Raw genomic sequence first — 115,343 nt, 5'->3', positions numbered from 1 at the left:
TATCTGGTCAAGCCATTTGATCTGGACGAACTCTCTGCGCGGGTCTCCGCGGTGGCACGTCGATATCATGGAAACCCCAATCCGCTTCTGGAGCTGGGGCCTCTCCAGGTCGATCTTTCGGCTCACAGTCTTTTTCGCGAGGGAAAAAGCGTCGAACTGACGGCACGTGAATGGGCTCTGTTCGAGGGGCTTATTCAGCGGCCGGGGCACCTGCTGACGAAGAGCCAGCTTGAGGACCGCCTGTATGCGTACGGGACGGAAATCGAAAGCAACACCATCGAGGTGTACATCAGCCGGATCCGGAAGAAACTCGGACGCGACGCGATCGAAACCGTTCGGGGCATGGGCTACCGTCTGGGTTATTCATGATGCCGGAATCCACTCAACGACCGGTCAGCCTTCAGCGACGGCTGGGCGTTGGCCTCACCATCCTGCTTGCCAGTCTGTGGCTTGCCGCTACCGGCATTGCCGGCTTTGTCGTTCGCTCGGAAATGTATGAGGTCTTCGACAGCGCCCTGCAGGAAACCGCCGAGCGCCTGATGCCTCTGGCCGTGATGGAAATCCTCAACCAGGACACCTCAAACGGTTCGATTAATCCCCAGAACATTGCACCACTGGAGGAGGCGAAGGAATACCTGACCTACACGGTTCGCGACGCCAGTGGTCACGTTCTTCTGCAGTCCCACGAAGCGAAAGGCGATATCTTTCCGGCCAACCCGGTCACCGGATTCCACAACGCCGGGCAATATCGTTTCTACGGCACGTCTGCGATCAGCAATACGCTTTTTATCGAAGTGGCCGAGCCACTTGAGCACCGTCGAAAGGCGCTCCTTGAAACGGTGTTGGCTCTGCTGGTCCCCCTGGCACTGGCCGTTCCCCTGAGTTTCCTTGGTGTCTGGTATTACGTACGGCGAAGCCTCAGACCCATGGTTGCCTACCGCGATGCGATCGAAGCCAGGGGTGAGGGCGATCTGACTCCGGTCGATAGCCAGGGGCAGTTGCCCGCAGAAATGGAGCCGGTTTCCCGGGCGGTCAACAGTCTGATGGAAAGGTTGGAGCGCGCCCTGGAGGCCGAACGCAGCTTTACGTCCAACAGTGCCCATGAGCTGCGCACACCGATCGCAGAAGCACTGGCCCAGACCCAGCGGCTGAAGCGGGAGATTGCTGATGGTCTACCATCCGATGAACGGATAAAGCGAATTGAATCATCGCTCCGAAAGCTCTCCCGGCTCTCTGAAAAGCTTATGCAGCTGGCCAGGGCCGAGGGAGCCGGACTGCTATTGCCGGAGCCGGCTGACCTGACACCCGTCCTGCATTACGTGCTTCAGGATTTTCGAGGGGCCTCCGATCGGCTCGTTGTCGACGTGCCCGAAGACGGTCCTCTGTTTTCCAGACTGGATCCCGATGTCTTTGCCATCCTGGCGCGCAACCTCATTGAAAATGCGCTGAAATACGGCAGTGAGAACGAATCGATCGTGGTTCAGCTAGGTCCGGGTGTGTTCCGGGTCATCAATGGTGGGCCTCTGTTGGAAGAACAAACGCTTCGTGGGTTGAGCGACCGGTTCGTGCGGGGCACGGCGAAGGCCAACGGGTCCGGACTTGGACTGGCGATTGTCAGGGCGATCGCACAGGGTGTGCACACGAGCCTGGACATCCGGTCTCCCGCAACGGGGCGGTCCGATGGGTTCGAAGTGTCATTTTCACTGCCCGGCGTTTGAACGCTTGTATCGCAGCCAATCTCGAGCCGAAATGATCACAGCTTGTTTTCCCCTATACGGAAAAACTGCTTTCGCTGACTCTAATAGGCTCGTTTCTGGCCGTCGAACGTATACTACAAGATAGTCACCGGAATTTTTTGCTGCCCAATCCGTGAGCTCATTTGCACTCAGGACTTTCAGTGGCTGTTTCAGTCTGCCTACGAACTGATACTGACCGTGATATTTGCTAACGTTAGCTACAGTTTTTCCCTGATCTTGAAGCTCCTGAATTTCTCCTGCAATTGGTCCTACATCCTGCCGTTGGGCAAGTCCGATAAAATTACCGAGGACACCCATAAAGATAGCCATGGGGAATAATGCGATCAACCGCAAGCGGAATACGTCGCTCGAATCGGAACGCAACAGACATACCATCCCCAGTGCCAAGGGCAACAGGCCACCGACGCGAGGTGTGTCTTCACAGGCCGGATAGGATCCACTCAACTCACACCACTCCGGTGCCAGCAACAGTCCGATCCCGATCAACAAAGACAGACTCCCCAACACAATGAGACTGACGCGCCGTATCGGGCGTTCCTGAATCCGCCTGGCCAGCCAGAGCGCAACAGCTGGCATGACTGGAATGAGGTAATGAATCTGCTTGCCGCTGATCAGCGAAAAGGCCAGCAAGGTAACGCCGAACCACACCACGCAGAACCGCTCTCCAGCGTCTCGCCAGAGCCGACCCCGCCACGCCTTTTCCCAGAACAGAATGCCCCAGGGTAGCAACAGGACAGGGAGCAGCATCAGGTACCAATACCACGGACGGGCGTGGGCGAATGACTCCACCATCCGGCCGGTGGTCTGCTTCCAGATCAATGCGTTTTCGAAATCGGGGCCGCCCCTTTGAACGGCGGGATATACCCACGCCAGCATGATCAGCGCACTGATAATGACTGCGAGCAGAATTCCGGCATACCAGCGGCCAGGTCCGGGACCTTCGACATCCGGCCGCCACCATGGCATCAGAACAAGTACCGGCAGTACATCGAGGAGAATCACCGGCCCTTTGGTCAACATACCACCACCGAGCATCACACCACACAGAACGAACCAAAGGAGCGAGGCATGCGAATAGGCCTTCAGGGCAGATACAATCGCTGCCAGTGCAAAGAAACCCAGCACGATGTCGAACATAATGGTGGTGGAATACAGCAACCAGGAGAGGAAGCTAACAAGTATCAACGGGGCGACTGAGCGGACCCTGGGGCGATCCGGCCAGAAAAAGCCCGCGATGAAGGACACGAGCGGGATGGAGGCCAACCCTGCCGCCAGTGAAATCAGCCTTGGGGTATAGTCATTCACGCCGAAAACCACCCAACCGGCGTGCATTAGCCAGAACAGAAGTGGGGGTTTATGGGAGTATGGCTCTCCATTGAGTATTGGCAATATTAAGTCACCTTTGAGCCACATTTCCCAAGCTACGGAAAGGTAACGGGTTTCATCAACAGGAAAAGGCGAACGCAAAGCAAGACTGGCCAGACCCGTAATTAATAAGATTGCGATTGTATAAAGTGGCATTCGCTTGCTCGACACCGAATACTCCTCAACTAATGGGTTCCTTTACTAGCACTATTCCAACATATTTTTTTTGTGTTTAAGGAAGGTTGCCGAACGTTACCTTTTTGCAAACACAAAAAATATGAATGCCGGCCGAGCGAATTGCTTTAATAAGTTTGTCTCCGGTTTCCTCTTCAACCACAAACATGATTTCCATTGGCTGGTCAGCCAGTTCAAAGAAATGGGCGGAGTGCAGATGACCGGACAGGCCCTGGCCCTCGCTGTCTATCCGCGTGGTCACACGCTGGACGCCGTGGTCCTTTGCCATATCGATGATCAGTTTGCTGACCAGTTTGCCCTCGTGTCGACGATTCTGGGGTGTGATGAAGAGAATCTCATAGCCTTTTTCCATGGTCATTTACCCCGCCTGTAGCCAACGAACAAAAACGAACGTACCCATCCCCGCCAGTGTCATGACCAGCGAGCCACCGACATGAACCGCGATGCCACCAAGCGCCCACCAGAAGCGTCCGGATTGCAGCAGACTGACGATTTCCGCCGAGAATGTGGAGAAAGTCGTCAACGCGCCCATGAATCCGGTGATCACGAACAGGCGCCATTCCGGTGCCAGGTTGGTGAAATGGGAAAAGATCATGATCGACAGCCCGATCAGGTAGCCACCAACCAGATTGGCAACCAGGGTGCCCGGTGGAATATTCGGGAACAACGCGTTCAGCTGGATCCCGAGAAACCACCTGAGCAATGCGCCAAAGGCAGCACCACCCGAAACGGCCAGAATGGATAAAAGCATGCGTATCTCACAGGGGCAGGTTTGGAACCAAAATTAGTAAAAGATCAATGACTTTGCAACGAATAAGGTTGGTCTTCGTCAAGGAGACCGAAGATGAGGAGCAAGAAAAAGCCGGGCGTTGCCCGGCTTCATTCAGATAATGGTCGCTGCTTTGATACCCCAGTATTCCGGCGTAACACGTGGATCGAGCATCATCGAATCTTTCTCGCCTTTGGCCGGTATCTCTTTGACCGGTTGAGGCTTTTTAGCCTTTTCCTCTTGCTGCCGCTTCAAACTCTCTTCCAGGATCTGTTCGGCGATATATTGCTGGGCGCAAACGCCACTCCCATACCCCAACAGCACCAGAAAAGCGGTTAACGATCCCAGGCTGACTGTTTTTCGGTTCATGGTGGGTCCCCCTTTCGGTTCCTTCCAGCCGTTAGACACACCAAAGGGGGAATTGGTTACATCGACCGATAGATCATTTTGCGATCTGAAAGCTCGCATACCAATGCATTTCGCACCTAACGCGAGCGGCTCTCCCATTGAGAGACAGCCGGATGACACCGATCTGCCAAATAGGCTAGGATTCTGTCGGAAATAGCTGGGAGCAGGACGCTCCCGGAGAAGGATTTCAGAGTTTTCGACACAAGGAGTATCCAGGGATGGAGCCTTCCAACCGCCCGGCCTGCATGTGGCACGATCTGATAGTTGAAGTCCATGGTGAGGATCATGGCTCGCAACAGAAGCTCGTTGTCTATGAAAACACCGACCCAGAGGTCGCCGCGAACGAGAATCCCCGCTATCCCGATGACGAGCGCAGACAGGCAGGTCTGAATGGTCGCGCTTCAATTCTCCATACCTGGGCCTGGAAGGATCAACCCGATAGCCGTCTGGTGCTGGAAATAGAGGCCCAGGGCGGTCCGCCTATTCGCTTACCGATTCTGGAGACCGCGGGAGAAACTCCATGGCAAGGCCGCGAGGGTGGTCAGCAGCACATTCTCCTGCCAGTGGTGCCTTTCGACTGGATCCGCGGACGCGATATCGGTGGCCAGGAACCAACCTGGCCGGCGCTGGCCCGATCCGGCTACCTTTACGTATTTCGGGATGCCCGGCTCTGGCGCGAGCTGTGCATCACCTGGAAAGAAGGCGAGCTTCGCTTCCAGGATGTCCGTTTGGACGATTACCGGGATAGAAATGGCCATGTAACCGCAAACCGACGGATAGCAACTGGCGTCGCCTTGTCAGACATCTGGGTACCGGCACGTCTCGACAACAAGGATCTTGCCCTTGAAGTCGCCTTCTCGGAATCGGCCCTCCCAGCGGCCCGCATCAATCGCCTACAAACCGATTTCAGTCTTCGCTATCACCGATGCCAGCAAATCGGCCGAATAATGCCTCACAGTTCGCCGGCCGATGGCGCCAGCTTCGACGTAGGTCCGAGTAATCGCCCCGTATTCTATCTCGATACGGTGGCGCCTCAACGCCCGCGCCAACCGGCCGTGGAGTGGCAGTTCGAGCGCCCCTGGTTATTCCTGGAAAACGTCGACGGTACCTATCCCGTCAAAGCCTATGAGATGGCGAAAGACCTTTTTCGGCAATACAGCGCGGGTGAGCGTTCCGGGCCGCTGGCGAACTACGAAAAGCCGGAACCCGGGGCACTAGCCCTCAGTATCCAGGAGGCTGTCGACGAGGCCAGCAAATCGCAGAAGCCCCGCCTATTCTCAACGGATGACTGGAGGGCCGGGTTGCCGACCACCGATGCTGTCGAGACATTACGAAGGCGCGGTGTCTGCGGCCTGAAGATAGACGATCGTCTCTACGAAATCCGACATCAGGCGCATCGCATTGAAACCGCTCGTGAATTGCTGTCTCTGTGCTGTGAAAGGGCCCGACAGAACCCGCAACTGGATAGTGCTCAGTTGGTAAATCAACTGATTCTGCCGCCACGGTTGCAGGGCGAGCGCAATCCCCTCCATCAATATATCTCGGCCTTGCCCGAGGCCGGCCGCGAACGCATCGATCAGATCCTGATGAACGAGGAGCGGGGGTTAGGGCGGGAGTACCTCGACAGGGCCCAGGATGAATTGCTGCTTTGCTTGCGTCGGCAGCCCTACCAGCAGGTATTGGGCGATCTGTTCTGTGGTGATGACTTTGACTATGCTGCAGCCTTTCGCTTTACCGGCCGGTTGGTCAGCCTGGTCATGGAAACACCGGTCAAACAGGATCCACTGCACCCACGGCAAGGCCTGCCCGGTAGCGATTCGAAAGGCAAACAATGGCTACGGCGTCTGTGTACTGAACAAGAAGCCATTAGCAAGAGTCAGGGTGTGGTCTCCCTTGCCCGGATGCTCTGGCCTCAGGTGGACCCGGCGGATCAGCACACACCCTATAAACCGCCGCAATCACCGCCGGCCAATCCCGGCGATGGTGTTTTCCGTGGACATGAATTGGCCCGGTTGGAAACCCTGAACTTGCCGGCGGACCTGACCGATATCCAGACCCTTGAAGGATTGCAACTGGCGTCAGAGATTAAAGCCGGTGGCCTGACCAATCTTCTCTTCGCGGGTATGGCCGAAGGCACCAAAGCACTCAACGCCGCCCATAACGAATTACACAGCGCCATCCGCAGCGCCCTGACGGCTCTTGAAAACGAAGACAGTGAACTCAAGCAGCTACGGGCCGATTACCGCCGGTTGAACCGGCAACAGGCCGAGCTTACCCGTCACTACGAGCAGCGTGCCCAGGCCGCCCTGAAAACCAGCAAGGAAGGGTACCTGGCGGTGCTGAAAGAATCCCGGAACGCCCACCGACAACTGGAGCGAACGCGAGAACAGGCGGAAACCCGCCTCGGGCAGGCACAGCAGGCCCTTAATCAGCGCTTCCTGACCCGACGCCTTGCCATGCTGAGCCACCCTCTGGAGGCCATCCGGCAGTCTATGCCGAACCTTTTGCCCGGACTGCGCCTCATGCCTCTGAGTGATGCCATCAAACAGGGCAAATACGTACTGGGGCTCGAAGATCTGTCCGGGGAGGGTGAACGGGTGACACCTCCGACAGCATATGCACAGAAAATGCTGGCCTGGATTCTGGAACGGGACCGTCCGGCCACCCAGGCACTCAGCCGTCTCAGCCAGGCCCAGAATGAACTGATACTGGCCCGTAAGGCGGCCGAGCAGGGCGCAGCCAATATCGCCAGTGCCCAGGAGCGGCTGCAAGCCGCCGAGCGTCGATTCAGCGGAATCACCGCGGAACTGGATAGCCTCGGCGGTCGCGTCACATCCGTTGCTGCGGCCATCAAGACGACGGAACAGGCCATCGAAGAGAACCGCTCCCAGCTGGACCAGGCCGAGCACAGTCGGCTTTACCGGGCGTTGAATACACCGGTTCTGCCAATGGTGGTGCTGGGGATTGAGTTGGTGAATATTTCTAATGCCATAGGCTCATATTCCGAAATAGAACGTCAACAAGGCTTTGATAGAGCCTTGCTGGGAACGGTAGCCGGGCTATTTAACTCCTCAATAGCGGCGGTGTTATTGGCAGAGCGCTTCGCCAACACTTTAGTGAAGGAGAAATTGGTGGCGTTTCTGGGTTATGAATTCGAGGGCGAAATTGCTCAAACCCTTTCCAAAATTCTGGGTGTCGAATCAATTACCAGTCGCATGTTTCTCGGCGCTACTGGCGCGATTGCGGTGACTGGTATCAGCCTATCGGACACCCTTTACGCCCTCGATACGGGGGATCCCGCCGCTTGGGGGTATGGTGTCACAACGGTCAGCGGCGTGGTTATGACTATGGCTTCAATGATTCCTGTTCAGGCCACTCTCTTGGGGATGGGACCTTTGGGCTGGGTCGGTCTTGGCTTGATGCTTTTTGGCACTGCCTTAATCTGGGTTCTTCAAGATGAACCTATCGAAAACTGGCTTCGGAACGGTCCGTTTGGTGACCATGATGGGTTACCGCATTTGCAAGGAACCGACAACGCCGCTGAAGCTTACTTTCGCTTACTAGGACAGTTGATGAACTTACGTTTGACTCGTCAACCCATGCCGACCACAGACCAGGCTCAAAAAGCTGTTTTAAAATCGCTTAACTCGCCGGACCCGAGAGCGCTCCAGAAGGCTACCCATATAATCCGCGTTGACAGTAATCTGCCGGGACTGCTGGGGGCACCGGAAGGAGTTCAGGCGATCTGCAAGACCCGGTTATTGTGTAAGGCCTTCAATCTTGGACGGGGCTACGGGCTCGCGTCCTCGGACGCAGTATCTGAAGGGGAATCGCAGGACCATATCCTCCATCAGCAAGCCACCGCCACCGGCTATGTGCTGTTGGTACGGAAACCGGATTCCCAACGCAAGCCCCGGACTTTCCTGGGTATGCCCACGGGCCAACAAGAGCTGCGTTATGAGTTGCAAGCCAAGGCGCAATACCAGGTCATGCTCAAAGGACAATCATTTGCCTTCCCGGCACCTCCGCCCAAGGATACTACCCGGTATGACTCGAAAAATGACGATTTCACAAAACCGGATTTTACCGATCATGATCAACTGTTCTGGGTTAACGGTTTCACAAAGTCCGGCCCAGCCTGATGTTGGAAACAGAAGCAATGAATGAAAACTACTATGGCCCCCAGGCCTACCACCCGGACCGGATACCGCAACAGCAGCGACAAGCGTTCGGCTCGGGGCGGTCCTGGCTTAATCGAAAGTTTGATATGCGCATGCCGTGGGGGGGGACCGACGAGGTAGCGCCTCTGTCATTCCGGAAACGCTTCCGCCCGGAAGTCTTGAGAAAAATTGAGTCACAACCAAATGGCTTTGAAAATATCGAGTTCCATCAACGTATCGACCATGAAAGGTACCGTCATGCAACGCCCGCTTTTAGGGTTAGCCTATTAAATATTGTCGGAACCTTTGGAAAATTGATTTTTGTGCTGATGTTTCCGGTCTTTTTCTTGGCGTCTCTAGTGGCCTGTTATCACACGCCTTCGGGGATGACTTTCGCAGATCGCAACCTTCAATTACTCGATGCTGTTCCGTATTTTTTCGGTATACCACTGACGGTTTGGTGGGCTGGGCGTGGGCCACTTATTTTGTTTCCACGTTGGGCGATTAAGCCTTCTCAAGGCCCCAAATGGGAGGTCAACCGCCGTACCGGGCTGGTCACGGTGTACCACCACAAAAGAAAAGGCCCAACGGTCGAAGAACAGGCACCTTTCTACGAATTCGACGCCTATCTCACCAACGAAATGATACCGCCCGGCCAAGTAGTTCATACCCTTTACCTGGTCCATCGCTACAGCCAGATGATGATCCCCATAGGCAATCTGATAGGTAAGACCACGGGAAAGGAATGCTTTGCTTTGTGGGATATGTTTCAGAATTTCATGGATACCAGCCGTCCGTTGCCGGATATCCCACTATGGGAGGAGTTCCGGCCCAAGGACCCGGTGACCGCCGAACACGACCGCCTGAAAGGACGCCCGCCACGATACTGGCGGGATATGGACGATGACACCTGGAAACAGAAGGAGAGCGAGATGATGGCCAAGGTATTGAGCCTGGCCACGCCCTATAGGGCAAACCTGATGCGCCGGCATGTGCGGTATGCGAGTTAGCGTTAAAGGCTGGGCTTAGTCTGATTAATCGGAGTTGCTTACATAGGCTTTGTTATTCCGGAACTCAGCCACCGTTATCGTGGATCCGGGCTTCCTCTTCTCTTCTGGAATATCTTCAGGATTGCCGATTTGCCAGAAGGTCCCGTTTGCAAATACGGTCATAGCCCCAGTTTCCGCTTTGTGAATTTCTCCGGTAGTTCGCGAAAAGGTGTGCAGCGACTCCTGCGATGCATTTTCGCCGGCAATGCATCGGTCCCTGAAAAAGTAGAGCAATACCGCACCAAGCAGGGCTGTCAGCAAAAGCTGGATGCCGGCATTCAGCCCCGGAACAAAAAACGTGAGCAAACCGGCGACGACAGCTCCGAGCCCGAACCACATCACGATGAATGCGCCGATAAACACTTCTGCTATTACCAGCGCAATACCTGCGGTGACCAGAAGCCACCAAACGATTGATACATCCATTATTCGTCATTGGCCCCGCTTTCACGGGGCCGCTCCGTGTTTCAGCGTTGTGCCTGTTCAGTTGATTTCCCCAGAAACTCCCGGGCCATTGCCAGGGAACCGAGCAGGTCGCTGGCTTCGTAGGGCACAACGATCTTGTTCTGGCTATCACTGGCAGCAATGCCCGTCCAGGCTGCAATCCGGTCCTGGGCCAGGAGATACTCGCCGGCGTCCGGATTATCCCGAAGACCGGCGGCAACCAGTTCAATAGCCTGCTTTTGCCCCTCGGCTTTCAGCACTTCCTCGGCCTTTGCCGCCTCGGCCAATAGCACCTGTTCTTTCTTCCGGGCCTCTGCGGTCCGCTCCAGCGCTTCCGCTTCCCGATAGGCCCGTTCCTTGTCGCCTTCCGCTTTGGCGATGGTGGCGTTCTTGTCGGCTTCCGCCTTCTGTTCGATGGCGCGGCGCTCGCGGGTTGCCTGAAGCTGGAGCTCCATGGCCCGCTGCACGTTCTCGGGTACCGAGATGTCACTGATCTCAACCCTGGTCACTTTGGCACCCCAGCCCCCGGAGGCGTTATCCAGGGCCAGGAGCAGGGCGGCGTTCATTTCCTCACGACTGGACAGTGTGTTGTCCAGCTCCATCTTGCCAATTTCGGAGCGCAGCGTTGTCTGGGCCAGCTGGGCGACGGCGTATTTGAGATCATTGATTTCATAAGTAGCCAGCTTGGCATCATTGATTCGCAGGAACACAACACCGTCGATCGTAATCTGAACGTTGTCCGAGGTGATCACTTGCTGGGAAGGAATGTCGATAACCTGTTCCTGCGTGCTGAACGTCTGGCGAACCTGATCCACGAAGGGAACAATGACATTCAGTCCACCATTGAGGACGCGGTGGAAACGCCCAAGTCTTTCAATGACCTGTACTTCTGCCTGGGGCACAATCCGAACCGCCTTGGCGAGTGTGACAACAACGAGAAGGGCAATTACGCCCGAGACAATCAGAACAATGTCCATAAAATACAGCTTTCCCTGATTTAGGTTTTGGTAGGGGGATTATCTACACATACTGCCCACTGAGCAATTTCAGTCAGGATTGCACAAGATCTGTGGGGCATAGTGGCTGCCGTTGAGGAGGTGTACCAGTGAATGACACAAAGGCAGCGGCGTATGCCCGGCGATTCGAGCGGGTTTTCGCCTACATCGACAAGCATCTGTCCGGGGACCTGTCCCTGGATCGACTGAGCGAAGTGGCGAATTTCTCGAAGTTCCACTTTCACAGGCAGTTCTCGCAATACGCGGGTATCAGCGTGACACGTTATATCCAGCTAATGCGACTGCGCCGGGCGTCATACCGCCTGGCGTTTGAGGATGCGACCCCGATCATCGATATCGCCCTCGAAGCGGGCTTCGGGAACCCGGAGTCATTTTCCCGGGCGTTCAAGAGCACCTTTGGCAACACACCCTCTCAATTTCGAAAAGCTCCGGCGTGGCAGCCGTGGCATGAACGTTATCAACTACCTCCAAGAGAGCGGAAACAGCCAATGAATGTAGAGATTATTGATTTCCCGGAAACAACCGTTGCGGTACTTGAGCATCGGGGATCGCCCGCACTGGTCAATGAATCAGCCAAGCGGTTCATCGACTGGCGTAAACGTACCGGTCTGTCACCGGTCAAGACCAGCGAGACCTTTGGTCTGGCCTACGACGACCCGGCAACCACGTCACCAGAAGAGTTCCGTTTCGATATTTGCGGGTCCGTAAAACAGCCGGTTCCAGAAAACGATCTGGGCATCGTCAACAAGGTGATTCCAGCCGGACGCTGCGCGGTGATTCGCCATCTCGGATCTCACGAAAGCATCGGAGAGCCGGCCTATTACCTTTACCGGCAATGGTTACCGGAAAGCGGGGAGGAACTGCGGGATTTTCCATTGTTCTTCCATTACCACAACCTGATTCCGGACACGCCAGAGCATGAACTGGTGACGGACGTGTGTTTGCCGCTGATTTGATCCGGCAAAGACGACACAGGTGGGCTCAGCAGAGCAGGGCGAAGTCCCGTTTTGCTGGGCGTGTCTTTAATCCATCACTCCGGCATCGGAATAAACTCATCACTATCACCCGGAACCAGAGGAAACGACCGATTCTTCCAGTCGGTTTTCGCCTGGTCGATCCGGTCTTTTCTACTTGAGACGAAATTCCACTCAATAAACCGTTTGCCAAGTGGTTCTCCGCCGATAACGGCAATCAGAGAGTCCTCGTGCGCTTCAATAGTCACACCTTCCTCACGGTTGAGTACCGCCATTGAATGCGCCGGAAGAGGTGTTCCTCGCGCTTGAATGCGTCCCTCCACGACATATACAGCGCGTTCTTCGCCGTGAGGTATCGCCAGGGTTTGTCCGGCCTTGAGACGCGCTTCCACATAAAGTGTTTTTGCAAAAGTCCGGACCGGGGATTGCACACCATAAGCCTGTCCCATGATTACCCGGACTGGCACGCCGTTAACGTCAACCTGAGGTATATCATCAGCGCGATAATGATAAAACGCGGGCTCCATTTCTTCGTCTTCCTCCGGTAGTGCAAGCCAGAGCTGGAGCCCATGAAGCCTATGACGCTCGGCTGTGATTTCCGGTCGTTCCCGTTCGGAATGAACGATACCCTTACCAGCTACCATGAGATTCACATCCCCGGGACGAATGGGCTGTACACTTCCGAGCGAGTCCCGATGCAGGATTTCGCCTTCAAACAGATAGGTCACTGTGGCCAGGTTGATGTGCGGGTGAGGGCGAACATTGATGCCGTCCCCGGGCTCGAACTCTGCAGGCCCCATGTGGTCGAAAAATATCCAGGGACCCACCATTTTCAGGCGCGCGGTTGGAAGCGTTCGGCGCACGGAAAATCCTCCGAGGTCCTTGTCCCGCGGTGTAATGATCAGTTTGATTGCATCGCAACCGGTGGAAATGTCGCACGGCAGTTCTGGTTTGCGCTCAAGTGTGCTCATGGAGGGCATCCTTAATCACGTCCCTGTGAGTATAGTGTGTCAGTCGTAGCTCTTACGCCTTTTGTGCGGAAAAGCTCTGCATAAGGTTGGCGTATTGGGGAAGGTGTTTGGCCAGAATACCACCGAAGCCTTCTATGTCATTTCGCCAGTCCCGATGCAGTTCACAGCCCACGCTGAACCAATTCATCAGCTGAGCTCCGGCCTGCTCCATACGGCTCCATGCGGCGTCACGGGTAGTCTGATTGAATGTGCCGGATGCATCCGTCACTACAAACACCTCGTAGCCTTCTTCGAGAGCAGAAAGAGTTGGGAACGCGACGCAGACATCAGTCACGACACCTGCAATCAGGAGCTGCTTTTTACCGGTCGCTTTTACTGCATTAACGAAATCCTCGTTATCCCAGCAATTGATCTGTCCTGGCCGGGCAAAGTATGGCGCATCTGGGAAGCATTCCTTCACCTCCAAAACTATGGGCCCGTTGGGGCCATCCTCGAAGCTGGTGGTGAGAATAGTGGGGATATTAAAAAACCTGGCAATGTCGGCGAGCGCCAGTACATTGTTCTTGAAGTCGTCCGGGCTGAAATCCCGCACTAACGACAGCAGCCCCGCCTGGTGGTCAACCATCAGCAGTGCGACGTCGTCCTTGTTAAGTCGATTATAGGTATATCCCATTTCCCGTTCTCCTTGCTATTGACGTGATCAGTTCTGGCCAACTGCATTGTTTAGTAGGTTGCATTGGCGCCAAAGAGGCCTTTTTCTATATGATTCAGGCCGTTTAAATTCCCTCAATTGAGGAACAGGGATTAGACTAAAGCCGCTTGATTTTGCTGGGTAGACAGCGAAATTCGTACTGACTGTTCCATGAATAGGACGAATTCATATGCAGGACCTGAACGATCTTTACTACTTCGTCCAGGTGGTGGACTACGGTGGTTTCGCACCAGCGGGAAGGGCGCTTGGCATTCCCAAATCCAAACTAAGCCGGCGAGTCGCCTTGCTTGAGGATCGGCTGGACACAAGGTTGATCAACCGCTCAACAAGACGCTTCTCCGTTACCGAACTGGGAAAAGAGTATTATCGGCATTGCCTCGCGATGCTGGTGGAAGCCGATGCGGCACAGGAGCTCATTGATCGATCACGATCGGAGCCCCGGGGAACTGTCAGGCTGAGTTGCCCGCCGGGCCTGATTTATTTTCTTATCTCGCCGCTTCTGGTTCGCTTCATGGAAAAGTTTCCAAAGGTGAAAGTGGAGATGGAAGCGACCAGCCGTCGCGTTGATGTCTTGAAAGAGGGGTTCGACATCGCCCTCAGGGTCCGTTTTCCACCTTTGGAGGATAGCGACCTGACAATGAAAGTTCTTTCCCGAAGCCCACAATGTCTGATGGCGTCGCCCGAACTTCTCGCCAGTCATAGAAGTGTTGAAGCACCGGAGGATTTGAGCGCATTTCCAAGCCTCGATTTTGAACAGCCGGGTGGCAAACATGTGTGGTGCCTTGACGGCCCAGACGGTATCTCGGTCCAGATTGCCCATGACCCACGTCTGGTCACCGATGACGTATTTACATTGCGTCAGGCAGCGTTATCAGGGCTGGGTGTTGTCCGAATGCCGCTTATTGTTGCTGGTCGGGATTTAATCGAGGGGCGACTCATAAATGTGATTCCCGGATGGCATCCGCGTGGTGGAATTTTCCATGCGGTTTTTCCCTCACGAAGAGGTTTGTTGCCAGCTGTCAGGGCACTTCTCGATTTCCTGAGTGAGTCATTGGACGAAGTGGACTTCACGTTATCCGAATAAGGAGGGGGTCACGACTGCCATGGAGATAGGGATCTGGTGTTCAGATCCAGATCGTATTTAACATAATATACATTATGCGCAGTACAGTATGGTTGCTCGCAATCAAGACGAGCAACTCAGGTGGGACGCTCCCCCAACGCCAAACAGCTCCAGCGGCTTCAGCCTGTAGTATTTCTTCTCGACGCGTTCCGATTGCTCGGCGTATGGCTGAGTCATAACTTGCTGCAGCTCCCGGAGCATGGCGTAGTTTCCTGAAGCGGCTTGTTGGTAGGCAGGCACAAGGAACCATTCCTTCAAACTGTACTTCGGATTGGCATGCTTCATCTGGCTGGATAGCTCCTCACGAGAGCGATGTTCAGTGAGTGATTGCCATTTAGTGAGCCACGCTGTCCAGCGCTGGTCCAGTCCTTCCGGATCTGCCACATAGGTCCGCCCGCCGTAGAAGCTTTTCCTGAGCGGCTCAATGTCGTCGGGCAACGATGAGAGTTCCCGGAAGAAGATGGTGTAATCAACGGGCGTTTGCATCATCAGCGTTGCGAGTTCGCTGAACAAATCTGGATGAAAAGCGTCGAGTCCGAGTTTGGCCGCCCACATCGCCTCCATCTGCTCCTGCATCACTCTGGGAAAATCACGTTGAATTTCGTCGAGCTGGCGCAGGCAGTCCGTGTGCTTGGCCAACAGTGGTTTCAACGCTGAACAGAACGAGTAGAAGTTGCGCTCCGCCGCCATGGGCTGGTTCAAAAATGAAAAGTGCTGGCCGCCACCCGTCCAGGGCTGGTAATGCGGATCAAACGCGTCGCAGAATCCAAAGGGCCCATAGTCCAGCGTGAAGCCGCCGGCGGCACAGTTGTCGCTGTTGAAATTACCCTGGCAGTAGCCAACGCGGATCCAGTTCGCCACAAGGGAGGTCAGTCGGCTGCGGAACTCTTTTGCCAGCAAAACGGCTTTTTCAGCAGTGGGCAATGTCTGGTCGATAACGCCGTTATACTCCCGATCGATCAGGTGCAGGACGATCTTCTCGAGCTCCTCCATTGCCCCTGGGTGTTCGTTCCTGCGGGCACGACGACTGAAAAGCTCAATCTGCCCTACCCGAATGAACGACGACGCAACCCGCGTGGAGATGGCAACGGGCTCGGAAATCAGCACATCCGGATCCATTGAGCGTGAGCCCTCCGCGTACCAGGGACGCCTGACGGTCTCGGTTTTGGACACGTTCAGGCTCAGCGACCGTGACGTTGGCACACCAAGCGCATTCATGTGCTCCTGTGCCAGGAACTCCCGAACACTGGAGCGCAAAACAGCCCGACCATCCGCACCGCGGCAGTATGGTGTGCGCCCTGCCCCTTTCAGCTGCATTTCCCAGCGCTGACCGTTGATGACGGCCTCAAGCACGGAAATAGCCCGACCATCGCCGTATCCATTCCCGGTCTGAAACGGGCACTGCTGAGTGAATTCGTTGCCATAAATAGACAGTGCGTAGCCGCACGCCCAACCCACTTTGCGCATCGGCTCCGGAACATGCGACAGGTCGCCGGAAAACATACGGACGAAATCGTCTGACTGCGCCAGGCTGTCGGCGAAGCCCAGTTCGCGAAACAGACTTTGGCTGTGCGCGACGTATTCCGGATTTTCCATGGGTGTGGGTTTGACCGGAACATAGTGCCCCGAGAAAACCTGCCTGGGCGAGTGTTCGGATCCGGTTGCATTCGCCTCAGGGTCGCAATTAAGGGTATCCATGAATGAGTAGTCTGCGAGACTCACAAGATCCTCGAGGGCGGCGACATTGGAATGCGTTTCCTGCGGCGATCGCTTTAGCATAGGGACTCCTCCGCGCGTACTCCCATAAAATTCGCGTAAGCACTTTTCTTGATTTTCCAGGGAGAGTAAGGACATTTCCATATGCCCGATATTGGTTTCTGCCTACACCCTCGTGGCCATTCCCCTCGTACACTAATACTTAGCTTCCACATAACCGGTTATTGAACCGAAGCGCACTCCAACCCTAGCAACATTTGAGGTCTTATAGCCATGAACGTTCTCCCTGTGATTACTCTTTTTGGCGGCCTGGCTGCCTTCGTCACATTGGCCGTTGCGCTCAGCGTCGCCGTTGGCAAAACGCAGTTGATTGAGAAACAGAACGACGAACAGCTTACCGGCTGATTCGTTCGCCATGGATCGGCTTAACATCCGTGGAATATAGTATTTCCCCGAAGGCTCCGGACAACTAGGGTTTAAGTCAGGTCTACATTTTGTAGCAACTGGCTATTCAGGCAGCGAGGTTTCTATCATGTCCTCGACCGAGCAACACCCCGTTCACTTCGCCCGGCGTGTGGAGGATCTGTCGGAGTCGTCCATCTTTCGCATTGGCAGACGCGCCAAGGCGCTTTCTGATCAGGGACACGACATCGTCCGGATGGATGCCGGTGAGCCGGATTTCGACACGCCCCGGTGGATCATTGACGCGGCCAAGCAGGCGCTCGACGATGGCTATACGCGGTATACCCCCATCGCCGGTCTCTCGATACTGAAGGATGCCATCCGTAAAAAGTTTGAACGGGAGAATGACCTTCACTTCCGCGCCAGCGAGGTGATGCATAGCTGTGGTGCCAAACAGGCACTCTTCAACGCCTGCCTGTCACTGCTGGGCCCTGCCGACGAGGTCGTGATTCCCTCGCCTCACTGGGGAAGTTATCCGGCCATTGCAAAAATCGCCGGCGCCCGCATTGTCGAGGCGCCAACCCGGCTTGAGGATGGCTTTGTCCTGACGCCTGAAACGCTTGAGCAGTGCATGAGCGAGCGCACCCGGGTGGTGCTTCTGAACACACCGAACAATCCCACCGGCCAGATCTACAGCCGGGAAGCGCTGGCAGCTCTGGGCGAGGTGTTAATGAACTATCCGAACGCGTTTGTGATTACGGATGACATCTACGAACACCTGCGTTTCGATTCCCAGCCGTTCACCAATATCCTGAATGCCTGTCCGTCCCTGAAAGATCGGACGGTGGTGATCAACGGTGTGTCGAAAGCCTATGCGATGACGGGCTGGCGCGTGGGCATCGTGGCCGGCCCGGAGCTGCTGATTGCGGAAATGCTGAAGTTACAGGGCCAGACAAACTCGCACACGGCCGCGGTTTCTCAGGTTGCAGCGGCGGCAGCCCTCAATGGCGGGCTGGATGATGTTCACAGGATGACGAACCGGTTTGCGCAGCGCGCACGTCTCATTCAGGAAGGTCTTGATCGTATTGGCAAAATCGATTGCCAGCCAGCCCAGGGCAGCTTCTACTGTTTACCGGACTTCTCACGGGTGATTGAGAGTCTGGATGAGGTCGAAGACGATCAGGAGCTCGGCGAATGGCTCCTCGACGAACTGGGAATCGCTATGGTCCCGGGATCGGCTTTCAATGCACCGGGACATATGCGACTGTCTTTTGCGGCTAACGAGGAATCGCTCCAGAAAGGTATGGAGCGCCTCCAGAAGGCATTTGCGTAATCAATGCCTCAGGGTGTCGCCGCTGACGGGTGTATTCCCAGCTGATCGTTGACCGCATCCCGAATCTCCCGGTATCGGTCCGGATTGTGGATCAGCGTTTCCAGATCATCCTCCGGGAAAATTTCCTTCCTCTTCTTCCCGGCCTCCTCTTTGGAGAAGATTGCCGGGAGCATCTGCTCCAGGCAGCGTAACATCACTTCCGGCGATACGGACGCGCCCGGTGAGGCGCCGAGCAAGGTGCCGTAGGTTTTATCAGTCGAGACGACGATTTCCGTACCCATCTGCAGATCTCCATCCTTGATGATCTGAACCCGTTGGCCCGCGTCCACAGGCTTCCAGTCAAATTTGCTGCTCAGGCCCGGCGCAAACGCCTCAAGCTCCTCGAGCATGCTTTTCTTGCCTTTGAAGGTTTCGGAAATCAGGTAGCTCACCAGCGGAAAATGTTCCCGGGCAACGTTCAACAGGCCAGGGATATCATGAAGCCGCATGGAGCGGAGGTAATCGAAAAAGCCGCGGCCCTTCTCCAGCACCGGTTTGAAAGACGCGAACGGACCGAACAACAAATAATGCTGGCCATCTGCTACCCGCAGGTCCAGGTGCGGCACGGACATGGGCGGTGCGCCCACTTTTGCCTTGCCATAAGTTTTGGCGCGGTATTGATTGGCCTGTTCTTCGCTGATCGGTGCCTGAAGGAAGCGCCCGCCCACAGGAAAGCCGGTATAGCGCCGGCGGAACGGTTGGTGACTTCTTTTCAGTAGCGGGAAGGCACCGCCACCAGCACCCACAAACAGAACGTCTGCCTTGTGTTGAACCCTGGCGCCCCTCTGTTCGGTCTCGATAAGCCAGGTGCCGGACGGGCTCCGGTGCACCCGTTTCACATGAGTGCCGTACTCGATTTTGACACCCAGGGTCTGCACCGCATACTCCGCCATCTTTTCCGTCAAGGCGCCGAAGTTTACGTCGGTACCGGTTTCGATCACCGTTGCAGCCATTTTTTCATGGCGAGGCCGGCCTTCCATTGTGTACGGAATCCAGCTTTTTATCTCATCGAAGTCGTCCGAATAACGCATGTTTTCGAAGAAGTGATGCGCGGACATTTCCTTGAATCGAAGTTTGAGTTCGTTGATCGAGGGTTCCGATACGATGGTGCAGTGCTTCGTCTGATTGATAAAGGATGTCGGATCCTTGATGGCGCCCTTCCCGACCAGGTAGGCCCAGAACTGCTTGGCAACATTGAACTGGGCGTGGATCTTCAGCGCCTTCTCGACGGAAATGACCTCTTCATCCACCGGGGTGTAATTCAGTTCGCAGTTCGCTTCATGACCGGTGCCGGCGTTATTGAATACCCACGAGTTGCCCTCTCCCGGACCGTCAAGTCTTTCCAGGATCGTGACATCCAGGTCGGGCGCAAATTCCTTTGCCAGGGTCGCAAAGGTGGTGCCCATAATTCCTGCGCCAATGATGTATACGTTCATTTGGTCTCCTCGCCAGCTTCCGTGTCGCTGTTATCAATTAACCGGTGATGGATCGAAGGTACCATGACCGGGCCGGACACCGGAAAATAAACCGATACGTCCGGCTTCAGGGTGCCGCCCCACGGGCAATATCCTCTGCTGCCAGGCGTTCACGTAACCGCTCTACCCTGGCCCGGTTTACCCCGAGATCGTAGAAGCCAAGCATCGACTGGGAGCGCACATTCAGATGCTGGCCATCGTCAGCCACCAGGATTTCCAGGAAGTCCGGAAAGCCGAAGAAATCACTGTAGTAAGTGATATTGGCGTAGCCATACCGCGCTTCTTCCAGGGAGGCACCCGGAAGTTCAAGTGCCGTGGACTTGATGCGGTCCCAGGATGATGGATCCAGCGGCTGAGTCAGCGCGATCGGCTGAACTTTATAGAGGCCGACACTGGATTCACTGGAAACACAATTGAGAAAAGGGCTGCAGCCATCGAGTTTGAAAGCGGTGCCTGAAGCCGGCACGTTGCCAGTGGAAGCGCAGCCAGTCAGCACCAGGAGACTGGCGAACGCGAAATAGCGTGTCATCTTTGTCGTTTCCCTGTGTCCGGAAATTCACGAGCTTCAACGTCTTGTACGAAAAGGGCCAGAAATGGTTTCAGCGCCCGGCACTTTTTGCCCATGCCACCTCAAGGAACCTGAATCCAAGGATCGGCAGGCACACCAGTGCGCCACTTCCCGCCGCAACCAGCCAGTCATCGTAATGAAGGGGCTTTAAATTCAATAAACTGGAAAGCCCGGGAATCTGAATCAGGACGGCGGCAGATATCAAACTGAAGACCGTCACCGATATCGCGGCCTTTCCCCGCAAACGGCTCAGTAACGAGGTTACGACGCCGCTGGCTACGATGAGAACCACCATAGCCATGGCCCTTGCATGATCAACATCACGCCCGATACCAAGGCTGCGCACATAACTCCAGTAAATCAGACTGGTCACAAGAAGCCCGGTGAATGCGATGCCCAGCGTTTGAATCGGGGTGAAGAAGCTCAGCTTTTCCTGACGCGGACGATATCGAAGCTCGTCCGTGCCAGGATGATACTGAAAAACAAGCAACGCAGTTGGATGGATGATGAGCTCCAGCCATACGACGTGAATCGGCAGATACAGAATCGGATAGCCCATCAACGGTATCAGCGCAGCGGTCAGAACCAGAGGAATGTGAACCATCAGCAGGTATTGAAAGCTCATCTGAAGATTCGCAAACAGCTGGCGCCCTTCGGCAATTGCACCGACAATGGTCCGGAAATTGTCATCCATCAGAATGATCGATGCGACCTCCCGCGCGCTTCGGGTTCCCCGTTCGCCCATAGCGATTCCAACGTCCGCCACCTTGAGCGCGGGGACATCATTGACCCCATCACCGGTTACGGCAACGATCTCACCACGGGACTGAAGACACCGTACCAGCGTGTGCTTATGAACCGGGACAGCACGGGCAACGACATCCACCTGATCCAGATACTTGCTGCCCTCCTCTGAGAGACGCGCTTCCATTTCCTCGCCGGTAACCACTCGTGGTGGTGTCTCTCCAAGGCCAACCTCCGCAGCGAGCGCTCCTGCCGTGGCCGGATGGTCCCCGGTCACCATGATCACTTTGATGCGAGCCTGCCGACACTGTTGCAATGCATGTCGGACACCCTCTCTGGCCGGATCCTCGAACGCCAGTAAACCGGCAAACTCGAAATCCCGGTCGGGTTCGTTGGCTGAGTCTTCAACCAACGTCCATGGTTTGTAGGCGCAGGCGATAACCTTGTGACCATTTTCGGCCAGGTCCTGCACCTGTCTGAGCCAGGCCTTTTTCTGTGTCCCATCGAGGAAACACATAGACAGGACGGTCTCCGGTGCGCCTTTCATGGCGACGTGAGCAATGCGACCGTCACGGACGATAGTGACTTCCCGCTTTCTGTCTTCGGTAAAGGGAAAACGAGCGATGACGTCCGGGGTCCGATTTGTTGGTGCAGCCTCCAGTATCGCGCGATCAAGCGGATCGCCTTCCTCGCTGAGCGAGGCGTCCGCGGCGATCGTCAGTAACTGATCGATTGAGAGATCTTCTGAGGGGTACTGATGCGCAAGACAGAGCCTGCCCTCTGTGAGGGTTCCGGTTTTGTCGGAGCAGATGGTTGTAATCCTGCCGATATTTTCGACAACGACGCCTCGACGCACCAGGGCGCGCCGCTTCGCAAGTCGATAGACGCCAACGCCCAGGAAAAAGGTCAATACCACCGGGAACTCTTCCGGCAACGCCGCCACGGCCAGAGTAACCGCGCTTATAAGCGCATCCAGCAGTCCATGCCCCTGGTACCAGCGAACCGTAGCGAGAATCCCGCAAAACGCAATGGCAACAACCAATAACCAGGTGACTAGCCGGCCGACTGCTCTCTGCAAGGGGGGGCGTTCCTGTTTGCCTCCCAGAGCCGTGCGGACAATTTCGCCATAAAGCGTTTCGCGACCCGTGAATACGACCCTCAGCACCGCTTTGCCAGAGAGTATTCTGGTTCCCGCGTATCCCCAGAAACACGTATCAATCGCCTGCTCGGCAACGCCCGCCGGCTCATCCGCGAATATCGATTTGCGTACCGGATAGGCTTCGCCGGTCAGCGCTGATTCGTCGACCTGTATCGAGTCCTCCACAAGCAGGAGTCCGTCCGCCGGAAAGGACTCCCCGGCGTTTACTTCAACCAGATCGCCGGGAACGAGATCGGTGGCATCAACACTGGTTGTGCCATCCTCCCGGATCACTCGGGCCCGGGCAGACAGCTGACCGCTCAAGCCCTCGATTGACGCCTGGGTCCTCCGGTGGAGGTAGCTGTCCATGCCAAAAAACGGTATCAGCGACACCAACAACACCAGGGCTTCCGTGCTTTCTCCGACCAGCCAGAAGATCCCACTGGTCCCGAGCAAGAACCACAGCATCGGGTCCTTCACGGTGTTCCTGATTAAAGGCCATAAGCCGGAGGGCGGCGTTTCAATGATTTGATTGGTGCCAAAGCGCTGGCGTGTCGCGTTGACTTCAGCCTGGGACAGGCCACGAGTGCCACGCGGTAACGCCCGAGCAACCTCAGGAGGAATAATCCGTTTCATTGCTGTCTCTGGAGGCCGGGTCCGTGTCGATACCTACATAATAGAACGCCTTCTGCAGCCTGCCGCGGCATTTTTGTGGCGGTCTGAATGAATCCGGAACGATGAAAATCCAAAATGGGGGTCTACCCCATCGCAGCAGTTTACGTTAAGGTAAAGCCTTCTGATGGTTATCACACCAGATACCATCAGTTTGTCTACAATGACATTAACGACATGCCCAAAAGGCGTGTTTTGTTCCTCAGGCCATTACCCCAGGAAGAGGATTATGACAACAACAAAGTCCAAAGTTGTACATGCCCCAAAGTTTACCGATGGTGCGGAGTTCCGTATTCCCACCTTCAAGCTTCTGAAAGAAGACGGCTCTCTCTACAAGAGTGCCAAGGCGCCTGACCTCGACAAGGAAAAGGCCCTTCGTATCTATCGGACCATGGTCACGACGCGCATTCTGGATGAGCGCATGCTCGCCGCCCAGCGCCAGGGACGTCTGAGCTTTTACATGCAGTGTACCGGCGAAGAAGCCGCCGTGATCGGCAGCGCCGCCGCACTGGATGACAACGACATGATCATGGCCCAGTACCGCGAACAAGGCGCCCTCGCCTACCGTGGTTTTACCATCGACGAATTCATGAACCAGCTGTTCGGAAACGAACTGGACTACGGCAAGGGGCGCCAGATGCCCGTCCATTACGGGTCCAGCAAGCTGAACTACATGACCATTTCGTCGCCGTTGGCTACCCAGATTCCCCAGGCCACCGGTTATGCCTATGGCCAGAAACTGGCAGGCGACGGCCACTGCACCATTACCTATTTCGGCGAAGGTGCCGCCTCTGAAGGCGATTTCCACGCCGCTCTGAATATGGCTGCCGTGCAGCGGGTGCCGGTCATCTTCTTGTGCCGCAACAACGGCTATGCCATTTCCACCCCGGCGACTGAACAGTTTGCCGCCGACGGCGTGGCACCGCGTGCTTACGGCTACAAGATGGATGTTATCCGCGTGGATGGCAACGACATCCTGGCCGTTCATGAAGCGACCAGGGCCGCGCGACAACTTGCCGTGGAGCACAACCGGCCCGTCCTGATCGAAGCCATGACCTATCGCCTTGCCGCACATTCTTCTTCGGACGATCCCTCTGGCTACCGGAGCAAGGATGAGGAAGCGGCCTGGCGCCAGAAAGATCCGATCCTCAGGATGCGCCTGTGGCTCGAAAGCAAGAAGTGGTGGAGCGAGGACGACGAGAAAAAGCTTCAGGAATCCATGCGGCGCGAAGTGCTCGAGACCATGAAGCGGGCGCAGAAGCGGCCACCACCCCCCTTGGAGACCCTGGTGACCGACGTCTACGACGAGGTACCGCCTGCCCTTGCAGAGCAGTTCCAGAAACTGAAGGCGCATATCCGGAAGTATCCGGAGGCCTATCCGAAGAGTGCCGAACACGCCAAGGGAGGGGCCTGAGATGACGCAAATGAACATGCTTCAAGCGATTAACAGCGCCCTGGATACCGCCATGGCAGCAGATGATCGGGTACTTTGTTTCGGTGAGGACGTTGGCGTTTTCGGTGGGGTTTTCCGTGCCACCAGCAATCTGCAGCAGAAGTACGGCAAGGCGCGCTGCTTCAACACGCCCCTTGTGGAACAGGGCATCATCGGCTTTGCCAACGGTCTTGCCGCGCAGGGCTCGGTTCCGGTCGCCGAAATTCAGTTTGCCGACTACATTTTCCCGGCCTTCGACCAGATCGTTAACGAATCCGCTAAATTCCGCTACCGATCCGGCAACCTGTTCAACGTGGGCGGCCTGACCATTCGGGCGCCGTATGGCGGCGGCATTGCCGGTGGCCTTTACCATTCCCAGTCGCCGGAAGCCTACTTCGCCCATACACCCGGGCTGAAGATTGTGGTGCCACGCAATCCCCATCAGGCAAAAGGTCTGTTGTTGGGTGCCATCGATGATCCCAACCCGACCCTGTTCTTCGAACCCAAGCGGCTCTACCGTGCCTCCGTCGGTGAAGTGCCGGATGAAGATTACCGCTTGCCCCTGGGGGAAGCGGAGATCACCAAGGAAGGCACGGACATTACTGTTCTGGGCTGGGGCGCACAGATGGAAGTCATCGACCAGGCCGTCGAGATGGCCGAAAAGGACGGCATTTCCTGCGAGGTGATTGATCTGAGAACGATCCTGCCCTGGGACTTTGAAACCGTCGCCAATTCGGTCTTCAAGACAGGGCGTCTGGTCATCACCCACGAAGCGCCACTGACTGGCGGTTTTGCGGGCGAGATCGCCGCGACCATACAGGAGCGGTGTTTCCTGTATCTGGAGTCTCCGATTGCTCGTGTTACCGGGATGGACACGCCCTTCCCGCTGGTGCTCGAAAAAGAGCACCTGCCCAATCACCTGAAGGTCTACGAGGCCATCAGGTCGAGCGTCGAATTCTAGACTGGTATCAGGACAGGAGAGCAATCGTGAGTAATTTTATTCTGCCCGATATCGGCGAAGGTATCGTGGAATGTGAACTGGTCAAATGGCTGGTCAGTGAAGGCGATGTGATTGAAGAGGATCAGCCGGTGGCCGAGGTCATGACCGACAAGGCGCTGGTTGAGATTCCAGCACCCTATAAAGGCCGGGTGACGCGTCTTTTCTACAAGGAAGGCGATATCGCGAAAGTTCATTCCCCCTTGTTCGAGCTCATCGAGGAAGGTCAGGACGACAGTGCGGCCCCGGCGCAGCAGGAGAAGGAAACGCCTGCGCCCGCGGAATCTTCTTCCGAGCAGGCGCCGGCAAATGACACGCCGCCCACCACAACTCCGGCAACCGACGGACAGTCCACCGAAGACTTCATCCTTCCGGACATCGGAGAAGGGATCGTCGAGTGTGAGGTTGTGGAATGGCGCGTCGCCGAAGGCGACGAGATTGAGGAGGACCAGCCGGTCGTCGACGTCATGACCGACAAGGCGATGGTCGAAATCACCGCGCCCAAAGCGGGCCGCGTCACCAAGCTTTATCATCAGCAACAGGCCATGGCCCGGGTGCATGAACCCCTGTTTGCGTTCATTCCGAGAGACCGGGAGGAGCACGCGGACGCGAAGGCCGAAGCTGATCAGACTCCAGCACGAGAGACCGCGCCGGCAGCTGCCCAGACGGTTGCACCGCAGCGTGGTCAACGGGTGCCTGCCAGTCCGGCGGTCCGCCGGCTGGTTCGGGAGCATGACCTCAATCTCGGTGATATCGCTGGCTCCGGCAAAGACGGTCGAGTGCTGAAAGCCGACGTGCTCGCTCACCTGGAACAGCCGTCGGCAGCCTCGCGAGGACCCGAATCGACGGAGGCTCCCGCATCCAGTGTTCAAGCTCAGTCGCCGGCAGAGCCGGAGGTCCGTGTAGAGCCGATCCGCGGCATGAAAGCAGCGATGGCACGCCGGATGGTCACATCGGCCACCACGATTCCTCACTTCATCTACAGCGAGGATATCGACGTCACCGAGCTGCTGGCTCTGCGTGAGCAACTCAAGAAAGACGCGGAGGCCAGTGGTTCGCGGCTCACCCTTATGCCCTTTTTCATGAAGGCGATGGCCCTGGCCATTCAGGAGTATCCCGTCCTGAACAGCCGTCTGAACGACGACGTTACCGAGATTCACTACCTGCCTCAGTGCAACATCGGGATGGCCGTCGACGGCGAAGCCGGACTTATGGTTCCTAACGTCAAAGGCGTTGAGAAACTGACCCTGCTCGGCATTGCCAACGAAGTCTCCCGCCTGACCGAAGCGGCCCGATCCGGCCGCGTCAGCCAGGAAGACCTCAAGGGCGGCACCATTACCATCTCCAATATCGGCGCTCTGGGCGGGACTTATGCCTCGCCTATCATTAACGCCCCTGAGGTGGCCATCGTGGCGCTGGGACGAACCCAGAAACTGCCGCGGTTCGATGCCAATGGCCAGGTGGTTGAACGGGCGATCCTCCCGGTCAGCTGGGCGGGCGATCATCGGATCATCGATGGCGGAACCATCGCGCGCTTCTGCAATCGCTGGAAGGCCTACCTTGAATCGCCGCAGTCAATGCTGCTGCAGATGGGTTAATGGCGGTTATGGCGCAGGAAAATCATCTTCAGCAGTTTTACATACCTGAAGAGCAGTCGATTTACCTGCTCAGCCACGACGATGCCAAAAAACTCAAGGACTGGGTGGCCCTCTGCGCCACCCAGCTCCGGCAGCTTGGCTACCAGGACATCGAGTTGATTGGTAAAGGGGCCTACGGCTTTGTGTTCGCTGGCCGCCTGCCCGGCCATCGCGACCATGGACCGGAACATGTTTTCAAATTTACCCGCATCAACCTGCCCCAGCATCTTCAGGATCGTCTTGAAGATGAGGCATTTATTCTCGAGCGTGTGCGGCACCCCCGGGTTCCCAGGCTGATCTCCTACCAGCGGGTACACAATCAGCCCATTCTGGTGATGGAGCGCGCAGCCGGCCTGAATCTGGAAGAAGTGTCCCTGCAGGAAGGTCGATTGAAACCCCGCCTCATCATCCGGATTGCCGACCAGTTGGCGGATATTTTACGCAACCTCCGGGACGAAAACGGTCCGGTTGGCCGCCCCATCGTGCATGGCGACATCAAGCCTTCCAACCTGGTGTTTGATGCCCGCACCGAAAACATTGCGCTGATCGACTGGGGATCGTCGGTGTTTGCCCAGCTGGACGCCAACCAGCAGTTCATCACGGCGAACGTGATGGAACTGATGTCGGACAACCTCCAGCAGACCAATGCCAGGCTCGGTGATGTCTATTTTATCGGCGACGAACAGCTCAATGGTGGTCTGTCATCACCCCGCTTCGACGAACAGGGCGCTGCCGGGACACTGTACGCCCTCGCCTCGGCCCAATCATGCCGCTTCGGGCACCAGGCCATTCCGGCTACCTCGCTTGGCCTGCCGATGGAGTTCGCGCGGATGCTCGATGGCATGCTGTCACCGGATCCGGAAACCCGTCTCAGAGCCGGTGACTATTACCTGCGTGAAATGCCCAGGATGGCACGCACCGTCATGATTGATTTACCGGAAAAGCCGACCACACCCATGGTGCCGGTGTGGGTGCGGGACACCGACCAGGAAATCGATACGGTGGTCTACAGTTCCCGCAAATCGTTTCTGCGCGAGGAAGGCGCCCCGGAAACCCTCAATGACGTCAATGACGTGCAGCTGGATCGCTACTACAAGAACTTCATGCAGGGCATGGGGGAAACCGAAAAGGCATTCCTGGCAGCGGTCAGCCGGCTGGGGCGATACCCGGTTGAGGGTGGTCTTGCGGTCCGCTGGGAGACCGACGGTATCTACATCGATACCTCCCTGAACCTGCACGATCCGGCCCTGAAGCCGGCGTTCGTCCAAGCGGTCAACAACATGGTGTTTTTGGCCCAGGCGATCTACCGTAAAGGGATCTTCAAGAGTTGTCTGTTCAACGCACGGAATACCCTGCACATCGAGCGTGACGAACCCGACCAGCCGTTTCGGGTCACCCCCGACATGAGGCTGCATTACGAAGTCAGTGCGGTCCCGGAAGTGGAAGACGAAACGCGTGTGCATTCCTATTTTGAGGATGGGCCGGACCCCGAAGAGTTTCTGGTATTGCCCCAGTCCATCATCAACTCGCTTGAAGCACTGAACACCATTCATCACACCGGCATGATCATCTTCGAGGCCCTGCCCCGGCACCTCAAAATCCACAGCCATTACCGGCTGCTGGATCCGGACAAGGAAGACGAATTCCACCGCCTGCTCAACGAGATTCTCGCGTCGGTGGAACAGATCAGCGGGCTCGGCGTGTCCGGTTACATGAAGATGCCTTACAAAGACACCCGGTTTTTTCCACACATCGAGCGTTTGCCGGAGCGGTACTACCCAAAGAACCCGAGAGCGGGAAGCCTTGCTTTCTGAGCAGGCACTCAGAAGCCTTCAGACTTGAAGTACACGATCTGATGGGTACTTGCCAGGAGTTCCCCATCGTCACCCCAGAGCTCGCCAACCTGGTCAAAATACCCTTTGAAGTAACGCTGTGCCCGGGCCACACCCAACAGTGATCGACTGCCCTGCCGTCGGAGAGATTCTGCGTCACCATGGAAGTAGGTGGTCATGGAAACCGTGCCGACCAGGGCCCGCTGTTGTTGCCGTATGAATATGCGCGGGAAAAAACAGTCGCTCAGGGCCATCAGCGAGAGATAGTCGAGCGGCCGGGGAGGTTCGTCCCGCATCCAGAGAGTGGAATGGGAATCTCGCTGAGGCGGTGCGGACCCATCGGGATGGAAGTGTCCGTCAACCACCCGGAATTCGTAATTGTTCATCCAGGGCCGGTAACCGGTGGTATCCAGCACATCCACCTTTGCAGCTTCCGGCACCTCAGGCATCCGGATATCCGCGCCCTCCCAGGAGTCCCGGCGGATGGCGAGAAACACCGTGCCGGTTATAGCGGGCTGGCCATGCTGGATCAGTTCAACCGTCCAGTGTTGGGTGGATCGATTGGTGCGGGCGGGCCGGGCGAGGATCTCGTAGTCGGTGTCATCAACCGGTCCGGCAAAGTTGATGGTCATACTGACCGGATCACCATGGCGTTTCGGATGGGACAGCACAGCATTCAGCAGGGTTGAGGCGATAACACCGCCGAAGGGACCGACCATATTGAAGTAGGACGGCGGGAACCGGCCCCGATATCGATCAGCGTCAAGAGACTCAAGGGTCGTCGCCTGATCCAGGGGATGGAGTGCACAATACTGCGTCATTTGAGGCTCCTGAGGGGGTTGATTCAGTCCGGATCGAGAATATCCAAAAGCCACTCCGGAGGCGAATCGATAAGGAACGTTGTTTCGCCTTCTACCAGCGTAGCGAGGGGCATAAAGGGGGCTTGTGCACTGGAATTGTCGAGGAAGCGAACCTGATCACACAGCGGCAACGCTTTTCGGACATTATCCAGGGTTCGGGGAATCCGGGTTGCCACCTTGTCGTCCGGTACCGAATGGCCGCCCTCTTCAACCCTCTGGCCTATACGAGCCCGGTTGAGCGAGACGGACGATACGTGCACCACCACCAGAATGATCTGATAGCCAAGGGCCCTGGCCTTTGCCAGGAAGTCCACTTTGGACACGTGGGAAAAAACCGTCTCGAAACAGAAGCTACCGCCCTGGGCAATAATATCTTCGCGGATCGCATCGGCGTGCCTGGCGGCCTCATAACTGTGGGCCTCCGGATCGTCGGGAAACATCTCCCGAGCGATCACATCGGCGTTGACGAACGGCATGCCCAAAGGCTCAAGGAAAAGGCGGTAAAACGTGCTCTTGCCGGCACCATTACCGCCGACGACAACCCATAACTGCTTTTTGGTCAAAGAGTTGCCTCGGTTTCTTCAGGCACAAACCGACCATCCAGGAATTGTCCGATGCGAACGTTGCCCAGCCCGTCGATTTCCTCAAGCAAACCTGGAGACGAGGCAGACGCCTGGTAACGTACCCGGGAACCGGTTACCTGGCGCGCAAGCTCCCCGCTCTGCCGACGTTGCTCCAGTGCCGCAAATACCGCGTCCGGATTAACCGGCTCCCCTTTGATGGCTTCAATCTGAATCCTGGCCAGCCCGGAACAGATACGGGTAAGCATCTCGGGGCTGAGAACGCGCGACACACGCTGCCCGATCTCGGCCCAGTACTCGATCTGTTCGGCGGTTGACCGATGCATCTGTCGGCCAGTCAGGGTGGCCTTTTCAACCAGGCCGGCTTCCAGGCGAAGCGGAGATTGTGCTTTGGCCATGGTCAGCGTACCTCTCTTATCCAATACACAATACGATTGTAGCAGATCGCTACGCCGCTTTCATGTCAATCGACCGTGCAGGAAACAGCAACGCTATCGCTCTTTCGATTGGCGCGCCTCCACTTCCTTACGGGCCTCTTCCAGGAAGGATTCAACCGTCTCACCCGGGAGCAAAAGCTGCTTTTCGATCATACGATCCCGCCAGGCGGAATCCTCGAAAATGCATCGGTAATGATTGGGGAATTCTACGTAAAGGCGTTTGAAATATTCCCGCGCAATCACCCGGTCTGCCCCCTCATCCCGCCGTGAATGCAGGATAGCCATGTTATACAGCGCTGCGGCCCTGACGGCATCGGGTTGGCTCTGATCCTTATAGATGGTTTCGAGCCGGCCAAGGACCTCATCAAAGCCGGTGAGTCGGTATTTCTTGATGATTTCGACCGCTGAATCGATGACCCGGTCTTCCCCATTCTCACAGGGCGAATCCGCGTGATCCTTGATATACGCGTCTACCGCCTTTTCAACGTCGTGCTGATGGGCGTAATTCTGCTTCTGCTCGTAAACAAACCCGGTCCCGACAGCGGTTTCAATGGTTCCAGGCATGCAGCCCGAGATAAAAGCTGATAATACAGATACTAACAGTGAAAACCTTATAAAAAAAGTTAGGTTCTTTAAGCCCTTCATGGCCGATCTCCCTGAGTCATTCGCGTCATATACGTATTATTTTTGCGCGCCATTAGATCACGAATGGCAACCACGGAACGTGAGCCCTGTAGGAAAATCGATGCGCGGATGCGCCAAGGGGAAATGAGATTGCGGAGAAACCACTTCAAGGTGACGCCCGCGGTGGTACGGGCGCCACAACCGGAATGCCCTACTGACCGTTCGCCAGCCTGGCGTAGAGTTCGTCCTTCAACTGAGCTCTCCATTGCTTCAGTCGATGCATCTTGTCATCGCCAATGGGTCCTTCCCTCTTTTCCAGCCCTTCTATTTCCTGGTCCAACTCGGTATAGCGAGTCAGCTTTTCGCTGAACCCGGTGTCGCTGGCCTTCAGTTCTTCAATCCTGTCCCTGAACTGCGGAAATTCCTTGTGGAGTTCATGGCTGGTAATACCCATCGTTATTAGCCTCCGTATCTTGGTCATTAAGGAGCGTTCTGCTCCACCTTCATCATAGTAGAGATGGTCAAGTTCAGGGCGGTCTTTGACAAATCGCTAATGCCCCCATCGGGCCAAAGCTTATAGGATGTTGGTATTGGCTCGCTGTAGCCCGACAGAAATACCGTTCATCTGAGGAATCCAACGCATGACCTACGCCCGTATCATCGGCACTGGCTCCTATCTTCCGGAAAAAGTCCTGACCAATAAGGACATGGAGTCGATGGTCGATACCACGGATGAATGGATTCAGGAACGCACCGGTATCGAGCAGAGACACATTGCAGCGGATGGCGAAACCACCGTGGATCTCGCCGAGCAGGCGTCGCGGCGAGCAATAGAAGCGGCAGGACTCAAGCCCGACGATATCGACCTGATCGTGTTTGCAACCTCCACCCCTGACAAGATCTTCCCGAGTTCCGCCTGCATCCTGCAGGCCCGCCTGGACATTCATGGCTGTCCGGCCTTCGACATCCAGGCCGTGTGTAGCGGTTTCGTCTATGCCCTCTCCGTCGCCGACAAGTTCATCAAGACCGGCAGCAGCAAGCGGGCTCTGGTGATTGGCGCGGAAGTGTTTTCCCGGATCGTCAACTGGGAAGACCGGGGGACCTGCGTCCTGTTCGGCGATGGCGCAGGCGCTGTCGTGCTCGAGGCCAACGAAGAGACCGGCATTCTGTCCACACACATTCATGCAGACGGCCAGTACGAAGACCTCTTGCACGTTCCCTGCGGCATCGCGGACGGTTTCGATAGGGTCAAGGCCGGTCAGGCCTTTGTTGAGATGAAGGGTAACGAGGTGTTCAAGGTAGCCGTGAACACCCTCGGTAAAATTGTCGACGAGACCCTCGCCGCCAACAATCTTAAAAAGTCCGACGTTGACTGGCTGGTGCCGCATCAGGCCAACCTGCGCATCATTTCTGCCACCGCCAAAAAATTGAAGCTCGGCATGGACCGGGTGGTGGTTACCGTGAACAAGCACGGTAACACCTCGGCCGCCTCCATCCCCCTCGCACTGGATGCCGCCGTCAGGGACGGCAGAATCCAGCGAGGAGAGACCGTGCTTCTCGAGGCCTTCGGCGGCGGTTTCACATGGGGCTCTGCCCTGCTTCGGTATTGATCCCCGGCTCCTCGACGGCCACCAGTTCGCCATCGGCACCGAGGCGGTACAGCCAGAGCCACTGATTCCGGACAAGAGCTGCGACGTCGTCGTGATCATTCAGTATCTGGCGAATTCGCGTCTCCGGCGCATCGATCACTACCGTCAGGCGCATCGGTTCGTGACGCCAATGGCGTCCGTCATGCACCGACTGGATCGGCAAACCGATTCGCAAATCGGCGCCATTGCCCTCAATGACACCGATATTCCCGCCAACCACAGAATGCAGAAGCTTGTTGCCGGCACCGTACACCTCCGGTGACACGACGGACGCGTAGTACTGCAGATTGATCCAGTTGGCGACAACCATGGGTGCGGTCATCAACCCCGCCAGGATCTTGCCTTCCGGATCCCTGTCCGGATCGTAATCGTGCAGGAAGCAGCGTCCGCCAAGGTCCGTGCCCCGACTGCGGGAACGTTTTGCAAAGATGATCGCCGCATTGTTCGCCAATCCCCATTCGGGACGGACCTCGGCCCAGTTCACCGTACGCTTCTCCACCGCCTTCAAAAGGCCATCGTCCGAGAGCCCATTCAGGCCAAGAGCACAAGCCCGCTCCCTCCGGGCGGCCTGGCCGGCATCCGCGAGGGCTTCCTCCAGCTCCTGCAACCGGATGAGATGCGAATCCGGCACCGTGTGCCTGTCGAGTATCCGGACCCGGTCTGTGACCGTACAGTGCTCCGCGGCCACCGCGTGGCAGAAATCCGGAATCTGTATCCCCCGGGCGACGAGCCCGGCTCTGACGGCGCGATCGTTGATCAGTTCCGCGGCAATGCGGGCATTGACTCCCCCGTTTTTGCCCCCACAGGCGCCGCAAGCGAGACCGGCCTCGTTGGGATTATTGTCGGTGTGGCTGCCATGACCGACGAACAGGAGCAGACTGGCGAAATGGTCTGTCAGAGACATGCCTCTGAGAAGATTTTCAGCCAGGTCTATCCGTTCCAGATCTCCGACCGGGTCACCCCCGTGGACGTGATGCAGTCGCCCATGAGCCTCACCCTGATCCGGTTTCGAACGGGATCCATTGCGATTCAGACTGTCCCTTACCAGTTTCCAGCCCCAGGCCAGCCCGGTGGTTTCCACCAGCGTGAAGGTCGACAGGCTGCTGTATTTCGCGCGACGGACCGTCTCCCGGTTCATTTCACGCTGATCCAGGCGACGGTTGAGCTGCAGATTCTCTTCATTCGTGCCAACCATCTCGTTGAACCGGTAACGGGGTGCCAACAGGCCCGGGAGCCTGGGCTCCTCATCGCCGGGGCCCGGCTTCTGATGCGTCACCGGAATTCCGAAAAAGCCCGCGAATCCCAGCGTCTGAATGCCTGGTCGACCGGCTTCCAGATGACGACGGATCACCTCGGATCGAACGTCGATGCAGAATACCGCCTGGACCGCGGGTGTCAGTTTCCCGGTGTTCAGGTTGGCGGCAGATTTGAGCTTCTGTTCCAGGCTCCTTTTCCAGGCCAGCTCATAGGCCCTTTGCCAGACCCAGCGGGCTGTATCCGGACCAGTTTCCCGGTCCCGATGGCGCTTGCGCGCTCTCTGCAATGTGGCTTTTCCCTCCACCGGGAGCGCTTCGGTTGCCCAACGTTCCCATGCGAGGAAAATCGTCAGAAGCTCACAACAGGTGAATGAGTCGCGGCCTTCAAGCATTTCGCGCCAGTCCACACCTCGGCACCAGGAGGCCCAGCCAATCAGTCCATAAAGATGCCTTTGAGCCAGTGCCCGGAATTCGGGCTCGGACAGATCAAGTCCTTCCGCTGCCCACACTGCACTCTCTTCCCAGGACTGTGGCAGACGCTCACCCAGCTGCTTCGGCCGAGGAATTCCTGTATTTCTCCAGATCATTGGGTCACGCGCAACGAGGTCCCGCCAATGGGCGTATAGCCCGTGATCTTTGCTTTGACGGTTCCAACGGGCCTGCCTCTGATCAAAGTAGCTCGCACAAGCCCGACCGATCTGCTCCTGGATCAACTCGATGGCCGGCGATCGACCTTTGGTTTCGGGAAGGTGTTCCATCGCCGAGATGGCCTCGGAGTTGATCGGGTCATCCTGGTCCAGAGATGCAACCAGGCGCTCCAGCGTCGCACTGTGGTCCTGCTCGGAGAGCGCGGCCCTGAGATCCTCCTCGCGGATGCGCCCACCTTCCCAGGCAGTCCGATAGAAGTGAAACGGCATGAGAACATCGACACCGGCGTTGCGCGCCACTGTTTCGGCCGCATCCACGGCGCTCAGCTGACGCAACCCCCACCAGGGATTAACCGCAATCCAGCGATCCAGGGGCCAGGTGGGCGCGATGGTTTCGCAGACCTCGGACATCAACGAAATACTGTTCATCGATAGCGTCATGGGCACCTTGGCGTTCATGAGTGGTCTCCTGCGGTAACCGGATACCCGGTCAGGTGGTGGCGGCCTGAGGTCGGGGCATTCAGCGCCCGACTGGCCAGCCTACGGGTCAGGTGTTCGAACGGTTGTTCAAGGAAGAGTCCCTGGCTGAAAGAAGCGTGCAGCGTGCGCCCGATCCCTGAGTGGCCGAAGTACACCACCAGGATGGACAGTGCGGTAAGCGTGGCCAGAATGAGCCAACCACCGATGGTCGCCGCAGCGGGCAGTACCATTTCCGTACCGGACGACAGTGCCGGACTGACGATCATGTGAAGCGCCGCGTAGAGCGGGAGCAGTGCAAGCGCAAGACCGGCCATCAGCAGGCGACTCTTCATACTGGCAACCGCCGGAATCCCCAGAACGAGATTGACCACCGCCAGTATGAGCAGTCCCGCCAGTACGGATTTACCTTCAACCAGGCCTGGCCAGAGCCACAGCGCCCCGCCAGCCAGCACACCACAGGTCATCGCCAGGGCGAAAACCGGAATATGAAGACGGCCAGGCTCGGACACTCTTGCGGCGACCTTGACCGTACGGCCTGAGGCCAGGAAGGAATGCGCCTTGTAAAGCGAATGCGCCAGCAGGTGGAGTGCGGCCAGGGCGTAGGCGCCAAGCGCAATTTCGAACAGCATGAAGCCCATTTGTGCGATGGTGGACCACGCCAGTGCGTGTTTCACCGATACCTGAGTCATCATGGTCAAAACCGCGACCAGCGCCGTACCGCCGCCAACGACCAGCAGAACGGCGTGGCCGTACGTGAATCCCTCAAATAGCGGAAAGAGTCGCAGCCAGAGGAACCCACCCAGATTGATGATACCGGCATGGAGCAGTGCCGAAACCGGTGTGGGTGCTTCCATCACCCGCAGCAACCAGCCATGGAATGGTACCTGGGCGCATTTGATGGCTGCGGCCAGCGCCAGAAGCACAGATGCCGCCTGGAGGCCTCCGGCCCCGTTCGGATTCTGCACCAGCGCAGGATCAAGATCCTGAAGGTGGAAGCTCCCGTAGTAATTCGCGATCAGCAGAACACCCGCAATAACACAGGCATCCCCGAGCCGACTGGCGATAAATTTCTGAGCGGCGGCCATTCGCGCCTGAGGACGATCCGGATACAGCGTGAGCAGTTGATGCAGAGACAGGCTCACGCCAATCCACGCGCCAGCCAGAATCAGCAGGTGGTCTGTGATGACCAGCACCTGAACACACGCCAGAGTCGTCAAAAACCAGGGCAGGAAAACCTCCCGTGCCGGGTCACCCCTGAGGTAATCCCGGGCATAGCGGAGAATGATCCAGCCAATGAACGCCACCATCAGGGACATCCATACGGCCAGGCCCGCCGGGTAAACACCCAGGTTACGTCCGGTCTCAAGCAAGGCTGTATCAGCCAGCCAGCCATCAAGAATCAGCATCCCCCCAACCAGGGCTGCACCGGCCATTGCGAACAGGATCACGCCTTCGGCGATGCGCCAGCAGTGCTCCGCTTTAAGAGGGCTGCGAAACCACTGACAAAGCAGTGCCAGAACAAAGACACTCAAGGGCGCTGCCAGCCACACGATGAGGGTGGCTAGAGACAGATAGTTGATAGGTTGAGCCATGATTCACTCCCGGTTTGTCGTCGACGATACTGTGCCGGGAATGACACGTTCTTAAAAATGGTTTATAAGTATCAAACCATTCACTTAAAGAGAACAAAGTGCAATAGACGGGTCGGAGGCCGCCAGCCATGCGTCTGAATTACCATCACTTGTACTATTTCTGGACGGTCGCCCGGGTTGGCCACCTGACACGGGCCGCAGAATCCCTGCACATTTCCCAATCCGCACTGTCTGGCCAGATCCGGAAACTGGAGGAGAGCCTCGGCCACGATCTGTTCATCCGGGAAGGCCGTCGTCTCAAACTCTCCGAGGCCGGTCGCCTCGCCTTCAGCTACGCCGAATCCATTTTCCAGCAGGGAGAGGAACTGGGCGAACTGTTTCGCTCCGGCATGCTCGCCAAACGGGATGTGTTGAAAGTCGGCGCCGTGGCGACGCTGTCCCGGAATTTCCAGGAGGGATTTCTTCGCCCCCTGCTCGGCCGAAAGGATCTCGACCTGAAGCTCCAGAGCGGCAGCCTCGACGACCTGCTCCGACGCCTGTCGGCACACCGGCTTGACCTCATTCTGTCAAACCAGCCGGTCCAGGGCGACGAGCAGAACCCGCTGCGCTCACGGCGACTCGCCAGACAACCCGTGAGCGTGATCGGGCCGCCGGGTGCCGACATGGCGGACGTTCCACGTTCACTTAATGGCAGAACCCTGATTGTGCCAGGCCCGGACAGTCATATCCGACAGGCATTCGACCAGCTCTGTGAATACCATGGCATCTACCCGACGATCATCGCCGAGGTGGATGACATGGCCATGATGCGCCTTCTGACACGGGACACGGGACACTTTGCCGTGCTACCTCGAGTGGTTGTCCGGGACGAGCTCAAGACCGGCGTTCTCGAGGACTACGGAGCCCTGCCCGGTGTTTTCGAAGAATTCTACGCCATCAGCATCCGTCGGCAGTTCCAGCAGGCACTGGTGACACAACTGCTCACCCAACCCGCCGAAGAGCTCCTGACCTTCGCGCCGGAACCTGCGTAAACTGGGCTTTCTGACCATCTTTTCTGGCGGTTACGGTCATAGGCTATGCGCCGGGACGAATCCTATACTGGGGACACCATCAAAATTGTATGAGAGCGTCCCCGGATATGCCTGCTTCAGCCCCTGACTCCCCCTCCATCGTTATCATCGGAACCGGCTTTGGCGGCCTGGGCATGGCTATCAAACTCAAGGAGGCCGGGTATCATCATCTGACACTGCTGGAAAAATCCGATCGGATTGGCGGGACCTGGCGGGACAATACCTACCCCGGCGCAGCCTGCGATGTTCAGTCCCACTTCTACTCCTACTCATTCGAACCCAAACACGACTGGTCCAGAAAGTTTGGTCTGCAGCGGGAAATTCTCGGCTACATGGAGCACTGCGTCGAAAAATACGGATTAAAGGGCCATATCCGGTTTAACAGTGAAGTGGCACGGGCGGAGTTTGATTCGTCAGCGAATGTCTGGCACATCGGCCTCTCGGACGAAACCAGGCTTCGCGCCGACATTCTGATCACCGCCACTGGCCAGCTGAACCAGCCCGCCTTTCCCGATATCGAAGGCCTGGACAGGTTTGAAGGTACCCTGTTCCATTCCGCACGCTGGAACCACGACTACAACCTGGAAGGCAAGCGCGTAGCGGTCATCGGAACCGGCGCCAGTGCCATACAGTTTGTCCCGGAGATCGCCAGGCAGGTCGACCGCCTGTATCTCTTTCAGCGCAGTGCCGCCTGGGTCCTGCCCAAACTCGACCGCCCATTTTCGTCACTGGAACACTGGCTATTTCGGCACCTGCCCGCCTGGGACCGACTCTATCGGTACCTGATCTACTGGAAAAACGAGAGTCGTGCCCTGGCCTTTACCCGGTTCAACAGACTGCTGGATGTCTTTGCCTGGCAAGCGCGTCGGGAAGCTCGCAAACATGTCTCCGACCCGGTCAAGCTCAGGAAAATCATTCCGGACTACCAGATCGGCTGCAAACGGATCCTCATTTCCAACGACTGGTATCCGGCCATTAATCGCCCGAACGTCGATCTGATCACTGACGGCATTGAGAGGCTCGTGCCGGATGGCATCACTACCACCTCCGGACATCACTACCCCGTAGACGCCATTATCCTGGCCACCGGCTTCCGCGCGACGGAATTTCTCGCACCGATGGCCATTACCGGCCGAGGCGGAAAGACCATCAATGAGGCCTGGCGCGACGGCGCCAAAGCCTACAAAGGGATCGCCGTCAGTGGATTCCCCAATTTCTTCATGCTGTACGGACCCAATACCAACCTCGCGCACAATTCCATCGTGTACATGCTGGAATCCCAGTTCCAATACGTTATGGATTGTCTGAAAAAGCTGGAAAAGCACCCGGGTACAGCAATGGATGTCCGCGCAGAAGCCCAAGATGCTTTTGCAGAGCAAGTGCAGCAGGGCCTCGAAACCTCGGTCTGGAATGCGGGATGCCATTCCTGGTACCTCGATAAAAATGGCAGGAACTCTGTGAACTGGCCGGGCTTCACCTTCTCTTACCGTCTGGCCACACGTCATGCCCGGGAAGAGGATTACCGATTTCTATCGCCAGGCCATTAACCAGCTGCTGGCGGAATGGGCATTGAATTGCGATCGAATTCATAGGATGATTGGATCATCTGCTTTACGGATGATCCTTTATGCTGGAAAAGATTCGAAAGGGATCGCTGGTTGAAACCGCGATCCAGAGCCTGCGGCAAGCCATCGAAAGTGGCGACTGGCGAGTTGGCGATAAACTCCCGGTGGAGTCCGATTTGTCCGAGTCACTGGGAGTCGGACGTAATACCGTGCGAGAAGCCGTTCGGGTACTGGTACACGTCGGAATGCTGGAAACACGCCAGGGCGACGGAACCTACGTTCGCGCGACCCGGGATGCGGGTGAAACCCTGAGGCGTATTGCCCGAACCCAGCTGGCGGATCAGCTGGAAGTAAGGATCATGCTGGAATCGGAGGCGGCAAAGCTCGCGGCGAACAGGCGAACAGAGTCAGATCTGAAGCTCATGTCCGACGCCCTGGACGCACGCGCCCGTTCGGCGGACCATCTGGAGGAACGAATCCATCACGACCAACGGTTCCACCATGCTGTCGTGAAGGCATCCCACAACCCTGCCCTGGTCGAATTATACGATTACTTTTCCCACGGGATCGGGGAAACCATCGAACGCACTGAAAAAGACGCGGATCTGCCAGAACCGTCCCAGGAAGAACACGAGCTTTTGCTTGCGGCCATCCGACGGGGTGATGCCGACCGCGCGGGCAGTCTTGCACGGGCCCTGTTACACCCGAGCCTCCGCGTTTTGCAATCCGGAGCCAAAGTCTGATGAACAAACTCCGAATTGATCCGTTCACCCTGCTTCTGCTGGGCGCCATCGTCCTCGCTTCATTTTTGCCGGTTACAGGCAACGCGGCCGACTGGCTGGCCGCCGCAGGATCCGTGGCCGTCGCCCTGCTTTTCTTCTTCCACGGAGCGGCGCTTTCCCGGGAGCAGATCGTGGCGGGCGCCACACACTGGCGACTGCACATACTGATCACCAGCCTGACCTTTGTCTTTTTTCCATTGGCGGTGCTGCCGATCAACGGGCTGTCCGGACTCATTCCCCAGTGGATGCCAGCCGACCTGGGGCTGGGTTTTCTCTACCTTGGCGTCCTGCCGTCGGCGGTTTCCTCTTCGATTGCCTACACAGCGATGGCCAGGGGGAATGTTCCGGCGGCCATTTGCAGTGCCGCAGCCTCCAACGTGTTCGGAATGATGCTGACGCCCTTCCTGCTGTTGTTGGTGGTGAGTACGTCCGGGACGGGGGATTTTTCCGTTGGCCAGGCATTGAAGGACATTGTCATACAGTTGCTGCTTCCCTTTGCGGTCGGCCACGCACTGCGACCCTGGCTTGGCGGCTATCTGGCGCGCAACGAAAATCTGATGGCGAAGTATGACCAGGCCGTTATATGGCTGATCGTCTATTCGGCATTTTCCCATTCCGTGGAAAGCGGCCTCTGGCAGAACCTCCCGATCCAGGCCATTGTCTTTGCGATACTGTTGTGTCTGGGGCTTCTGGCGCTGTTCATGCTGATGGCGCGCTTTCTGGTGCGTCGGCTGGGATTCAGCCTTGAGGACGAGACGGCCGTGGTTTTTTGCGGATCCAAAAAGAGTCTGGCATCGGGATTGCCCATGGCAAAGGTGCTGTTTTCCGGACACCCGGGCTTCGGCATGATCGTGTTACCGATCATGTGTTACAACCAGATTCAGGTTATCGTCGGGGCGATCCTTGCCCGGAAATACCGGGAGAAGATCGAGGCAGCCCACCAGTCAGTGGCCGCCCATGCCTCCGAAAATGGCGGCGAGGATCGCTAGACCAATAATCCAGCCAACGACCGCTGGCCAGAAATTGACCATCTGCTGCGGCTGCTCTTCCTCATCAGCTGGCCGTTCAGGTTCACCCATAACGTCGGTTTCGTCCGGTTCGGCCACATCCTTGAGGGAGTACCACTCGAACCAGTCCCCGAGAAACCGGGCTACCGGAGCCGGCAAACCACCATTCTCGGCAGTCGGTCTCAGCTGGGCTTCCAGGCGCTCGGCAATGGCGCTCCTGATAGCGGGCTTGTCGGCCGGCGGTTCGCACAGAATCGCCTTCCAGATGCCGACATCCTGGCTACGTTGATTGTCGTTCAGTAACGCGTTGACCTGAATGACCACCTCGCGGACAACCTGGCCGTCCTGGGCATCCAGCGGCTGGGACTCGGCGGGGGAGGATTCCGGCTCAACGGACGGTGAAGCAGCTGGCGTTTCCGTTTCGGCAAGGGGCTCCCCCAACGCTTCACGAAGGGCATCAGCGAGTCGCCGGGATTCGTCTTGCGAGGCAAACTTGAGCTGCTGCTCGTAAGCTGCACGGATTCGCTCCCGATCCTGTGTCGGCTCTATTCCCAGTATGTCCCAGCAACTCATTCGGCGATCACTCCTTTATGGTCTCTCTTCGATCAAAGAGATTACATTATTTCAAAGACAAATATGGAGGAGTCCCTTAGGATAGGGACATAAAAAATTCGTAACTCAACACTCAGGCTCTCACTGTGTTTAGTAAAATCAATTATAAAAAGACCTTCACAACTGTTACGAACGTTCGCCCGGCAAGATCCCACCTCAACGCGGTTACACCTTTTCTACCCCGGTCTGTCTGTGTTTTGGCAGCCACCCTGTTCACTCTCGCACCAAATGCCTGGTCCCAGGAGCTTCCCAGCACCGCACTTTCTCCGGACGCCGGATTTTACGGATTCGACGATAACGTACCGGAAGTACTGACGACGACACGTCTGCGACAGCCAAAGGTTCGGGTTCCCGGATCAACCACGGTCATTGACGGGGATATGATCCGCGACCTGGGCGTCATGAGCCTCGCAGAGATCTTCCGTCTCGTACCCGGCATGGTAGTGACGGCTGTCGGCAGCGATCAACCGGTGGTCACCTACCATGGCACTGTTCACTATGAGCAGCGGCGCATGCAAGTGTTGGTGGATGGTCGGACGGCCTATCGCACTACCCTGGCCGACATGGACTGGCAAAGCCTGCCTGTGGCCCTGGAGATGATTGAACGGGTGGAAGTGGCTCGCGGACCCAACTCCGCCGCCTACGGCATCAATGCCTTTCTTGGCACCATCAACTTTATTACCCGGGATCCTGCGGACACCGCCGGTGTTGAACTGCGAACCGTCCGTGGTTCCCGGCAGTATATGCGCACCTTCGCGTCGGTCGGCGATGCCAGCAGTGATTACGACTGGCGCGTGGCCTATGAAAAACGTCAGTCTGATGGTTTTGATTACGCCGTCAAATACAACAACGAGACAGGTCAGGTTGAACAAAACTCGTACCATAACGGTCACGACATGAACTTGGTCAACTACGATTCCCGATTGAACCTCAACTCCGGGTTTAACGCCGAGTTCCGGGCGGGCGTGGTCGACGGGATCAATGAGGAAGACCAGCTGGAAGATGGGGAACTGAACGCTCAGGAAAATCCTGATATCGACGTTCGTGACCTGCGTTTTCAGACCAAGCTCAATTTTACTCCCTCATCTGATCATTTTTACCACCTCCAGGTCAGCTACGAGAGCTTCAAGCGGCATCAGCGCTGGCGCATACTGCAACCGTCCAGCGTGCTCACCTGTCTGGACAATGGTACGCCATTGGTCGCGAATCCCGGCACCTGCTTCGATCCCTCGACAGCCCCCTTCACAGCGTTGGTTAATGCTGATATCGAGGATTCCCGCCTTGAATTCGAACTGCAGGATACCCGGATTTTCAACCCGGACCTGAAGCTGGTCTCCGGCATTGGCTACCGCGAAGATACCTACACTTCCGAAACCTATTTCAGTGGCACCGGGCACGATTACCAGAGCCGTGTCTTTGCAAACCTGGAATACACCCCAATCCACTGGCTGACACTGAATGCCGGGGGCAACTGGGAACGGACTACGACCACCCACGACGATTATTTTTCACCAAGGTTGGCGGCCAACTTCGTACTGAACTCCCATCATGCGCTACGCTTTGTGTATTCAGAGGCGGTCAGGACTCCGGATTCCTATGAGCAGTCACCAGACTATGGCTACACGTTACGCGACATCGCACCGTCGCAATTCTCGGTGTACGACGGAATTCGCGCTGACACCACGGACCTGCTGGAAGACCCTGCCACGTCCACGCTCGGCCAGAAACTGGATGCGGAGCGGATTGTCTCCCGTGAAATCAGCTATTTTGGCCAGTTTCCGCTCGACGACGGCATGTTCCAGCTGGAGGTACGCGCGTTCGATGACAACATGAGGGACATGATCAGCGGCTTTATTTCCTTCGATACCTGGAACATCGACAACAATGTCGCCATCGACCAGCAAGGCTTCGAAGTGGAAGCGCAGCTTCAGTTTCCCGGCACGACGCTACGGACGACTTACGGTTACCTGGACCAGGATGGATGGTATACCGGTCCGTCAGACGTGTCGCAAAAGGTTCAGGACAAAGCCGTCAGTCTCATGAGACGCCTGTCCGCGAGGCACTCTGGCAGCGTGGCGGCCATTCAGGAGTTGCCCTATAACCTGAAATTCTCCAGTGCCATGTACTGGGCGAATAACATAAACGACACGCTGTCTCAGCGAATTGACTTCCGTCTGGCCAAGACCTTTTACATGCCTCGGGTTACCGGCCAACTGGCGATGACGGTGCAGCATTACGTGAACGATGAACCGGTGCTGCGCACCGATAACAACATCAAGGATCCAAATCAGTTTTACGTTGAAGCCGGTTTGCGATTCTGACGTATAACAGGGAAAGGACACGTTGACCCGGGATGGTATGAGGCGAACATTCGGCATTCTCTGCAATAACCGTTATCTGCGGATAGGAGCGCCAGCCTGGCTGGCGCTGATCCTGGGTCTGGTGATGATGACCCAGGGGCCAACCGCTGCTGCTCAGGAAACCCCGTCCCGAACGGTGTACATTGCCGGGTCCGGAAACGCGGCTCTGGATCAGCATGTTCTGGACCTTTTCCAGACGGCGTTCGGGCCGGACACCGAGCTGCAGACGATCAGCGATGAACAGGCTACGCTGATTGACCGGGCGCCCATTATCACGATCGGCCCGAAGGCCTTTTCGCACATCCGTCAAACCAACCGGGACGCGTCGGTACTCGCATTCCTGGTTCAGAAGTCCTTCATTCAGAAATACACAGAGGAATACCCCGGTCAGATCTCGGCCGTATTCTATGACGTTCCGCTTCTGCGCCAGGCTCTGGCCGGGAAAGCCATACTTCCCCATGCAAGCCGGATTGCGATACTGGCCTCGCCCGAATCGGTCGGCGTTTACGAGCCGCTCCTGGACCAACTGCCGGCGTTCGATCTGCAAGCCCGAGTCTTCGTGGTTGATTCCATGGACCGGCTGATCCCGACCCTGGTAAGGGCCCTCAGTTACGGGGATTTTCTGCTGGCATCCCACGACGAGAGTATTTACAACCCCCGTACGATCAAACACATCCTTTTAACGGCTTACAGACGCAACCGTATTGTTATTGGTCCCAGCCAGGCCTATGTCAAGGCCGGATCGCTCGCCTCCGGATATGCTCCCTTCCAGGAGATGGCCGACGTTGCCGCGCAGCTGATTGGACAGTTTTTCGAAACCGGCCGTTTGCCGCCTCCAACGTACCCTCAGGACTATCGAATATCGTTGAACCGCCAGGTGGCCCGCTCTCTTAATATTCCGCTGCCAGACGCCAACGAGATTACCCGGTTCATTAATGATGCCCTGGCGCAACACGGGAGGGACGAGGATGAGTAAGGCCTCCACACAATCCGCTCCCCTGTCCCGCAAGCTATTGGTTCTGGGCGCCCTCCCTGCCGTCGTGATGTTCATCGTGCTCATGGGCTTCTTTACGTCGGCACGTCTGGACGATGCCCGCCAGAATCTGACCAACACCGGTCAGATGTTGGCGGACAGTCTCGCTCCGGCCCTCGAATACCCTGTCGTCTCCGGAAACCGGTCGGCCCTTGAAAAGTTGCTGACTCAGTCGCTGAAACACAGTGATGCGGATTGGGTAAGAGTAACGGACGTACTGGGAGAAGAAGTCGGCCTGGTCACGGCCCCCGGTGCTTCCGGCCCCGGGGCGGGTCGACACTTTCTAACGTTCAAATCCGAAATCCTGCAACAACCTCTTCAGATTGGCTCCAACGAGGCCAACGAGTGGTTCGAACTCGAGTATGGCTTTGATACGGGAGCGCTTCGCGTGGGCACCGTGGAGGTTGCCGTGAGCACCCGTTCACTGGAGGCAAAGCGGCAGGACATTCTCTGGACCTCCATTGCCGTTGGTGTGGCGCTGCTGCTTTTCACCATTCTGTTGATCCGGCACTTCCTGGGGTCCATTCTCGCCCCGATCCATGGGCTCTCAGCCAGAATTGGTCGTCTGATCGACGGCGATTACCGGCAATCGTCCATTTCGGACCACCGAAACTCCCTTGAAATCATTACTCTGGAGGAGCAACTTAATACGCTTTCTCAGCATCTTGATTCCCTGGAGGCGGGCCGCGACCAGGTACTTGCCGCCTCGGAGGCAGCCCGTGAGAAGGCGGAGATGGCCAGCCACGCCAAGTCTGAATTTCTCGCGACCATGAGTCACGAACTCCGGACACCACTGAACGGCGTACTGGGCATGGTCGACCTGGTTCAGGAAGAATCGTTGACGCCGCGGCAACGGGACTACCTTCAGACCGCCCGGCGATCCACCGAAGACCTGCTGACGGTGATCAGCGATATCCTGGACTACGCCCGTATGGACAGCGGATCTCTTGTGCTGGATAACCGCGAATTCGACCTTCGGGAACTGATCACCAATTGCTCCGCATCGTATCGCCATACCGCGGAACAACAGGCGCTGGTATTGAATCTGACATTCTACGGCAAGTGGCCCGATCGCCCGATCGTTAATGGAGATGCCGCCCGCCTGCGCCAGATTCTCGCCGGCCTGCTGGACAACGCCATCAAATTTACCGGCGAAGGCTTCATCAATATCCAGGCTGGCTGTTTTCCCCTTGAGGACAACTGCATCCTGCTCAACTGCTCCGTGAGTGATTCCGGCACGGGGATTCCCACCGAACGGCTCCACGATATTTTCAATTCGTTCGAACAGCTGGAGACCGGCAGTACCCGAGGCTATGGGGGAACCGGAATGGGACTCGCTCTGGTACAACGGTTGGTGGAACTGATGGGCGGTCACATCCAGGTGGAAACCGACTTTGGCAAGGGATCCTCCTTCCGTTTCGAACTCCCCTTCGAGTTGGCCTCACCGGGTGAAACCACTCCGCCACAGCCTCCGGTCAGGTCCCGTGAACCTGTTGAAGGAACGGCTCATGCCCTGGTCGTCGAGGACAATGCGGTGAATCAGCGAGTCGCGTCGGCCATGCTGTCCCGCCTCGGCTTCCAGACCGACACGGCCGAAAATGGCAAACAGGCCGTGGCCATGGTTAAACAGAACCATCAAGGCTATGACGTGATCCTGATGGACTGCCAGATGCCCATTATGGACGGGTACGAGGCGACCAGACATATCCGGGAGTGGGAGCAGAGCAACGGCCAGCTGGGGACACCGATCATCGCGTTGACGGCCGATGTCCTGCCAGGTACCGAGGCTACGTGCCTGGAAAACGGCATGAACGGCTACCTGGCCAAACCCGTGCGGAAAGAGAAACTGCGGGAAGTGCTCAGCCGATGGTTGCCGGTTTGAAGACGCTCGTCCATGAGCGACTGAAGTTTGGCAGGATCAGGCGACCGGCTCTCTCATCGTGACAAACTCTTCGGCCGAGGTCGGATGAATGCCCAGGGTTGAGTCGAACTGCGCCTTGGTCGCACCCGCCTTGATCGCGACGGCAATTCCCTGAATGATCTCTCCGGCATCGGGCCCCACCATATGGGCGCCCAGAACCCGATCAGAGCGTTTGTCGACGACGAGTTTCATCAGACACCGCTCGTCCCGGCCACTGAGGGTGTGCTTCATGGGGCGGAATTCAGACTTGTAGATAGCCAGGTCGTAGCCTTCGGTTCTGGCCTCGCCCTCGGTCAGACCAACGGTACCGATATTGGGCTGGCAGAATACCGCGGTCGGAATGGCCGAATAATCCATTTCGCCCTGCCCGTCCCCGAACAGGCGGCGGGAAAGGACCATCCCCTGGGCCAGAGCCACCGGCGTGAGCTGTGGGGTGCCGATCACGTCGCCCAGCGCGCTGATGGAAGGGACTGCTGTCTGGAAATGTTCATCCACCACAACCTGGCCAGACTCATTGAGTTCCACGCCCAGTTCCGTGAGCCCAAGACCATCTACCAGGGCCCGGCGACCGGTCGCGGCCATGACCAGCCCGGTCTCCAGTACCTCTCCGTTGGTGAGTTGAACCTTGTATTGTGTGCCCGACGATTCGACCGATTCGATGTTCGTATTGAACTGAAGCTGAATGCCCTTCTTCCGCATTTCCTGTTCGGTGAACCGACGGATATCGTCATCAAATCCCCGGAGGAACAGCTCCCCCCGATAGATCAGCGTTGTTTCTACTCCGAGCCCGGCCAGAATGCCGGCAAACTCGACCGCGATGTAGCCACCGCCCCAAACCACGGCGTGCTTGGGAAGTTGAGGCAGATAGAACATCTCATTGGAGGTCAGGATGTATTCCTTGCCCGGAACCTCCGGAATGATCGGCCAACTTCCGGTTGCCACAGTGATATGGCGGGCGCTGTAGACGGAATCGCCAACCACGACCGTGTTGGCATCCTGGAGTGACGCGGTACCCTGGATCACGGTGACACCCGCATTCTCCAGCAGACGACCATAGATGCCGTTCAGGCGTTCGATTTCAGCATTCTTGTTGGCCACTAACGTCGACCAGTCGAACGTGACGTCATCGACCGGGACATTCCAGCCATAACCTGCAGCGTCTTCCAGGTCTTCATGGACGTGGGCGCCATACACGAACAGCTTTTTGGGAACGCAGCCTACATTGACGCAGGTGCCCCCGAGATACCGCGATTCAACCACAGCTACACGGGCACCGCGCTGGGCAGACATTCTGGCCAGGCGGACACCGCCGGATCCGGCTCCAATAACAATCAGGTCAAACTCCTGGTCAGACACAGCGTCTCCTATTGCAATGATGGACTTTAGCCGGGCTCACTGGCCCGGGCCTCGTTAACCGCAGCCGTTTCCCGGAACAGGACGTGATCCTCGAAATCGCCCAATCGGATTTGACCGAGGCTGCGGAAACCCTCGGATTCGTAAAAAGGCAGGTAACGGCTGTTTCCGGTATCCAGAACAATGCCGCTTCCCCTTGGATTATCCGCGCAGACCCGTTCTATGGCCTTGAGCAGCAATCGACCATACCCCCGATTCTGGTACTTCGGGTTCACCCCCATCAGCGGCAACTGGTGAGCCTGCGGCTGGGGCAGCAGGTGTCGGATCTGTTCGTGATAATCCATGTAACGGCGCGTCGACGCAAATCCCGTGGTCAGGACCATGCGAATGCGCCAGCTGAGCTGTTCGGTCAAATTCATGCGAACTTCTGGCTCGCCGATAAACGCGACCGCCACAAGCGAATTGTCGACCATGACGCCCACGGCATCGTGGTTGTGTTCGAAATACAGGTCGATCAGCTCACGGACCGTCGCCCGAACCCGCTGATCGTACCCCGGTTTGCGGTGGTCAAAAAGATACTGAAAGGTGGGCTCGCCACGATAGGCGTGGTAGAGGATCGACTGTGCTTCGTTACGAGCGGTTTCGTCCAGACGAACGATCACCGGTTCTTCGCTGTTGTTCTGGTTATCGGTGTCGTCACTCATGGCTCTCTCCTTTAAATCGCCAGGGTCAAACGAACGGATACCAGGCCGGGACTGTTACCACGATCCATCGCAGCCTGGTCAATCACTACACCATTTTCGGTATTCAGTTTTTCCAGCCAGGCCGCGACGCCCGAATAGGGTACGCCGTCCAGCCAGACCCGGATTGCGTCATCACCACTAGGCTCGAATCGCTGCAGGGTGAGGCCGGACTCCCTGGCGGACCGGGTTACCAGCGCCATCAGTGCGCGCCCGTCCGTTGGTTTGTCCGAGCCAGTCGCCTGTTGACTGGCAGATGCCCCTGCCAGGCTGCGGATGGCCGCCTGATTGGCCTGCATCCAGGACAGGCGTTCTGCCGCATTCTCCCGGGCACTTTCGGCTTGCTGCTCAAACTCCGTAACCGGTCGCCAGACCGCGAAGTAAAGCAATGCCAGAATCACCGCTACGGCCAGAACCAACAACGCCTGCTGATCCCTCCGGGACAGCTGGTCATACTGGGTAATCAGTTTGCTGATTGCGGGTTGTTCCTTGAGTCGCTCCAGCATGCCTAGCCTCCCGATACCGTAAGCCGGCCGCGGGTACCGCCGGATTCATTGACGACCGAGCCGATCTCGGCCTCCAGACCTTGCGAAGACAACCCATTCCGGAGCGCACTCAGCCGGTCATAACTGTCTGCGCGCAAGTCGACCACCAACTCGCCACGGGTACGGCTGAAATTGACGGAATTGAAGGTCACCGCACCGCTGGATGGCAACCGGGAATACTGTTCTCCCGTGTATTTCATCAGTGCAATAAATCCCAGCTCCTGCCCCTGCGAACCGGCAACCCTGAGCCGACCCTCGATTACTCGCCGCAGATTACCGGCATGGGTTTTCGTATCATTCGGGAAAACCCTGTGGTATTCCGCCATCGATTGTTCATCCAGTTTTTCGGCCTGCTTCTGATAATAAAAGCCCATTCCGGCTTCCAGCGCTACCTGAACAACAAACCAGATGGCTGCGACTGCCACCAGGGGCTTCCAGGGGCCGAGGGTACTGCTTCGACCTGACTTGTTGGAAAAGGCCCCCTGGCAAAGATTGATGGGGCGGCAAAGGTGGTGATAGTAGGCGTGGGCAAGCAGTTCCAGGGGACGGATCTCGAGCGTTTCGGTTTTCACCGCTAACCGTCCCTGTGACCGGAGATCCGAAACCAGAGCCTGCTGGAATGCCAGCTCCTCCTCGGTGCCATACAGGGTAACCGGAACCTCCGCGACCACATCTTCGCTGGATGGCACCGCCAGTGTCCCGGCAAACATACCAAGGTTGGCGGCCTGCATCGCCAGCCATTCGCCCCGCTCACTGATCAGCATGACGCCATCCCCATCCAGGCAGATCGACCACCCCCCGTCGGTAGACGGCAAGAGAGAGGCATCGGGATACACGGCTTCAAGCCGCGCATTGTGCCAGTGACTGAACAGGGCCGCCCAGTTTGCCATGGCCTGACGATCGATTGCTGCGACCCGGTACCCCTGATCCCCATGATCACCAAGAGCCAGGTGCACGGTGTCGATATCCTGCGCAATCTGTTCTTCGACCGCGTATGGCAATGCCTGCGCGATAAACCGGCTTTGCCGGGCAGGAATATCGGCCACACAGAACAGAGCCTCCTCTCCGGGGATGAGGCCGATCAACAGAACGTTATCAAGTGCATTCTGGGAAAGTGTCTGTTCGATGGCATCCCGGGTGTCGCTGGTTCCGCGGGCCTGGATATCGCCGCTGGCATCCTGCAGGGCCCATTGGAACAACTGCGCTTCGGCGTTTTCAGCGATGTCCGCAAACGGCGGAACCGGCCGGACAAAAAGGCGATAAGACATGGTTATCCTTCTGAAATAGTGTAAGGCTCTTTGGTAATCCGGTTTTTCTGTCCGGTATCCCGGCTGATCGTTCGGACTTTGCCTTCGCCATTACGAAACACGGTACTGACCATGGTCACAACCCGATTATCGTAGGTAATCCGTGAAACAACTTCAAAAAAACGGGTCTGGACGGTCAACTCCGCAGCCGTGAGCCCAAGCCCCGCAAATTCCGGCAGCGCCAGAAAATCCTGCACATTCTCGAACGGCTGTTCTTCGCGCTTTTTCAGCACCGATTGAATATCCGATTCGGAGAGCTTCTCATGCAGGGATTGCAGCACCGGACCACTGGCCGTGTTCACATTGATGCCCACACCACTGACTGGCACGGCTGCAACATAGGGCTTGAGTGCCTGGTAAATCTCTTCGGTCATTCCCTGCACGAGTCGCAGTTCCGTCACGCTGGTGAAAGGCTGGTTCGCCGCACGATAGCCCGGGTCGGCCATCAGGTACTGGCCGTCCTCGGCACCATAGGCGCTGATGGTCTGATCGTTGGCGTCGATCCAGTCGACCAGCGTGTCCGCGGAAATCCCGTTAATACCAAGCGCTTGCAGCAACCGGGAAAAACGGTCTTTCGCCAGCGTATCCACCTGCCCGCTGGCCGTCACCAGATCGTTGAGGTTGAAACGGCCACCGAGATCGTCGATCTGGACTTCCACGACGCCATTCTCGTCCAGGGGGAGGATGGCGGAATTACTGGCCCAGACCTCGTCGAGGCTGTCCACCATGGCGTTATCATCCTTGTCGTCCTCGAAATCACGGGTCAGGATGCGCCGGGCAAACGCTTCAGCCCCCAGAGCGATACTGTAGCCCTGCTGCTGCGCCAGGTAATGGCCCGCCTTGAACACCCGGATGTTCAGTTGTCGGGTCATACCGGCGGCGAGCATCACCACCAACGCGAGGGCCAGCAGCACCATGATCAGCGCCACGCCCCTCTCTCCACGGACGAGTCTGCTCAAGGGACGACTCACGACTGCCCTGCTCCCTGCTGCGCACTGTTATTCCCGGCAGGTGGTTGCTGGCTTTCCCCGGTGCCGGTGGCCGCTTCACTGGAGCGATTGACCTCGCCCTGTGCTTCGGCAGCGTCAAAATCCGGAAGCGCAAACGTTCTCACCAGTTTGCCGAATCGCTTGTGCTCAAGTGTGATCTCAATGCCTTTTGGCAAGGGAAAGTCCGGTCGGGCGCCCGGGTCTGCGCTCGCCAGATCATCGTTCAATGGCCAGTCGTCGTGCCAGTTCCCCTGTTCGTCAAGGAATCGCAACTTGAAGCTGGTCACCTGGTCCAGCAGGAGCACATCTTCACTGTTGTCCTCCTGCCCCTGATCGACGTTGGGCCAGTATCGACGGCGCAACTCGTCACCGGTGTATTCCCAACCGACGCGCTGAAGGTTACTGCGCCGCAGCCCCAGGGGATTACGCCAGCCCTGTCGGGTCAACATAAGGGCGAAGCCGTCATCCCGGGTGGTCAGGGCAGGCTGGAAATCGCCATAAAGATCTCTCGCCGGACGGTTTACCACCTGGGTAATGTCCCGCTCGAGAAACAGCATGGTTTTTTCCAGGCCATCGAATTGTTCGGCCAGTTCGTTGACACGGTCCCGGGATGTGACCACGCCGTGGATCACCTGCCAGACACCCAGGCCGATGATCGCCGTAATCGCAACGGCGATCAGGACTTCCATGAGCGTGAAACCCGCCACCCGTTTCATTGCTCACCCACAAACGCAGTCAGCGTATGAACCGGTACCGGATCGGCCCTGTCACCCACATACTTTTCGACAGAGACCTCCACCCGACGCATGGTGGGTTCCGCCGTACCCTTGACCGTCGTGGTCACCCGCCACCGGTAGCGGCCGTAGTCCAGGTCACTGGAATTTTCCGAGATACCGGGCAGTGCGTCCTGCAAACGGATCTCATTGATGCGGTTATCGGCGATCCAGCCGGCGAGCGTCTTGTCCCGGACCCGTTCGTAGCTGGAAATATACTGGCTCCCGACCTCGGCGGACGCCGCCGCTATCAGGCCGAAAACCAGCAGCGCCACGAGTACTTCGATCAGCGTGAATCCCCTGGCCCGCCGCATCAGCGATCCGCCTCTTCGCCGGGCTTTCGCCACCGGACACCGGAGACGCCGTCCGACTCCAGAATCTGCTTCTGATCGGGATTCGCTGCCACGGTGAATTCGATCTGAAAAGGCGTGGTTTCGCCGCTGGAGAAAAAGACGATATCCGGCAGGGTTCGATCCTCCCCGGAGGCCAGCTTGGGTGCATCATTCTCGATAAATTTGGTAACGACCAGCCAGTCGGGAAAGGTACGCGCACTGAACAGGCGCTGATCCTCGGGTTTCCAGTCACCTTTCTGGTCCTGGAACGCGAGGAACTGGTAGCCATCCTCATTGACCGTAACGCCGAGTTCCTGATTGTTGAGTACGGCCTGATCACCTGCGGTCTGCATCAGCAGATACAACTCCTGAACCTGGTTTTCCAGCTGGCGCTGCTGGGAACTGCCGCCGAGGGTAAACACGGCAAGGGAGGCCAGCAGACCGACCACGATCAGGACAACCAGAATCTCAATCAGCGTAAAGCCGGCCGCACCTGTCCCCTGCTTTGACACCAATCAGTCCCGGGCCTGCCACACACTCAGATCCGCGGCGTCGCCCTCACCGCCTTCCTGACCGTCGGAGCCGTAGGAGTAAAGGTCGTAAGGTCCCTCGGTGCCCGGGCTCACGTACTGGAATTCATTACCCCAGGGATCTTCGGGTACGTTTTTCATGTAACCCTCAGGGTTCCAGTTCTTCGGCTCGGGACTTCCGCTCGGTTTCGAAACCAGCGCTTCCAGCCCCTGTTGCGTAGAGGGGTACTGACTGTTATCCAGCCGATACAGGTCCAGAGCACTCTGGATGTTCTTGAGCTGTGTCTTGGCAATGGTCACTTTAGCCTCATCGCTCCGCCCCATGATGTTGGGAGCGACAATGGCCACCAGCAGCCCCAGGATGACCATGACTACCATGATCTCGATAAGGGTGAAGCCCTGGCTTCTGGACAGTTTGTTCATAGTCTTGCTCTTCATCGTTTCACTCGTCATTGGATTGGCATCCGTTCCTGCTTATCGGTTCTGACACATCTCGGCGGATTCACCCCACCAGATTACTCATATTCAGGATGGGTAACATGATTGCCATGACAATTATGAGAACCACCCCACCCATGACCAGCAACATCATGGGTTCAAACAGGGCAACCAGGGCCGCGATCTTCGACTGCAGGGTGTTTTCCTGCATTCGTGCCGTCCGCCCCAGCATGTCGTCCAGTTCGCCGCTGGCCTCACCACTGGCAATCATGTGCAGCATCATCGGCGGAAAGTAACCGGTCTGTTCAAGGGACCGGTGCAGAGATCCGCCTTCACTCACCTTGCGGGACGCATCCCTCAGACGTTCCCGCAGGTAATCGTTGGAAAGCACCTCGCCGGCAATCCGCATCGCCTCAACCAGCGGCACACCACTCGTAGTCAGAATGCTCAGTGTACTGGCGTAACGGGCGGTATTGATGCCACGGACCATGCCGGAGAGCAGAGGCAGGTGCAGGAGACGCCGGTGAAAGCGTTTCCGGAAACCGGGTTTGGCCAGTGCGTACCGGAATCCGGCCACCGCAGCGATCAACAGGATCAGGAGGTAGACACCGTACTGGCTCAGAAATTCCGACACCGCCAGCAGACCACGGGTCAGCACTGGCAGCTCCTGACCCTGCTTGACGAATACCTCGATAATATCCGGGACAACGTACGTGAGAAGAAACACAACGATGGCGATGGCAACAACACTGAGCAGGATCGGATAGATCGCGGCGAGCTGGATTTTCTGGCGGGCCTCCTGGCGCCCTTCGGTGTAATCCGCCAGCCGGTTCAGCACCAGATCCAGATGGCCGGCGTGTTCTCCGGCCGCAACGGTGGAGCGGTAAAGCCGGGGGAACGCCCGGGGAAATTCTCCGAGACCATCCGCCAGGCTGTACCCTTCCATCACCTTCGCCCGGATGGCGATCAACATGCTGCGGATGCGGGGCTTTTCGGATTGTTGCGCGGTCGCGCTCAACGCCTGCTCGATCGGAATGCCGGACTGGATCAATGTAGCCAGTTGCCGGGTAATCAATGCCAGATCAGAGGCAGCCAATCCGCCACGCCGACTCAACGACGTCGACCGACGTTGCCGTTCCGCCGCCGGCTCAACCGACAGTGGCGTCAGTCCCTTTTCCCGGAGTTGCTGGCGAACCGCACGGGGCGCATCGGCCTCAACAACGCCACTCTTCTGTTTGCCCCGGGGGTCAAGGGCCTTGTACTCGTAAGCTGGCATGGTTTACTGGCTCCGATGGGTCACACGGAGCACTTCTTCCACCGTGGTTATGCCTTCAAGGATCTTGTTAACACCATCGCTGTGGATGCTCGGACCACGAAGCCGGGCTTCTTTCTCCAGGTCCATCTCTCCGGCACGCTTGTGAATCAGGGTGCTGATCGCCTCGTTGATCTCCACCACCTCATAGATACCAATACGGCCCCGATACCCGAGCTGGTTGCAGTGTTCGCAGCCGCGAGCCCGGTAGATGGTCGGAGGATTCTGCGGGTCCTGCTGCAGGAATTCGCAATGTTCCTCACCCGGCGTGTAAGGCTCACGACACTCCCGACACAGCACCCGTACAAGGCGCTGGGCCACGATGCCGACCAGGCTGGAAGAAATCAGGAACGGTTCAATGCCCATATCCATCAACCGGGTGATCGCCCCGACGGCGGTGTTGGTGTGCAGCGTGGAAAGCACAAGGTGGCCGGTGAGACTGGCCTGGACCGAGATCTCGGCGGTTTCCAGATCCCGCACCTCACCAATCATCACAACATCCGGATCCTGACGGAGAATGGCCCGCAAACCCCGGGCAAAGGTCATATCGACCTTCGGATTGACCTGGGTCTGCCCGATACCCGGCAGGTTATACTCGATCGGGTCCTCGACCGTCAGGATGTTCCGGCTCCGGTCGTTGATTTCCTGCAGGGCCGCATAGAGTGTGGTCGACTTACCGGAGCCCGTAGGACCGGTAACCAGCAGGATGCCATAGGGCCGGTTGATCAGCTTCCGCATCAACTTGAGGTCGCGACCGGCCATGCCGAGGGATTCGAGCCGGATGGTACCGGCCTGTTTGTCCAACAGACGCAGAACCACCCGCTCACCGCTGGACGATGGCATGGTGGAGACCCGGATATCCACTTCCCGGCCGGCAACACGCAAGGCGATCCGGCCATCCTGTGGCACCCGTTTCTCGGCAATGTCCAGCTTGGCCATGACCTTGATCCGGGATACCAGCAACGGAGCCAGCGCCCGCTTGGGCTGAACCACTTCCCGAAGCACCCCATCGATCCGGAATCGCACAACCAGCTGCTTTTCGTAGGTTTCGATGTGCACGTCCGATGCACTGGTCTTGACCGCTTCGGTGAGAATGGCGTTGATCAGCCGGATAATCGGCGCGTCATCTTCCTGTTCAAGCAGATCTTCCGTCTCCGGAACCGAATCCGCGAGGGAGGCCAGATCCATGTCATCGCCAATACCTTCCACCATCTGCATCGCTTCTGCAGAGTCGCTCTGATAGGCCGCATTGAGGGCCTGATCAAACTGGCCGGCATCAATGGTCGAGAAGCGGGCACGCCCACCACTGAGGCGATTGGCCTCGGCCAGGGCGGTGTGGGGAGCACCAGGGCGGACCAGGATGACCGGTTCCCCATCGTCCGACCGGGTCAGGATCACGCCGTTTCGCTTGGCAAAGGTAAACGGAAGCCTGCCCAACGGCGCTTCCTGCTGCGGTATTTCATTCTCGGTGGTCAAAGTCGGCTCCGGGAAACCCTTTTTTATTCAATTAATTCAGGAAGGCTATCACAGGAGGTGGACCCGCTGAATAACTCCATACACTATACTGCGACTTAAACATTTCCGTCTGATAACCTGTGGACTTTTTTCGGTCCACCAGAACGTTCAGGAACGTCCATGTTTGCACTTGATCAGCGGCTTCCCGCGTTGCTCGCCATTATCGCAGCTGTTGCCATGCTCGGCACGACGGCGCTGCAGGGATACCGCTTCTGGCAGGACGCCCGGCACATTGACCAGTCCGGCCAAACCCAGACGGCCCGGCCGGCAGCGGTCAAACGGAATGAACCCAAGGTGGATCTGGCCTCTTTATCCCTGTTCGGCACTCCTGCCTCCGAGGGCGACGCCCAGGCCGTCAGTACCGAAAACCTTCCCGAGACCAATCTCCGCCTCTTTCTCCGTGGCGTCATGGCCGCCAGCGGCGACTTCCCCGGCAGTGCCCTGATCGAGGACGAAAAGAGTCAGACTGACGTTTACCTGGTCGGTGACGAGTTGCCCGGAAACGCAACCCTGCGTTCGGTGTTTCCGAACCGGGTCATCATCGAACGTTCCGGAAAGCTGGAAAACCTGTTCTTCCCCGAGTCCGAGCAACAGGCCGGTCTGTCCATCGCTCCGGACGAGCCTCCTGAGACATCGACGACGGAAAGCCCCCCGTCCAACCAATCATCCTCACCCGTTCAGGCCGGCACCAGCGACCAGGAACGGCGTGAGGAAATCCGCCGGCGTCTCGAACAACTTCGCGAACGCCTCCGGAATAACAACTGAGGCGATCATGAATACGGCAGCGCAACGGAAGTGCCGCCACCCACGTCGTTCGTTCTGGTTACCTCTGTTGCTGGCCGTATCCCTGGCCGGCGCCCTCGAACTCAGCAACCGCCTCCTGGAATATGTTCAGAAAGAGTTCGGCCAGGCCGCCTACCAGCGCCTGGAGGACTGGAAGCGCCTCACCGATCTTGCTCAGAACGCACCGACCAACCGGCAACTCCGGTTGGTCAACTCGTTTTTTAACCGGGTCAGGTTCGTCAGCGATATACAGCATTGGGGTGAGGAGGACTACTGGGCAACGCCGGTGGAATTGCTGACCACCAATGGCGGCGATTGCGAGGATTTTTCCATCGCCAAGTATCTGACGCTCAAATCCATGGGTGTGCCTGACAACCAGATGCGCATCGTCTACGTCAAAGCATTGGAACTGAACCAGGCACACATGGTTCTGGCCTGGTATCCGAAGCCTGATGCCGATCCGCTGATTCTGGACAACCTGATAAATGACATTAAGCCTGCGTCCCAACGAACTGATCTTGAACCAGTTTACAGCTTCAACGGTGAAGGCCTCTGGCTCAACCAGTCCGGCGGTGAACGAACCCGGATTGGTGAGGCGAAAAAACTCTCTCGCTGGAAAGAACTGAACAACCGCCTCTCCGAAGCCCTTCGCCCCTGAGACTGCACTGGCGGTAAATGACACCCACCCTGTCGTCACCCGACAATGCGGCGGGTACGGACCAGGCACTAGAATACGCGCTTGTCTGAAATCTGCTTGGAGAAATGTGCATGAGGCGCTGGAATGGATGGGGCGACGATCAATTCACGCTGGACCTGCCCGACGGAGGGATCGCTTTTCTGGAGGCACGGATTGGTTCAGCCACACCCCTTCCCGATGCAACCCTGGAAACCGTGTGTCAGCAGGTGCCGGCATCCCGGCTGGAACTGACCGAGCCTGTCCGCGGGATCGTCTCTACCGATGCAGAGGTCCGGGTGCGTCACGCTCGTGGTCAAAGCCTGCCCGACTGGCTGGCTATGAGAAGCGGCGACATGGGCCCCTTTCCGGACGGCGTTGCCCTACCCGAGGATGCCGGACAGATCCGGACGCTGCTGGATTACGCCCGAGAACACTCGGTAACGCTTATACCCTATGGCGGTGGCACGAGCGTGGCCGGCCACATCAATCCGCTTGAACACTCAGGACCGGTTCTCACGGTCAGCCTTGCCCGAATGAACCGGTTGATCGACCTGGACCAGGAAAGCCAGGTTGCAACATTCGGCGCCGGAACCCCCGGCCCGTTGGTGGAGGCCCAGCTTCGGGCCCGTGGCTACACCCTGGGCCACTTTCCCCAATCCTTTGAGTTATCAACGATCGGCGGCTGGGTCGCATCCCGATCCAGTGGTCAGCAATCGCTGCGGTATGGGCGCATTGAACAGTTATTTGCCGGAGGAACGATTGAGACACTGCAAGGCACCTTGACCATCCCCACGGTGCCGGCGTCGAGTGCAGGGCCGGATGTCCGGGAGATGATCCTGGGTTCCGAAGGCCGGCTCGGCATCCTCACCGATGTCAAAGTCCGGGTAAGTCCGTTGCCAGAGCGGGAACAGTTTCATGTGGCCTTCTTCCCGGACTGGCAGAGTGCCCGCGAAGCCTGCCGCATGCTGGTGCAGAAGCGCATCCAGTTATCCATGCTGCGGCTGAGCAATGCCGTTGAAACCGAAACCCAGCTTGCGCTCGCCGGACATCCTGCGCTCATCGGAATGCTTGAACGATATCTGCGCCTTCGGGGAACAGCCGATGGCAAATGCATGATGACCTTTGGGGTGACCGGCTCCGTTGCCCAATGCAAGGCGGCATTGCGACAGGCCCGACGCCTGTGCAAGGAATTCGGTGGCATTCAGCTTGGCACCCGCATGGGCGACAAGTGGGCGGAAAAGCGATTCACCATGCCCTATCTGCGTGAAGCACTCTGGCAGAAAGGTTACGCGGTGGACACGCTGGAAACGGCAACGGACTGGTCGAATGTGGATTCACTGATGGCAAAGATCGAAACCAATCTTCGCGAGGGATTGGACGATCCCAATCAACCCACTCATGTGTTCACCCACCTGTCGCACGTCTACGGTGAGGGCTGCAGCATATACACCACGTATGTCTTTCCCGTGGCGGACAGCTACGCCGGCACCCTCAGGCGGTGGCAGACTCTCAAGCATTCCACCTCCGAACTCATCGTGGCCAACGGCGGCACCATCAGCCATCAGCACGGCGTGGGCAAAGATCACGCACCTTACCTGCCCCGGGAAAAAGGCCCCCTGGGTATGGCGGCGATCGAGGCATTGCAGCAACGGTTTGATCCCGACGGGCTGCTGAACCCCGGCACGCTGGTGGAGTAAGTCATGACACGTCGCCCCCCTCTCAATCAGCTGCTGGCCAACAACTCCGAATTCGACGTCGTCGTTATTGGCGGCGGCATTACCGGGGCCGGGATTGCTCGCGAAGCCGCCGGTAGCGGGCTTCGGAGCCTGTTAGTGGAGCAACAGGACTTTGCCTGGGGCACCTCCAGCCGATCGTCGAAAATGGTGCACGGCGGCCTGCGATACCTGGGTAGCGGCCAACCGGGACTTGCCCGTGAAGCGCTCAGGGAGCGAGAGCGATTGATTCAGGAAGCACCCGGGCTGGTTGATCCAATGCCCTTTATCATGCCCCATTACCGGGGCCGATTCCCCGGGCCAAGGCTGTTCCAGCTTTTGCTTCGGGTGTACGACTACCTGGGCAAGCGCCGCACCCGCCGTTTCCTGCAAGCGTCCGACAGCCTGAACTGGGTACCTGCCCTGAGCACACGCGGCCTCCTCGGCGCCAGCGTATTTGCCGATGGTGTCACCGACGATGCGCGACTGGTACTTCGGGTTCTATCGGAGGCCCGGGCAGACGGTGCCGTATGCCGGAACTACACCCGAGCCGTGAACATCCTACAGCGCGATGGCCACGTGACGGGCGTCAGCCTGCAAGACGGGCTGGACGATCAGCACATCGATGTAAAAAGCCGTCTCGTGATCAATGCCACGGGTGCCTGGGGCGGCCTCCCGGAAACAAGCAGCGAGCGCTCTGGCGGCCTGACAATCCGCCCGTTACGCGGCAGCCACCTGGTCCTGCCATGGCATCGATTGCCGGTTACCTGCGCGGTCTCGGTACTCCATCCGGAGGATGGCCGACCGGTTTTCGCCTTTCCCTGGCAGGGAACCACAGTTCTGGGAACCACCGACCTCGACCATGACCAAAACCTCGCCAGAGAGCCGGCCATCTCGGCGTCGGAAGCGGACTATCTTTTGCGGATTGCCGCTCAGCTATTTCCATCCCGTGGCATCAGCCAACAGGATATCCTGTCGACCTGGTCCGGCGTGCGCCCGGTGGTCACCGACGGCACGGGCAAATCCCCGAGCCGGGAAAACCGTGAACATACCATCAAAGCCGACCGGGGGTTGGTGACCATAGCCGGGGGTAAGCTGACCACCTTCCGCCAGATTGCGAGGGAGGCACTCTCGCTGGGACTCGGTCCCGACCATCGCCGGACGTTGCGGTCGGAAAGCGCGGCGGTCTTTCGCCCGGTGCCCGAAGTGCCGCGCCCGACCAATCTGTCCCATCTGGCCTGGCAGCGGCTGCGCGGAGCCTACGGCCCCGATCTTCCTGCTCTGCTCGACGAACCCCAGCTGACCCCGGTGCCCGGTGCCGAGGCTCTGTGGGCAGAGCTGACCTTCGCCTGTAAAGCCGAACAGGTGGTTCACCTGGATGATCTCCTGCTCCGGCGCACCCGTCTCGGCCTGATCCTGCCCGATGGCGGCGAATGCCTCCTGCCGCAGCTGCGAGAGCATTGCCAGTCTGTTCTTGGCTGGACCGATCAGCAATGGATGGATGAGGTGAATCGTTACCGCCATCTGTACCAGAGAGCCTACAGCGCAGCACCCTGGCCGGAGGAACACCATGACCGGTAAGCCTCTGATCCTGGCGATCGACAATGGCACACAGAGTGTGCGGGCTCTGTTGTTCGATGCTGAAGGCCACCTGGTAGGTAAAGGCAAACAGGAAATCGAACCCTATTTTTCGGCGCAGCCCGGTTGGGCGGAACAGCATCCGGAATACTTCTGGGACAACCTTGGCGTGGCCTGCCAGAACCTCTGGCAATCCACCGAGGCCGCCCCTGACCAGGTTGTCGGTGTTACGGTCACCACCCAGCGCGGCACGGTCATCAACCTGGACAAACACGGTGAGCCGCTGCGCCCTGCCATCATCTGGCTCGATCAACGTCATGCACCGGTAGATGGTCCGCTTCGCGGACCCTGGGGATGGTTGTTCAAGGTAACGCGCCTTGAAGACACCATACGACGGTTCCGGGAAAAGACCCAGGCCAACTGGATCGCTGCTCACCAGCCGGATCTCTGGGCCCGTACGGATCGGTTCCTGTTGCTCTCCGGCTACCTGAACTACCGCCTGACCGGCCAGTTTCGCGATTCTGTGGCCAGCCAGGTGGGCTACCTGCCCTTCGACTACAAGAAACAGGCCTGGGCGGGCCCGAGGGATTTCAAATGGCAGGCCATGCCGGTCAAGCGAGAGATGCTCCCGGAACTGGTGCCACCCGGCGAGGAAATCGGCACATTGACCAGCGACGCCATCCGCCACCTCGGGCTTGTAAAGCCGCTGCCCGTGATTGCCGCCGCCTCGGACAAGGCCTGCGAAATCCTGGGCTCCGGAGGCCTGAGCCCGGACATCGCCTGCATGAGCTACGGTACGACCGCCACGATCAACACAACGAGCGCGCGCTACGTCGAGCCCATTCGCCTGATGCCACCCTATCCCTCCGCCCTGCCAGGCCGGTATTCCACGGAAGTGATGATCTATCGCGGCTTCTGGATGGTGAGCTGGTTCAAGCGGGAATTCGGTCTGCGAGAGCGCAAGATCGCCGCGCAACGGAACATCGAACCTGAAGTTCTTTTTGATGAACTGGTCCAGTCGGTTCCCCCGGGCTCCATGGGACTGATGCTTCAGCCCTACTGGTCACCGGGCGTTCGCCAGCCGGGCCCGGAGGCCAAGGGGGCCATTATCGGGTTTGGAGATGTGCACACCCGGGCCCATATCTACCGGGCCATGCTGGAGGGCCTCGCCTATTCCCTGCGAGAGGGCAAAGAACGCATCGAAAAGCGCAGTGGCGTCCCCATCACGACCCTGAGAGTCGCCGGCGGCGGTTCCCAGAGCGATGCGGCCATGCAGCTGACGGCGGATATTTTCGGGTTACCGGCGGAACGTCCGCACACCTATGAAACCTCGGGGCTCGGCGCCGCGATTGACGCCGCCGTCGGACTGGGCCTGCACCCGGATTTCGAAACCGCGATCTCAGCCATGACGCGGGTCGGAGACCGTTTCGAACCTGATCCGGACGCCCGCTCACTCTACGACCGGCTCTATTCCGAGGTGTATCTGGAGATGTATCACCGCCTACGCCCGCTGTACCGCAGTATTCGGGACATAACTGGCTATCCCGAATAACTGGCTACCCTTGTGACTACAGCATCTTGGCGGAGCTGAAATCAGGAGCGGATTTATATGAAATCTCTCAAACCGACTTCCTCTCCCGGCTAAAAATTTCAGATTTCTTGACCTAAATCGGGTTGGTCGTTTTTTGTCCACGCTATATTCATCTAAGCACAGACCAAAATCGTCTAGGCAGGTTGAACGGCAATTTGAGTAAACCAGGCAGTTGCTCCAACGGTCCAGGCCTTGTGCAGGCATAAACGTTACGAAAGACAGTTTCGTACATTACAAGCACGAGGGTGTGGTTATGCGTTACCTGCGAACAAAAAATGAATTGCTTACTGCGGTGATGATGTCTGCTGTGGTACTCGGCGGTTGCTCGAACGGGTCGTCCAGTTCTGACAGCTCGACCGATTCGTTGTCGGAACAGCCAGCCATTGATCCAAAAGTGCTCGACAGCGCGGCTTCCTTCCTTGGCGCAGCGACCGGGAAAGAAATTCCGTTAACCATCGATAATGTGGTCTTCGTGAATTCGGCGCTGGGCCTGAACGATGTCTCGCGGGATCCCCAGAACCTTTTCGGCGATCTCTGGATGATCAAGCGGGATGAATACGGTGTTCCGGTGCTTGATGCCCAGGGATGTATTCAGCCCATCGCCTCCGAAACCATCACCTGGCCGGATGGCTCGACGCACAACACAGTTCCGATGATTCTGGAGACCGTTGATAACCCGGATCTCGGCCTGGAATGCAGCGTCGTGGAGGGCTACGAACAGTACACCGTCGAGCTCGAAATCGGCCGTCTGAACATGATTAGGACGTCGGTCCAGAATCCCAGGGTGTTCGCGCAGGCACTGGAAGAGGCCATCAAGAACATCAACGCGGCGGAAGCCGTGACCACCGACCCGGCAGGCCGTCTGGTACTGATCAATACGGTGAATGGCGAGGTCGTTGAGAGCACCATCGATTCCCCACGGGAAAACCTTGCACTTTACAATGCGCTGCTGAAAGAAGGCCGGATTGCCGGCTAGGGCCCCGAGAAAAAGGAAGGCGGTACCACCACCCCGCCCCAATGGCTGGAAATCAGCCCCGACGTACCACTGGGTGATCTCGCCTATCTGCGGGACGGCACTCCGGGACGGGATCACGGAGTAGACCTTCACAATGGCTACGCGGACCTTTCCCAGGCCAGCCACAACCGGATGATGGACTACTTACCCCGGTCACTTACCTACATTCAGTATGTGGATAACGGTTCTGGCTGTTTCTATGAAGACCGGACCGACAACGCCTGGCTGAAAGTGTTCAATCTCGAAGATTATTACGGTGAGAACATCGCCGGCTTTACCACTCATGCCGACGACACCCGCCGTACGATTGTCTTCACCCACGACGTTATCCAGGACATGCCAGACGCACCGCTTCAGACGCTGCCGGCTACCGTCGTACAGAACAATATGGACCTCATGCATGCAGCGGCGGCCTTCCTGGGCGGCGCCTCCAACAAGAGCGTTCCCCTGACCATTGACGGGCTGGTGTTCCTGAATACCGTGCTCGGACTGAACGAAAACGTGCCCTTCAACAACAAGGGCGAACTGTACGGCGATCTCTGGCGACTCCTGAGAGACGCCGACGGTGCCCCCATTCTCGACAGTAACGGTTGTCCCCAACCCCTCTCTGCGTCCAATCCGGGCGGTGTGGTTCCGATGGAAGTCGATGAGACCGGAGAATGCATCATCGTTCCCGGAAATGAAGATGACGTCATCGAAGTGGAACTCGGCCGTCTGAATGTCGTGCGTGTCGCTCTGACCAACCCCCGGGTGCTGGACCGGACCCTGTATGACGTTATCAATTCCATCAACGCGTCAGTTGGCCTGAAACTCGACCTCTCCGGCCGCCTGGCCTATGGCGTGGATGACGGCACTGGTAACGCCAGCTATTACCAGACCGTCGATTCACCACTGGCAGGCCTGGCCATGTACTGGGCTCTCATGAAGTGGGGCAAACTCGAAGGCGATGTGGAAATCATGCAGGATGGCAGCTGGGTCACTCAACACCTGGCGATCACTCTGGATGATGCTGTTCTCGATGCAGAGGGCCTGTTGTTCCTGAAAAAAGGCACGTCCACCTGCCAGGGCAACGGCGGAACCAATTGCGGTGTTGGGAAATTACCCAAGGGCCCCAATGGGTCTCAGCTTTTTGTTGACTACAGTAGTTTTACCCACACCACTCAGGATATCTATGGCGGCGTTAACGTGGACTTCGTGGAACGCCAGCCGCCCGGCTCCGCTTGCGGCTACGCTGATCAGACCGCCGACATATGGGTTCGGGTGCTCGGTAGTGATCCTTATCCTGACAGCACTAAGGGAGAAACTGGCAGCAACATCGAGGCCTTTGTAAAACAGGCAGAGGACACCCGAAACGTCATCCAGTTCACGCATACCGTGATTCAGGATCCACTTCCCTGATGATTCGCTAATAGGGAGTCTGATTCAGGGCGAGCGATAACCACGCGCCGCCCTGAATCTCCCATTACGAACCTGTGGTTTGACCGTTGTAGGACGTCGCCCAGGTCAATGCCTGATCATAAGGAACAGGCTTCGAATAATAAAAGCCCTGCCCTGCGGAACACCCCATGGCCACGAGTCGGTGGACGGTGGGCAGGTCTTCAATACCCTCCGCGATAACCCGCCGCCCAAAGCTACGACACAAACCAATGACGGCATTCACCACACTTTCGCCGTCAGGATCTTCCAGCATGTCCGTTACAAAGGACCGGTCGATCTTGATTTCATCCACGGGAATTCGACGGAAATAATCCAGAGACGAATAGCCTGTTCCAAAGTCATCCAGCGCGACCTGAACGCCAAGGGCCTGGCAGGCTTGCACGGTTGCAATCGCCCTTTCGGTGTCGTCCAGGGCGGTGGTTTCGAGAACCTCAAGGATCAATTTGTCGCGCAGCTCGACAGGAAGCGGTGCCAACGACGCTTCCAGATCCGAGGCAAACGACGGACCGAGGAAATGTGAGGGGCTCAGGTTGATACTCAGATGGTAGTCCAACCCCTTCGATTCAAACTCCAGTAATCGCTTAACAGCCTCGGAAATCACGAACAGCCCAACCTGACGGGCGTATTCGGTATATTCAATATGCCCCAGAAAATGGCCGGGGCCGATCAGCCCCTCATCAGGGTGATTCCAGCGAAGCAGCGCTTCGAAGCCTTTGACCTGATCCCTCTCAAGATCCATTTTCGGCTGGTAGAACAGCTCCAGCTGATGTCCGCTGAGCGCCTGCCCGATCTGCTCCAGTACACGCACCCGCTCCTTCCGTTCCTGATGCGAGTTGAGGTCGAAGAGCTTGTAGCTGTTCTTGCCCGCCTCCTTGGCCGCATACATGGCCTGGTCTGCATGCCGGATGAGTAGATCCGATCCCGCGTCATCCTGGGGATAGATCGTCACACCCATGCTTCCCGAGAGCTGCAAGACAAAGTGTCGATAGCTGATCGGCTGTCGCAGTACCTCAAGAAGCCTGGCATAAACCCGCTCATCGGCGACATCCCGAAGAACGGCCACAAATTCGTCTCCGCCGAGGCGTCCGACCACATCGTGAGCTCGAATCGTCGAGGTCAGTCGATCGGCAACCGATTTGAGCACGGCGTCTCCGACCGCGTGGCCGTGGCTGTCGTTCACCTCCTTGAACCCATCCAGATCGATAAAGCAGACCGAGACCGTGCCTTCACGCTGCCGCGCCTCCACGAGCTCTTCCTCAAAAAGTTCGGTAAGGCGGCGCCGATTCGGCAAGCCGGTGAGAGGATCGTAGTTAGCGGCCTGCTCGAGATCTTTCTGGTGTTCCAGTTTTTCCCGATAGAGCCGCTTCTGCTCAATCAGCGTACCTACCGTTTGTAAAAACGGCGCAAGCTCTTCTGCCAACTCCGGTTGGTAGCCGTCAGTCCGATTTGCCAGTCCGACCAGGCCGATCATTTCTCCACCGGAATAGACCGGTATACCGATATAGGCCGTAATCGGGGGATGCCCTGCCGGCAAACCACCACGACGGGGGTCTTCCGTCAGATTATTGGAGACCACAACCTCCCCGGACATCATGGGCGCTCCAAGAAGGTTATCGACTCTCTCAAATACCATGCCCCGCCGCTCGACCTGTTGATACAAGGCCTGAGTCTCGGGATTCCAAGCAATGTTGGTAATCGCCCGGATCTTCAGATACGGGGTATCGTCGGAACGCTGGTGCACTTCGCCAATGAACCCGAACTGGCTCCCGGTAATGGTTAAAAGATCATTGAGCATCAGCTCAAAGGCAGCGCGCTCATTCTCGTTGGTCAGGAAGACGTTCTGAGCCCGCTGAATCGCGCGGTTCAGGTGGGACACTTCAACAAACCGGGACTCCGCCGACAGGAAGGAACGTTCGAGTTCGTCTTCGATGATACTGGCCAGGCTCCTGAGGACATCCAGATCCACCTCGCGGAGTGTGCGAGGATGGTCATCAATGATGCATAAGCTGCCGATTTTGAAGCCGCTGGGTTCCCTGATGGGAATCCCCGCGTAGAAACGGATATGCGGTGACCCCGTGACCAGTGGGTTATTCATGAACCGTGGATCGAGGGTTGCATCTTCCACGATCAGGGCACGGTCTTGCCGAATCGCAAAATCACAAAAGGCGACTGACCTCGGTGTTTCCTGCAGATCAATGCCCTCACGGGCCTTGAACCATTGGCGGTCCTGGTCGACAACCGTAAACAAGGCCGTCTTTACCCCATAATGCGCCCGAGCAATTCGAGTCAAACGATCAAAACGCTCCTCTGGCGGCGTATCCAGAATACCCAGCCGCTTCAATGCTGCCAGCCGACGTTTTTCGATATGGCCTTGTACCATGGTGGAAAGCACTCTCTCCGAGACACCCCGCGGTCACCAAAGGGTGGAATTGGCTTTACGGATTATTAGCGTATGTACGGTTATACGCGTGATTTCCGGAAAACGTAAAGGAGAATCGTTATCTTAATGTAACGCTGTCAGAGGCCTATTGTATCGAGGACGTTTGCATCAACAATGATAGCCTAGGCCTCTGGATAGCGATGTCAGCCTTTTCAGCTTCCGGCGCCAGGTTGTTGAATTTCGGCTAAGAATGCAGGATTGGAGATTGACTTAGTGATCAAAATTGCCCTGATAACTGGCGCCAGCAGCGGCATTGGCCTTGAAGCCTGCGCCCTCTTTTCCCGGAAAGGCTATAGGGTGATCGCCCTGTCCCGGCAGCCATCCGGCGTGGAGTTCGCATCTGTTGAGCTGGCGCTGGATCTTGAATCCTTTGACCAGATCGAAAGCCTTGCCGGCACGCTGGAAACGGAAATTGCGGCAGCTGATCGGGTTATTCTGGTCAACAATTCGGGGTATGGCCAATTCGGCGCGCTTCGCGACCTGTCCGAATCCATGTGGCAAAAGCAGTTCAGCACCCACGTATTCGGACCCATCAAGCTGGCCGCCCTGTGCCTCAGACTCTGCGAACACCACCGGATACCATTGCGGGTCATCGCAGTGAGCTCCGTCCTCTCCATCGTGCCCCAGCGAATGAAAGGCGCCTACTGTGCCGCCAAGTCCGCGATGAACGCGGCTCACGAGAGCTTCTGGTTTGATGAACAGGACAGCAAAAGCCTGGAAAGCGTCTCGCTGGTGCTTCCGGGACCCGTGAAGACCCGGTTCAGAGAACATGCCCTGGCCGCGTTACAGCCTGTGCTTGGGCAAACCAGCGCAGTGCATCGGGAAAAGTACGAAGCCATGGAAGCTGCGCTCGCGCCTGGCGCCAGGATCAAGCCGTTTACCGCCAGTGCGTCTGAGGTGGCCGAAACGATATACAGAGCTGCAGAAGCAGAACGTCCCAAGCCGCGATATCTAGTTACACCACAAACCTATATGGCCGCCTTTATTACCCGGGTTTTGCCCTATTCGACCCAGCGGAGAATATTCAGTTAGCGCTTCATTTTGTTGACGGCCGGCATAATGAATGAACTCCGAGCCAGTTTGGCTCAATCCGCGGAACTGAGCCTGAATGTCACGCTCATTGGTCCGCTGCCCTCATGGCCCTGATACTCAACTGGACCAAAATAGGTGAAGGGGGCTGCTTTGCCATTACGTAGCTTATTCTCACGGACAAATAGGTGTACTGAGAGTCCAAGCTTTTTGTGCTCGATCAGCTCCCGACCGCGCTTGCTTTGAGGCGTTGTTGAGTTCTGGCTCTGCCAATGAAACGTTTGTTCATCAATCCAATGATCGACATATCGATGCTGGGCGCCTTTGCCCTGCTTGTTCAACGTCACCAACAAAATATGGGCGTTGGCATCCTTCAGAAAGACGTGACCACTTTGCCAGTTGCCAGGATTAAAAGTCGCTCCGAATAACTCCGGGATTTCCTCTCTTGGGATTTCCTGTCCGACAGCCATTTCCAATGGATCTATAATCTCGCAAAAACGTGCGAAGGTTCGAAACTGTTCCTGAAGCTCTGGAGTAACAATAATGTCTTCATACTCTGGATTAGCAGCTTCGAGCCGATATTCACCTACAGGAGATTTACGAACCGTCCGAAGAAGATATTGTGTGTCCCCTGCCTCATCCATCCGTTCAATTGCGAGCGTTTTCCCAGTGATAGATCCAGCTTGGTTAGGGTTGATCTGTTCGAGCAACAGATAATCACCGTCTTGAATCGGCTGCTTTCCTCCATTCATGGAGTTTCCCGAGGCTCTGGCAATGAAATGACGATTTGGCTCTATTCGCCCGTGTCCCGATCCAATGGGTCTGTACTCCGGCTCTTCAGCGTTACTGCTTCTAAAGTGGCCACAAGCGATCTTCAAGGAAGGAAAGTAGGGCAACTCCGTTCCAGAAGGAGTATGCGGGACTACATTTTCAGTCGGCGAATACTCCTCCTTGGCAGACTGTCTCGCTTCATAGGAGGCCAGGCGATAATCAATTAGCTCCTGAACCATCTCCTCGAAAGGCGGTATCTGATCAACTTCCAGCTCAATAACTGGCTTGAATTCATCGTTCTCAATTTCAAAAACAGCTGGAGACTTATTGGTCCAATGATCGACAGGGTTCTTTTTCCAGTATTGCTGCCATTGCGCCGAGGAACCATCAACCTCCTTCACTGAGTCTGCAATTTCTTGATATAGCCTTGGGCGGCGTTTCAGGATCTCCCAAGATGCTTGGGCCAGTATCGAGAGCTTTGGAGGGCTACGCCAACCGCGTAGTTGCTGGAACGCCTCTAGCAATATCATCTTGAAGGATTTGCTCATGGCCGTCGTTTCAACTTCCAGCAAAAACGTTTCGTAGCGGGACAAAAGCTCTGTCTCTATTTCGGCGAGATCGTCCATGTCCCGAACCAATCCAAACCAGCTTCCGTGCACCTTGCGGGTTTTAGTGACACTGGCGCCAAAATGGTAGTACTCGGTAAGTGTTGGACGACGACCCAACGTATCTTTCAGGACCTGATAGTCTTTTTCAGCGCCCTGTTGATCAAGGGCTTTCAGGAACTCGATTACCTGCAGGTCGTAATTGATAAAGCATCCGTCTGGCAGGTCCAACTGATTCTTCTCAGCTTTCCTGGCAAATTCTGCTAGCTGTCGGTGATTCATCGCCTGCCCGATGAGCGCCTGAGGCTTATGCAGAAAGCTCTGGTGGTTACCCACGAAGTCCAGAATCACAAGCTTGTCTTTCCCAGTAGCCACGCTTTTCCGCAGGCCCCGACCAATTTGCTGAAGAAACAGGATCTTGGACTCCGTCGGACGCAATAACAGCACCGTATCAATGGCGGGCAGATCGACACCCTCGTTGAACAGATCGACAGAGAAAATCACCTCAAGCTGACCGGATTCCAAATTCTCCAGGGCTTCGCCACGAGACATCTCAGATTCACCGTGAACGGCTGCCGCCCTGATTCCTCTTTTTACAAACTGGTTGGCCATAAAATCGGCATGGACCCGCGAAACGCAAAAAGCCAATGTCCGGCTTTGCTTTTGTTCCTTCCATACTTTGAAGACGTGTTTGGCGCGTCCATGGGTCGCCAGCTTATTGGCAAGCAGATTGGGCTCGAACTTCCCGTTGCGCCAGGGGATCTCGGTATAATCGACCGTCTCGTCGTAGATGCCGTAGTAGTGAAAAGGCACCAGAAATTCGCCCTTAACACCCTCAAACAACGGATATTCGAAAACCAAGTTGTCGTCACACAACGATAAGATATCCGAGCGGTCGGTCCGGTCTGGGGTTGCCGTTAATCCCAGGAGAAATTGCGGCGCAAAGTAACTCAAAAGCCGATGGTAGATGGGTGCTGCGGCATGGTGGAATTCATCGACCACGATATAGTCAAAGTGTCGCGGGTCAAAGCGATCCAGATGCGTTTCTTTACCAAGCGTTTGTACCGAAGCACATAAGATGTCCACGGTTCGATCGCGCTGCTTACCCATGTAAAAACCGACGCGACTATTCGGCTTGATTCGCAGGTACGTCTCGGCCGCTTGATAAAGAATTTCTTCGCGGTGGGCGACAAAAAGAATCCGACGTGCGCCCATTTGAACGGCATCAAAGGCAGATAGCCAGGTTTTACCCAAGCCCGTTGCTAACACGACCAAGCCCCTTCGGTAGCCTTCTGAGCGGGCCAGATCCAGCGCCTTTAGCGCTTCCTGTTGCACTTCATTAGGTGTTGGAACTTCCTGCTCCTCATCACTGCCCGGTTCCAGTGACTGTTGTGGCGGCTTCCTCCGTTTCTCGTACTCATCGATCCAGTTGTCAGTGAGCGGCACAACATTTGGGTTCTGAAACAGTTCATCGAACCTGCTGGCAGCCTCGAGGTATCCAGAGTCGGGCGGGAAATCCACCTGATAATTCCATTCCAACCCGTCCTGAAGCGCTTGTCGGCTGATATTGCTGGAGCCGATAAAGGCCCTGCCCCACATTTGCTGATTCTCGACATGGCCAGCGAAGAGGTAAGCTTTCAAATGAAAACTACTCCCCTGGCTCTGGTAAACACGCACCTGAGCTCCATGGTCATGCAACAGGACAAGCTTTCTTAGCGCCTCAGAATCGGTGATATCCAGATAATCGCTTGTGAGAATGCGAATACGGGCCGGATCAGATTCTCGCTGCAGCGCGCCCACCAAATCCGGGAACAATAGATTCAAGCCAGTAGTTTTCACAAACGCTACGGCCATATCTATTCGATCAGCGGCTTTAATTGCCTGGCACAGTTTCGGCAGAAAATGATGTTCTTTCCCGCCGGTCGTTAACTTATCCGGTGAAGCCGGTGCCTTGTTCACAAGAATGTTCAACCACTGCTCATGCCGTTCGGGACGTTGATCATCAGTGCGCCACATCCGACAGGATTCAGATCCTGACAGGTCCTGGATCCAATGTTCGGCAATCGACTCATCAGCATCAGTAAAGTGCCGGCCATTGTGTTGGCGCTCCCCGTTCCCAATCTTAAAACTCATGTAGAGAACGCCATCCGGTTTGAGAGCATTCCACAGCCGACCAATAGCTTCGGGTACCTCGGCAAAGGGCAAGTGCAGGAGGCTTGCACAGGCCCATATACCATCGTAAGTGCAGGATTCGTGGATATCCGAGAAATAGCGGTGCTGAACCGATATGCCGGTCTTTTCGCAGGCAAGAGAGGCTATCGCGTCTGAACCATCGAACGCAGAAACACGGTACCCCTTCTGCTTGAAAAACAATGCATCCCGGCCCGAACCACAGCCCGCATCCAGAATGTGTCCACCTTTGGGAACGTGCGGCAGGAACTCCTGGTAAAGCTCGTCCATACTGACTTGGAACGTCGATTCCACAAACGCATCGGCATTGTTGTTGTAATAGGCCAGCGTATCCTTCATTCAATGATTCTCTTGCGACTAATTAGCCTGAATTCTATTTAGTCCAGGCTACCAGGCGAACAAGACCCGGCCAACAGACTTTTGGGTGCTATCTACACAGAGCCGGCTACAAGGACTGAGCCGCCTGCTCCTTCGATGCCTGAATATCCAAAGGCGGCACTCCCAGGTCCTGCCACTTTTCCGGATGGCAAGTGAACAGAAGAATCTGATGCCGACTGGCCGCATCGAACAGAATGCGCTTCATATCTTCGAGGCGATCGCTGTCACTGTGTACGAGCGTGTCGTCCAGAATTATCAGGGTCGGCCTTCCAGCTTCCCGCAACAGATCGGCATAGGCCAGGCGGCTGATCAGTCCCATCTGTTCCCTGGCACCAAAACTCAGTTCGGTAATCTGCCCCAGTTCACTGCCCCGGCTGAAGGTGCCGGGCCGGAGCTGTTCGTCGACTTCCAGGGAAGCTTCCGGGAACAGCACCGACAGGTAATGGTTGAGGTGCTTTTGCAGCGGTGCCTGCAGGCGCCGTGTGAGGGCCTGGCGCTTTTCAGTGAGCAGGGTCAGCAGCAGATCCAGGGCCTGGGCACGGCGATGCAGTTCCTCGTAGTGACGATTGCACTGGTCGAGTTCCGCCTCTTTCTCGTTGAGCTGTTCTTCCAGCCCTTCCGCACCCCAGGCCTCCAGCCTGACCTTGATATCGCGCAGTTCGCGCCCCCGGTTTTCCTGGGTCTGGCGCAGATGATTGGCTGCGTTCTGGTAGCGTTCGATGTCCTGCTTTAGAAAGTCGGGGCGGGCCTCGCGGATTTCCCGTTCGCGGCGTTCGAGGCTGGCTTGCAGTTCGGTCTGTTGTTTTTCAATGTTCGCCAGGTCGGTGGTGATCTGGCGAAGCTGCTGCTGGCGCTCGGGGCTCTTTTCTTCTTCCGCCAGCCGCTGCCATTCCGTTTTCGCATTGTCCCGGGTCTGTTGCAGTGCCGACAGCTTTGCCTGGTGTCCACGCTCGTCGGATTCAGCCTTGTCCAGCTCGGTGCCCGCCTGAACGAAAGCCGCCTCCGCCTCTTCAAGGGCAGCTACCTGCGCTTTCGAATCGGGTTCCGGCGTGGCCTTCAATTGGCTTCTGGCCTTCTCCAGCTCGCGTTCTGCCTCGCTCTGTTCCGTGACAAGTTGCTCAATGCCAGAGGGTGCGACGGATTTCAATAAGTCCTCCGCGTGCTTCAGGGTTCTTCCGGCGCTTTCAAACACTGAAAGCCGGTCTTCCGCCTGCTCCACGGATTCGACGCCAAGGGTATTCAGCTGTTCTGCAAAGCTGTCCTCCAGGGTTTTGAGCTTCCTGCGGGTACTGGCCAGTTCTTCACCGCCAGGGGTTATGCCCAGGGTACCCACCCCCGGGATGACCAGTGTGGATTCTTCCAGAAGCTGTTGCTCGCCTTGCCCGGTCAGCGGCTCGTTGTTCAGTGTCAACGATGCGTTGGCGTCCAGCTCCCAGCTCAAGCGGGTGGCGATGGTCCGTGAACGGATGGTTTCCTCGTTCAGCTGGTTCGCGGTCGCTTTGAGCTTTTTGACCGCGGCGGAATCAATCCGATTGTCTCTGGCCTGCTGTCTGGCCTGCTCCAGTTGCTGGTGGTAGTCCTTCGCTTTGGCGAGGTTCTGGGTCAGTATCTGCTGCTGTTGCTCTAGTCGCCGGACATCCTGCTCCAGCCTTTCGCGGGTCTGGAGCAACACCGCCAGTTTCCGTCGCTGTTCGGCTTTTTCGTAGCCGGTTCTGGCTTCTTGCAAACGGCCTGCAATCATCGGCGTTTGGGCTTGTGCGGTGGACAGATCTCTCTCGGCACGGTCCAGTTCGGCTTTTCGGCTCTCAAGCTGGCGACTCAGGCCTTCCAGGTGTTCTTTGTTCTGCTGCAACAAGCGGTGGTTTTGCTGCAACTGGGCGAGCGTCGCTTTTTCCTGGTGTTGCTGTTGCTCCAGGCGCTCCACCTGCTGATAACGCGTCCGGGCGTCTTCCAGCTGCCGCTGTGCCTCTTCCCATGGGCGCTCGGCCTCGGCCTGATCGTAGTCCTGGGTGAGTTTGCCAAGCCGGTCGACCTGTTCCTGGTATTTATGCACCCGTTCCTTCAGCTCTTCGATTTCGCGCTGATAAAGGACACGGTCCTTTTCCAGTTGCAGATAATCTCCCCGGGGCTTGCCGGTCCCGGTCAGCAGGGTGTCCCGCTGGCTGCGAACCGTCTCGATCAGGTCATCCCCCCCGGAGCTGGCCACCTCTCCCACCATAGAATTCAGCGCGGACTTCAGGTGATCGCCAGCATGCTCAATGGCCTGTTCGATGTCCTGCCCTGTGCCCTGCTCGACCCACAGCAGTCCCGGTATGCCCCAGTGTTCGGCTTTGCTGGCGCCGCGTTTCGGGTACTGGTAGCCCAGCAATGCGGCTAGTTTTTCTTCGGCGTCGTCTTCGCTGTAGGTTTCGGTGCCGACGGTCAGGTCGCAGCGTTTGCGCTGCAGGAAGCTCTTGGTGAGATGCCAGTTCCGGTTGTCGTGCTCGAAATCCAGCTCAATGGTGGGCGCCGCTGCGGAGTCACCCCAGGGACGCAGGTCGTCAACGGCCGTGGAACGATAGCGCTCAAAAAACGCCGCCCGGATTGCGCGCACCAGGGTACTCTTGCCCGATTCATTGGGACCGTGAATCAGGTTCAGGCCGGATTGCAGGTTGTCCAGAACAAAGGGCTTACGGAACTGGCGTAGCTGCTCGATCCGCATTCGCTGCAGTTTCATTGGCTGGCCTCCTGTTCCCGCTCTCTGAGCAGTCCAGCCAGAACCGCCAGCGCATCCCGGGCGGCGTCATCCTGTGCAGCTTCCTGCCGTTGGCGCAGGCTCTCAATCACCTCGCCTACGTAACCATCGGCTTTCAGGGCGGCAATGTCGTCATCGGTGGGGGCAAGCTGCAAGCCACTACGCTCGCAGCGGAGGCTGCGGAATCTGGCTTCCGAGACCGACAGAGCCTTCAACAGGGTTTCCTCGCCCGCCAGGGTTACGGAACCTTCAAGGCGCAGTTCAACCACGGCGGATTCAGGCAAGGCATCCAGGCGCTCCAGCAGCTGCTCAAGATCGGACTGGACCGCGAGCGTTTGCCGCCACTGGTGCCATTGATAACGCCCTGTCGGCAATTGGGTTACGTTTGGCGTTGCGCCCGGTCCAGTAACCTCGACGATCAGGGCATTGCCTGCTTCGTTGTTTCGAAACCGTTCTGGCTCGGGAGTTCCGCTGTACCAGGTGCGTTCATTGATCTGTTTGGTGCCGTGCCAGTCACCCAGCGCCAGGTAATCAAGCCTGCTCGCCTCGGCACGGTCTGGCGCTATAGGGTTGGTAGAGTCAATGTCGTCCGGCAACAGGCCCTGGACACTGCCGTGGGCCAGGCCGACCCTGGTGAAGCCTTCCGGCGACTCGTAACCACTGAAAGGCTCTGTCAGATCTCCATAGGTATGGCGCTGGGTCAGGGGCGCGCAGAGTATGCTCAGGCGCTGGGAATCCAGATCGATGACGCCAGGCTGAAGCGCAAGGTGTACGTTCTCGGGCACCGCACCCAGGCGTTTGGCCCGTGTCCATACGCTCTCCGCCAGGGCGGCATCGTGGTTGCCAGGCAGCATGACCCAGGGGCCGACAAACCCTTTCGTGGCGTTGAAGACCCGCCGGATGGTGCGATCGGACACGGTTTGTGCGTCGAAGACATCACCCGCCACCAATACCGCATCGCACTGGTGTTCGTTGGCTAGTTGGGCAAGTTTTTCAATGGCCTCGAACCGGGCTTCGACCAGCGCGGCACCGTCTTCGGTTTCAAAACGGGTAAACGCCCGGCCCATCTGCCAGTCTGCCGTATGCAAAAACTTTGGCATTTTATGTACCTGAGAGATCTGGGAATTTTCGCGTTATTCTAGACTACCCGCGAAAACTTTACAGATGCCAGGTGGAGTAACGACTGGGGAAATAATGGAGGCGCGGGTCGGAATCGAACCGGCGTACACGGAGTTGCAGTCCGCTGCATAACCACTCTGCCACCGCGCCGGAAAAGCCTTTTAAAAATCGGCCTTTTGCTCTCAGGAGGCATTGAGAGACTTGGAAATGGAGCGGGAAACGAGATTCGAACTCGCGACCCCAACCTTGGCAAGGTTGTGCTCTACCAACTGAGCTATTCCCGCTCTTCGTTCAGAGGCGTTGCCTCGTCAACGGGAGCGTATTCTACGGATTCCGATTCGGGCGTCAACACTTTTTTAACAACCGCCTGTTTTTTCAGGCTTTGTGGACATTTTTTGGCCAGCACAGACATCGTTCGGGGCGATAATCGGAAGGCAGGTGTAAATGCCTATAAGAAAACGCTAGGGTTTTGCGCGTTATCAGGTTAAGGTGGGCCTCGTTGGAAAGATTAGCAAAGCAGTTCATCAATAAGACGCATCAGTGCTGTAACACGTAGTACGTCCTGTTTTTGATACCGTCCGTTTTTTATTTCCCGCATACCGCCGATCAGCGATCACAACGATCCCGACGGCACATTTAAGATTGAATTCAGGATTATTATCTATGTCTACTGTTACCGGCACCGTCAAGTTCTTCAACGAATCCAAAGGCTTCGGCTTTATCACTCGTGAAGGCGGCCCCGACGTATTCGTTCATTACAGCGCTATTCAGGGCGGCGGTTTCAAGACTCTGGCTGAAGGCCAGCAGGTCGAGTTCACCGTTACCCAGGGCCAGAAAGGTCCCCAGGCGGAAAACGTAGTTGGCCTGTAAATAACAGCCAAGCTACTGAAAAAGGCAGCGTTTGCTGCCTTTTTTTGTGCCTGAAAGAAAAGTTCGCCGTCCCTTCGCCAGTCTCTCGTCACGTCACTCGTCCAGGCCCGAATACCCCTGAACTGCCTCATGGTTGCATTATTTCCTGCACCCGATATTTTGTCTCACGTGCATGAAATTAAAGAAAAAGTGAAAACTGCACACAGTGCAACCAACACCAAAAACAACAGGTACAACCATGAAAAGCGTGAATCCAACCTCAGACAGCATCAAGACCGTTCTCGAGAACACCCCAAAAAGCACTCCCATCGTGATGCTGAATCTGCTGAAATTTCGCCAGCAGGCGGATTACGGTGACAGCAGTTCTGGTCGAACCGGGCAACAGGCCTATGCGGAATACAGTAAAGGGGCCATCAAATGCGTCAAATCCGCTGGTGGCGAGCTGGTCTGGGCCGGCGCCCCGACCGCGACCCTGATTGGCCCGGAAACCGAACACTGGGATCATGTGTTGCTGGTCCGGTACCCTTCCATCGAGGCGTTCTTCGCGATGGTAGAGAGTGACGAGTACCAGGCAATCGTTCACCACCGTACTGCAGCCGTCGACGACTCTCGCCTGGTGCCAATGGTCGAAGGCTAGTCTCCTGACAACGTGAATCCTCTGATCAATGATATACTCCCCCTAACTCAACGGGGTGCCCACGCGGAATCGGGGCTGAGACCATACCCGCCGAACCTGATCCGGCTCATACCGGCGAAGGGATTGAGCGTTTGCCATCAGCCCGAAACCGCAGCGTGGCCCCCTCACGATCCAGAGGATTTCAACCATGCTGTTTCGCAGCGTTCTGCTATTGGCGGGCCTGGCCTCGTCAGCTTTGGCTTTCGCCGATAACCAGACCACCCTGACGGTATACACCCAACCCTCTTTCGCGGCCGAATGGGGCCCTGGCCCGGCGATCAAACAGGCTTTCGAGAAGAAGTGCGACTGTACGCTTCGCTATGTCGCGCTTGAAAGTGGTGGAGATATTCTGCAGCGGCTTCGTCTTGAGGGCGCATCCACCAACGCGGATGTCGTGCTCGGGCTGGACACCGGCACCATGGAAACGGCCCGCCAGACCGGCCTGCTCGCCCCCCATGACATCAGTCTGGACAACCTGGATCTGCCAATAGACTGGACAGATTCCATGTTCGTGCCCTACGACTACGGTTACTTCGCGTTCGTTTACGACACCCAGAAGCTGCCCAACCCTCCCACCAGCCTCGAGGCCCTCATCAATGCCCCCGATGATCTGAAGATCATCATCGAGGACCCGCGTACCAGCACCCCGGGGCTGGGCCTGCTGCTCTGGATGCGGGCTGTATACGGGGACAAGGCTGGCGAAAAGTGGCAGAAGCTGAGCCACAAGATTCTGGCCACCACAAAGAGCTGGAGCGACGGTTACTTCTCACTGTTCATGAACGGGGAAGCGCCGATGATTCTCTCCTACTCCACGTCCCCGGCCTATCACATGGCGGTGGACAAGACCGACCGCTACCAGGCAGCGCGTTTCGATGAAGGTCACTATCTGCAGGTCGAGGTGGCCGCGCTCGTGAAAACATCCCGGCATAAGGATCTCGCGAGGGATTTTCTGAAGTTCATTCTGACGCCCGGATTCCAACAGCACATTCCCCTGAAAAACGTGATGTATCCGGCGATCGACCTTGGCGATGACTTGCCGGCCGTTTTCGACAGGCTGATTGAACCCGGTAAAACCCTGTATATTGATCCGGCGGTCGTTGCCCAACAGCGGAAAGCCTGGCTGAACCAATGGCTCAACGCCATGATCCAGTAATGGCGGCATTCCCGTCCACCACCAGCACCGCGCCCCTGAGCCGGCCGTTCTGGCACACGTTCCCCGGACTGCTCGTATCTGGGGGGCTGATCGCCCTGACGCTCGCAGGCCTTGGCGCGCTTATCTGGCAGGCCCGCCAGCCGGATATCTCAGAGTTGTGGAACAGTCCGTACCTTCGCAATGTCATTGCCTTTACGCTCCGGCAAGCGGTGATTTCAACGGCAATCAGCCTTGCCCTGGGCCTTCTGGTGGCGCTGGCACTGTTGCGCCAGAGCGCCTTCCCTGGCCGCAAGGCATTGTTGAGAATCATGGAACTGAGTCTGGTACTGCCCACCATTGTGGCCGTGTCAGGACTTGTCGCCTGCTATGGCCGCGAAGCGACGGTAACCCAGTGGCTCGGGCACTGGCTGTCCTATGAGTGGAACCTGTATGGCATCAATGGCATTGTGCTTGCCCATGTCTTCTTCAACGCTCCGCTGGCCGGCCGCATCCTGTTACAGAGCCTGGAGTCGGTCCCCGCGCCCCGGCGCCGGGTTGCCAGCCAGCTTGGCCTCAGGGGCTGGTGGCATTGGCGTGCCGTCGACTGGCCAGCCATTCGGCCGGTCTTGCCGGGCGTTGGTGCATTGGTGTTCACGCTCTGCTTCACCAGTTTTGCCATTATCATGACGCTGGGTGGCGGACCTGGCGCCACCACCCTCGAGGTAGCTATCTATCAGGCCCTGCGATTCGAATTCGATTTCGGACAGGCGGCCATGCTGGCGGTCGTTCAGCTGATCATCTGCGGCCTACTCTGGGTGTTCATGGTACGCGGTGACTTCTCGGCCAATCTCTCGCCCCAACGCTCGTTCTCGGGTGCCATCCCGAGACCCAACTGCGGAACGGCTCATCGAGTAACAGACCGACTATTGCTGCTGGCCTTCAGCCTGTTCCTGTTGCTGCCACTGATCGCCATCCTGGCCCGCGGGCTTCCGTCACTGGCCGAGGTGGTCTTCGGCGACGGCAAAGCCCTGCAACAGCTGATTGCGGCCTCTCTGAGGAGCTTCAGCATCGCCCTGCCCGCTGGCGCGTTCTCTGTCGCGACGGCCTTGGCCATTCTTGGCCTCGGCACGATCCGTATTCCGGCTCTGAAAAGGCTGTCTAACCTGACACCGGCGATTCCACTGATGGTGCCTCCGATTGTACTCGGGACCGGGCTTTTCCTGTTGTTGCGTCCAGGCCTGGGCGACGCCTCTCAGGGGCTGGCGCTGGTCGCTCTCATAAACGGCCTGATGGCCCTGCCCTTTACCCTTCAGCTGCTCAAAGAACCTTTCCGAGGCCTTGATCGCGCTTCCCTGAATCTCGCAGACCAACTCGGAATACTTGGCTGGTATCGGTGGCGGTGGCTGCACTGGCCAAGGATGCGAGCGCCTCTGTCTCTGGCAATGGCCTACGGAACCGGCCTTTCCCTGGGGGATTTTGGCGTCATCGCCCTGTTTGGCTCCCCGGCACAACCGACCCTGCCGGTACTGCTATACCAGCAGATGGGGAGCTATCGAGTGGAGCTGGCGGCTGCGACGGCCCTCTGGCTGGTCGCCAGCCTGTTTCTTGTGTTCATAGGGTTCAATGCATTGGGCCGATCGGGAGCACCATCCGGTACGAAACAGCTTTCCCTGGAACGCCTTGCGGAGATGCGCCATGCTTGAAGTCCGACAGCTCGAATTCCGCTATACCGGCGACCAGCCGGGATGGCGATTCGATTTCACTCTGGCGCGGGGAGCCTGTATCGCCATTAACGGCCCCAGCGGTTCCGGAAAGTCCACGTTGCTCAACCTCCTCGGGGGCTTTCTGTCAGCGGATGCCGGTACCATTAGCTGGGACGGCCAACGAATCGATTCACTGCCACCCTGGCACCGACCCTTCACCAGTGTTTTCCAGGAACACAACCTGTTTGAACATCTGGACGTTCAGACCAATATCGGGCTGGGCATGCACCCGGGGCTCCGCCTGACGAAGGATCAGAAGGCACGGATCTCAGACTCGCTCGCCTCGGTGGGGCTCGCAGGCTACGAGCGGCGCCTCCCCGGTGACCTGTCTGGTGGCCAACGGCAACGGGTGGCCCTGGTACGCACCCTGTTGCGATCCCAGCCAGTACTGCTGCTTGATGAGCCGCTCACCGGCCTCGACGAACAGGCCCGAAAAGGACTGCATCAGCTTCTGCTGGCACAAAAAGCGTCGGGATCCGCCATTGTGCTGGCGAGTCACGATTCTGAAGATCGCGAGGTACTGGCGGACAGTCAATTGAATCTCTAAGCTGTTATAAGCTTGATATTCAGGTTTTTTTCTTCGACACCGGGTCTGATAATGCAACACGGCGCCGCCCGACAGGATACGTCAGTACTGCCAAACACCACGCCGGGCAGTGTCTCATTCAACCATGGCGCCCTGGCCATCACTGGCGACTGGACCCTGTCTGGCTATCAGGCCATCGGGCAGCAGCTTTCCCGCTTGCCCCCTGACGCCCGCAAGCCTGGTACCCTGGACCTGACCAACCTTGGCCAAATCGACACAGCCGGCGCCTCTCTGCTGGCAGACTTCCTGGGCCCCGACCTCCTTGAGGACTTCGTGGAAAGCGATCCTGTCCTGCATCGGGATACCGCAGCCTTGCTGCAGATTGTTGCCCGCTCACTGGGCCAGTGGAAAGAGCAGGATATTGCCGAGATTCCCGCCCTGACCCGGTGGCTATCCCAGATCGGCGAACGCGTCCAATCCCTGGGACTGCTTCTATGGCAATTGCTCGGGTTCATGGGACAGACCCTGGCAACCCTTTTCAGGGTGCTCCCCCACCCGGGACGCTGGCGAGTGACCCCTTTCGTGGCGGCGGTTCAGGATACCGGCCTGAATGCCCTGCCGATTGTCGCGTTGCTGACGTTTCTGGTGGGCGCGGTTGTTGCCTTCCTGGGGGCCACGGTACTTCAGGATTTTGGTGCCACGATCTACACCGTCAACCTGGTCGCTTTTTCCTTCCTTCGCGAATTCGGCGTGCTGCTTGCGGCCATACTGCTGGCCGGGCGCACAGCCAGTTCGTTCACGGCCCACATTGGAGCCATGAAAGTAAATGAAGAGCTGGACGCCATCCGGACCCTGGGTCTAAACCCCGTGGAGCTTCTGGTCCTGCCGCGGGTGCTGGCCATGATGGTCAGCCTGCCCATACTGACGTTTGTTGGCATGATTGCGGGCATGGTGGGTGGCGCACTGGTGTGTGTGCTGTCCCTGGATATCAGCCTGAACCAGTTTTTGGCCATTGTGGAGCGGGACATTGCACTCCGGCATTTCCTCGTGGGTCTGTGCAAAGCGCCGGTGTTCGCCTTCCTGATTGCCGTTATTGGTTGCCTGGAGGGATTCAAGGTGGGCGGAAGTGCCCAATCCGTGGGCGAACACACCACCTCCAGCGTTGTGCAATCGATCTTCACGGTAATTCTGCTCGATGCCATCGCCGCCCTGTTTTTCATGGAAATGGGGTGGTAATCCATGACACCGATCATTCAGGTTCGTGAGCTTTGCAACCGGTTTGGGGACAATGTGGTTCACCTCGGGCTGGATCTGGACCTGAGACGGCGTGAAATCCTGGGCGTTGTCGGCGGGTCCGGAACCGGAAAATCGGTGCTGCTTAGGAGCATTGTCGGCCTGCACCGGCCCACCTACGGCCAGATCCGGATCTTTGGCGAAAACCTGTTAACGCTCTCTCCGCCTGAACGCTCAAAACTGGAGCAGCGGTTCGGTGTTCTGTTTCAGGGCGGTGCCCTGTTCACCTCCCTGAACCTTCAGGAAAACGTGGCCATTCCGTTGATGGAACACATCGGGCTCCCCCGGGCGGAGGCCGAAAAGCTCGCAAGGGTCAAACTGGCACTGACCGGACTGCCCGCAAGCGCCGCCCGGAAGTATCCTTCCGAACTCTCCGGTGGCATGGTCAAACGGGCAAGCCTGGCCCGGGCCCTGGCGCTGGATCCCGAAATCCTTTTTCTTGACGAGCCAACCGCCGGCCTCGATCCTATTGGTGCCGCGGCTTTTGACCAACTGCTCGTTACACTGAGGAATGCACTCGGGCTCACCGTGTTTCTGGTCACCCATGATCTGGACACGCTGTATGCCACCTGCGACCGTGTGGCGGTCCTGTCACAGCAACGTGTCATTATCGCCGATACCCTGGAGCGGGTCGCAGCCAACCCGGATCCCTGGATCCAGGACTATTTCCAGGGGCCTCGCGGGCGGGCGGCCAGCCAGGCCGCTGACAATGATCGAGCGAATCCGCACGGAGATGGAAACTGATGGAACCCCGCGCACACCATGTGATCATTGGACTGTTTACCGTCATCGCCGTGGGCGCAGCACTCCTGTTTGCCCTCTGGCTTGGCAAATCTTCCACGGATCGGGAATGGACCTATTATGAAGTCGGGTTTGATCACCCCATTTCCGGACTGTCTGAGGGCAACCCGGTACTCTACAGCGGTGTGCCTGTCGGCGAGGTGCTGAGCCTTCGACTGGACCCGGAGGATCCGCGCCACGTTCGTGTCCGGATCCGTGTCGACAAGTCCATTCCGATCCGTCAGGACACCCACGTTGGCCTTGTCCTGGCCAACATTACCGGCAGCATGAACGTTCAATTCCGGGGAGGAACCCCATCCAGTCCCCGAATCCAGGGCAACCTGGACGATCCACCTCTGATCATGGCGGATCCCTCGCCATTCAGCGATCTGCTCAGTAACGGGACAGACCTTCTCGAGAAAGCAGATCGGTTCCTCACAAGGGCCAACGAACTGCTGAGTGACAAGAACGCACAAAACCTGGAGGCCCTTCTGGCCAATAGCAGAGAAGCAACGGAATCGCTGCTGGCACAGAGGGACAACCTGTCGGCTTTATTGGCCCAGTTCAATGCGGCAGCGGTTCGGGCTGAACAGGCCGCCAACAAGGTATCCGCCACCTCCGACAGGACCAATACCATTCTGGTCAACAAGGTCAGTCCGGTGCTGGATTCGATGAGTCAGTCACTGAACACCCTGCAGCCGAGCCTTGAGCGGCTCGACCGACTGACCAGGAATAACGAAGGCGCGATGGATGCCGGGTTGCAAGGGCTGGGGGAACTGGAACCCACCATCAGGGAACTGCGGAGTGCTCTGCGTAACCTCAATCGGTTTGCCCGCCGTCTTGAGGCGGATCCCTCCGGCACGTTGCTCGGCAATCCCGGCTTCAAGGAGGTTCAGCCATGAAGAGAGTACTTGCGACCTTGTCGATGGCCACGCTGGTCACAGCCTGCACCGTATTCCCGGCATCGGAGCCCCCCAGGGTAATGGATCTGGCCCGGGCCCAGGACGTATCGGAAATGCCCGGCAAAGCCCGACCATCCATCCGGATTGACACGCCTCTGGCTTCCGATCCCATCAACAGCACGCTCATTCTGAGCAAGCCGACTCCGCTCGAATTCCAGTCCTACCCCGGCGCCCGCTGGCGCGATAGTGCTCCGGTTCTGGTACGAGACTACCTTGTCGATACCCTCCGCCGCAGTCAGGGCTTCCAGTACGTTGTCACCGATACCAGCCCCGCGAGCGTGGATCTCACGCTCATCTCGGAATTGTCCGACTTCCAGTCCGAGCAAACAGAGACCGGCATGGTGGCGGTGATTGGTCTGCATACCGAAATTCTGGACAACCAGTCACGGAAGGTTCTGTGCATTCACGACGAGCGTGTGAAGGTGCCCGCAAGCGGCAGGGAACTGGACGCTGTCGTAGCCGCTTTCGGCGAGGCTGCCCGGAGCCTGTCGACCAAAACGCTCAACTGGCTGGGAGGTTGCGAGATCACACCCTGACAACCGGGGCGTCAGGAAGATCCATTGTGCTCGGGAAACAGGTCTGCCCAGGCGGCTTTCAGATAGAGGAGCATGGACCAGAAAGTCAGCCCAGCCGCAATGTACAACAAACCCACGGCGACGTACGCCCAGAAGTTACCCGGCGGGAACGCCAACAGGCCCACAATCGCTGCCATCTGGGCCGTGGTCTTGATCTTCCCGATGTAGGAAACGGCCACACTGGCACGACTGCCAATTTCGGCCATCCATTCACGCAACGCCGATATGACGATTTCCCGCCCGATAATCACGGTCGCTGGAATGGTCAGCAGCGGAATCGAATATTCTTCAATCAGAACCGCCAGTGCAACGGCCACCATCAGCTTGTCGGCCACCGGATCCAGGAAGGCGCCAAACGGCGTACTCTGGTTGAGCTTTCTTGCAAGGTAGCCGTCCAGCCAATCGGTCAATCCCGCCAGCGCGAAAATCGCCGCACTCACCATGTAACTCCACTCAACCGGCAGATAGAATACGATCACGAACACCGGAATCATGACGATTCGAGAGAGTGTGAGCAGATTTGGCAGATTCATGGGCTTCCTATTGGTCGTGCAACGCCGCGTAGATGGATTCCGCCAGAGCCTTGCTGATGCCCTGTACCTTCGTCATCTCATCCACACTGGCCTTGCGGATTTCCTGAATACCGCCGAAATACCGAATCAGTTCCCGACGGCGTTTGGGGCCGACCCCTTCAATTCCTTCCAACGTTGATTGACGGCGTTTTTTATCCCGTCGGGCGCGGTGGCCGGTTATGGCAAACCGATGCGATTCGTCCCGGATATGCTGGATAAGATGCAGCGCGGGCGAATCAGCCGGCACCCGGAACACATCTCCGGTCATGGCGTCAATCAATTGCTCCATCCCGGCGCGTCGGGTGACCCCCTTGGCCACACCGATCAGTGGGATGTCCGAAATTCCCAGTTCTTCAAACACTTCCCTGGCAATGTTCAACTGCCCTTTACCACCGTCGATAAAGACCAGGTCCGGCCGCTTACCCTCACCGGCCACCATCCGGCGATACCGACGGGTCAGGACCTGTTGCATTGCCGCATAATCATCGCCGGCTTTCACACCTTCGATGTTGTAGAGCCGGTAATCGCTCTTCAGCGGCCCGTTCTCATCGAAAACCACACAGGAAGCGACGGTATTCTCCCCGTGACTGTGGCTTATATCGAAGCATTCCATGCGCGCCGGCGTCTCGGCCAATTCCAGAAGATCCCGCAGTGCCAGCAGACGGCGGTACACCGTTTCCTTGCTCGCCAGATGGGTCAACAGGGTTTGCTGCGCATTGGTCATGGCCAATTCCAGCCAGCGTCGCCGCTCGCCCCGAACGTTACCACGAATCCGGGTTTCACGGTTAGCCGCTTCACTCAAGGCACTGGCCAGCAAGGCCTGCCCTTCCACCTCTACAGGCACCAGGATATCCCGTGGAATCTCCCTTCGGGTATTGCCACCAAAATAATACTGCCCAAGAAACGCGCTGAGGAGTTCGCCTTCGGTCTGCTCGATCGAGTACCTCGGAAAATAATCCTTGGTTCCCAGCACCCGACCGCCCCGGACAATAATCACCACAATACAGACCACGCCGGCTTCCTGGGCAATGGCCACCACGTCGGCATCGCCACCGGCACTGTCTACGGATTGCTGCTCCTGCACATGGCGCAGGTGGTTGATCTGATCACGGTAGGCGGCCGCCTTTTCGAATTCCAGTCTGGCGGATGCCGATTCCATGGCATTCATAAGATCGTGGATGATGGCCGGGTTCTTCCCCTCCAGGAACATCGTGGCATGCCGAACATCCTCCTGATACTCCTCCGGTGTGACAAACCCCACGCAAGGGGCCGTGCAGCGGTTGATCTGGTATTGCAGACATGGCCGCGTCCGGTTCCTGAAATAGCTTTCACTACAGGATCTTATGCGGAAAACCTTCTGCAGAATATTAAGACTTTCCTTCACCGCGCCGGAACTCGGAAACGGCCCGAACCAGGTACCGCCGCCCTTCTTGGTCCGGCCACGCCGGAAGGTCAGGGACGGATAATCACTGTGGGACGAGAGGTAGATATAGGGGTAGGACTTATCGTCCCGCAACAGAATGTTGTAGGGCGGGCGTAACGACTTGATCAGGTTCTGTTCCAGCAGAAGCGCTTCCGTCTCGCTGCCGGTAACAGTGACCTCGATGGACTGGATCCGGGATACCAGCGCTTCGGTCTTCGGTGCCAGACCGGACTTCCTGAAATAGCTGCTGACGCGATTCTTGAGATTGCGCGCCTTTCCGACGTACAGAACCTCACCGGCGGCGTCGTACATCCGGTACACGCCCGGTCGTTCGGTCAATTGCTTCAGGAAGTTTTTGCTGTCGAACTCCCTGCTTTCTTCGGAGCCGGGATCAGACTTTGTCGGCATCCAGCAACCCAAGACGGACAGCCATCAGCGCAAGCTCCACATCGCTGGAGATTTCAAGCTTCTCAAAGATTCGATAGCGATAGCTGTTGACCGTTTTCGGGCTCAGACACAATTTATCGGAAATATCCTGAACCTTCTGGCAGTCGACAACCATCATGGCGATCTGCATTTCGCGCTCGGAGAGGCGCTCGAACAGGGAAAGTTCCCCGCTATCGTCGTCACCGCTCACCTGCTTCAGCGCCATTTTCTGGGCGATTTCAGGGCTGATGTAGCGTTGGCCGGAATGGGCCATGCGAATGGCACGAACCATTTCCTGAATGTCGGCACCCTTGGTGATGTAGGCACTTGCACCACTCTGCATGACCCGGGTCGGGTATGGATCATCGGCACAGGCGGTCACGACGATGACGCGGATGGAATCGTCGATGCGAAGGATACGCCGGGTCGCCTCCAGCCCACCAATACCGGGCATACGAATGTCCATGAGGACGATATCCGGTCGCTTCTTGCGCACAAAGTCGATGGCGTCCTCACCGGAGGAGGCCTGACCGATGACCTCAATATCCGGGTTATCTGCCAGCATCCGGGTAATACCAGAGCGGACGAGCTCGTGGTCGTCGACAACCAATACCCTGATCAAGACTCACCTCGCAGAACACTTAAAAATGCAGGGACGGAACGTTACCTCAGGCAGGTACACCCAGGCCAGCGGTATTTTCCACCGGGTCAAACCAGACAACCAGGTCGCCCCGTTTAACCGCCGACAGCACACGCTCACGTTCCGCCATGGGATTCTCTGTATCATTCAGGCCGTGATAACGCGTGCAATATTCTTCCACCAGCCCCGCGAGCTGATCTTCCGTCAGCAGCTCTTTGTCCACCACAAACCTTTCCTGACGTGGATCCGGTTCTGGTTGGTGGGTGCCGTCGCTCGTCATCATTCCTCCCGTTTATGGAGGATATGTTAAGGATTAAAGGGCCGCGGTAGAAGCCCTTTTATGCTGAGAGGTAAGTAAATTCTGCAATCAGGTCCCAGATCAAGACCGACTCTCCGCGTATGGATTCACGGAACGGGATTCTCTATCATTCCGTGCTTTGAAAGGTTTGGATGCTAATGAACCAATCAGTTTTCAGGCTTACACTGCCCATTCTATTCGGGTATTTGCCACTCGGAACCGCCTTCGGCGTGCTGTTTGCCACGCAACTGGACTACCCCTGGTGGGCTGCCCCCCTCATGGGCGTTCTGATCTACGCCGGTGCCGGGCAGATTCTGGCAGTCAGCTTGCTGGCCGCGGGGGCCGGCCTGGTCGAAGTGGGTGTCGCCATGTTTGTCCTGAATGCCAGGCATCTCTTCTATGGGCTTTCCCTGTTAGGGCGTTTTCGGGGCGCCGGTTGGCGAAAGGCCTATCTCATTTTCGGCCTGACCGACGAAACCTACTCGCTTCTGACCAGCCGATCCCGCGGCCCGGACCGGCACCATGAGCAACTTGTGGATTTCCGGATCACCGCGTTCAATCAGAGTTACTGGGTGGTAGGTTGCGCCGTAGGGGCTCTGTTGGGAGAAAACGTGATGTTCGACAGCCGTGGCATTGAATTCGCACTGGTGGCCCTGTTCATCGTGCTGACGCTTGAGCAATACCATGCCCTCAAAGATCTCTTTCCCATCTGGACGGGTGCCGCCGCGGCAGGCGTAGCCATGCTGGTGCTTCCGCCGGCTCACCAGTTGATCGGCGCCATTGCCCTGGTCACCGTAGTGCTGCTGGTTCATTACCACCGTCTCCGAACTTCTGCCACGCCGGTATCCCGGGAACAAAGCTCATGACATATCTGTTGTCCTTCATTCTGGTGTCCGCGCTCGCAACCTTTGCCACTCGGGTGATCCCGTTCCTGTTTCTGGAACGACACACTGAGCATCCGCTGATCAAACACCTGGGACGCTACCTGCCCGCCGCCGTGATGGCATTGCTGGCCACGGTATTTCTGTATCGTTCGGCAGACTGGCAAGCCGGCTTGCCTGGTCTTGATGCCCTGGTGGCGGGACTTATCGTTGTCGGAATGCATCTCTGGCGCCGCAACGCCCTTCTTTCAATTGTCACCGGGACAGCGGCTTACATGATCGTCGTACAAACCGGGGTGGCCGCATAATGAGCCTGCTTGAGGTATTTCTACAGACGCTGGAAACCACCCTGCCCGTATTCACCATGGTCTTTATTGGCCTGGGTCTAAGACGCCTTGGCTGGATCGATGCCGCGTTCGTGAACACGGCATCGGCCCTGGTGTTCAAGGCCACGCTTCCAACCCTGGTCTTCCTCAGCATTATCCGGGCCGATCTTGATACCGCACTGAATCCGAACCTTCTGGTGTTCTATCTGTTCGCAACCCTGGGCTCCTTCGGCATCGCCTGGATCTGGGCGCTTGCCCGGGTGGCGCCGGCGGACCGGGGCGTATACGTTCAGGGCGCGTTTCGGGGTAACTGCGGTATCGTCGGACTTGCACTTGCGGCCAACCTTTACGGCGACTACGGACTCTCGGCCGGCGGGATTCTTCTGGGACTCGTGATCCTTTCCTACAACACTCTGTCGGTCACAGTTCTGCTCGCCTACCAGGATGGAAAGAAAGCGTCCTGGCGAAGAATCCTTCAGGATATTGTCCGCAATCCGCTTATTCTGGCGGTGGTGGCGGCCATCCCGGTCGCCGCGTGGGATCTCCGACTGCCGGGCTGGATCATGACCAGTGGCGACTACTTTGCCAGTCTCACCTTGCCACTGGCCCTGTTGTGCATCGGCGCAACCGTCTCTCTCAGCGCTCTCCGACAGGATCGGAGAACCGCCGTCGGTTCCAGTGTCTTGAAAATGATCACCCTGCCGGCCCTGTGTACCGCTGCGGCCTGGCTGGTCGGTTTTCGTGGCCAGGAGCTGGGCCTGATGTTCCTGTTCTTTGCCAGTCCGACGGCTGCGGCAAGCTTTGTGATGGTCAAGGCACTCGGCGGCAACGACCGCTTGGCGGCCAACATCGTCGCACTGACCACACTCGCCGCCAGCGTGACCGTTACCCTCGGCGTTTTTGTCCTGCGCAGTACCGGCGTGATCTAGCGGACAACCCGGAGAATCGCGTCGAACCCTCTCCGACAGCCCCCAAGATAACCACTGCCGAACAGATTGTAGTGGTTGAGGTAATGATAGAGGTTGTAGATATCACGTTTGTGCTCGTACTCCGGCGAGCGACGATAAACCCGATCGTATTCCTCATAAAACGCCGTACCGAAACCACCAAACATTTCCGTCATTGCCAGGTCGGCTTCCCGATCCCCACAGTAGATTGCCGGGTCGATCAGCCACGCGACACGCTTATCAAACAGGGCGTTGCCGCTCCATAAATCACCATGAAGCAGGCTGGAATGGTCGCAGTTGCTGTCCAGCCACCCGGCCAGCGTCTGGCCGTAGCGATCAAGGATATCCCGGAATTCGGTTTGGAGTTTGCGATCCCGGATACAGCCGACCTGATACCCCAACCGATCCCGAACGAAAAAGTCGCCCCAGGTATCGCTCCAGCGATTAGGCTGTGGCGAGAGGCCGATGTAGTTATCCTGGCCCCAGCCATACTTACCCTGGTCCAGACGATGCACCAGGGCCAGGCCCTCGCCCAACATCGAAAGCGTGCCCGGCGTTGCGGGCGCCGACTCGATCCCGGTCATTTCCAGCGTGGTCTCGTCCACCTGAAAGACCTCTGGCACACGCACTGTCGTGACACCAGCCTGCTCAAGCGCCTCCCGAAGACGCGTGAGACCCTCCGCTTCACAGATCAGCGCATCGGCAAATTCCGTGGCGTTGCGTTTGATGAACATCTCGGCCCCCCTGCCTTGAACTGCCTCCCGTCACGGCGTTAGATTGAGACTAACACGACAAAGAGCCGAAGGACTGCCATGGATACGACACGCTGGAAAATGGTGATCTCCGGAAAGGTGCAAGGGGTCTATTACCGGGCATCAACGGAGAAGGAGGCGAACCGCCTGGGCGTTTCCGGTTACGCTCGCAACCTGCCGGACGGGCGAGTAGAGGTGGTTGCCGAAGGCACGCCCGACGCGCTCCGGCAACTGCACCAATGGTGCCAGGACGGCCCGCCGGAGGCCAGGGTTCGGGGAATTCAGGTGGAAGAGCAACCCGCCAGCGGCGAATTCAGTGCATTTGGCGTGAAGTACTGACAATAAAAAACCCCAGCGATGCTGGGGTTTCGTATTGGCGGAGAGGGAGGGATTCGAACCCTCGATACGCTATTAACGTATACACACTTTCCAGGCGTGCGCCTTCAGCCACTCGGCCACCTCTCCAATAAACTGTTTCAAATCAGCGATGTCGTCGCTCATTTGAGGGCGCAAACTCTAATGCTTTTTCAGGCTCTTGGCAACACCCTCTGGCGAAATACCCGCAAAAAATTGCGTCCTGGCCAGAACGTGATTATCGATTAAACAGATCGAGTACAATGGCATCGCCCCCACCCAGATGAATGTCCACGCAGCGGGAGACTACCAATGCTTATGAAAGCCGAGCAATCCGTTCTGATCCTGATCGACCTTCAGGAAAAACTGATGCCAGCGATCAGCGACGGAGGGCACGTCGTCGATCGCTGTACGACGCTTGCGACCATCGCCGGACTTCTCGGCGTTCCCTCACTGGGAACCGTACAGCTGCCTGAAAAATTGGGCAAAACGGTACCGAGCGTCGCAGAACTGCTGGAGCAGGAAATATCAAAAACCCATTTTGACGCCTGTCCGGACGGACTCATTGACCAGCTTCCGGAAGGTCGCCAGCATATAGTCATTGGCGGCTGCGAGGCTCACGTCTGCATGATGCAGACCGCACTCAGCCTGCTGGATGCGGGGTACAAAGTCTGGGTCGTGGCGGATGCGACCGGATCGCGAAGCGATTTTGACCGGGATGTGGCACTTGATCGGCTCAGCGAGAGTGGCGCCCGGCTGGTCACCGTCGAGATGGTCGCCTTCGAATGGATGCGTAACTGTGAGCACCCCCGGTTCCGTGACGTTCAGGGGTTGATCAAATAGATCCGATTCCTGACCGTCATCCATGACCGGATCACCGACGTACATGTTCGACTTCCCGCAGGCCGAGGTGTTTTATGCTCAATATGGATTTCTCCCAACGCGTTGTTATCAGAACAAACGATATGGAATGGGCTCCCAGCCCGGCTGCAGGCGTGGAAAGAAAACCCCTGGCCCGTGAAGAAGCGGAACGGGGACATGCGACCAGCATTGTCCGGTATGAGCCGGGCGCTTCGTTCAAACGGCACGAACATCCCCTGGGAGAGGAGATTCTGGTGCTGGAGGGTATCTTTTCAGACGAAACCGGCGACTATCCCGCAGGCACCTATATCCGTAACCCACCGGGCAGCGGCCACGCACCGTTCAGCGAACCCGGTTGCACACTACTGGTGAAATTGCATCAGTTTGATCCCCGCGATTCAGCCACGGTCAGAATCAACACCCGTGAGGCGGAATGGCTTCCGGGCATTGGTGGGCTGCAGGTCATGCCCCTCCACGAGTTCGAGCACGAGCATGTAGCGTTGGTGAAGTGGCCGGCAAATGAGGTTTTCCAGCCTCACCGCCATTTCGGAGGGGAAGAAATCTTTGTGCTGTCAGGTGAGTTCTGCGATGAGCTGGGCCGATATCCTGAAGGTACCTGGATTCGTAGCCCCCATCTCAGCCAGCACCACCCTTTCGTCGATCAGGAAACGGTTATCTGGGTCAAGACCGGCCACCTGCCACTGACGTCCGGCCCGGCATGAAAAAGGGGCCTCTTGGGCCCCCGTTTCATGAAATGGCAGTACTCGTCCAGGCCGACTGGTTTGCCTGATGGTTGCTCTCCTCATTGACCGCCGGATTGAAGCGGAGGTTTTCCGCTTCGGGCACCGCAAAGACATGGAATGCCTCCGGTCCGAACGGGTCCAGTGCGGTATCCAGGTATTCATAATGGTCCGGCACGGGTTCCCCGGACATGGCCACACGGAACTGGCTTACGACAGTCGGGGTCTCCACATTCAGCGGCTGTTCAACCCAGAGGTAAACCGCCTTGTGGGGAACAATGTACTCGCAACGTACCACCCGGTAGCCGTCCTTGAGGTGCAGAACGGTCGGTTCTTTACCCGATTCGAGGCGAAATTTATGGATCGTCTTCATGGCTACTCTCCTTCGAGCGCTTCCTGACTTGTCTCCGATTCTGACGCCAAACCCGGATCGATAAAATCAGCTTTTATAATCCAAAAGGGTCGAATTATTCGATGCCAGAATCGAACATCCGGAAATCCGCCGGCGTGGTGCAGATGGCCCGAACACCCTCATGGGCAAGCTTTCGTCCCCTGGTGATGGCAAACATCTCGTCCTGCACCTCCTCGATTTTTCCGATCTCCTCCACTTCGTACTGCCGGCACACCTCATCGCGAATGACAGACGGCGCCGCGAATACGCCAAAACCCTGGCGACCGAACACCTTGATCAGTGCGCTGTCCTCTACGCGGGCGACCAACCTCATACGCACTCCCTGGAGCGAGAGCCAGTTCATGAGGCGGGTAAAATAAGGGGCATCCGTGGCATTGGCCAGCAGGGGCTGCCCTTTAAGGGACCCGGGGAACCCCCCACGTAGGGCCCGGGCAATCGACGGGGCGGCAAACAGGCTGATGCTGGATTCTGCCAGGGGGTGCACGGTAAACGGCCCGTAGGTGTCGATGTCAGGGACCCGGTCCGCCAGAACGACGTCCAGTTCCTTGCGCTTCAGGTTGAGGATCAGATCCTCGGTACGTCCTGTGCGGCACTCCAGCTGCATGGGACGTGGAAGGGCCATCGCCGGTTGCAGGAGGTAATAGGCAAACAGTTTGTGGATCGAGGCCGAAACACCGGCGTACAGCGTAATTGGCCGGTCTGATTCGGACAGTCTGAGCGTATCGGTGAGTTCCCCGGTCAGCTCGAAGATGTCGTCCGCATATCCCCGGATCAACCGCCCGAGATCCGTGAGTATCAATTTGCGCCGCTCCCGAAGAAACAGGCGGCCACCGACAGAGGATTCAAAGGTGGCGAGCTGTCCACTCAGGGTCTGAGGGGCCAGCTCCAATACCTCGCTGGCCCGGGCTATCGAACCCTCGCGGCTGATCACCCAGAAATAGTAAAGATGGCGAAGGTTGAGCTGGTCCATGATTGACGCTCCCTGTCGAGTCTCAGGACGGGCGGGGAATCTTCAGCACTTCCCCGAAGGTGACATACTCACTACCGCCAAGCCGCCCCACCGGGTCGATAGCCGAACCGTCGAACCGCAACCGGCCTTTTTCATCCTGCTTTGTAACCTCATCGGCAACGTAGATGCCGTTAATCTTCCCGAAGACCAGTGACTGGGGGCCGGGGCCGATCTCCTTGATGTCATAAAGCTCGCAGGCAAAGGCGACGCGACAGTCCCTGAGCCTGGGTAACGGGGAGCCCTCGAAGTCCTCCAGTTGCAGATCGAGATTGGTCAGCTCGGACTCGCCATGGGGCAAGGTTCGAGCAGTTTCTGTCATGGCACCGGCGAGCTCCCGGTGGGCAATGTGGACCACGAAATGGCCACGGGCCTCAATATTCACCCGGGTATCCTTGAACGATCCGTCAGTCGGCTTCCTGCCCACAGAAAACATCAACAGGGGCGGATTGCTGGTAATCGGAGTAAAAAACGAAAATGGGGCAAGGTTGTAGTCCCCGTCGGGATTTTCGCTGAGAACCCACGCCACGGGGCGCGGAATCACTGTCTGCGTCAGGATATGGTAGACATCTTTCGGGTCCATACCGTCGAATTCAATCTGCATCTGCGCCTCCCGGTTCCAATGTTTTTAAGGCCCGATCCCTGGCAAGCCACCTCAGGACAAGGGCCAGCTGAATCACAAGGAACGGGACCGCAACCATAACCAGGCCGGACCATCCGAGCCACGCAAAGACCGCCCCGGCTGACAACGACGCCGTCGCCTGTGACCCGAACACCAGCATGTCGTTGAGGCCCTGTACCCGGAACCGCTCATGATCACGGTACCCCCGGGGCAGCAACGCCGTCCCGCCCACAAAGAGAAAATTCCAGCCAATTCCGAGCAACAAAAGGGCCCAGAGGTAATGATGAAAACTGATGCCAGAAGCCGCCAGAATGACACAGAGGAGGTACGCCAGTAGCCCCAGAATCATCATTCGCGGAAGGCCGATGACCCGTGTCACCCAACCGCTGACCAGCGAAGGGAGATACATGGCCACAATATGCAACTGTATGACCCGCTTTGCGTCATCCAGGCTATGACCGGCCATCTCGGTCATACTCAGCGGTGTCGCCGTCATCACAAAGCTCATCACCGCGTACCCGATGGCTGCAGCGCCAATCGCAGCCAGAACCATGGGCGACGCCAATATCTCTCGCAGCGGTCGACCGCCAGTGACGTGTCGTTCGCGAACCCGTTCGCGACCCGAGTGATAGCCGATAGACAGCGTTATCAGCGCACAGGCCTGAACGACCAGTAACCCAAGCCAGCTGGAGAGAAATGGATAGGTTTCATCCGGGCCGGCACCCAGCGTGGCGATTTCCGGCCCCAGCCAGGCTGCGCCCAATCCGCCCAGGAGCACCCGAGCGGCGGCAGAGGCGGCCAGGCCGGGTTCAACAGATTCCATGGCGGCAAACCGGTATTGGTGCACCACCGCCAGTCCGAAGCCACCCACCATGCCCGCCAGGCAAAGCACCGAAAATATACCCGTCCAGGAGGCCAGAACCCCCAATCCACCGGCGGTCATCCCCATCAGGGTGCCAAGCAGCATGACCGGCTTTCGGCCCAGGCCTTCCATCAACCAGGTCGCCGGTTTGACGGCCAGAACCGTTCCGACGACAACAAGCCCTACCGGCAGCGTCGCCAACTCTGGAGCGGAGGCAAGCGCCCTTCCCTGAATGCTCCCTATCACGATAATGAATGGCGCGGTGCACATGGCCAGCGCCTGGGCTGCCACCAGAACCCATACGTTAAGGGGCATAGATTATTTTTTCCTGTAGATGATACCCGGGTGACACTGAACCATTTCGTAAAGATCGGGCAGACCGTTCAGCGACTCCGACGCCCCGAGAATCAGATAGCCACCCGGGTTAAGGGCGGCGTGCATTCGAGTGAGGATGTCCCGTTTGAGCTCGGCGGAAAAGTAGATCAGCACATTCCGACACATCACAATGTCGAATTTGCCGAGCATGTACCGCTCCAGGAGATTTAGTTCTTTGAACTCGACCATCGTCTTGAGCTGGGGCTTGATCTGCCAGCCACCATTCGCGGACGGTGTGAAAAACTGCCGCTGCCGTTCGGGAGAGAGGCCCCGGCCAATAGCCAGCATCTCGTACTCCCCACGACGGGCAACCTCCAACACACTTTTGGAGATATCTGTGGCAGTGATTCGTACGTCCCTGAGTTTGCCCGGCTTTAACCGGCGAAACTCCTCGACAATCATGGCAATGGAGTATGGCTCCTGCCCCGTCGAACAGGCCGCCGACCAGATTCTCAGCGGCTGGGCAGAGCAACGCTCCGCCATTTCAGGCAGCAACTTTTCCTGCAGAATCCGGAAGGGATGATTGTCCCGGAACCAAAGCGTTTCGTTCGTTGTCATCGCATCAATGACAGTTTCCTTGAGGCCACTCCGTCCGAATCGTTTGAGCCGTTCCAACAGCTCTCCCAGCGAGTTCAGATTGTTTTCCTCGAGGATTCGGCGAAGACGGCTTTTTACAAGGTACTGCTTGTTGTCACCCAGCAAAATGCCGCACGCGTCCTGCAGGAATGCCTTGAATGCCTCGTATTCCTGTGGCGTTATTTCCGCTTTCATTGGTTCTCTATGGTCAGTGAAACTGTGGGCGTCAGGGCGCCATTATGCCCGATCAATGATCTCCATGACCCGCTCTGCCAACTCATCCGGGCTGAACTTTGCCATAAAATCATCTGCACCGACTTTCTTTACCATCGCCTGGTTGAAGACGCCGCTAAGGGACGTGTGTAGCATGATAAACATATCACTCAAAGCAGGATCTTCCTTGATTCTGGTGACCAGCGTATAGCCATCCATTTCCGGCATTTCCACATCGGAAATAATCATCGCCAGATGGTCGTTGGCCTTGGACCCGTCTGCGGTGAGACTTTTCAGGTAGTCCAGCGCCTGCTTGCCATCATTTTTAAGGACAACCTCCATCCCGATGGCAGTCAGGCACCGCTCAATCTGTCGACGCGCCACAACCGAGTCATCCACCACCAGAACCGGCAAATGTCCCGGGACCCGATCGGCGCTCTTCTGAAGCACAGCTTCGGTGACATCCTCACCAAGCGGGGAAAATTCAGAAAGGATCTTCTCGACATCGATGATCTCGATCAGCTTGTCGTCGACTTTGGTGACTGCCGTCAGATAGACGTCACGCCCCGTCCCCTTGGGAGGTGGCAAAATCTCCTCCCAATTCATATTCATGATGCGGTCCACACCCGTCACCAGGAACCCCTGGGTTTTCCGGTTGTATTCCGTAATGATCACGAAGCTGGTGGGCAGGCTTTCGGCGGGAATCCCCGGCAGACCAATGGCCATGCTCAGGTCGATAATGGGGATAGTTTCGCCGCGGATATTGGATACCCCTCGAACGACACTTCGACTCTGCGGTATGGACGACAACTTCGGGCACTGGAGCACTTCTTTGACCTTGAATACATTGATGCCGTAGGTCTGGCGCCCCCGCAAACGGAACAGCAGAAGCTCCAGTCGGTTCTGCCCCACCAGTTGTGTGCGCTGGTTGACACTGTCCAATACCCCTGCCATCTGTCGATCTCCTGGCTGGCCGATAAAATACCGGCATATATCTTGCGTCTGATTCGCTTACCATGGCGAAACGACGGATTCATGACGTCTTGCCTGTCTTGCACTTATTTAACGGCCGAAAACCACGAATTTTTAGAGGAAATCCGCGGTTTCGCGCCAACGGTTACAGCATAGGACAAACTGACGCCCATGCGCACCACCATTTTGGCTTTGATACTGCTTATGTCGACCCCCGTCTGGGCCGAACAACCGCGGACCACGGCAACACAGATCCGGGCGGCCACTGCGGCCTTCCTGGAGCAGTTTGCAGAAGACCAGTCGGAAAAAGGCTATAAGGTCACCTTTGAGCCCTCGGACATCGATAGCCGGCTGGCCCTGGCACCCTGCAGCTCCGAACCCGAGGTGTCCTTTACCGGGGACCCGTGGGAAAGTCCCCGGCCATCCCTTCAGGTATCCTGCAACGGTTCCAGGCCCTGGCGGATGTACACGACCCCCTCCGTCAGCATTGAGGGGCCCGCTGTTGTCGCAAGCCGTGCCATCGCACGCGGCGAACGAATGCAAAAGAGTATGGTGCACGTCGCCACAATCACCCTGAATGACAGCCGCCGGGGCTTTGTCAAAGAAATCAGCGACGTTGCCGGCATGGTCGTGCGCCGTCCCATTAATGCCGGCTCGCCTGTCACTCCGGACCTTCTTGAAGCACCGAACGCCGTTTCCCGGGGCGATCATGTTATCATCGTTGCCAAAAGCGGATCATTTTCAGTCACTTCCCGCGGCAAAGCGCTTGCGGACGCCGCCATCGGTGAACAGGTTCTTGTGGAAAATCTGCGCTCATCGCGAACCATAAAGGCCAATGTCGTCGGTCCGGGCCGGGTTGAAGTCCCCATGTAGCCGCTCAGCCCAGCCACCAGCGGCAATTGATTGCCGCCGCGGCAAAGCCCGGCCGGCCCGATCCGGGCCGAAACCGGGAATGTAAACAGATGTTAATAAAAAATCCGCTCAAGGATTAAAGTTTCCGGCTCCCATGCCGTTAACCAAACCAGAAACTCGAGTCCGCGCCCGGCAGGGCGCACAAAAGTAGCAGGTACCGATATGTCAGTTGACTTTAACGGAATTGGACGCGGCCAGGTCAACATCCAGAATCCGGCGGCCGACAAGGCTTCCAACGCGGAAAACAAGTCCCAGACGACGCCAGCCCAGGCACGTCCGCAGGCCGAGCAGGCCCGTGGTGAAAACGTGAGCCTGAGCAACCAGGCCAAAAACCTCAAGCAGCTGGAAGAAAAGCTTGGCGATTATCCCGAAGTGGACGATGATCGCGTTGCCCAGATTCGCTCGGCGCTTGAGAACGGCACCTACAAAATCGATGCGGAGAAGCTGGCCCAGAAAATGCTTGAGATGGATCAAAGCATTTTCGGGTGAGTGAACTATGGCCGCAATCGATGATCTGAAAACTCTGCTTGCCGAAGACGTCCGGCAGCTGGACCAGCTGTCCGAGCTTCTCAAACAGGAAAAAGCTCTTCTGGGTGACTCGGATATCCGTTCGCTCCAGGCGGTTACCGAGCAGAAGAACGCTGCCCTGATGGACATTCGCGAGCGCGCGAAACAGAAAATCCACCTGTTGGTTGCCATGGGTTACAGCCCAGACCAGGGAGAGCCCTCACGCTTCATCCTGGGTGCCGGGCTGAAAGACACCTACGCACTCTGGCAACAGGCCAGTGAGAGACTAAAGACCTGTCGCCAACTCAATGAAGGCAACGGCAAGGTCGTCCAGCATCTGCAAAAACGTCTGGCTCGCCTGACCGATGTATTCCGGGGAACCTCTGGTCAGCAGAAGCTCTACGGATCAAAGGGCGAACAGACCGGCATGAATAACCGCAGCATTCTCGCCAGCGCCTGACCAGCAGGCTTGCGATCAATCCTGAAAAGCGCCCGGCCCTGGCCGGGCGTTTTTTTATTGGATTATCTTACCGGGTATAGACGGTCATGCTTGATCGGGGGTCGAAGCGTATATCCTGCATGCTGATGTTCCCCATGGAAGGCCCGGCAGTTCCGCTGACCCGGATATTATCCATCCGGATTTCCTCGATACGCTCTGGAAGCGCCATGACAAGCGCACCATCGTCACGAACCGTGTATCGCGGTTCATTGTCGCGATAGTGAACGCCTGAGATGGTCAGGTCTGAATCCAGGAAATTGAGCACCGGTACAAACACGTTGGCCGCCAGCTTGATGCCCTCGACGGCGTCCACAGCAACCCCATCCTCATCGCCGTTTTCGCCGGCCGGATTCGATGCCATTGCCGATAAAAGATTGGCACGGTCAACCAGAGTCGGATCCGCCTGCCCTGCCACACCGGCCAACTCGGTATCGGACAGTGACCGAAACGGCAGTGACGAACGGGAAAACAATTCGCCGGATGTCGGACTGATCGGCGATGCCTCTGCAGTATTCGTTGCCGCGAGCGAAACAACCGGCTGGAAAGGCAATGCAACCATGGTAAACAGGGCCGCCGCATTTCGGTACCGGCTCTGATGCTTGAGCACACGGTGCAGTTCCTTCTCGGTCAGCCATCCTGCCTGGATAAGTATCTCACCCAGACGCTGACCGGTTTCACGCTGGAGTCTCAGGCCTTCGTCAACCTGATGCTCGGAGAGATACCCCCGGTTGACCAGCAGCCGACCAAGCCGCGATTTCTCTTCAAATCCCTGACGGATTCTCACCACACTCCTCCTTAAACTCAGTGACTACCGTACATCGCGGCCCGGAGTGGTAAGTTATGACGATTTGACCGGCTCAGGTTAGAAGATTGTTAATCTTTATTCTTCAGGGAATTGCCCGTATTTCTGTATCAATCTGCTAACATCGGTCACCGGATATTGCGCGTCTGCCTTGTGCGGCAGAATTCTTTCAACATGCTAACAGCGAGTAACACCACGAAATGAAAACTACGGTAAAAACTCCGGGCATTGTGACTTCCGTTTTCCTGGTAGCGCTGACTGCGTTCGCCGTATCTCCACTGACCCATGCCCAGTCCACGACCCAGAACGACACTCTGCCCAAGGTCAGAATGGTCACCAGTGAAGGCGCATTCGTGCTGCAACTTCGCCCCGACGTGGCACCGGCAACCGTCAAGAATTTCCTGCAGTATGTACGCGACGGCTTTTACAACGGCACCGTGTTTCACCGCGTCATTCCCGGCTTCATGATTCAGGGTGGCGGCTTTACACCAACACTGTCGCGGAAAACGCCACGCGACCCCATAGCCAACGAGGCCACTCAGAGTCTTCCAAATCTGCGGGGCACCATCGCCATGGCAAGAACCAACGATCCCGACTCGGCTACTTCCCAGTTTTTCATCAACGTGGCCAATAATGATTTTCTGAATGCGGGTGTTCGCGGCCCGGGATATGCCGTCTTTGGAAAAGTCGTCGAGGGTATGGGCGTGGTGGACAGCATCGCCAAGGTCGAGACCGGATATTCCAGGGGAATGGCCGATGTTCCCAAGGACCCAGTGATCATCCAGGAAGCATCCGTACTGGATGAACAAGAGTGAGGCATGGGCGAATACAACGTAAAGCCGCCTGCCATTGAAGCCGCAGACCTCCAATGGCGTGACGGAATCCCCGAGTCCCGACAGTTCGGGGACGTCTATTTCAGTCGTGATAACGGCCTGGAAGAAACGCGCTATGTATTCCTTCAACAGAATGGCCTGCCGGAGCGCTTTCAGGCTCTTGAAGACAACGACGTTTTCGTCGTCGCTGAAACGGGCTTCGGCACGGGTCTGAATTTTCTCGCCACGTGGCAGGCCTGGCAACAGCATCGCCCCCCCAATAACGCGATCCTCCATTTCGTGTCGGCAGAACGCTTTCCGATTGCACCGGAGGACCTCGCCAGGGCACTTGAACTCTGGCCCGAACTGAAGCCGCTGGCGGATGAGTTACTGGCCAGCTATCCCCCACTGTTCAGAGGAAACCATCGGCTGGTGCTGGACGAAGGGCGGGTCCGACTCACGCTGTTTTTTGGCGATGTGGTTGATGCCTGGTCGACATTGACGTTCCAGGCCGACGCCTGGTTCCTGGATGGCTTTGCACCAGCCTGCAATCCGGAAATGTGGCTGGATGAAGGGATCCGGTTGATCCGCAGGCACAGCAGGGCGGGTACAACCATCGCCACGTTTACCGCGGTTGGACGGATCCGAAGGGCCTTGCAAAGCCAGGGGTTTGTGATGCGCAAGGCGCCGGGCTTCGGTCGCAAACGCGACATGATTGTCGGCCATCTCCCTTCAGAGGAAGCCGAACCGGTCCAGGCGCAGATAGCAGGCCCCATCGCCATCATTGGTGCCGGGCTCGCAGGCTCCCTGCTGGCAAACAATCTCGCCCAACGGGGTGTTGAAGTGGTCCTGATCGATGCTGCCCAACAAGCAGGAGCGGGGGCATCGCGCAACCTTCAGGGCGCAAGCTACGTGAAACTGGGCGTCGATTTCAACGCCCAGACCGAACTCGCCCTGACCGCCCTCAATTTTGCCTACCAGGCCTACGAACCCTACCGCGACAGTGTCTGGCATCCTACCGGACTCCTGCAACTGGCCTGGAGCGAGCAGGAGTCGGACCGTCAAACCCGGTTCCTTGACCGCAACCACTATCCCGAAAGCCTGCTGTATCCGGTGAATGCGTCTACCGCCACCGATCTGACCGGAGTGCCCTGCCCGTCCGGTGGCCTGTGGTTTCCCCGCAGCGGCTGGCTCGCGCCGCAGACACTATGCCAGCGGCTGGTCGAGCATCCCCGTATTCACCAACGGTTTGGCGTCAAGGTTCAGCGTCTGACACCCTGCAACGGGAAATGGCACATCGCCAGTGATGGCGGGCCAGATACCATCGTTGAGTCATTGGTGATTGCGGCCGGACACCTGACTCCGACCTTGATACCGCTGCAGTCGTCATTCCGGTTCAAAGCGATTCGGGGCCAGGTCACCCACCTGCCTGAAGGACTTTTGAAAGCGCCAGGGGCGGTCATCTGTGGCGAAAGGTATCTGAATCCCATGGCCGGTAACATCGCGGTTACGGGGGCAACCTTTGATCTGCACAATTCGGACCCGCAGCCTACCGGGGTGTCCAATCAGGAAAATCTCGAAAAACTTCGAGCCATGTTGCCGGATGCATTCAATGATCACGGGGAGTCATCAGCAACCTTTGAGGGACGTGTCGGGTTTCGTTGCACCACCCACGACTACCAACCCGTGGTGGGACCGGTAAAGGACATGGAAGGTCGAAGCCTGGATGGGGTCTACCTCTTCACTGGCCTCGGGAGCAAAGGGATCAGCTACGCTCCCCTGTTGGCGGAATATTTGGCTGACCGGCTCCTTGCCCACCCTGAAGCCATACCGGGACCACTCCGGAAGTTACTTGATCCGGGCCGGATGATTCGGGCCAAAACAAAGGACACTCGAAAAAACACTGAACTTTCTTTCGGCGAAGCCGTTAAATAGACAAAGCCAGAAAAAATCCGGAGTACCCATCCGATGTCCATCTTCGTCAGTGAACCCGGCCGGCCGGTCGGCACACGGCTCCCCGAGGCCTTGAGAAGCCGACGCGTTGGTGACGTGACGGAGCTGACTGAGTCCCACCCCATCGTACCGGGCCAAAGCACGGTTACCGACGGGGAGTACCAGCAAGCGGCTCACTCAGGGCGTCAACGTGCCCTGCAGGAATACAGTGCCGCCAGTGCCGGTGAAGCCCGGGAACAACGGCCATACCTGCCGGTGTCCGAGCTATGCTCCCCGGTACTGTTTTCAGTGCCGGCCACCGCCACGGTATCGGAGGCCCTGACGACAATGGACGATAACGGCGTTCATCACCTGATCGTGACAGCTGGCGAGAACGTCGCGGGCCTGATTGACCTGAAGTGGCTGCTCTCCTGGATCCATGCGCAGTCTGCCAGCCCCATGGAACAGAGCCTCAGTCACATTGAGCTGCCTGCATTTCTGACCGCCTCAACCGAAACCGATGCCCATCAACTGGCGCGCCTGATGTTGGCACACCAACTCAACGCTGCACTGGTCATGGACGGTGAAGGCCAGCCAAAAGGCGTGGTAACCAGCACCGACTTTTTGCGGATCTACGCAGCCGGCGCCGGGGGACAGGAAGGGGCTGTCTGAGATCAGGGAGTGGTCAGCAAACGGCCCTCCGGACTGAACAGGAGAATCTCCCAATCCGTTCCGTTGCGGGCCAGGGCGATGATCTCGTCATCCCGATAATTTGCCAGCGTCGTAATCTCAGAATTACCAATATCCAACTGGGTCCGCCATTGACGAGAGTCATCGGTCATCGCGCTGTCAGAATTCTCAAGTGACACTCGGGAGAGAATTCCCTGTATACCTGTAAGGTCGGTGGCACCCGGGCTGTATACACCATCCGTCGTTCCGCCAGCCACCAAATCTCCCCCGAATTCAACAACCGAACCAAACGTCTCCGTGGAAGAATCAGCGGCATCATTCAGAGTAAACGCGTTCACAAAATCCCCGGAGGTATTGTAAGAGACCAAAAATCCAGCCTGGCTATCAAGGTTCGTGCGCCCCAGAGTCAACACATCATCTTGCTTGACTGAAAAGTACTTGCCGTCGCTGTTGCCCAGTAACCACAGATTTCCCCCTAAAACCAAACCGTCTGTTACTGCATCATCGGCGTCACTACCGACCTGCCGGACGTCCGGCGAGGCCTCCCCTCCGTTTGCAGAATAGAAAAAGCCGTCGATACCACCGATCACCGCTGCGCCTCCGACAGAACCGCTGGCTGAACCAAAAACCAATGGTGACACTCCGGATTCGTTACCACCTGCGACCGAATCGTCTGTTGAAGCCCCTACCTGTTGAGTCCACGCCACGACTGGCGTCTCATTTGACCCGTCAACGACTGTATCAATACGTTGGGCAAAACTGTCGTAGCCACCCGCCGATTGCTCGCCTGGCCAGATGCCATCGGTTTCTCCAAACAGGACCACGTAACCAGACTCCTCGTTTATCTTCGCTTCCCGGACCCGGTCATTTCCTGAAGTGCCAGTTCGCGCAGTCCATTTCGGGACATACTCACCGCCATTCGACGCTTCATCGAACCAGTAAACCGAACTAATCACGTCTTCGCCACCCTTGTTGGCCGTTCCGTTAACGGTGCCACTGGTATTGTAAGCCACGATAAATTCGTATCGGTTTACCTTGTTATTGCCTTCAGTAACCTGCCTTTGGACCGTATTGATGACCGGGTATGAGTCGACATCAGATGGGGCGGGAATGGAATCGCCTTGAGGGGTTATACCCACGTCTTGCAGAAGGTTTCCTGTCTGATCATAGATCTTCACCCTGATACGGTTTCCATCCGGCTTATCGTAGCCCGTCACAAAGAGGCGACCATTGTGACCCATCGCGATGTCCGTCGGGACAAAGGTGCTACTGGTTCCCAGACTTAATGGCGTGGTCTGTTGATTCACACTTATCCTGAGGAGGTTTTCACTACCAGGCCTCGCATAGTCCTCACGCCCGGCCTGGTATTTTTCGTCGACAACCAGGTTGAAAAACAGGTCGGGCAAGACCGGAATCCCAGTGGGAGCGCCCGAAAGCACATTTATCCGGAAAACCTGCTCGTTTTCACCGGCTGGGAAGACCAATTCCGGGCTTGTAACCCAGGAGCCGTCCTGAGCCTTTCGTTCAATCTCGAACTCGGTCCCCAATCGGGCGGTAGAATCCTCTGACTGAGTCAATCGTACCCGGATTTCCCGATCCGGATGCTCACCTGAAATAACGGCTCGATACTCTTCAACGCTACCGACATTGACAGTATCCCGGTCGCCACCCTTCAGGGTTTCCAGAGATACAGAAGGCTCATCGTCCTCAATCACAATGCTCGCATCGACCCGGTCGTTACTGGGGCCAAGGCCGGCCAAACCGGAGCGAACAGAAGTAAGGCTCAATTGAGCTGTTTCAGAAAGTTCCGCAAAACTATCGTCCACGACTTCAAGGCGGACATAACACTCCTGGACTCCCGGCTCAAGCGTTACGACGCCCTGGGTCAGGTTCCCGTTATCATCCGTTTCATAGGACAGGTAATCGAGGGGATTGCCATTGATATCAACGGGACTCGGGGACTCACTGCCAAGCCCGACAATGTCCTTGCCAATAATTGCATTACCCAGATTATCGGAGCTGAAATCACAGCGCTGATGTGGGGGTGCTCCCTTGTACGTGTTGTCGCATGCCTCCGGGTTGTACAGAGAATTTAGTTGGAAAGCCACCTGAATTCTTGTGACGGATGGTTGATCCAACTTGAGTTTTACGTAAATCGGGTACGTCGGGTAAGTCACCGTTTTTTGTCCGGTGACAACACCTTCATCGTCGTAGATATTTATATTGAAGGTGTGTTGGCCTATTTGAGAAAGATCTGGTTGAGCACAGTGCGATACGCGGGGTTCTTCGGGCTGATCGGCAGCGCTATCTTCCTGAATTGTCGCTTTTTCGAGGCTCAAGATATTATATTGAACGTCAATATCGAATGGCCGGGCCCCCGATAGGGTTCCATCATTTGTCACAAGATTGATGTTGCGAACCTTTTCTCTATCGGCATTTCCTCTCGCTCCCCCCGTCAATCCAGGAACACCCGCCATAATAATTCCGGGCCGTGCCTTATTGCTCGTATCTTCCAGTGCAAGCCAGGACGGCGCGTTGGTGAGGGAATAATCGAGAATGTTCTCGCCACCATAAGCCCCCCAATTATAGTAATAACGTACGCCAAGGTAGGCTGTGGCAGGTGGAATACCAAGCAACGTCGGCTGATCGGGACTTTTTTCGGTTTTGCAGCCCGCGGCAGCCAGTGCCAGAAGCACCAGGACCAGCAAACGAAACGTCGAGATCGTATGGGAGAGACAACTATCGGCGCGCATGAAAAAATCCGTTTCAATACGTTGTTTTAGGAGTTATGCACCGGCCCCGGGGGACGATTACACACCGTTACACATGTTCGCCATGGTAGCCAATTTGATCTGAAAGGGATCTGCGCGAGTTCTCAGATTCATTGCGCCCGGTGCTTTGGCACCTGCCAAAGCACCGTGATCAGGCCATCTGGCCTATTCGTAAAGGCCATGCTCCTTGAGGAGAGCCATCAGACCGGCTTCGTCGAGGACCGGAACGCCCAGTTGCTCTGCCTTGGCCAGTTTCGAACCGGCAGATTCTCCGGCAACGACACAGGCCGTCTTTTTCGAGACACTGCCGGCCACCCGAGCGCCCAGGGCTTCCAGCATTTCCTTGGCCTGGTCCCGGGTCAGCGTGGTCAACGCGCCCGTCAGGACCCACGTCTCACCAACCAACGGCTGGTCTTTGGATTCCACGGTTTCGGTCTGCCACTCGACGCCCGCGTCCTTTAGAGCCTGCAACGTTTCCTGGTTATGACGTTGATCGAAAAAGCTACGAATATGACCCGCGACGATTGGCCCGACGTCAGGCACCGTCTGCAGCGTCTCGCTGTCGGCCTCGGAGATGGCCTCCAACGTTCCGAAATGACGGGCAAGGCCCTTCGCCGTAGCTTCGCCAACTTCGCGAATGCCCAGAGCGTAGAGAAAACGCCAAAGCGCTGGATGACGGGATTTATCGATTGCCTCGACCAGATTACCCGCAGACTTCTCCCCCATGCGCTCAAGGCCCGTCAAATCCGCTACCGTCAGGTGGTACAGGTCAGCGACGGTCTTGACCATCCCCCGGTCCACCAGGATATCGATCCACTTGTCGCCCAGGCCCTCGATATCCAGCGCCTTCCGAGAGGCATAATGCCGGATGGCCTCCTTGCGTTGGGCCGGGCAATACAGGCCGCCGGAGCAACGGGCCACCGCCTCGCCTTCAATCTGCACAATGTCCGAATCACAGACCGGGCAGGTCCGCGGCAGATGAACGGCTTCGGCATTCGGCGGTCGCTTCTCCGGGACCACTTTGACGACCTGAGGGATGACGTCACCGGCCCGGCGAATAAAGACGGTATCCCCGATGTGAACATCGAGTCGGCGAATTTCATCCATGTTGTGCAACGTGGCATTGCTGACCGTGACACCACCGACAAAAACCGGCTTCAGCCGGGCGACGGGGGTCACCGCGCCGGTGCGACCGACCTGAAACTCCACAGCCTCAATGGTCGTGAGTTCCTCCTGTGCCGGAAACTTGTGGGCAATCGCCCAGCGCGGAGCCCGGGACACAAAGCCAAGGGCCTGCTGGAGATCCAGGCGATTGACCTTGAACACAATACCGTCGATTTCGTAAGGCAGGCTGTCGCGCTTGTTCATCAGCTCGCTGTACGCTTCCAGGCACGCCTCAACGCCCCGGGCCATACGCATCTCGGGGTTGATGCGAAAGCCCCAGCGTTTGACCTGCTGCAGTGAATCCCACTGGGTCTCTGGCAACTGACTTTCATCAATAACGGCCACGCTGTACGCGCACATCTCCAATGGCCGCTTTGCCGTTACCGTGGATTTTTTTTGCCGAAGGCTGCCGGCGGCCGCGTTGCGTGGGTTTACAAAGGTTTTCTCCCCCTTGTCCGCCAGCCTCCGATTCAGCGACTCAAAGCCGGCTTTGGGCATGTACACTTCTCCCCTGACCTCCACCATGGCGGGCACATCGTCGCCCCTCAACTTCAGAGGTACAGAAGGAATGGTCCGGATGTTTGCGGTGATATCCTCGCCGCTGTACCCGTCACCACGGGTAGCCGCGACCGTCAGGGATCCATTCTCATAATGCAGACTGACGGCAAGCCCATCGAGCTTGGGTTCGCAGACATAATCGATCTCCTCACCGGTCCCGAGACGCTCCCTCACCCGACGATCGAAGTCCCGCATTTCCTCCTCGCTGAAGGCATTGTCGAGGGAGAGCATGGGCAAACGGTGAACGACTTCGGCAAAGCTGGTTTCGACCCGGCTACCCACGCGACGAGTCGGTGAATCGTCACTGGCCAGGTCGGGATACTCCGATTCCAGTTGCTGCAGTTCCCGGAACAAACGGTCGAATTCCGCGTCCGGAATTCTCGGATCGTCCAGAACATAATAGCGGTAGTTATGATCCTCGATCAGAGACCGAAGCTCCTCAACGCGCTCAATGACCTCGGAGGTGGGTGTGCTCATGGATAGGTACTCTCGACCTTCAAAAAAATGCCCGGTTGGGAACCGGGCATCGTGCCTGTTTTACCCGGGACCCTCAGGCCCGCTGGGATCGCTGTTTGCGTTCGAACTCACGGATCCGTTGGCGGCAGTGTTCGATCGTCTGGGGTGTCATGACGCTACGACGCTCGTCCTTCAGTTCACCGCCCAGGTTGCGGACAACCGCTTGCGCCGTTTCCAGCATGAACTCAAACGCCTGCAGCGGCTTTGAGGGGCCCGGCAAACTCATGAAAAAGCTGATGCCCGGCGTTGAAAGCGTGGGCATGTCACCGGGTTTGAAAGTCCCCGGTTCCACCGCGTTGGCAACGCTGAACTGAACCGGACTGGTCGTGTCTGCTTCCTCATGGCGGTGGTAGATATCCATATCCCCGTGCTCCAGGCCACAGGCTTCAAAGAGCTTCTTCAGAGCCTCGCCACGGAATTCATCAGACTGTCGGGCCAACACGTTGATCACGATAACCTCGCGCGCCTCCGGACGGTTCGCCCCTGCAAGCGGTTGTCCGCTTGCCCGGGCCGGCGCCTCCCGACGTGCGGTGTCTTCCTCTACCTCACTGGTGACCAGAGGCGGCGCCGATTCCTCTTCCGGCGGCGTTCGATTCTGTTCAGGCTCCGGTTCTGGCGGGGAGACCCGGGGCTCATCGGCGACCCCCTCGTCCATACCCGTGTCATCACGGCGGGCAGTCCAGCCAGACTCCGGCTCTACGGGATCATCCGCAACAGACAACGTCGGATCCGACGCAAATTCCGGCTCAGATTGAGGTTCATGCTCCTGCCCGGTCTCCGCTTCGGGCGAATGCGCCTGATAGACCGGACGGGTCGGCTTGGGCTCGGCTTTACCGAAACGACTGGGTCGCTCGGAACGGACGTACCCACGTTCCTCCAACACATCCCGGGAGACCGTTCTGGCACCACCATTCGGAAGCTCCGGATTGTACTCATCATCCAGGGGAGATTCGTCGAGGTCGTCTGCCCCCATGCCCGATGAAATCGCCATGGATTCCTTCCGGGCTCGCCTCATTCGGCGGATTCCGTCGATCACGATGCCGAGGATAACCAGGGTACCTATGGCTATCAGCCATTCCCTAAGTGACATATCGCTGCTGTCCTGTCTGCAGATGCTGTAATGTTGCTACTCTAAAAAAAGCCTGTAATGAATACAACGCGCGCCGGGCCAGATGGCAGTTTTGTCATTGTTGGCCCTTTTTCATCCAGACCGTCCGTTACGCCTCGGCGAGTGCGGCCGCCTCATCCACGTCAACCGATACCAGTCGCGAACAACCCGGCTCGTGCATGGTAACGCCCATCAACTGATCGGCCATCTCCATGGCAATCTTGTTGTGGGTAATGTAGATGAACTGTACCTGTTTGGACATCTCCTTCACCATGTTGGCATAGCGTCCTACGTTGGCGTCGTCCAGGGGCGCATCCACCTCGTCCAGCATACAGAATGGTGCCGGATTCAGCTGGAAAATGGAAAAGACCAGAGCAATCGCAGTCAGTGCCTTCTCCCCCCCCGACAAGAGATGGATCGTGCTGTTTTTCTTCCCCGGCGGTCGCGCCATGATGGCCACCCCCGTTTCCAGCAGATCTTCCCCGGTCAACTCCAGATAGGCGTTGCCACCCCCGAACACCTTGGGAAAGAGCGCCTGCAACCCATTGTTCACCTGATCGAAGGTTTCCTTGAACCGCTGCCGGGTCTCGCGATCGATCCGACGAATCGCGTTGTCGAGGGTTTCCAGGGCTTCGATGAGATCATCGTGCTGGCTGTCCAGATAGGTCTTTCGTTCACTCTGAACCTGATACTCCTCAATGGCGGCCAGGTTGATCGCGCCCAGACGCTGGATCCGATTGCCAATTTTCTCAAGCTCCTCGGCCCAATCCTTTTCGTTGGCTCCCTCCGGAAGCTGCTCAAGGACTTCCTGAAGTTTCACGTCCAGTTCCGTGAGCTGCTCAATATGGTTACCGGACCGGATCTCGAGCGCCTGCGACTCCATCTTGAGTTTTTCGAGACGAGAACGGACATCCTGAATATCATGATCGATGCGGCTGCGGGCCTGTTCCTTTTCCCGAACCTCGCGATCAATTTCCTCCAGTGAATCGCGGGCAGCGCCAAGCTTCTCCTCTTCCGCCAGCCGGCGGTCCAGAAGCCCCTCAAGCTGCATTTGCAGATCTTCCATGGGCTCTTCGGCGCTTTCACGGGCTTCGCGGAGTATCTCCAGCCGTTCGTCGAGCCGTTCCTTCTGCATCTGCATCCGGTCTATTGTCTGCCGGAGACCATCGCGCTGACTGGTCAGCGTCTGGAGCTGTAGTTGCAATTGATGGGCGTGATCGCGGTCGTGGCGGGCTTCCTGCCGAAGGCCGTCAAGCCGTTCCCGCAACAGGTCACGCTGCTCCAGAAGCCGTTCCTTTTCTTCATCACTGTCTTCTGTGGACGCCAACGCCTGCTGCCATTCTTCACGGGCCATCTGCAGGTTTTCATCCTGATCCCCGATACTGACAGTCACGTCCTTGAGTTCTTCACTGATGTTCTGAAGTCGTGAGTCGATCTGTTCTGCCCTGGCACGGATGCCGCTGATCCTGGACGTCAGTGTACTGAGTTCCCGTTCAGTGGCCGTTTGCCTTGTCTGAACATCATCGCGAGCGGCTTCCGCGCGTTCAAAGCGCTCCTGAAGTTGCTCGAGGCGATCCGTGGCAGCCGCCATGGCTTCTTCGGCAGTCTCAAGCTGATCCGTCAGCTCGGTCACCTTCTTCTGTCGCTCGATAACGCCAACCTGGCTGGAATCGGACTCCGGCATCAGTATCCAGTCCCTGGCGACCCAGGCACCCTCCGGGGTGATCACACTTTGGCCAGGTGCCAGCTGTTCCCTTGAGGCAAGTGCGGCTGACAGGCTTTCGGCGGTATCGATACCCTCGAGCATATCCTGTACCGCGGTGACGCCCGACACTTTCGACTTGAGTCCTGAACTCGCCGGACGATCTCCTCCCCTGGAATTCACCACTGCAAGTCCCCGGGGTGCTTCTCCCATGGCATCGCCAAGTACAGAAAGGTCGGGCATCGCGAGTCCCTGCGTGAAACGGCCAATCACCTGTTCCACTGCGAACTCCCATCCATCCTCAATCGTCAGAGTCGATGCGATCCGAGGCATATCGACCAGGCCCCGTTCGGACAACCAGGACTGGAGCGTGTCATTCTGGCTACCCAACTGTTCGTCAAGCAGCGCCTGTTGGGATTCCAGGGACGCCCGCAAACTCTGGACGCGCTGCCTTTCTTCCGCTAGCGCCTGCTCCGCCTCTCGCTGATCCTGCCTGGCGTCCTGCAGTGTCTCCTGTACCTCGGAAATCTGCGCGGCGTTTTCCTCGCGCTGCATTTCCAGGGTTTCCTGCTGTTCAAGCAACTCTTCCAACTCGGTTCGGTCTACCTGACCTTCCAGCAGCTCTCTTTCATCGTCCAGTTTCCGGCGACGGTTACGGAGTTGCTCGATGGCGTCTTCCAGTGAACGGATACGGGATTGGGCCAACTCGGCCTGGCGGCGGGCGTCGGAAGAGCGCCCACTGAACTCCTCCCAACGGTGCTGCCAGTCAGCCATGGCGTCCTCGGCCTGCTGGAGCTTTTCCCCGGACTCTTCGGACCTGAGACTCAGCGACTCCTGCTCCGGCTCGAGCATGTCGAGCTCTTCCTGAATACCGGCGAGCTTGTCTTCGTCCTGCTCGAGTTCCCGGGCCAGCTCTCTCTGATTCGCCATCGCCTGGTCCAGTTCCGCGGCCGTTTGCCGGCTCCGTTCCCGCTGGTGCTCGAGACTTTGCTCAATTCGGGCAATGTCAGCACCGGCTTCGTAGTAGCGGGCCTGGGCGCGGTTGAAGTGTTCGGTACGCTCCTGATGGCTGTCCCGGAGCGATTCCAGACCGGTTTCAAGGCTCACCCGTTCCGTCAGCTGCTTCTCGAGCTCCAGTTCGGTATCACGAATCCGTTCCCGCCAGGTCTGCAGGTCGTTGTCCAGGGATTGCCAGCGAAGCACCGTCAGCTCGGCCTTCTTGACCCGCTCATCCTGCTTGAGCGCCTTGTATTTCTCGGCCGCAGCGGCCTGACGCTCCAGATGTTGCAACTGCCGGGACAGCTCGTCCCTCAGATCGGTGAGGCGCTCGAGATTCTCCTGGGTCCGGCGGATTCGGTTCTCGGTTTCCCGGCGACGCTCCTTGTATTTCGAGATCCCGGCTGCCTCCTCGATATAGACTCTCAACTCTTCCGGCTTCGCCTCGATCAAACGGGAAATCATTCCCTGCTCGATGATGGCGTAACTCCGCGGCCCAAGACCGGTTCCCAGGAAAAGGTCCGTAATATCACGACGCCGGCATTTCGAACCGTTCAGAAAATACTCGGACTGCCCTTCCCGGGAGACACGACGGCGGACGGAGATTTCATTGAACCGAACAAACTCACCGGGGGCCGTTCCATCGCTGTTATCGAAAACCAGTTCGATGGACGCCTGCCCCACCGGCTTTCGGGCACTCGAACCGTTGAAAATGACGTCTGTCATCGACTCGCCGCGCAGGTATTTGGCGGAACTCTCTCCCATCACCCAGCGAACGGCGTCAATGATGTTGGACTTTCCGCAGCCGTTTGGTCCGACCACGGCGGTCATGTTGGAGGGGAATGGGACGGTCGTGGGATCGACAAACGATTTGAAACCGGAAAGTTTGATCGACTTCAGACGCATCAGGCGGTTTCCTCGTCCCGGAGAATACTCAGAACCTGTTCGCGTTGATGTTCACCGAACGCCTCGATCACGGTTTCAAGCCGACTGGCATCCCCACTGCCCGCTGCTTCGGCAAGCTGTCGGAAAAAAGTTGCGGTCTCTCCGATCTCGTCCCGGAAGTACTCCAGGGCGACGAAATAGGTTCGACTGATCGCAGGCCGGAAATTCTCAAGGGTTTCTTCCAGGAACGGGTTTTCCACCAACCCATAGGCGTAACGCATCACTCCGAACCCGGCATCGATGACCTGTTCTGCCGCATCGGGCCCGTTGGAGTTCAGAGCATCGATCACGGCCTGTA

The 115,343-nt window shown here is 57.4% G+C and carries 100 protein-coding genes, 3 tRNA genes, 1 pseudogene and 1 riboswitch (2 of these 105 cut by a window edge); of the genes and pseudogenes, 49 read left to right on the top strand and 55 right to left on the bottom strand.

Translation table 11 applies throughout. The features are described 5' to 3' along the window. Both MLD04_RS10135 and MLD04_RS10130 read left to right on the top strand, forming a co-directional pair. Positions 1-369, top strand: the 3' portion of a protein-coding gene (locus tag MLD04_RS10135; RefSeq protein WP_248157787.1) for a response regulator. It extends 291 nt beyond the left edge of the window; the window shows 369 of its 660 coding nt (coding positions 292-660); its start codon lies off the left edge, out of view; its stop codon occupies positions 367-369. Beyond that, positions 369-1,718 carry an ATP-binding protein gene (locus MLD04_RS10130; RefSeq protein ID WP_248158268.1) on the top strand — a complete coding sequence of 450 codons (1,350 nt, stop codon included), beginning with the start codon at positions 369-371 and terminating at the stop codon, positions 1,716-1,718. Before MLD04_RS10135 ends, MLD04_RS10130 begins: the two co-directional genes overlap by 1 nt. Here the strand turns inward: MLD04_RS10130 and MLD04_RS10125 are convergent. The 4 genes from MLD04_RS10125 to MLD04_RS10110 all read right to left on the bottom strand — a co-directional run bounded on the left by MLD04_RS10125 (position 1,701) and on the right by MLD04_RS10110 (position 4,455). After that, entirely contained in the window at positions 1,701-3,293 is a 1,593-nt protein-coding gene (locus tag MLD04_RS10125) for an ArnT family glycosyltransferase (RefSeq protein WP_248157785.1), read from the bottom strand. The two genes, MLD04_RS10130 and MLD04_RS10125, sit on opposite strands and share 18 nt — an antisense overlap. A gap of 61 nt (positions 3,294-3,354) precedes the next feature. Then, positions 3,355-3,675, bottom strand: coding sequence for a DUF190 domain-containing protein (locus MLD04_RS10120; RefSeq protein WP_248157783.1), 321 nt, complete (start codon positions 3,673-3,675; stop codon positions 3,355-3,357). Beyond that, a complete protein-coding gene (gene crcB, locus MLD04_RS10115; RefSeq protein WP_248157781.1) occupies positions 3,676-4,068 on the bottom strand; it encodes a fluoride efflux transporter CrcB in 393 nt (130 codons plus the stop codon). A 132-nt stretch (positions 4,069-4,200) separates the two neighbouring features. Continuing rightward, complete coding sequence (locus MLD04_RS10110; RefSeq protein WP_248157779.1) at positions 4,201-4,455, bottom strand: hypothetical protein; 255 nt, start codon at positions 4,453-4,455, stop codon at positions 4,201-4,203. Between the two features lie 257 nt (positions 4,456-4,712). Here MLD04_RS10110 and MLD04_RS10105 point away from each other — a divergent pair, with 257 nt between their 5' ends. Together MLD04_RS10105 and MLD04_RS10100 are read left to right on the top strand one after the other, a co-directional pair. Further along, the gene (locus MLD04_RS10105) at positions 4,713-8,636 is read left to right on the top strand and encodes an ABC transporter permease (RefSeq protein ID WP_248157777.1); all 3,924 of its coding nucleotides are present in this window, start codon (positions 4,713-4,715) and stop codon (positions 8,634-8,636) included. A 17-nt stretch (positions 8,637-8,653) separates the two neighbouring features. After that, positions 8,654-9,664, top strand: a complete 1,011-nt coding sequence (locus MLD04_RS10100) for a hypothetical protein (protein ID WP_248157776.1) — start codon at positions 8,654-8,656, stop codon at positions 9,662-9,664. 24 nt (positions 9,665-9,688) lie between these two features. On the opposite strand, the gene MLD04_RS10095 is transcribed toward MLD04_RS10100, so the two are convergent. Then, a complete protein-coding gene (locus MLD04_RS10095; protein ID WP_248157774.1) occupies positions 9,689-10,129 on the bottom strand; it encodes an NfeD family protein in 441 nt (146 codons plus the stop codon). 41 nt (positions 10,130-10,170) lie between these two features. Further along, a complete protein-coding gene (locus MLD04_RS10090) occupies positions 10,171-11,124 on the bottom strand; it encodes an SPFH domain-containing protein (RefSeq protein WP_248157758.1) in 954 nt (317 codons plus the stop codon). Between the two features lie 128 nt (positions 11,125-11,252). On the opposite strand from MLD04_RS10090, the gene MLD04_RS10085 reads away from it, so the two are divergent. Continuing rightward, the gene (locus MLD04_RS10085) at positions 11,253-12,119 is read left to right on the top strand and encodes an AraC family transcriptional regulator (RefSeq protein WP_248157751.1); all 867 of its coding nucleotides are present in this window, start codon (positions 11,253-11,255) and stop codon (positions 12,117-12,119) included. Positions 12,120-12,193: 74 nt separating this feature from the next. Here the strand turns inward: MLD04_RS10085 and MLD04_RS10080 are convergent, their stop codons facing one another. Beyond that, positions 12,194-13,108, bottom strand: coding sequence for a pirin family protein (locus MLD04_RS10080; RefSeq protein WP_248157749.1), 915 nt, complete (start codon positions 13,106-13,108; stop codon positions 12,194-12,196). A 52-nt stretch (positions 13,109-13,160) separates the two neighbouring features. Next, positions 13,161-13,781: an isochorismate family cysteine hydrolase YcaC gene (gene ycaC, locus MLD04_RS10075; protein ID WP_248157740.1), complete on the bottom strand. Its 621-nt coding sequence runs from the start codon at positions 13,779-13,781 to the stop codon at positions 13,161-13,163. A 208-nt stretch (positions 13,782-13,989) separates the two neighbouring features. Here ycaC and MLD04_RS10070 point away from each other — a divergent pair, with 208 nt between their 5' ends. Further along, entirely contained in the window at positions 13,990-14,904 is a 915-nt protein-coding gene (locus MLD04_RS10070) for a LysR substrate-binding domain-containing protein (protein ID WP_248157738.1), read from the top strand. Positions 14,905-15,006: 102 nt separating this feature from the next. Here MLD04_RS10070 and MLD04_RS10065 read toward each other — a convergent pair whose 3' ends face one another. Continuing rightward, positions 15,007-16,722 carry a protein adenylyltransferase SelO gene (locus tag MLD04_RS10065; RefSeq protein ID WP_248157736.1) on the bottom strand — a complete coding sequence of 572 codons (1,716 nt, stop codon included), beginning with the start codon at positions 16,720-16,722 and terminating at the stop codon, positions 15,007-15,009. Between the two features lie 210 nt (positions 16,723-16,932). On the opposite strand from MLD04_RS10065, the gene MLD04_RS17670 reads away from it, so the two are divergent. Beyond that, positions 16,933-17,064 carry a hypothetical protein gene (locus MLD04_RS17670; RefSeq protein ID WP_008938289.1) on the top strand — a complete coding sequence of 44 codons (132 nt, stop codon included), beginning with the start codon at positions 16,933-16,935 and terminating at the stop codon, positions 17,062-17,064. 127 nt (positions 17,065-17,191) lie between these two features. Beyond that, positions 17,192-18,394, top strand: a complete 1,203-nt coding sequence (locus MLD04_RS10060; protein ID WP_248157734.1) for a pyridoxal phosphate-dependent aminotransferase — start codon at positions 17,192-17,194, stop codon at positions 18,392-18,394. 8 nt (positions 18,395-18,402) lie between these two features. On the opposite strand, the gene MLD04_RS10055 is transcribed toward MLD04_RS10060, so the two are convergent. The 3 genes from MLD04_RS10055 to MLD04_RS10045 form a co-directional block, all read right to left on the bottom strand. Next, positions 18,403-19,869 carry a malate:quinone oxidoreductase gene (locus tag MLD04_RS10055; RefSeq protein ID WP_248157732.1) on the bottom strand — a complete coding sequence of 489 codons (1,467 nt, stop codon included), beginning with the start codon at positions 19,867-19,869 and terminating at the stop codon, positions 18,403-18,405. Between the two features lie 106 nt (positions 19,870-19,975). Then, entirely contained in the window at positions 19,976-20,437 is a 462-nt protein-coding gene (locus MLD04_RS10050; protein ID WP_248157730.1) for a DUF1499 domain-containing protein, read from the bottom strand. A gap of 70 nt (positions 20,438-20,507) precedes the next feature. Further along, positions 20,508-22,994, bottom strand: coding sequence for a cation-translocating P-type ATPase (locus MLD04_RS10045; RefSeq protein WP_282451831.1), 2,487 nt, complete (start codon positions 22,992-22,994; stop codon positions 20,508-20,510). A 265-nt stretch (positions 22,995-23,259) separates the two neighbouring features. Between MLD04_RS10045 and MLD04_RS10040 the strand changes: the two genes are divergently transcribed. Genes MLD04_RS10040 through MLD04_RS10025 form a run of 4 tightly spaced genes read left to right on the top strand, consistent with a single transcriptional unit; the run spans position 23,260 to position 28,910 of the window. Beyond that, a complete protein-coding gene (locus MLD04_RS10040; RefSeq protein ID WP_248157727.1) occupies positions 23,260-24,444 on the top strand; it encodes a thiamine pyrophosphate-dependent dehydrogenase E1 component subunit alpha in 1,185 nt (394 codons plus the stop codon). A 1-nt stretch (position 24,445) separates the two neighbouring features. Next, positions 24,446-25,423: an alpha-ketoacid dehydrogenase subunit beta gene (locus tag MLD04_RS10035; protein WP_248157725.1), complete on the top strand. Its 978-nt coding sequence runs from the start codon at positions 24,446-24,448 to the stop codon at positions 25,421-25,423. A 26-nt stretch (positions 25,424-25,449) separates the two neighbouring features. Then, a complete protein-coding gene (locus MLD04_RS10030; protein WP_248157723.1) occupies positions 25,450-27,057 on the top strand; it encodes a dihydrolipoyllysine-residue acetyltransferase in 1,608 nt (535 codons plus the stop codon). 8 nt (positions 27,058-27,065) lie between these two features. Then, positions 27,066-28,910, top strand: a complete 1,845-nt coding sequence (locus MLD04_RS10025; protein ID WP_248157721.1) for a protein kinase domain-containing protein — start codon at positions 27,066-27,068, stop codon at positions 28,908-28,910. An 8-nt stretch (positions 28,911-28,918) separates the two neighbouring features. On the opposite strand, the gene MLD04_RS10020 is transcribed toward MLD04_RS10025, so the two are convergent. The 5 genes from MLD04_RS10020 to MLD04_RS10000 all read right to left on the bottom strand — a co-directional run bounded on the left by MLD04_RS10020 (position 28,919) and on the right by MLD04_RS10000 (position 31,884). Next, on the bottom strand, positions 28,919-29,749 hold the full coding sequence (locus tag MLD04_RS10020) for an acyl-CoA thioesterase (protein WP_248157719.1): 831 nt from the start codon (positions 29,747-29,749) through the stop codon (positions 28,919-28,921). 23 nt (positions 29,750-29,772) lie between these two features. Continuing rightward, positions 29,773-30,351 carry an ATPase gene (locus MLD04_RS10015; protein WP_248157711.1) on the bottom strand — a complete coding sequence of 193 codons (579 nt, stop codon included), beginning with the start codon at positions 30,349-30,351 and terminating at the stop codon, positions 29,773-29,775. Then, positions 30,348-30,767 (bottom strand): ParD-like family protein, encoded by a 420-nt coding sequence (locus MLD04_RS10010; protein WP_248157709.1) that lies wholly within the window; start codon positions 30,765-30,767, stop codon positions 30,348-30,350. Before MLD04_RS10010 ends, MLD04_RS10015 begins: the two co-directional genes overlap by 4 nt. A 93-nt stretch (positions 30,768-30,860) precedes the next feature. Then, positions 30,861-31,370, bottom strand: a complete 510-nt coding sequence (locus tag MLD04_RS10005; RefSeq protein WP_248157707.1) for a hypothetical protein — start codon at positions 31,368-31,370, stop codon at positions 30,861-30,863. Between the two features lie 271 nt (positions 31,371-31,641). Beyond that, positions 31,642-31,884: an HP1242/YdcH family protein gene (locus tag MLD04_RS10000; protein ID WP_248157705.1), complete on the bottom strand. Its 243-nt coding sequence runs from the start codon at positions 31,882-31,884 to the stop codon at positions 31,642-31,644. Between the two features lie 187 nt (positions 31,885-32,071). Here MLD04_RS10000 and MLD04_RS09995 point away from each other — a divergent pair, with 187 nt between their 5' ends. Further along, complete coding sequence (locus tag MLD04_RS09995; RefSeq protein WP_248157703.1) at positions 32,072-33,040, top strand: beta-ketoacyl-ACP synthase III; 969 nt, start codon at positions 32,072-32,074, stop codon at positions 33,038-33,040. On the opposite strand, the gene MLD04_RS09990 is transcribed toward MLD04_RS09995, so the two are convergent. Together MLD04_RS09990 and MLD04_RS09985 are read right to left on the bottom strand one after the other, a co-directional pair. Continuing rightward, the gene (locus MLD04_RS09990) at positions 33,009-35,441 is read right to left on the bottom strand and encodes a YbcC family protein (RefSeq protein ID WP_248157701.1); all 2,433 of its coding nucleotides are present in this window, start codon (positions 35,439-35,441) and stop codon (positions 33,009-33,011) included. The genes MLD04_RS09995 and MLD04_RS09990 overlap by 32 nt on opposite strands. Further along, positions 35,438-37,054, bottom strand: coding sequence for an NADH-quinone oxidoreductase subunit L (locus MLD04_RS09985; protein ID WP_248157700.1), 1,617 nt, complete (start codon positions 37,052-37,054; stop codon positions 35,438-35,440). Before MLD04_RS09985 ends, MLD04_RS09990 begins: the two co-directional genes overlap by 4 nt. Positions 37,055-37,182: 128 nt before the next feature. Here MLD04_RS09985 and MLD04_RS09980 point away from each other — a divergent pair, with 128 nt between their 5' ends. From MLD04_RS09980 to MLD04_RS09965, 4 genes are all read left to right on the top strand, one after another. Next, positions 37,183-38,085: a LysR family transcriptional regulator gene (locus MLD04_RS09980; protein ID WP_248157698.1), complete on the top strand. Its 903-nt coding sequence runs from the start codon at positions 37,183-37,185 to the stop codon at positions 38,083-38,085. A gap of 107 nt (positions 38,086-38,192) precedes the next feature. Then, a complete protein-coding gene (locus MLD04_RS09975; protein ID WP_248157690.1) occupies positions 38,193-39,671 on the top strand; it encodes a flavin-containing monooxygenase in 1,479 nt (492 codons plus the stop codon). 80 nt (positions 39,672-39,751) lie between these two features. Continuing rightward, positions 39,752-40,432, top strand: a complete 681-nt coding sequence (locus MLD04_RS09970; RefSeq protein WP_248157667.1) for a FadR/GntR family transcriptional regulator — start codon at positions 39,752-39,754, stop codon at positions 40,430-40,432. Then, positions 40,432-41,460 (top strand): bile acid:sodium symporter family protein, encoded by a 1,029-nt coding sequence (locus MLD04_RS09965; protein ID WP_248157660.1) that lies wholly within the window; start codon positions 40,432-40,434, stop codon positions 41,458-41,460. Before MLD04_RS09970 ends, MLD04_RS09965 begins: the two co-directional genes overlap by 1 nt. On the opposite strand, the gene MLD04_RS09960 is transcribed toward MLD04_RS09965, so the two are convergent. Continuing rightward, positions 41,416-42,051 (bottom strand): J domain-containing protein, encoded by a 636-nt coding sequence (locus MLD04_RS09960; protein ID WP_248157658.1) that lies wholly within the window; start codon positions 42,049-42,051, stop codon positions 41,416-41,418. The two genes, MLD04_RS09965 and MLD04_RS09960, sit on opposite strands and share 45 nt — an antisense overlap. Before the next feature lie 236 nt (positions 42,052-42,287). Between MLD04_RS09960 and MLD04_RS09955 the strand changes: the two genes are divergently transcribed. The 3 genes from MLD04_RS09955 to MLD04_RS09945 are packed head-to-tail and all read left to right on the top strand — an operon-like array spanning position 42,288 to position 47,365. Next, a complete protein-coding gene (locus MLD04_RS09955; protein ID WP_248157656.1) occupies positions 42,288-44,411 on the top strand; it encodes a TonB-dependent receptor plug domain-containing protein in 2,124 nt (707 codons plus the stop codon). Between the two features lie 37 nt (positions 44,412-44,448). Next, complete coding sequence (locus tag MLD04_RS09950; protein ID WP_248157654.1) at positions 44,449-45,426, top strand: ABC transporter substrate-binding protein; 978 nt, start codon at positions 44,449-44,451, stop codon at positions 45,424-45,426. Further along, positions 45,419-47,365, top strand: coding sequence for an ATP-binding protein (locus MLD04_RS09945; RefSeq protein ID WP_248157652.1), 1,947 nt, complete (start codon positions 45,419-45,421; stop codon positions 47,363-47,365). Before MLD04_RS09950 ends, MLD04_RS09945 begins: the two co-directional genes overlap by 8 nt. 36 nt (positions 47,366-47,401) lie before the next feature. Here the strand turns inward: MLD04_RS09945 and gorA are convergent, their stop codons facing one another. From gorA to gspE, 11 genes are all read right to left on the bottom strand, one after another. Further along, positions 47,402-48,760, bottom strand: coding sequence for a glutathione-disulfide reductase (gene gorA / locus MLD04_RS09940; RefSeq protein ID WP_248157646.1), 1,359 nt, complete (start codon positions 48,758-48,760; stop codon positions 47,402-47,404). A 26-nt stretch (positions 48,761-48,786) separates the two neighbouring features. Beyond that, a complete protein-coding gene (locus MLD04_RS09935) occupies positions 48,787-49,461 on the bottom strand; it encodes a GNAT family N-acetyltransferase (RefSeq protein WP_248157644.1) in 675 nt (224 codons plus the stop codon). Between the two features lie 11 nt (positions 49,462-49,472). Further along, complete coding sequence (gene gspM / locus MLD04_RS09930; RefSeq protein ID WP_248157642.1) at positions 49,473-50,003, bottom strand: type II secretion system protein GspM; 531 nt, start codon at positions 50,001-50,003, stop codon at positions 49,473-49,475. Positions 50,004-50,005: 2 nt separating this feature from the next. Beyond that, positions 50,006-51,310 (bottom strand): type II secretion system protein GspL, encoded by a 1,305-nt coding sequence (gene gspL, locus MLD04_RS09925; RefSeq protein ID WP_248157640.1) that lies wholly within the window; start codon positions 51,308-51,310, stop codon positions 50,006-50,008. Between the two features lie 2 nt (positions 51,311-51,312). Continuing rightward, complete coding sequence (gene gspK / locus MLD04_RS09920; protein WP_248157638.1) at positions 51,313-52,308, bottom strand: type II secretion system minor pseudopilin GspK; 996 nt, start codon at positions 52,306-52,308, stop codon at positions 51,313-51,315. 8 nt (positions 52,309-52,316) lie between these two features. Continuing rightward, positions 52,317-53,054, bottom strand: a complete 738-nt coding sequence (gene gspJ / locus MLD04_RS09915; RefSeq protein ID WP_248157636.1) for a type II secretion system minor pseudopilin GspJ — start codon at positions 53,052-53,054, stop codon at positions 52,317-52,319. Next, on the bottom strand, positions 53,051-53,425 hold the full coding sequence (gene gspI / locus MLD04_RS09910; protein ID WP_248157634.1) for a type II secretion system minor pseudopilin GspI: 375 nt from the start codon (positions 53,423-53,425) through the stop codon (positions 53,051-53,053). The genes gspJ and gspI overlap by 4 nt, the downstream gene beginning before the upstream one ends. Further along, complete coding sequence (gspH, locus tag MLD04_RS09905; RefSeq protein WP_248157632.1) at positions 53,425-53,958, bottom strand: type II secretion system minor pseudopilin GspH; 534 nt, start codon at positions 53,956-53,958, stop codon at positions 53,425-53,427. The genes gspI and gspH overlap by 1 nt, the downstream gene beginning before the upstream one ends. Next, positions 53,959-54,411, bottom strand: coding sequence for a type II secretion system major pseudopilin GspG (gspG, locus tag MLD04_RS09900; RefSeq protein WP_040886683.1), 453 nt, complete (start codon positions 54,409-54,411; stop codon positions 53,959-53,961). It lies immediately after the preceding gene. Between the two features lie 64 nt (positions 54,412-54,475). Continuing rightward, entirely contained in the window at positions 54,476-55,687 is a 1,212-nt protein-coding gene (gene gspF, locus MLD04_RS09895) for a type II secretion system inner membrane protein GspF (protein WP_248157630.1), read from the bottom strand. Between the two features lie 3 nt (positions 55,688-55,690). Beyond that, positions 55,691-57,199 carry a type II secretion system ATPase GspE gene (gspE, locus tag MLD04_RS09890; RefSeq protein WP_282451830.1) on the bottom strand — a complete coding sequence of 503 codons (1,509 nt, stop codon included), beginning with the start codon at positions 57,197-57,199 and terminating at the stop codon, positions 55,691-55,693. Positions 57,200-57,358: 159 nt separating this feature from the next. On the opposite strand from gspE, the gene MLD04_RS09885 reads away from it, so the two are divergent. From MLD04_RS09885 to MLD04_RS09855, 7 genes are all read left to right on the top strand, one after another. Next, entirely contained in the window at positions 57,359-58,003 is a 645-nt protein-coding gene (locus tag MLD04_RS09885) for a type II secretion system protein N (protein WP_248157628.1), read from the top strand. A 7-nt stretch (positions 58,004-58,010) separates the two neighbouring features. Next, the gene (locus MLD04_RS09880) at positions 58,011-58,679 is read left to right on the top strand and encodes a transglutaminase-like cysteine peptidase (protein ID WP_248157620.1); all 669 of its coding nucleotides are present in this window, start codon (positions 58,011-58,013) and stop codon (positions 58,677-58,679) included. A 110-nt stretch (positions 58,680-58,789) separates the two neighbouring features. Further along, positions 58,790-60,394 (top strand): FAD-binding oxidoreductase, encoded by a 1,605-nt coding sequence (locus MLD04_RS09875; RefSeq protein ID WP_248157618.1) that lies wholly within the window; start codon positions 58,790-58,792, stop codon positions 60,392-60,394. A 3-nt stretch (positions 60,395-60,397) separates the two neighbouring features. Then, positions 60,398-61,990, top strand: coding sequence for a glycerol-3-phosphate dehydrogenase/oxidase (locus MLD04_RS09870; RefSeq protein WP_248157616.1), 1,593 nt, complete (start codon positions 60,398-60,400; stop codon positions 61,988-61,990). Further along, entirely contained in the window at positions 61,980-63,539 is a 1,560-nt protein-coding gene (locus MLD04_RS09865; protein WP_248157614.1) for an FGGY-family carbohydrate kinase, read from the top strand. Before MLD04_RS09870 ends, MLD04_RS09865 begins: the two co-directional genes overlap by 11 nt. Positions 63,540-63,831: 292 nt before the next feature. Continuing rightward, positions 63,832-64,554 (top strand): hypothetical protein, encoded by a 723-nt coding sequence (locus MLD04_RS09860; protein WP_248157612.1) that lies wholly within the window; start codon positions 63,832-63,834, stop codon positions 64,552-64,554. A 171-nt stretch (positions 64,555-64,725) separates the two neighbouring features. Next, positions 64,726-65,991: a hypothetical protein gene (locus tag MLD04_RS09855; RefSeq protein ID WP_248157605.1), complete on the top strand. Its 1,266-nt coding sequence runs from the start codon at positions 64,726-64,728 to the stop codon at positions 65,989-65,991. A 64-nt stretch (positions 65,992-66,055) separates the two neighbouring features. On the opposite strand, the gene MLD04_RS09850 is transcribed toward MLD04_RS09855, so the two are convergent. Further along, positions 66,056-68,410 carry a sensor domain-containing phosphodiesterase gene (locus tag MLD04_RS09850; protein WP_248157603.1) on the bottom strand — a complete coding sequence of 785 codons (2,355 nt, stop codon included), beginning with the start codon at positions 68,408-68,410 and terminating at the stop codon, positions 66,056-66,058. A gap of 273 nt (positions 68,411-68,683) precedes the next feature. Here MLD04_RS09850 and MLD04_RS09845 point away from each other — a divergent pair, with 273 nt between their 5' ends. Next, positions 68,684-69,502 (top strand): SDR family NAD(P)-dependent oxidoreductase, encoded by an 819-nt coding sequence (locus MLD04_RS09845; RefSeq protein ID WP_248157596.1) that lies wholly within the window; start codon positions 68,684-68,686, stop codon positions 69,500-69,502. A 53-nt stretch (positions 69,503-69,555) separates the two neighbouring features. On the opposite strand, the gene MLD04_RS09840 is transcribed toward MLD04_RS09845, so the two are convergent. The 5 genes from MLD04_RS09840 to MLD04_RS09820 form a co-directional block, all read right to left on the bottom strand. Continuing rightward, positions 69,556-73,404, bottom strand: a complete 3,849-nt coding sequence (locus MLD04_RS09840) for a DUF3427 domain-containing protein (protein ID WP_248157595.1) — start codon at positions 73,402-73,404, stop codon at positions 69,556-69,558. A 106-nt stretch (positions 73,405-73,510) separates the two neighbouring features. After that, positions 73,511-76,159, bottom strand: coding sequence for an AAA family ATPase (locus MLD04_RS09835; RefSeq protein ID WP_248157594.1), 2,649 nt, complete (start codon positions 76,157-76,159; stop codon positions 73,511-73,513). Continuing rightward, positions 76,156-77,277: a metallophosphoesterase family protein gene (locus MLD04_RS09830; protein ID WP_248157593.1), complete on the bottom strand. Its 1,122-nt coding sequence runs from the start codon at positions 77,275-77,277 to the stop codon at positions 76,156-76,158. The genes MLD04_RS09835 and MLD04_RS09830 overlap by 4 nt, the downstream gene beginning before the upstream one ends. 95 nt (positions 77,278-77,372) lie before the next feature. Next, positions 77,373-77,446, bottom strand: a tRNA-Cys gene (locus MLD04_RS09825). 58 nt (positions 77,447-77,504) lie between these two features. Then, positions 77,505-77,580 (bottom strand) — tRNA-Gly (locus MLD04_RS09820). A 379-nt stretch (positions 77,581-77,959) separates the two neighbouring features. Between MLD04_RS09820 and MLD04_RS09815 the strand changes: the two genes are divergently transcribed. The 9 genes from MLD04_RS09815 (at position 77,960) to MLD04_RS09775 (ending at position 85,834) form a co-directional block, all read left to right on the top strand. Next, positions 77,960-78,166, top strand: a complete 207-nt coding sequence (locus MLD04_RS09815) for a cold-shock protein (RefSeq protein WP_011784828.1) — start codon at positions 77,960-77,962, stop codon at positions 78,164-78,166. Between the two features lie 238 nt (positions 78,167-78,404). After that, complete coding sequence (locus MLD04_RS09810) at positions 78,405-78,803, top strand: DUF1330 domain-containing protein (protein WP_248157592.1); 399 nt, start codon at positions 78,405-78,407, stop codon at positions 78,801-78,803. Positions 78,804-78,844: 41 nt separating this feature from the next. Next, positions 78,845-78,943, top strand: a riboswitch (TPP riboswitch). Positions 78,944-78,990: 47 nt separating this feature from the next. Beyond that, the gene (gene thiB, locus MLD04_RS09805; RefSeq protein WP_248157591.1) at positions 78,991-79,995 is read left to right on the top strand and encodes a thiamine ABC transporter substrate binding subunit; all 1,005 of its coding nucleotides are present in this window, start codon (positions 78,991-78,993) and stop codon (positions 79,993-79,995) included. After that, the gene (thiP, locus tag MLD04_RS09800; RefSeq protein ID WP_248157590.1) at positions 79,995-81,677 is read left to right on the top strand and encodes a thiamine/thiamine pyrophosphate ABC transporter permease; all 1,683 of its coding nucleotides are present in this window, start codon (positions 79,995-79,997) and stop codon (positions 81,675-81,677) included. The genes thiB and thiP overlap by 1 nt, the downstream gene beginning before the upstream one ends. Continuing rightward, the gene (locus tag MLD04_RS09795) at positions 81,670-82,284 is read left to right on the top strand and encodes an ATP-binding cassette domain-containing protein (protein ID WP_248157589.1); all 615 of its coding nucleotides are present in this window, start codon (positions 81,670-81,672) and stop codon (positions 82,282-82,284) included. Before thiP ends, MLD04_RS09795 begins: the two co-directional genes overlap by 8 nt. Positions 82,285-82,335: 51 nt before the next feature. Continuing rightward, positions 82,336-83,499: an MlaE family ABC transporter permease gene (locus tag MLD04_RS09790; RefSeq protein ID WP_248157588.1), complete on the top strand. Its 1,164-nt coding sequence runs from the start codon at positions 82,336-82,338 to the stop codon at positions 83,497-83,499. 3 nt (positions 83,500-83,502) lie between these two features. Continuing rightward, positions 83,503-84,300, top strand: coding sequence for an ABC transporter ATP-binding protein (locus tag MLD04_RS09785; protein ID WP_248157587.1), 798 nt, complete (start codon positions 83,503-83,505; stop codon positions 84,298-84,300). After that, the gene (locus MLD04_RS09780; RefSeq protein WP_248157585.1) at positions 84,300-85,238 is read left to right on the top strand and encodes an MlaD family protein; all 939 of its coding nucleotides are present in this window, start codon (positions 84,300-84,302) and stop codon (positions 85,236-85,238) included. Before MLD04_RS09785 ends, MLD04_RS09780 begins: the two co-directional genes overlap by 1 nt. Beyond that, the gene (locus tag MLD04_RS09775; RefSeq protein ID WP_248157583.1) at positions 85,235-85,834 is read left to right on the top strand and encodes an ABC-type transport auxiliary lipoprotein family protein; all 600 of its coding nucleotides are present in this window, start codon (positions 85,235-85,237) and stop codon (positions 85,832-85,834) included. The genes MLD04_RS09780 and MLD04_RS09775 overlap by 4 nt, the downstream gene beginning before the upstream one ends. 11 nt (positions 85,835-85,845) lie before the next feature. On the opposite strand, the gene pgsA is transcribed toward MLD04_RS09775, so the two are convergent. The 4 genes from pgsA to MLD04_RS09755 are packed head-to-tail and all read right to left on the bottom strand — an operon-like array spanning position 85,846 to position 89,214. Continuing rightward, positions 85,846-86,406, bottom strand: coding sequence for a CDP-diacylglycerol--glycerol-3-phosphate 3-phosphatidyltransferase (gene pgsA / locus MLD04_RS09770; protein ID WP_248157580.1), 561 nt, complete (start codon positions 86,404-86,406; stop codon positions 85,846-85,848). A gap of 7 nt (positions 86,407-86,413) precedes the next feature. Beyond that, positions 86,414-88,276 (bottom strand): excinuclease ABC subunit UvrC, encoded by a 1,863-nt coding sequence (uvrC, locus tag MLD04_RS09765; protein WP_248157578.1) that lies wholly within the window; start codon positions 88,274-88,276, stop codon positions 86,414-86,416. Continuing rightward, the gene (uvrY, locus tag MLD04_RS09760) at positions 88,260-88,916 is read right to left on the bottom strand and encodes a UvrY/SirA/GacA family response regulator transcription factor (RefSeq protein ID WP_248157576.1); all 657 of its coding nucleotides are present in this window, start codon (positions 88,914-88,916) and stop codon (positions 88,260-88,262) included. The genes uvrC and uvrY overlap by 17 nt, the downstream gene beginning before the upstream one ends. 46 nt (positions 88,917-88,962) lie before the next feature. Further along, positions 88,963-89,214, bottom strand: coding sequence for a YheU family protein (locus MLD04_RS09755; protein ID WP_248158264.1), 252 nt, complete (start codon positions 89,212-89,214; stop codon positions 88,963-88,965). A 176-nt stretch (positions 89,215-89,390) separates the two neighbouring features. Here MLD04_RS09755 and MLD04_RS09750 point away from each other — a divergent pair, with 176 nt between their 5' ends. Genes MLD04_RS09750 through MLD04_RS09740 form a run of 3 tightly spaced genes read left to right on the top strand, consistent with a single transcriptional unit; the run spans position 89,391 to position 91,368 of the window. Then, positions 89,391-90,098, top strand: a complete 708-nt coding sequence (locus MLD04_RS09750) for an AzlC family ABC transporter permease (protein WP_248157574.1) — start codon at positions 89,391-89,393, stop codon at positions 90,096-90,098. After that, positions 90,095-90,421, top strand: a complete 327-nt coding sequence (locus tag MLD04_RS09745) for a branched-chain amino acid transporter permease (protein WP_248157572.1) — start codon at positions 90,095-90,097, stop codon at positions 90,419-90,421. The genes MLD04_RS09750 and MLD04_RS09745 overlap by 4 nt, the downstream gene beginning before the upstream one ends. Continuing rightward, on the top strand, positions 90,421-91,368 hold the full coding sequence (locus MLD04_RS09740; RefSeq protein WP_248157570.1) for an AEC family transporter: 948 nt from the start codon (positions 90,421-90,423) through the stop codon (positions 91,366-91,368). Before MLD04_RS09745 ends, MLD04_RS09740 begins: the two co-directional genes overlap by 1 nt. Here MLD04_RS09740 and MLD04_RS09735 read toward each other — a convergent pair. Beyond that, positions 91,365-92,126: pseudogene (locus MLD04_RS09735) on the bottom strand (fructosamine kinase family protein); the annotation flags it as partial. The gene MLD04_RS09740 and the pseudogene MLD04_RS09735 overlap by 4 nt on opposite strands. Positions 92,127-92,198: 72 nt before the next feature. Here MLD04_RS09735 and MLD04_RS09730 point away from each other — a divergent pair. After that, the gene (locus MLD04_RS09730) at positions 92,199-92,477 is read left to right on the top strand and encodes an acylphosphatase (RefSeq protein ID WP_248157560.1); all 279 of its coding nucleotides are present in this window, start codon (positions 92,199-92,201) and stop codon (positions 92,475-92,477) included. Between the two features lie 35 nt (positions 92,478-92,512). Here the strand turns inward: MLD04_RS09730 and MLD04_RS09725 are convergent. Beyond that, positions 92,513-92,603 (bottom strand) — tRNA-Ser (locus tag MLD04_RS09725). A gap of 201 nt (positions 92,604-92,804) precedes the next feature. Between MLD04_RS09725 and MLD04_RS09720 the strand changes: the two genes are divergently transcribed. Next, positions 92,805-93,335 (top strand): isochorismatase family protein, encoded by a 531-nt coding sequence (locus tag MLD04_RS09720; RefSeq protein ID WP_248157558.1) that lies wholly within the window; start codon positions 92,805-92,807, stop codon positions 93,333-93,335. 74 nt (positions 93,336-93,409) lie between these two features. Then, entirely contained in the window at positions 93,410-94,075 is a 666-nt protein-coding gene (locus MLD04_RS09715; protein WP_248157556.1) for a cupin domain-containing protein, read from the top strand. A 25-nt stretch (positions 94,076-94,100) separates the two neighbouring features. Here MLD04_RS09715 and MLD04_RS09710 read toward each other — a convergent pair whose 3' ends face one another. The 6 genes from MLD04_RS09710 to MLD04_RS09685 all read right to left on the bottom strand — a co-directional run bounded on the left by MLD04_RS09710 (position 94,101) and on the right by MLD04_RS09685 (position 99,113). Further along, on the bottom strand, positions 94,101-94,466 hold the full coding sequence (locus tag MLD04_RS09710; RefSeq protein WP_248157554.1) for a DUF7352 domain-containing protein: 366 nt from the start codon (positions 94,464-94,466) through the stop codon (positions 94,101-94,103). Between the two features lie 94 nt (positions 94,467-94,560). Further along, positions 94,561-95,475 (bottom strand): LysR family transcriptional regulator, encoded by a 915-nt coding sequence (locus MLD04_RS09705; RefSeq protein ID WP_248157545.1) that lies wholly within the window; start codon positions 95,473-95,475, stop codon positions 94,561-94,563. A gap of 22 nt (positions 95,476-95,497) precedes the next feature. Next, complete coding sequence (locus MLD04_RS09700; RefSeq protein ID WP_248157543.1) at positions 95,498-96,115, bottom strand: flavin reductase family protein; 618 nt, start codon at positions 96,113-96,115, stop codon at positions 95,498-95,500. Further along, complete coding sequence (locus MLD04_RS09695; RefSeq protein WP_248157541.1) at positions 96,105-97,310, bottom strand: MFS transporter; 1,206 nt, start codon at positions 97,308-97,310, stop codon at positions 96,105-96,107. The genes MLD04_RS09700 and MLD04_RS09695 overlap by 11 nt, the downstream gene beginning before the upstream one ends. Positions 97,311-97,313: 3 nt before the next feature. Next, positions 97,314-98,141 (bottom strand): CheR family methyltransferase, encoded by an 828-nt coding sequence (locus MLD04_RS09690; RefSeq protein ID WP_248157540.1) that lies wholly within the window; start codon positions 98,139-98,141, stop codon positions 97,314-97,316. A gap of 42 nt (positions 98,142-98,183) precedes the next feature. Further along, positions 98,184-99,113, bottom strand: a complete 930-nt coding sequence (locus MLD04_RS09685; RefSeq protein ID WP_248157538.1) for a chemotaxis protein CheV — start codon at positions 99,111-99,113, stop codon at positions 98,184-98,186. Between the two features lie 189 nt (positions 99,114-99,302). On the opposite strand from MLD04_RS09685, the gene flgA reads away from it, so the two are divergent. The 3 genes from flgA to MLD04_RS09670 all read left to right on the top strand — a co-directional run bounded on the left by flgA (position 99,303) and on the right by MLD04_RS09670 (position 101,010). Beyond that, entirely contained in the window at positions 99,303-100,004 is a 702-nt protein-coding gene (gene flgA / locus MLD04_RS09680) for a flagellar basal body P-ring formation chaperone FlgA (RefSeq protein ID WP_248157536.1), read from the top strand. A gap of 201 nt (positions 100,005-100,205) precedes the next feature. Beyond that, positions 100,206-100,532 carry a flagellar biosynthesis anti-sigma factor FlgM gene (gene flgM, locus MLD04_RS09675; protein WP_248157534.1) on the top strand — a complete coding sequence of 109 codons (327 nt, stop codon included), beginning with the start codon at positions 100,206-100,208 and terminating at the stop codon, positions 100,530-100,532. 7 nt (positions 100,533-100,539) lie between these two features. Further along, on the top strand, positions 100,540-101,010 hold the full coding sequence (locus MLD04_RS09670; protein WP_248157532.1) for a flagella synthesis protein FlgN: 471 nt from the start codon (positions 100,540-100,542) through the stop codon (positions 101,008-101,010). Positions 101,011-101,077: 67 nt separating this feature from the next. Here MLD04_RS09670 and MLD04_RS09665 read toward each other — a convergent pair whose 3' ends face one another. After that, positions 101,078-101,833, bottom strand: coding sequence for a cyclic di-GMP-binding domain-containing protein, MshE-related (locus MLD04_RS09665; RefSeq protein WP_248157530.1), 756 nt, complete (start codon positions 101,831-101,833; stop codon positions 101,078-101,080). A gap of 218 nt (positions 101,834-102,051) precedes the next feature. On the opposite strand from MLD04_RS09665, the gene MLD04_RS09660 reads away from it, so the two are divergent. The 3 genes from MLD04_RS09660 to MLD04_RS09650 are packed head-to-tail and all read left to right on the top strand — an operon-like array spanning position 102,052 to position 105,267. Beyond that, entirely contained in the window at positions 102,052-102,666 is a 615-nt protein-coding gene (locus MLD04_RS09660; protein WP_248157529.1) for a peptidylprolyl isomerase, read from the top strand. A gap of 3 nt (positions 102,667-102,669) precedes the next feature. Continuing rightward, positions 102,670-104,598: a bifunctional tRNA (5-methylaminomethyl-2-thiouridine)(34)-methyltransferase MnmC2/FAD-dependent 5-carboxymethylaminomethyl-2-thiouridine(34) oxidoreductase MnmC1 gene (gene mnmC / locus MLD04_RS09655; RefSeq protein ID WP_248157527.1), complete on the top strand. Its 1,929-nt coding sequence runs from the start codon at positions 102,670-102,672 to the stop codon at positions 104,596-104,598. 33 nt (positions 104,599-104,631) lie between these two features. Beyond that, positions 104,632-105,267 (top strand): CBS domain-containing protein, encoded by a 636-nt coding sequence (locus MLD04_RS09650; RefSeq protein WP_248157525.1) that lies wholly within the window; start codon positions 104,632-104,634, stop codon positions 105,265-105,267. 2 nt (positions 105,268-105,269) lie between these two features. On the opposite strand, the gene MLD04_RS09645 is transcribed toward MLD04_RS09650, so the two are convergent. From MLD04_RS09645 to MLD04_RS09625, 5 genes are all read right to left on the bottom strand, one after another. After that, positions 105,270-108,038 carry a hypothetical protein gene (locus MLD04_RS09645; protein WP_248157523.1) on the bottom strand — a complete coding sequence of 923 codons (2,769 nt, stop codon included), beginning with the start codon at positions 108,036-108,038 and terminating at the stop codon, positions 105,270-105,272. Positions 108,039-108,221: 183 nt separating this feature from the next. Further along, positions 108,222-110,255: an NAD-dependent DNA ligase LigA gene (gene ligA / locus MLD04_RS09640; protein ID WP_248157521.1), complete on the bottom strand. Its 2,034-nt coding sequence runs from the start codon at positions 110,253-110,255 to the stop codon at positions 108,222-108,224. A 73-nt stretch (positions 110,256-110,328) separates the two neighbouring features. Next, on the bottom strand, positions 110,329-111,384 hold the full coding sequence (gene zipA, locus MLD04_RS09635) for a cell division protein ZipA (protein WP_248157519.1): 1,056 nt from the start codon (positions 111,382-111,384) through the stop codon (positions 110,329-110,331). Positions 111,385-111,511: 127 nt separating this feature from the next. Further along, positions 111,512-115,006, bottom strand: coding sequence for a chromosome segregation protein SMC (smc, locus tag MLD04_RS09630; protein WP_248157517.1), 3,495 nt, complete (start codon positions 115,004-115,006; stop codon positions 111,512-111,514). Next, positions 115,006-115,343: the 3' portion of a GntR family transcriptional regulator gene (locus MLD04_RS09625; RefSeq protein WP_248157515.1), read on the bottom strand. Its footprint extends 322 nt past the window's final position; the window shows 338 of its 660 coding nt (coding positions 323-660); its start codon lies off the right edge, out of view — the gene reads right to left on this strand; its stop codon occupies positions 115,006-115,008. The genes smc and MLD04_RS09625 overlap by 1 nt, the downstream gene beginning before the upstream one ends.

The organism is Marinobacter koreensis, assembly GCF_023156285.1.
Classification (GTDB): Bacteria; Pseudomonadota; Gammaproteobacteria; order Pseudomonadales; family Oleiphilaceae; genus Marinobacter; species Marinobacter koreensis.
The sequence above is the reverse complement of the archived record's forward strand: the minus strand, read 5'-3'. Positions and strand labels throughout refer to the sequence as shown.

Excerpts from the sequence above, each read along its gene's own strand:
- MLD04_RS10130 (WP_248158268.1), top strand. The coding sequence starts at position 369 with ATGCCGGAATCCACTCAACGACCGGTCAGCCTTCAGCGACGGCTGGGC.
- MLD04_RS10120 (WP_248157783.1), bottom strand. The coding sequence starts at position 3,675 with ATGACCATGGAAAAAGGCTATGAGATTCTCTTCATCACACCCCAGAAT.
- crcB (WP_248157781.1), bottom strand. The coding sequence starts at position 4,068 with ATGCTTTTATCCATTCTGGCCGTTTCGGGTGGTGCTGCCTTTGGCGCA.
- MLD04_RS10110 (WP_248157779.1), bottom strand. The coding sequence starts at position 4,455 with ATGAACCGAAAAACAGTCAGCCTGGGATCGTTAACCGCTTTTCTGGTG.
- MLD04_RS10105 (WP_248157777.1), top strand. The coding sequence starts at position 4,713 with ATGGAGCCTTCCAACCGCCCGGCCTGCATGTGGCACGATCTGATAGTT.
- MLD04_RS10100 (WP_248157776.1), top strand. The coding sequence starts at position 8,654 with ATGAATGAAAACTACTATGGCCCCCAGGCCTACCACCCGGACCGGATA.
- MLD04_RS10095 (WP_248157774.1), bottom strand. The coding sequence starts at position 10,129 with ATGGATGTATCAATCGTTTGGTGGCTTCTGGTCACCGCAGGTATTGCG.
- MLD04_RS10090 (WP_248157758.1), bottom strand. The coding sequence starts at position 11,124 with ATGGACATTGTTCTGATTGTCTCGGGCGTAATTGCCCTTCTCGTTGTT.
- MLD04_RS10080 (WP_248157749.1), bottom strand. The coding sequence starts at position 13,108 with ATGAGCACACTTGAGCGCAAACCAGAACTGCCGTGCGACATTTCCACC.
- ycaC (WP_248157740.1), bottom strand. The coding sequence starts at position 13,781 with ATGGGATATACCTATAATCGACTTAACAAGGACGACGTCGCACTGCTG.
- MLD04_RS10070 (WP_248157738.1), top strand. The coding sequence starts at position 13,990 with ATGCAGGACCTGAACGATCTTTACTACTTCGTCCAGGTGGTGGACTAC.
- MLD04_RS10065 (WP_248157736.1), bottom strand. The coding sequence starts at position 16,722 with ATGCTAAAGCGATCGCCGCAGGAAACGCATTCCAATGTCGCCGCCCTC.
- MLD04_RS17670 (WP_008938289.1), top strand. The coding sequence starts at position 16,933 with ATGAACGTTCTCCCTGTGATTACTCTTTTTGGCGGCCTGGCTGCCTTC.
- MLD04_RS10060 (WP_248157734.1), top strand. The coding sequence starts at position 17,192 with ATGTCCTCGACCGAGCAACACCCCGTTCACTTCGCCCGGCGTGTGGAG.
- MLD04_RS10055 (WP_248157732.1), bottom strand. The coding sequence starts at position 19,869 with ATGAACGTATACATCATTGGCGCAGGAATTATGGGCACCACCTTTGCG.
- MLD04_RS10050 (WP_248157730.1), bottom strand. The coding sequence starts at position 20,437 with ATGACACGCTATTTCGCGTTCGCCAGTCTCCTGGTGCTGACTGGCTGC.
- MLD04_RS10045 (WP_282451831.1), bottom strand. The coding sequence starts at position 22,994 with ATGAAACGGATTATTCCTCCTGAGGTTGCTCGGGCGTTACCGCGTGGC.
- MLD04_RS10040 (WP_248157727.1), top strand. The coding sequence starts at position 23,260 with ATGACAACAACAAAGTCCAAAGTTGTACATGCCCCAAAGTTTACCGAT.
- MLD04_RS10035 (WP_248157725.1), top strand. The coding sequence starts at position 24,446 with ATGACGCAAATGAACATGCTTCAAGCGATTAACAGCGCCCTGGATACC.
- MLD04_RS10025 (WP_248157721.1), top strand. The coding sequence starts at position 27,066 with ATGGCGCAGGAAAATCATCTTCAGCAGTTTTACATACCTGAAGAGCAG.
- MLD04_RS10020 (WP_248157719.1), bottom strand. The coding sequence starts at position 29,749 with ATGACGCAGTATTGTGCACTCCATCCCCTGGATCAGGCGACGACCCTT.
- MLD04_RS10010 (WP_248157709.1), bottom strand. The coding sequence starts at position 30,767 with ATGGCCAAAGCACAATCTCCGCTTCGCCTGGAAGCCGGCCTGGTTGAA.
- MLD04_RS10005 (WP_248157707.1), bottom strand. The coding sequence starts at position 31,370 with ATGCCTGGAACCATTGAAACCGCTGTCGGGACCGGGTTTGTTTACGAG.
- MLD04_RS10000 (WP_248157705.1), bottom strand. The coding sequence starts at position 31,884 with ATGGGTATTACCAGCCATGAACTCCACAAGGAATTTCCGCAGTTCAGG.
- MLD04_RS09995 (WP_248157703.1), top strand. The coding sequence starts at position 32,072 with ATGACCTACGCCCGTATCATCGGCACTGGCTCCTATCTTCCGGAAAAA.
- MLD04_RS09990 (WP_248157701.1), bottom strand. The coding sequence starts at position 35,441 with ATGAACGCCAAGGTGCCCATGACGCTATCGATGAACAGTATTTCGTTG.
- MLD04_RS09985 (WP_248157700.1), bottom strand. The coding sequence starts at position 37,054 with ATGGCTCAACCTATCAACTATCTGTCTCTAGCCACCCTCATCGTGTGG.
- MLD04_RS09980 (WP_248157698.1), top strand. The coding sequence starts at position 37,183 with ATGCGTCTGAATTACCATCACTTGTACTATTTCTGGACGGTCGCCCGG.
- MLD04_RS09975 (WP_248157690.1), top strand. The coding sequence starts at position 38,193 with ATGCCTGCTTCAGCCCCTGACTCCCCCTCCATCGTTATCATCGGAACC.
- MLD04_RS09970 (WP_248157667.1), top strand. The coding sequence starts at position 39,752 with ATGCTGGAAAAGATTCGAAAGGGATCGCTGGTTGAAACCGCGATCCAG.
- MLD04_RS09965 (WP_248157660.1), top strand. The coding sequence starts at position 40,432 with ATGAACAAACTCCGAATTGATCCGTTCACCCTGCTTCTGCTGGGCGCC.
- MLD04_RS09960 (WP_248157658.1), bottom strand. The coding sequence starts at position 42,051 with ATGAGTTGCTGGGACATACTGGGAATAGAGCCGACACAGGATCGGGAG.
- MLD04_RS09950 (WP_248157654.1), top strand. The coding sequence starts at position 44,449 with ATGAGGCGAACATTCGGCATTCTCTGCAATAACCGTTATCTGCGGATA.
- MLD04_RS09945 (WP_248157652.1), top strand. The coding sequence starts at position 45,419 with ATGAGTAAGGCCTCCACACAATCCGCTCCCCTGTCCCGCAAGCTATTG.
- MLD04_RS09935 (WP_248157644.1), bottom strand. The coding sequence starts at position 49,461 with ATGAGTGACGACACCGATAACCAGAACAACAGCGAAGAACCGGTGATC.
- gspM (WP_248157642.1), bottom strand. The coding sequence starts at position 50,003 with ATGCTGGAGCGACTCAAGGAACAACCCGCAATCAGCAAACTGATTACC.
- gspL (WP_248157640.1), bottom strand. The coding sequence starts at position 51,310 with ATGTCTTATCGCCTTTTTGTCCGGCCGGTTCCGCCGTTTGCGGACATC.
- gspJ (WP_248157636.1), bottom strand. The coding sequence starts at position 53,054 with ATGAAACGGGTGGCGGGTTTCACGCTCATGGAAGTCCTGATCGCCGTT.
- gspI (WP_248157634.1), bottom strand. The coding sequence starts at position 53,425 with ATGCGGCGGGCCAGGGGATTCACGCTGATCGAAGTACTCGTGGCGCTG.
- gspG (WP_040886683.1), bottom strand. The coding sequence starts at position 54,411 with ATGAAGAGCAAGACTATGAACAAACTGTCCAGAAGCCAGGGCTTCACC.
- gspF (WP_248157630.1), bottom strand. The coding sequence starts at position 55,687 with ATGCCAGCTTACGAGTACAAGGCCCTTGACCCCCGGGGCAAACAGAAG.
- MLD04_RS09885 (WP_248157628.1), top strand. The coding sequence starts at position 57,359 with ATGTTTGCACTTGATCAGCGGCTTCCCGCGTTGCTCGCCATTATCGCA.
- MLD04_RS09880 (WP_248157620.1), top strand. The coding sequence starts at position 58,011 with ATGAATACGGCAGCGCAACGGAAGTGCCGCCACCCACGTCGTTCGTTC.
- MLD04_RS09875 (WP_248157618.1), top strand. The coding sequence starts at position 58,790 with ATGAGGCGCTGGAATGGATGGGGCGACGATCAATTCACGCTGGACCTG.
- MLD04_RS09870 (WP_248157616.1), top strand. The coding sequence starts at position 60,398 with ATGACACGTCGCCCCCCTCTCAATCAGCTGCTGGCCAACAACTCCGAA.
- MLD04_RS09865 (WP_248157614.1), top strand. The coding sequence starts at position 61,980 with ATGACCGGTAAGCCTCTGATCCTGGCGATCGACAATGGCACACAGAGT.
- MLD04_RS09860 (WP_248157612.1), top strand. The coding sequence starts at position 63,832 with ATGCGTTACCTGCGAACAAAAAATGAATTGCTTACTGCGGTGATGATG.
- MLD04_RS09855 (WP_248157605.1), top strand. The coding sequence starts at position 64,726 with ATGATGGACTACTTACCCCGGTCACTTACCTACATTCAGTATGTGGAT.
- MLD04_RS09850 (WP_248157603.1), bottom strand. The coding sequence starts at position 68,410 with ATGGTACAAGGCCATATCGAAAAACGTCGGCTGGCAGCATTGAAGCGG.
- MLD04_RS09840 (WP_248157595.1), bottom strand. The coding sequence starts at position 73,404 with ATGAAGGATACGCTGGCCTATTACAACAACAATGCCGATGCGTTTGTG.
- MLD04_RS09835 (WP_248157594.1), bottom strand. The coding sequence starts at position 76,159 with ATGAAACTGCAGCGAATGCGGATCGAGCAGCTACGCCAGTTCCGTAAG.
- MLD04_RS09830 (WP_248157593.1), bottom strand. The coding sequence starts at position 77,277 with ATGCCAAAGTTTTTGCATACGGCAGACTGGCAGATGGGCCGGGCGTTT.
- MLD04_RS09815 (WP_011784828.1), top strand. The coding sequence starts at position 77,960 with ATGTCTACTGTTACCGGCACCGTCAAGTTCTTCAACGAATCCAAAGGC.
- MLD04_RS09810 (WP_248157592.1), top strand. The coding sequence starts at position 78,405 with ATGAAAAGCGTGAATCCAACCTCAGACAGCATCAAGACCGTTCTCGAG.
- thiB (WP_248157591.1), top strand. The coding sequence starts at position 78,991 with ATGCTGTTTCGCAGCGTTCTGCTATTGGCGGGCCTGGCCTCGTCAGCT.
- thiP (WP_248157590.1), top strand. The coding sequence starts at position 79,995 with ATGGCGGCATTCCCGTCCACCACCAGCACCGCGCCCCTGAGCCGGCCG.
- MLD04_RS09795 (WP_248157589.1), top strand. The coding sequence starts at position 81,670 with ATGCTTGAAGTCCGACAGCTCGAATTCCGCTATACCGGCGACCAGCCG.
- MLD04_RS09790 (WP_248157588.1), top strand. The coding sequence starts at position 82,336 with ATGCAACACGGCGCCGCCCGACAGGATACGTCAGTACTGCCAAACACC.
- MLD04_RS09785 (WP_248157587.1), top strand. The coding sequence starts at position 83,503 with ATGACACCGATCATTCAGGTTCGTGAGCTTTGCAACCGGTTTGGGGAC.
- MLD04_RS09780 (WP_248157585.1), top strand. The coding sequence starts at position 84,300 with ATGGAACCCCGCGCACACCATGTGATCATTGGACTGTTTACCGTCATC.
- MLD04_RS09775 (WP_248157583.1), top strand. The coding sequence starts at position 85,235 with ATGAAGAGAGTACTTGCGACCTTGTCGATGGCCACGCTGGTCACAGCC.
- pgsA (WP_248157580.1), bottom strand. The coding sequence starts at position 86,406 with ATGAATCTGCCAAATCTGCTCACACTCTCTCGAATCGTCATGATTCCG.
- uvrC (WP_248157578.1), bottom strand. The coding sequence starts at position 88,276 with ATGCCGACAAAGTCTGATCCCGGCTCCGAAGAAAGCAGGGAGTTCGAC.
- MLD04_RS09755 (WP_248158264.1), bottom strand. The coding sequence starts at position 89,214 with ATGACGAGCGACGGCACCCACCAACCAGAACCGGATCCACGTCAGGAA.
- MLD04_RS09750 (WP_248157574.1), top strand. The coding sequence starts at position 89,391 with ATGAACCAATCAGTTTTCAGGCTTACACTGCCCATTCTATTCGGGTAT.
- MLD04_RS09745 (WP_248157572.1), top strand. The coding sequence starts at position 90,095 with ATGACATATCTGTTGTCCTTCATTCTGGTGTCCGCGCTCGCAACCTTT.
- MLD04_RS09740 (WP_248157570.1), top strand. The coding sequence starts at position 90,421 with ATGAGCCTGCTTGAGGTATTTCTACAGACGCTGGAAACCACCCTGCCC.
- MLD04_RS09730 (WP_248157560.1), top strand. The coding sequence starts at position 92,199 with ATGGATACGACACGCTGGAAAATGGTGATCTCCGGAAAGGTGCAAGGG.
- MLD04_RS09720 (WP_248157558.1), top strand. The coding sequence starts at position 92,805 with ATGCTTATGAAAGCCGAGCAATCCGTTCTGATCCTGATCGACCTTCAG.
- MLD04_RS09715 (WP_248157556.1), top strand. The coding sequence starts at position 93,410 with ATGCTCAATATGGATTTCTCCCAACGCGTTGTTATCAGAACAAACGAT.
- MLD04_RS09710 (WP_248157554.1), bottom strand. The coding sequence starts at position 94,466 with ATGAAGACGATCCATAAATTTCGCCTCGAATCGGGTAAAGAACCGACC.
- MLD04_RS09705 (WP_248157545.1), bottom strand. The coding sequence starts at position 95,475 with ATGGACCAGCTCAACCTTCGCCATCTTTACTATTTCTGGGTGATCAGC.
- MLD04_RS09700 (WP_248157543.1), bottom strand. The coding sequence starts at position 96,115 with ATGCAGATTGAATTCGACGGTATGGACCCGAAAGATGTCTACCATATC.
- MLD04_RS09695 (WP_248157541.1), bottom strand. The coding sequence starts at position 97,310 with ATGCCCCTTAACGTATGGGTTCTGGTGGCAGCCCAGGCGCTGGCCATG.
- MLD04_RS09690 (WP_248157540.1), bottom strand. The coding sequence starts at position 98,141 with ATGAAAGCGGAAATAACGCCACAGGAATACGAGGCATTCAAGGCATTC.
- MLD04_RS09685 (WP_248157538.1), bottom strand. The coding sequence starts at position 99,113 with ATGGCAGGGGTATTGGACAGTGTCAACCAGCGCACACAACTGGTGGGG.
- flgA (WP_248157536.1), top strand. The coding sequence starts at position 99,303 with ATGCGCACCACCATTTTGGCTTTGATACTGCTTATGTCGACCCCCGTC.
- flgM (WP_248157534.1), top strand. The coding sequence starts at position 100,206 with ATGTCAGTTGACTTTAACGGAATTGGACGCGGCCAGGTCAACATCCAG.
- MLD04_RS09670 (WP_248157532.1), top strand. The coding sequence starts at position 100,540 with ATGGCCGCAATCGATGATCTGAAAACTCTGCTTGCCGAAGACGTCCGG.
- MLD04_RS09660 (WP_248157529.1), top strand. The coding sequence starts at position 102,052 with ATGAAAACTACGGTAAAAACTCCGGGCATTGTGACTTCCGTTTTCCTG.
- mnmC (WP_248157527.1), top strand. The coding sequence starts at position 102,670 with ATGGGCGAATACAACGTAAAGCCGCCTGCCATTGAAGCCGCAGACCTC.
- MLD04_RS09650 (WP_248157525.1), top strand. The coding sequence starts at position 104,632 with ATGTCCATCTTCGTCAGTGAACCCGGCCGGCCGGTCGGCACACGGCTC.
- MLD04_RS09645 (WP_248157523.1), bottom strand. The coding sequence starts at position 108,038 with ATGCGCGCCGATAGTTGTCTCTCCCATACGATCTCGACGTTTCGTTTG.
- ligA (WP_248157521.1), bottom strand. The coding sequence starts at position 110,255 with ATGAGCACACCCACCTCCGAGGTCATTGAGCGCGTTGAGGAGCTTCGG.
- zipA (WP_248157519.1), bottom strand. The coding sequence starts at position 111,384 with ATGTCACTTAGGGAATGGCTGATAGCCATAGGTACCCTGGTTATCCTC.
- smc (WP_248157517.1), bottom strand. The coding sequence starts at position 115,006 with ATGCGTCTGAAGTCGATCAAACTTTCCGGTTTCAAATCGTTTGTCGAT.